The 85,004-nt window shown below is 36.1% G+C and carries 66 protein-coding genes, 1 tRNA gene and 1 pseudogene; 38 read left to right on the top strand and 30 right to left on the bottom strand.

Going from position 1 to position 85,004, the window contains the following annotated elements; translation table 11 throughout:
* From ACE3RB_RS09545 to ACE3RB_RS09535, 3 genes are all read right to left on the bottom strand, one after another.
* Positions 1-973 (bottom strand): DUF5906 domain-containing protein (locus ACE3RB_RS09545; RefSeq protein ID WP_374464020.1); only part of this gene is annotated, 973 nt, incomplete at its 3' end.
* Positions 974-1,003: 30 nt separating this feature from the next.
* Positions 1,004-1,288 (bottom strand): helix-turn-helix domain-containing protein, encoded by a 285-nt coding sequence (locus tag ACE3RB_RS09540; protein WP_374464019.1) that lies wholly within the window; start codon positions 1,286-1,288, stop codon positions 1,004-1,006.
* Positions 1,289-1,497: 209 nt separating this feature from the next.
* On the bottom strand, positions 1,498-2,484 hold the full coding sequence (locus tag ACE3RB_RS09535; RefSeq protein WP_374464018.1) for a hypothetical protein: 987 nt from the start codon (positions 2,482-2,484) through the stop codon (positions 1,498-1,500).
* A gap of 1,245 nt (positions 2,485-3,729) precedes the next feature.
* Here ACE3RB_RS09535 and ACE3RB_RS09530 point away from each other — a divergent pair.
* Positions 3,730-4,425 (top strand): DUF6759 domain-containing protein, encoded by a 696-nt coding sequence (locus ACE3RB_RS09530; protein ID WP_374464017.1) that lies wholly within the window; start codon positions 3,730-3,732, stop codon positions 4,423-4,425.
* 155 nt (positions 4,426-4,580) lie between these two features.
* Here the strand turns inward: ACE3RB_RS09530 and ACE3RB_RS09525 are convergent, their stop codons facing one another.
* Together ACE3RB_RS09525 and ACE3RB_RS09520 are read right to left on the bottom strand one after the other, a co-directional pair.
* Positions 4,581-5,147 carry a hypothetical protein gene (locus tag ACE3RB_RS09525; protein ID WP_374464016.1) on the bottom strand — a complete coding sequence of 189 codons (567 nt, stop codon included), beginning with the start codon at positions 5,145-5,147 and terminating at the stop codon, positions 4,581-4,583.
* Positions 5,148-5,212: 65 nt separating this feature from the next.
* Entirely contained in the window at positions 5,213-6,508 is a 1,296-nt protein-coding gene (locus ACE3RB_RS09520; protein ID WP_374464015.1) for a tyrosine-type recombinase/integrase, read from the bottom strand.
* Between the two features lie 490 nt (positions 6,509-6,998).
* Between ACE3RB_RS09520 and ACE3RB_RS09515 the strand changes: the two genes are divergently transcribed.
* The 3 genes from ACE3RB_RS09515 (at position 6,999) to ACE3RB_RS09505 (ending at position 10,683) form a co-directional block, all read left to right on the top strand.
* A complete protein-coding gene (locus ACE3RB_RS09515) occupies positions 6,999-8,333 on the top strand; it encodes an amidohydrolase (RefSeq protein ID WP_374464014.1) in 1,335 nt (444 codons plus the stop codon).
* Positions 8,334-8,519: 186 nt separating this feature from the next.
* The gene (locus ACE3RB_RS09510) at positions 8,520-9,365 is read left to right on the top strand and encodes a helix-turn-helix transcriptional regulator (protein ID WP_374464013.1); all 846 of its coding nucleotides are present in this window, start codon (positions 8,520-8,522) and stop codon (positions 9,363-9,365) included.
* Between the two features lie 79 nt (positions 9,366-9,444).
* Positions 9,445-10,683, top strand: coding sequence for an amidohydrolase (locus tag ACE3RB_RS09505; RefSeq protein WP_374464012.1), 1,239 nt, complete (start codon positions 9,445-9,447; stop codon positions 10,681-10,683).
* 663 nt (positions 10,684-11,346) lie between these two features.
* On the opposite strand, the gene ACE3RB_RS09500 is transcribed toward ACE3RB_RS09505, so the two are convergent.
* Positions 11,347-12,756, bottom strand: a complete 1,410-nt coding sequence (locus tag ACE3RB_RS09500; protein WP_374464011.1) for a hypothetical protein — start codon at positions 12,754-12,756, stop codon at positions 11,347-11,349.
* A 46-nt stretch (positions 12,757-12,802) separates the two neighbouring features.
* Positions 12,803-15,592, bottom strand: a complete 2,790-nt coding sequence (locus ACE3RB_RS09495; RefSeq protein ID WP_374464010.1) for a TonB-dependent receptor domain-containing protein — start codon at positions 15,590-15,592, stop codon at positions 12,803-12,805.
* A 325-nt stretch (positions 15,593-15,917) separates the two neighbouring features.
* Here ACE3RB_RS09495 and ACE3RB_RS09490 point away from each other — a divergent pair, with 325 nt between their 5' ends.
* The 13 genes from ACE3RB_RS09490 (at position 15,918) to ACE3RB_RS09430 (ending at position 31,766) form a co-directional block, all read left to right on the top strand.
* A complete protein-coding gene (locus tag ACE3RB_RS09490) occupies positions 15,918-16,592 on the top strand; it encodes a response regulator (protein ID WP_374464009.1) in 675 nt (224 codons plus the stop codon).
* 48 nt (positions 16,593-16,640) lie between these two features.
* Entirely contained in the window at positions 16,641-17,672 is a 1,032-nt protein-coding gene (locus ACE3RB_RS09485; protein ID WP_374464008.1) for a sensor histidine kinase, read from the top strand.
* Between the two features lie 134 nt (positions 17,673-17,806).
* Positions 17,807-18,400: a hypothetical protein gene (locus ACE3RB_RS09480; protein ID WP_374464007.1), complete on the top strand. Its 594-nt coding sequence runs from the start codon at positions 17,807-17,809 to the stop codon at positions 18,398-18,400.
* A gap of 141 nt (positions 18,401-18,541) precedes the next feature.
* A complete protein-coding gene (locus ACE3RB_RS09475; RefSeq protein WP_374464006.1) occupies positions 18,542-19,891 on the top strand; it encodes an alpha-amylase family glycosyl hydrolase in 1,350 nt (449 codons plus the stop codon).
* A gap of 133 nt (positions 19,892-20,024) precedes the next feature.
* Positions 20,025-20,465, top strand: coding sequence for a hypothetical protein (locus ACE3RB_RS09470; RefSeq protein WP_374464005.1), 441 nt, complete (start codon positions 20,025-20,027; stop codon positions 20,463-20,465).
* 16 nt (positions 20,466-20,481) lie between these two features.
* Complete coding sequence (locus ACE3RB_RS09465) at positions 20,482-20,796, top strand: hypothetical protein (protein ID WP_374464004.1); 315 nt, start codon at positions 20,482-20,484, stop codon at positions 20,794-20,796.
* Between the two features lie 159 nt (positions 20,797-20,955).
* Positions 20,956-21,225: a hypothetical protein gene (locus tag ACE3RB_RS09460; protein WP_374464003.1), complete on the top strand. Its 270-nt coding sequence runs from the start codon at positions 20,956-20,958 to the stop codon at positions 21,223-21,225.
* Between the two features lie 112 nt (positions 21,226-21,337).
* A complete protein-coding gene (locus ACE3RB_RS09455; RefSeq protein WP_232721018.1) occupies positions 21,338-22,132 on the top strand; it encodes a thymidylate synthase in 795 nt (264 codons plus the stop codon).
* Positions 22,133-22,357: 225 nt separating this feature from the next.
* Positions 22,358-22,576, top strand: coding sequence for a hypothetical protein (locus ACE3RB_RS09450; protein ID WP_374464002.1), 219 nt, complete (start codon positions 22,358-22,360; stop codon positions 22,574-22,576).
* Positions 22,577-22,598: 22 nt separating this feature from the next.
* Positions 22,599-25,109: a M1 family metallopeptidase gene (locus ACE3RB_RS09445; protein ID WP_374464001.1), complete on the top strand. Its 2,511-nt coding sequence runs from the start codon at positions 22,599-22,601 to the stop codon at positions 25,107-25,109.
* A gap of 165 nt (positions 25,110-25,274) precedes the next feature.
* Complete coding sequence (locus tag ACE3RB_RS09440; RefSeq protein WP_374464000.1) at positions 25,275-26,603, top strand: hydroxymethylglutaryl-CoA synthase family protein; 1,329 nt, start codon at positions 25,275-25,277, stop codon at positions 26,601-26,603.
* Between the two features lie 618 nt (positions 26,604-27,221).
* Complete coding sequence (locus ACE3RB_RS09435) at positions 27,222-30,074, top strand: SusC/RagA family TonB-linked outer membrane protein (protein ID WP_374463999.1); 2,853 nt, start codon at positions 27,222-27,224, stop codon at positions 30,072-30,074.
* A 12-nt stretch (positions 30,075-30,086) separates the two neighbouring features.
* On the top strand, positions 30,087-31,766 hold the full coding sequence (locus ACE3RB_RS09430) for a RagB/SusD family nutrient uptake outer membrane protein (protein ID WP_374463998.1): 1,680 nt from the start codon (positions 30,087-30,089) through the stop codon (positions 31,764-31,766).
* Positions 31,767-31,833: 67 nt separating this feature from the next.
* On the opposite strand, the gene ACE3RB_RS09425 is transcribed toward ACE3RB_RS09430, so the two are convergent.
* A complete protein-coding gene (locus ACE3RB_RS09425; protein WP_374463997.1) occupies positions 31,834-32,757 on the bottom strand; it encodes a helix-turn-helix domain-containing protein in 924 nt (307 codons plus the stop codon).
* A gap of 182 nt (positions 32,758-32,939) precedes the next feature.
* Between ACE3RB_RS09425 and ACE3RB_RS09420 the strand changes: the two genes are divergently transcribed.
* The 3 genes from ACE3RB_RS09420 (at position 32,940) to ACE3RB_RS09410 (ending at position 36,402) form a co-directional block, all read left to right on the top strand.
* Positions 32,940-34,469 (top strand): aldehyde dehydrogenase family protein, encoded by a 1,530-nt coding sequence (locus tag ACE3RB_RS09420; RefSeq protein WP_374463996.1) that lies wholly within the window; start codon positions 32,940-32,942, stop codon positions 34,467-34,469.
* Positions 34,470-34,721: 252 nt separating this feature from the next.
* Entirely contained in the window at positions 34,722-35,756 is a 1,035-nt protein-coding gene (gene adhP, locus ACE3RB_RS09415) for an alcohol dehydrogenase AdhP (protein WP_142723148.1), read from the top strand.
* Between the two features lie 262 nt (positions 35,757-36,018).
* On the top strand, positions 36,019-36,402 hold the full coding sequence (locus ACE3RB_RS09410; protein WP_374463995.1) for a DUF779 domain-containing protein: 384 nt from the start codon (positions 36,019-36,021) through the stop codon (positions 36,400-36,402).
* Between the two features lie 9 nt (positions 36,403-36,411).
* Here the strand turns inward: ACE3RB_RS09410 and ACE3RB_RS09405 are convergent, their stop codons facing one another.
* Positions 36,412-36,924, bottom strand: coding sequence for a hypothetical protein (locus ACE3RB_RS09405; RefSeq protein ID WP_374463994.1), 513 nt, complete (start codon positions 36,922-36,924; stop codon positions 36,412-36,414).
* A gap of 27 nt (positions 36,925-36,951) precedes the next feature.
* Entirely contained in the window at positions 36,952-38,151 is a 1,200-nt protein-coding gene (locus tag ACE3RB_RS09400; protein WP_374463993.1) for a dicarboxylate/amino acid:cation symporter, read from the bottom strand.
* Positions 38,152-38,244: 93 nt separating this feature from the next.
* Between ACE3RB_RS09400 and ACE3RB_RS09395 the strand changes: the two genes are divergently transcribed.
* The 3 genes from ACE3RB_RS09395 to ACE3RB_RS09385 are packed head-to-tail and all read left to right on the top strand — an operon-like array spanning position 38,245 to position 40,033.
* The gene (locus ACE3RB_RS09395; RefSeq protein WP_374463992.1) at positions 38,245-39,159 is read left to right on the top strand and encodes a DnaJ C-terminal domain-containing protein; all 915 of its coding nucleotides are present in this window, start codon (positions 38,245-38,247) and stop codon (positions 39,157-39,159) included.
* Positions 39,160-39,162: 3 nt separating this feature from the next.
* Positions 39,163-39,465: a chaperone modulator CbpM gene (locus tag ACE3RB_RS09390; protein WP_374463991.1), complete on the top strand. Its 303-nt coding sequence runs from the start codon at positions 39,163-39,165 to the stop codon at positions 39,463-39,465.
* 37 nt (positions 39,466-39,502) lie between these two features.
* Positions 39,503-40,033, top strand: a complete 531-nt coding sequence (locus ACE3RB_RS09385) for a hypothetical protein (RefSeq protein WP_374463990.1) — start codon at positions 39,503-39,505, stop codon at positions 40,031-40,033.
* A 73-nt stretch (positions 40,034-40,106) separates the two neighbouring features.
* Here ACE3RB_RS09385 and ACE3RB_RS09380 read toward each other — a convergent pair whose 3' ends face one another.
* Both ACE3RB_RS09380 and ACE3RB_RS09375 read right to left on the bottom strand, forming a co-directional pair.
* Complete coding sequence (locus ACE3RB_RS09380) at positions 40,107-41,099, bottom strand: pyridoxal-phosphate dependent enzyme (RefSeq protein WP_332388017.1); 993 nt, start codon at positions 41,097-41,099, stop codon at positions 40,107-40,109.
* Between the two features lie 152 nt (positions 41,100-41,251).
* Positions 41,252-42,466 carry an ABC transporter permease gene (locus tag ACE3RB_RS09375; protein WP_374464022.1) on the bottom strand — a complete coding sequence of 405 codons (1,215 nt, stop codon included), beginning with the start codon at positions 42,464-42,466 and terminating at the stop codon, positions 41,252-41,254.
* Between the two features lie 159 nt (positions 42,467-42,625).
* Here ACE3RB_RS09375 and ACE3RB_RS09370 point away from each other — a divergent pair, with 159 nt between their 5' ends.
* The gene (locus ACE3RB_RS09370; RefSeq protein ID WP_374463989.1) at positions 42,626-43,636 is read left to right on the top strand and encodes an exo-beta-N-acetylmuramidase NamZ domain-containing protein; all 1,011 of its coding nucleotides are present in this window, start codon (positions 42,626-42,628) and stop codon (positions 43,634-43,636) included.
* On the opposite strand, the gene ACE3RB_RS09365 is transcribed toward ACE3RB_RS09370, so the two are convergent.
* The 4 genes from ACE3RB_RS09365 to ACE3RB_RS09350 form a co-directional block, all read right to left on the bottom strand.
* Positions 43,637-43,843 carry a hypothetical protein gene (locus tag ACE3RB_RS09365; protein ID WP_374463988.1) on the bottom strand — a complete coding sequence of 69 codons (207 nt, stop codon included), beginning with the start codon at positions 43,841-43,843 and terminating at the stop codon, positions 43,637-43,639.
* A 4-nt stretch (positions 43,844-43,847) separates the two neighbouring features.
* Positions 43,848-44,480 (bottom strand): DUF3575 domain-containing protein, encoded by a 633-nt coding sequence (locus ACE3RB_RS09360; RefSeq protein ID WP_374463987.1) that lies wholly within the window; start codon positions 44,478-44,480, stop codon positions 43,848-43,850.
* Between the two features lie 14 nt (positions 44,481-44,494).
* Positions 44,495-45,670, bottom strand: a complete 1,176-nt coding sequence (locus ACE3RB_RS09355) for a thioredoxin family protein (RefSeq protein WP_374463986.1) — start codon at positions 45,668-45,670, stop codon at positions 44,495-44,497.
* Between the two features lie 181 nt (positions 45,671-45,851).
* A complete protein-coding gene (locus tag ACE3RB_RS09350) occupies positions 45,852-46,214 on the bottom strand; it encodes a winged helix-turn-helix transcriptional regulator (RefSeq protein WP_374463985.1) in 363 nt (120 codons plus the stop codon).
* Between the two features lie 143 nt (positions 46,215-46,357).
* Between ACE3RB_RS09350 and ACE3RB_RS09345 the strand changes: the two genes are divergently transcribed.
* The 7 genes and pseudogenes from ACE3RB_RS09345 to ACE3RB_RS09315 all read left to right on the top strand — a co-directional run bounded on the left by ACE3RB_RS09345 (position 46,358) and on the right by ACE3RB_RS09315 (position 57,290).
* The gene (locus ACE3RB_RS09345; protein WP_374463984.1) at positions 46,358-47,302 is read left to right on the top strand and encodes an alpha/beta hydrolase; all 945 of its coding nucleotides are present in this window, start codon (positions 46,358-46,360) and stop codon (positions 47,300-47,302) included.
* A gap of 189 nt (positions 47,303-47,491) precedes the next feature.
* Positions 47,492-49,075, top strand: a complete 1,584-nt coding sequence (locus ACE3RB_RS09340) for a histidine kinase (RefSeq protein ID WP_374463983.1) — start codon at positions 47,492-47,494, stop codon at positions 49,073-49,075.
* Between the two features lie 111 nt (positions 49,076-49,186).
* Positions 49,187-51,778: a zinc-dependent metalloprotease gene (locus tag ACE3RB_RS09335; RefSeq protein WP_374463982.1), complete on the top strand. Its 2,592-nt coding sequence runs from the start codon at positions 49,187-49,189 to the stop codon at positions 51,776-51,778.
* Between the two features lie 6 nt (positions 51,779-51,784).
* Positions 51,785-55,117: pseudogene (locus ACE3RB_RS09330) on the top strand (SusC/RagA family TonB-linked outer membrane protein).
* A gap of 12 nt (positions 55,118-55,129) precedes the next feature.
* Complete coding sequence (locus tag ACE3RB_RS09325) at positions 55,130-56,449, top strand: RagB/SusD family nutrient uptake outer membrane protein (protein ID WP_374463981.1); 1,320 nt, start codon at positions 55,130-55,132, stop codon at positions 56,447-56,449.
* A 79-nt stretch (positions 56,450-56,528) separates the two neighbouring features.
* Entirely contained in the window at positions 56,529-56,879 is a 351-nt protein-coding gene (locus ACE3RB_RS09320) for a LytR/AlgR family response regulator transcription factor (RefSeq protein ID WP_374463980.1), read from the top strand.
* Between the two features lie 120 nt (positions 56,880-56,999).
* Positions 57,000-57,290: a LytR/AlgR family response regulator transcription factor gene (locus tag ACE3RB_RS09315; protein ID WP_374464021.1), complete on the top strand. Its 291-nt coding sequence runs from the start codon at positions 57,000-57,002 to the stop codon at positions 57,288-57,290.
* Between the two features lie 116 nt (positions 57,291-57,406).
* Here ACE3RB_RS09315 and ACE3RB_RS09310 read toward each other — a convergent pair.
* Positions 57,407-57,479, bottom strand: a tRNA-Phe gene (locus tag ACE3RB_RS09310).
* 434 nt (positions 57,480-57,913) lie between these two features.
* On the opposite strand from ACE3RB_RS09310, the gene tssD reads away from it, so the two are divergent.
* The 3 genes from tssD to ACE3RB_RS09295 all read left to right on the top strand — a co-directional run bounded on the left by tssD (position 57,914) and on the right by ACE3RB_RS09295 (position 61,602).
* On the top strand, positions 57,914-58,318 hold the full coding sequence (gene tssD, locus ACE3RB_RS09305) for a type VI secretion system tube protein TssD (RefSeq protein ID WP_374463979.1): 405 nt from the start codon (positions 57,914-57,916) through the stop codon (positions 58,316-58,318).
* A gap of 124 nt (positions 58,319-58,442) precedes the next feature.
* Entirely contained in the window at positions 58,443-60,323 is a 1,881-nt protein-coding gene (locus ACE3RB_RS09300; protein ID WP_374463978.1) for a type VI secretion system Vgr family protein, read from the top strand.
* 1 nt (position 60,324) lies between these two features.
* The gene (locus ACE3RB_RS09295; protein WP_374463977.1) at positions 60,325-61,602 is read left to right on the top strand and encodes a hypothetical protein; all 1,278 of its coding nucleotides are present in this window, start codon (positions 60,325-60,327) and stop codon (positions 61,600-61,602) included.
* A 73-nt stretch (positions 61,603-61,675) separates the two neighbouring features.
* On the opposite strand, the gene ACE3RB_RS09290 is transcribed toward ACE3RB_RS09295, so the two are convergent.
* A complete protein-coding gene (locus ACE3RB_RS09290) occupies positions 61,676-61,888 on the bottom strand; it encodes a hypothetical protein (RefSeq protein WP_374463976.1) in 213 nt (70 codons plus the stop codon).
* A gap of 138 nt (positions 61,889-62,026) precedes the next feature.
* On the opposite strand from ACE3RB_RS09290, the gene ACE3RB_RS09285 reads away from it, so the two are divergent.
* The 4 genes from ACE3RB_RS09285 to ACE3RB_RS09270 are packed head-to-tail and all read left to right on the top strand — an operon-like array spanning position 62,027 to position 68,590.
* Positions 62,027-62,266, top strand: coding sequence for a hypothetical protein (locus ACE3RB_RS09285; RefSeq protein WP_374463975.1), 240 nt, complete (start codon positions 62,027-62,029; stop codon positions 62,264-62,266).
* 15 nt (positions 62,267-62,281) lie between these two features.
* A complete protein-coding gene (locus ACE3RB_RS09280) occupies positions 62,282-63,076 on the top strand; it encodes a hypothetical protein (protein WP_374463974.1) in 795 nt (264 codons plus the stop codon).
* Positions 63,077-63,094: 18 nt separating this feature from the next.
* Positions 63,095-67,330 (top strand): hypothetical protein, encoded by a 4,236-nt coding sequence (locus tag ACE3RB_RS09275; protein ID WP_374463973.1) that lies wholly within the window; start codon positions 63,095-63,097, stop codon positions 67,328-67,330.
* A gap of 15 nt (positions 67,331-67,345) precedes the next feature.
* Entirely contained in the window at positions 67,346-68,590 is a 1,245-nt protein-coding gene (locus tag ACE3RB_RS09270; RefSeq protein ID WP_374463972.1) for a hypothetical protein, read from the top strand.
* Positions 68,591-68,894: 304 nt separating this feature from the next.
* Here ACE3RB_RS09270 and ACE3RB_RS09265 read toward each other — a convergent pair whose 3' ends face one another.
* The 12 genes from ACE3RB_RS09265 to ACE3RB_RS09210 all read right to left on the bottom strand — a co-directional run bounded on the left by ACE3RB_RS09265 (position 68,895) and on the right by ACE3RB_RS09210 (position 84,396).
* Positions 68,895-69,218, bottom strand: a complete 324-nt coding sequence (locus tag ACE3RB_RS09265) for a hypothetical protein (protein WP_374463971.1) — start codon at positions 69,216-69,218, stop codon at positions 68,895-68,897.
* 48 nt (positions 69,219-69,266) lie between these two features.
* A complete protein-coding gene (herA, locus tag ACE3RB_RS09260; RefSeq protein WP_374463970.1) occupies positions 69,267-71,045 on the bottom strand; it encodes an anti-phage-associated helicase HerA in 1,779 nt (592 codons plus the stop codon).
* Positions 71,045-72,262, bottom strand: a complete 1,218-nt coding sequence (locus ACE3RB_RS09255) for a DUF4297 family anti-phage-associated protein (RefSeq protein ID WP_374463969.1) — start codon at positions 72,260-72,262, stop codon at positions 71,045-71,047. The genes herA and ACE3RB_RS09255 overlap by 1 nt, the downstream gene beginning before the upstream one ends.
* 176 nt (positions 72,263-72,438) lie before the next feature.
* On the bottom strand, positions 72,439-72,663 hold the full coding sequence (locus ACE3RB_RS09250) for a hypothetical protein (RefSeq protein WP_374463968.1): 225 nt from the start codon (positions 72,661-72,663) through the stop codon (positions 72,439-72,441).
* A 113-nt stretch (positions 72,664-72,776) separates the two neighbouring features.
* Positions 72,777-73,130, bottom strand: a complete 354-nt coding sequence (locus tag ACE3RB_RS09245; RefSeq protein ID WP_374463967.1) for a hypothetical protein — start codon at positions 73,128-73,130, stop codon at positions 72,777-72,779.
* Positions 73,130-73,588: a hypothetical protein gene (locus tag ACE3RB_RS09240; protein WP_374463966.1), complete on the bottom strand. Its 459-nt coding sequence runs from the start codon at positions 73,586-73,588 to the stop codon at positions 73,130-73,132. The genes ACE3RB_RS09245 and ACE3RB_RS09240 overlap by 1 nt, the downstream gene beginning before the upstream one ends.
* A 90-nt stretch (positions 73,589-73,678) precedes the next feature.
* Positions 73,679-74,038, bottom strand: a complete 360-nt coding sequence (locus ACE3RB_RS09235; protein WP_374463965.1) for an RHS repeat-associated core domain-containing protein — start codon at positions 74,036-74,038, stop codon at positions 73,679-73,681.
* 227 nt (positions 74,039-74,265) lie between these two features.
* Positions 74,266-75,051, bottom strand: coding sequence for a type II CAAX prenyl endopeptidase Rce1 family protein (locus tag ACE3RB_RS09230; RefSeq protein ID WP_374463964.1), 786 nt, complete (start codon positions 75,049-75,051; stop codon positions 74,266-74,268).
* 11 nt (positions 75,052-75,062) lie between these two features.
* Positions 75,063-78,587: a DUF6443 domain-containing protein gene (locus tag ACE3RB_RS09225; protein WP_374463963.1), complete on the bottom strand. Its 3,525-nt coding sequence runs from the start codon at positions 78,585-78,587 to the stop codon at positions 75,063-75,065.
* Positions 78,588-78,592: 5 nt separating this feature from the next.
* Positions 78,593-81,826, bottom strand: coding sequence for a hypothetical protein (locus ACE3RB_RS09220; protein ID WP_374463962.1), 3,234 nt, complete (start codon positions 81,824-81,826; stop codon positions 78,593-78,595).
* Between the two features lie 5 nt (positions 81,827-81,831).
* Entirely contained in the window at positions 81,832-83,382 is a 1,551-nt protein-coding gene (locus ACE3RB_RS09215; protein ID WP_374463961.1) for a T9SS type A sorting domain-containing protein, read from the bottom strand.
* A gap of 207 nt (positions 83,383-83,589) precedes the next feature.
* Positions 83,590-84,396 (bottom strand): hypothetical protein, encoded by an 807-nt coding sequence (locus ACE3RB_RS09210; protein ID WP_374463960.1) that lies wholly within the window; start codon positions 84,394-84,396, stop codon positions 83,590-83,592.
* Between the last annotated feature and the right edge of the window lie 608 nt (positions 84,397-85,004).

The raw sequence follows: 85,004 nt of genomic DNA, 5'->3' as shown, positions 1-85,004 counted from the left end.
CCTCCAGCGTTCCGTTAATTTCACTGGCATAGTTCACCAGCTTATTAGCAATCTTTGCCCTGAAATAACCATTATCATTGGTAAGACTCTGCAGTGAATAGCTGCTCACATTCTGTTCTCCTAATAAGGCGTTTACAATCTCAAAAAAGACACTCTTCCCGTTGGCTCCGGTTCCATAGAGGATCAGTGCCTTTTCTTCCTTTAAAGCATTACTGCCATGCTTAATGAAAACAAAACCAAGATACTCTGCTAAAACTTTTTGTCTTTCCGTATCCGGCAGCACTTTATTTAAGTACGCCTCAAATAAAGGGGCCTGTGCATAAGGATCGTAGCTGAAAGGCAGCTGATAGGTCATAAAGTCAGAGCGGTCAAAAGGTCTTAAGGTTGTACCATTGGGACTTATTTCAAATGTTCCGTTTTGTAAATTAATCAGTACTTTATCTTTGCAGCTCTCAGGAGTAGGTAAATAAGCAGTAGAAAGAAACTGTTTAAAGAGCTGCTCCCGGAAAAGGTAAAACCTTGCGGAGAACCTGGGTACTCCCATCTCTTCTGAAGCTTCCCCTAAAAACGTCTGAAAATATTCCTTATCCAGTTCATTCCAGAAAGCTCCATTGTAGAGGTAAATAAAATCATGATTCTTACATAAGCCCCAACGGTTCTTTTCAGAAAGCCTTATGATGTGCTCAATGGAGAGGATCAGATAATGTTTTTGGTTTAGTTTTAACTGTGAGAGTGCTTTACGGATGAGGTTAGCCTTCTCACTTTCCCTGGGAAGCTTTTCTAATTCTCCCCGGAGCTTCTCTACCTGTGGAAATACCAGAAGCATAAAGTCTAATATCTCAAACTCTTCTTTCAGCTTTTCCAGAATTTCAGCGTGGAGGACTTTCTCCCGGCCTTTCTCTACAAGCCCCCGAACATGATTAATGATGGTGGCAGGATCATTCAGGTCATCAAATACAGGATTTAATTTCATTATGAAAGATTTTAAAGATGAATAACGCGCTTACTTCAGTCTGTTTTTTTCAATAAGCTCCTGAATTTCGTTTCTCTTAAAGTAAATCCGATTCCCAAGACCGTAAGCGATAAGAACGCCATCCTTACGCCAACGGTGAAGGGTACTCATATCAATGGAAAGAAGTTCACATACCTCTTGACGGGTAAGATAATCTGTAGGTTCTTTAGGCTGAAACTCTTTAGAAAGCTGCTTTTTCAGTTCAGGGATAATTTCTTTCTTAATTTCCTGAATTAAGTCACTCGGTGTAGTGGCGATAAATTGAATTGCACTCATAATAAATGGTTTGTATTAATGGGTACAAAGCTCGGATATTGCAACAGGCAGGTGTTATCCAGTTTTGGCAACAGTTTATCCAGTTTTTAATTTATTATATTGATTTACAAATAGATATAGTTAAAATAAAAATCCCCCGAAGCTGAGTTTCGGAGAATTCTGTATATCATGTATAGGATATTATCGTTAAATGAGATTAAAAAGTAATACTATTTTTCCAATTGTCTGAAGGAGGGTATTCTAAAAAGATTCTGCTTATCACTACTGAATTTATTTTGGGTAAACAATGATTGCCTTACACTTTCCAGTGACGGCTGAAACTCTTCTTTGGTGAATTCAAAGTGATCTAAAATCATTTTAGCTGTTCCCTGAATATTGAGCTTTCCATTTTTGCGCTGAGGTTCTATATAGCCTTTATCCATCAGCTCGGTTAAGATATAGCCCCAAGCCTGAAGGCTTCCATTCACTTTTATTTTTTGGATATAAGATACTGCTTGTATGGTATTGTTATTATCTCCATCTTTTTCTAATTGGGATTGAGCCTGTAATTTTACTCTGTGGTAAATGCTCCACTCAAAAGATTGTAAAGATTTTAGTTTTTGATCGATAAATTCTGCCATTCTTACAATTGCAAAATTAAAGTTTCTGAATAAAGATGCATTGAGGGTTTCACCTTGCAGGGGAATGTAGGCTTTTAAGAAGGGAAGAGTCGTCTGGTGAAGGCTATAATCAATTCTATATCCGAAAAGCTCATCCGATGTAATGATTTCCCGATGATTAATATAATCATGTAAGGTTTCATTTTCCGCAAAGCCTGTAGCGTTAGCTTTGAAATATCCCTGTATTTTTTTAACAATATGCTGTGCATACTCCATCATGCTGATCTTTTTCCATTCAAATACATTTTGATTTTCATCCCAGAAGACCTTTTTCTGTTTTCCGTTTTCATAAGCTGCAATGAATCGGCATTCACTTTTCTCATGGTAAGGGAAAATACAATTAGCAAGGGTGATCATAACATCGGGAACTAATTTATTTTCTGTAAAATCATATTCCAGACAATAGTAATATTGATTAACCAGCTCTTTTAAAAAATCAACCTCATCGGAATCCGGGTAATATTCAAACCATCGCAAAAGGTCAATAGGGTAATTCTTTTCTAATTCTTTGAAGCTTAAATAAAACGGAATTTCCATAATCATAGGTGTTGGACAGCTAAATTAAATAGCTAATGCGTCAAAACGTGTCGTAAAAAAATCAAAATTTGAGTTTTCGGAGTCCAAAAAAAGAAAGAAAATGAAGAAGGGGATTTTTATCTGCTAATAAGAGCTGGAGCGAAAAAAAATGTTTTTACAAAACTAACTTTAGTAACTCCAGTAACTTTTTTCCGTGAAAAATATTTTGTTTTTCTTGCTTCACCTCCTACACCTGCTTCATCCTTAAAATGCAACATTATGAATTACAGTTAATTAAAAAAACGGATAGTGTAGATCAAAAACAACTTTTTGGAGTTTGTTTCTCATTTATATTGAGGTCAAGATGTATTTTATCAAAAAATATTTTTGTTTTTTCTGCGTCACTTCCGTCACATCCGTCACGCAAAAAAACACTTAACAAGTTTAAATCACTGATTATCATAGTGTTTTATTTTAAGTAGCAAATCTCTATCTGGCAATTATTTGTATGGCTTATAGATCCATTTTTCAAAAGTCATTACTTTTCTATTTTCCATAAATACCTCATTTTTTTAGTGGTAACCAAGATGGTATCTGGTTGCCAGGCTGGATTTTCTGAAACCCTTATTAATACTACGTTTTTAGATTACCATAATGGTAACTGGTAACCAGAAAAAAAATCTGTGACTAGCGTTTTTTCGGGGTTCGCAGCACCGTAGAAGGAGATTCCCGTAAAGTACCTTTTGAAATTTTGGGACATATACCAGAATCTCTATATCTTAAGAAGCAATTTATCTTTATTGGAATAAAAAATAAGACTGCCCACAATCTTCTTATTTTCATAATTCTGGAAATACCTATCATTGACTTTTTGAGAAGAAAGTTTCAAAAACAAACATCGTTCTTTAACCATAAGCTATCCGAGCTTTTATATAACTTTTCAATCAATGTCTTCCCTTAATTCTATAAATCTTATAGGTAATTTTAGCAAAGAAAGATGATGATTTTTCACTTAAAAAATGTATTATTACTTCTTACTACGTACTTAATAACTCCAGAACCTTTCCCGTGAGATTTTTTTGTTTTTCTGCGATACACCCGAAACGCAAAAGATGTTTAATCAATTTAATTGACTAAATATCGAAAGCAACAAATCTCTCACTGATCATTCTTTTAATTCCTTACTGAAGATTTTTTATCTTTGCACTGTTAATTAATAATTGTAACCTTGGCACCTTGTTAGGCTGCTTAAAATAAATAAACTCTATGAAAAAAAACGTTTTAACAATTTTATTTTTTGTTTTGCTAATTCCTTGCTTTATTCAGGCTCAAAAAAGAAACAAAGACATTTTAAAAAGCACAAATATTAAAGAAATTGAAGATTATTTAAACAATACTCATCCTGACGATCCAAAGAAAAGTGTTCTGAAACCTAAGCTTATTGCTTTAAAAAATTCCGAATGGACAAAAGGGGCCCGTACAGCCAAACCTATGGAAGCAAGGCCTGTGATTGCAGATATACCGAAAAGCGCTATGAGAAATCCCAATTCAGAAGATGCACAGGAGTTTAAAAAACTCATTGCAGAAACATCCGTTGAACACAAGGAAAAAACAGTGAAACTTCTCAATGCAATGTTCAATGAGGATATCAATAGTAATGAAACAATACTCTTATTCAAAAATAACTCAGATTGTAATATAGTTTTAAGAGTTGATGGAAAAGATTATTATAACCTTGCAGTTCCAGCACATGGAGAAAACTTTATCGTGATCAATAAGGGGCTATATACACTCAGTAGTAATATCTGTGATATGAAATACTTTTCCAAGAAAGATATTAAAAAGAGTATAATTGTAACAATTGGTAACCCCGCTCCTCAGACAGAACCAAAGGATCCTCAAAAAGAACTGATTCCGGAAAAGGAAAGCTTCCGAAAAAACAAAAAAAGAAATAAAAAATGATCAGTTCAAGAAACATTTTATCAGTTTTCTACCTGAATAATGTCTAGCTCTTTTGAAAATAATAATTTAATATTTTTTCCGATTTTTTAACATTTTACTAATAGACTGTTTTTACAGCAGTGGTAAAAAAATCCCTTTGTTTTGTATCCATAATGTTAATTAGTCTTGCTTTTTCTTAAAAGATACTCTTCAAAAGTTTCAGCCGTCCATTCTTTTCTTTCTGATGAAAATCTTACATAACAGGGAAGCTCATACTTTTCATTGGGAGTCTGCCTGACTAAAAAAGATAAAATTTGATCCAATGATGTATTAAAAAGCCTGTAATTAGCTATTTTGCTTAAATCAAAGTTAAAACTTGTATTTACATCCAAAATAATATGAATGCCAAATTTAATAGATCTTTGAGTTACAGTACCCTTAATTTCACTTACATATTCTTTACCTGAAAGTCTGATTTGGGTATGGGCGATAATAGCTTTTACGGACTTCCAAACCCCATGCCCTCTCTCATCATTAAGCATTCCTGTTAAAAAAGAAGGAGAAAACACATAGAACGTCTGAAGGGAGAAGTCTTCAAAATAATTAAGGTATTCTTTATTAAAAGCAACCTTCTCTAGAATAATACCTAAACGACTAAACTTGTCTTCTATCAATTGTATGTCATTTTCATTCAAACCTCCCAAATCACTAAACAGAACCATGTTTTTTGTGTTTTTGTGCATTTTAATTCTTTTAATACTCAAAAATACACAATATCACTATACTTACTATAAAGGACTACTCATTTTTAGGATATTTTCTCTCCCTGCTCTTTTATCTCTCTAAAAGTTTTTGCTGTATTTAAGGCATGGTCTGATGAGGTTTTGCCAATATACTGTAAAAAGGTGGTTTCTGTTTTATGTCCTGTTATAGCCATGACCTGTGGCGTGGTGAACCTCTTGTCTCCATAGAAATTGGTAGCAAAGGAGCGGCGGCAGATATGGGTGCTGACCAGATTATATTTTTCTGTCTCTACAATCTCATTGCGTTTAAGCTTGTCATCATAGATCCTGCCTTTTAAAATCTGATTAATGCCGGACAGTTCACAGACTTTCTTAATAAGGCTGTTGAAACGCGTTGCATTACTATTGGAATTGCTCCCTCTGAATAAAGGAGGAAAACGATCCCCATACTTTTTAAGAATCTGTTCAACCTCATCATGGATCGGCACACTCACATCTTTACCTGTCTTACGCTGGACAAGGTCTATAAATCGGAAGCTTTCCCCCTGAGAATCTGTTTTGGTGAAAATTTTTGTCTGGTTCATATCCAAAAGGTCACTCACACGCTGTCCTGTATAACAACCAATTAAAAGCCAGTCACGGGCATGAAGCAAGTCTTCCCCTATAATATTTGCATTTTTAATTTTTGAAAGTTCCTCAAAGTTTAAGAATACCTTTAAGGAGGTTACACTCTCAATGGTAAACTTATCAACCTGAGGATGAAGCAGCTTGCCGTTTGCTCTGGCCTCAAGCAATACTGTTTTCAGGTTTTTTAAGGTTCTGTTTGCCGTTGATTCCATTAACTTGTCTTTGGACATAAGCCAGTTCTTAAATTCAAGCATTACCCGTTTGTCTACCTCAGCAAATACATAGTTCTTCTTCTGAATATTCTGAAATCTTGAAAATTTATCCTCCAGCATGAGATATTGGTGATCAGTGGTCTTTTTCGTCTTAGCCAATGCCCGAAGCTCGTTAAAGTTTTTCATGTAATTGACCACAATATCATCGCTGGTATTTACATCTATTCTCTCAAAAAAAAGACTGATCTTATTTTTAAGCCAGTGCGAATCAAACAATACACCGCTGGTAAAATCCTGATTATAGGCTTCCAATATAAATTTCTTTAAATCAATAAGCTCTGCACTCAGATTTTTATTGTGGGGATTGTTTTGTTTGGGAAGAGAGGTCTTATCGCTCCAATCCAAATAATCAATCTGCAAGCCTGTAGAGTTTCGCATTTTAAGATCTTTCGATACTGATAGCTGAATCTGGATTGCGCTGCCCTTTGTTTTGCTGCGCAGATAGTATTTTACTGTTGCCATATTGAATATTTTAAAACAAAGATATTTAAACAAATCAATGTGTCAAAATTTGTGTCAATATTTATACATATTTATGAGATGAGATAAAATACATTGCAACGACAAATAAGTTTCAAAATAACCTATACCTATTGTACATAAATATTTTACTTCATTTCTAGGGAGAAATAGAAAAGTAACACATTGTAAACTTGTAGTACCTGCGGAATGACAAGGGTACTGGTAATACTTTCCGTAAATCTTAAGTGATTTTATTACAAAATATGCGCATAGTTTGTCACTCCGCAGGAGTCTCTGCAACGTAAAACAACATCATTTGTATTCCTGCAGAATGAGAATTACCATGAATATCTTTGATTGTAATACATAAAAGAAAAACTTAGCATTTTAGCAGATAATTACCACAAAGCATAAATCATACAGATTTTGTAATAAACCATACACTTTGTTCAGGGCGCTTCTTTTTAATTTTGCCATAAACAGATTGGAAATGAAGACTTCAGACCCTACCATCTCCCGTAAAGACTTTATCCGGAACTCAGCATTGGCTGTAGCGGGATTAACTTTAATGCCTAATATCATGACCGCAATACCTTTTTTTGATGAAAACAGCATTTCAGCAAAAGGAAAAATGAGCTTTAAAAATGTTCGTCTGGAAACTGGTTTTGAATATCAGGATGGGGAAGTAGTTTCCACTAAAACTGATCTGTTCTATGTAGAAACTGAAAATGGAAAAATCACAAAGATTTCCCCGAATCAGCCGAATGCTAAAGCTATAGATGCAAAAGGTTTGTTAATGCTTCCTGCTTTCAGGGATATGCACATTCATCTTGATAAAACTTTTTATGGAGAGCGATGGCAGGCTGTTAGAAAAAGGAACGGAGGAGTCAAGGGAATGATCGAACTGGAGCAGAAAATGCTTCCGGAGATGCTTAAGAATTCCACCTTTAAGGCTGAAAAGCTAATCGAATTGTTACAGTCGAAAGGAACTTCCTTTGCAAGAAGCCATGTAAATATTGAGCCTACCTCCAAGCTTCAGTCATTAAAAAATCTGCAGAAGGCCTTAGAAAATAAAAAGAAAGGTTTTGGAGCCGAGTTGGTGGCTTTTCCACAGCACGGTGTATTTTATACGGATTCAGTGCCTTATCTGAAAGAAGCGGCAAAAATGGACATCGATTTTATCGGTGGAGTAGATCCGTTCAATATTGATGGAGATATTGAAAAAGTACTGGATTTTACCGTCCAGCTTGCTACAGACCATAAAAAAGGGATTGATATCCACCTGCATGAAACCGGAGATTCCGGATTGAGAACAGTAGAATATCTGATTAAAAAAGTAAATGAAAACCCTTCTCTGAAAGGAAAAACCTATTTGAGCCACTGTTTTGTTCTTGGGAAATTAGAAGCCGTAAAACAGGAAGAAATTGCTGAAAAATTATCTGAAGCTCAAATCGGAATTGTCTCTACAATTCCTTTCGGAAGACTGATCATGCCAATACCAACGCTTTACAAACATAATGTCACCGTTCTTACGGGGAATGACAGCATTGTGGATCACTGGAATACTTTCGGGACAGGAAGTGTACTTCAGAAAGCAAATTTAACGGCTCAATTGTATGGATATTCAACAGAATTCTTACTATCAAGAAGTTTAAAGCTGGCAACAGGAAATATCCTTCCGTTGGATGATAAAGGAAACCAACAGTGGCCTAAAGCCGGGGATAAAGCAGATTTTGTACTGATCAATGCCAGCTGTTCGGCAGAAGCGGTATCAAGAATTTCAGAGGTGGAATCATTGGTGCATGATGGAAATATTGTTTTTTAATTCAGATAAGAATTGATTAATAAAGATATAAATATAATCTAGTTGTGTTTTTTTTGACCACAAAAGGTATAGAAGTGAATGCGGACTGAAACTGAAGTAAGAGTGAAGGTAATGCTTTTATCCTTTTGTGGTTATTTTTAGTTTTCTCTCACAATTTTTAGTAATTTTAGGAGAAAATCAGGCAGAGTGGGTTACCATACAGATCATTTTCCGGTTTTAGGAATTCAGGAATTCAGTGAGAATCAGCTGAAGGGCTGTAATCTGCTGTTTAATGAACTTTACGGAGCACGTTCTATTGACGAACCCCATAAACATGACTTTTTTATCATTAACCTTTTTGAGCATGGAGTAGGCTCACATACCATAGATTTTACAGAATATCAGGTGAAAGACTATCAGATTCATCTTGTTTTTCCTGATCAGGTACATCAGTGGGTCATTGAAAAAGAAACCATAGGATACCAGCTGATGATCAGCAGAGATTGGTTTGAAAGTTTTCTGCCGTCTTTGAGATTTTCAGCTTCTTATTACCAGAATCATCCGGTGATCAACCTTTCCAAAGAAGTGTTTGACATGTTTCTATATGAATTCAAAGAAATCCGGAAAGAACTGGGCGAAGAGAAAATATTCTGGGAGCTTATTCAGAAAAGAAGTGAATTGATCGGCCTTTTGGTGAGCAAATCTGTGGAAGGGGCTTTTAAGGATTTTGAAGTCTACAACTCAAACCCTATTATTTCAAAGTTTCTGCATCTTATTGACGAACATTTTAAAACGGAAAGATCAGTTTCTTTTTACGCAGAAAAACTGAATATTTCTGCCAACTATCTGAATATTGTCTGCAAGAAAAGTCTCAATGCTTCAGCTTCTTCCCTTATTCAGAACCGTATTTTACTGGAAGCAAAAAGACTTTTAAAAGTTTCTGAAATGTCCGTGAAAGATATTGTGTATGACTTAGGTTTCTATGATCATGCCAGCTTTTCCAAATTCTTTAAAGCACAAACGGGGATGACACCTTCCCAGTTCAAAGAATAATCTGTACAAAACAAGACATAATTGATACACCGGTTTTACCCTTAAGCCAGGTTAATTTTGTATTGTTAAAATTTAAATCATGCAATTTCCCTATCAATTAACTGCAAAAGGAAAATATACCCTGAAAAATGTCCGCCTTGAAACAGGTTTTGAATACGAAAATGAAGAGGTTATAGGAACAAAGACCGGCCTTTTCAGTATTGAAATTGAGGACGGAAAAATAAAAACAGTGAAAGCCAATGATACCGCTTCTGAAGCGATAGATGCTAAAGGATATCTGATGCTTCCTGCTTTCAGGGATATGCACATCCATCTTGATAAAACATTATATGGACTTCCGTGGCAGGCTCTTTCTCCAAAAAGAAAGACTGTAAAAGATATGATTGCTTATGAGCAGAAGATTATTCCTGAGCTGTTGAAAACTTCTGTAAGCAGAGCAGAACAGCTGATCAGCCTGTTGCAGCATTACGGAACTCATTTTGTGAGAACTCATTTCAATATTGATCCTACTTCAGGATTGAAATCCCTGGAACATCTTGAGCAGGCGCTTGAAAATAAAAAAGAATCCTTCAAAGCTGAACTGGTTGCCTTCCCGCAGCATGGTGTTTACTATACAGAATCTGCACCTTTGATGAAAGAAGCCGCACAACTGAAAAATGTGAAATTTATTGGAGGGCTGGATCCTTTAAGTATTGACGGAAGCATTGAAAAAGTAATGGATTTTACTGTTCAGCTGGCTTTAGACCATCATAAAGGAATTGATATTCACCTGCATGAAACGGGAGAGTCCGGAATGAAAACCATCAGTTACCTGATTGATAAAGCTATCGAAAATCCTGAACTTCAGGGAAAAACATTCGTTAGTCATGCATTTGCTTTGGCTCATCTCTCACCAAAAGAAACAGAGCAGATTGCGGAAAAGCTGGCTGCAGCAAAAGTAGGAATCGCTTCTTCCGTACCTTTTAAAGGAAAAGTAATGCCCATTCCAACCTTGAAAAAATACGGGGTAAATGTGCTGATCGGAAATGATAATGTGCAGGATTACTGGAGTACGTTCGGATCCGGAAATATGTTACAGAAAGCGAATCTGATTGCTGAACTCTATGGGTACGCCACAGAATATGCGTTGTCGAGAACCTTACAGTTTGCAACTCAAAGTATTCTTCCTCTGGATGAAAAAGGAAATCAGCAGTGGCCAAAAGCAGGTGATGAAGCTGCAATCGTTCTGACGGATGCTTCCTGTTCTGCGGAAGCCGTTTCCAGAATGTCCGAAATAAAAGGCCTGATGAAAGACGGGAATTTATTCTGGAGAAAGTAATTGAAGTAAAAGCTGTTTAAACTTTACTCAACCACAAAAGTCACAAAAGGTTTCAATTTAAAAACACCTGAGTTCTCTTAAGTAAGTTTAGAATGATACTGAAGAAAAATTCGCAAGACAAAAATCAAAGATTTTCACAAAACTTAGGTGTACTTATTATGCATAAGGCCTGGTTCTGAAAAACTTAAATATTTAAAACTTTGTGCCTTTTGTGGTTAAAATAGTGAATATAAAAGTTTAAACATCCTCGTATATATTTTTTTATACACTTGTTTTTTGTAATGTCATCGGAGTCTGTCTGGTGGCATTTTTTGTGGCCGCAGATTTCGGGATTTCGGGATTACACTTTTCGGGTTTAGAGTTGATTCGGGATTTTTGGTTTTTTTGTTATCAATAGGAATGGGCTTTAGCCCGTTATGTAAAAACGAATTCATTCCTTTGGCTTTAGCCTGAGCTTATGAGTAAACATCTGTGAAAATTTTTGTCATCTGCTGTAAAAACAACTGTTCAAATTGCTGTTTTCAGTTTTTACAATATGAACACCTGTTCATATTGAAACCGGCAGACTTTCGTAAAACCAGGAATAATGAAGAAAAAAGCCTTCGGAAAATGTTCCGAAGGCTTTTTAAATTTAAATGAAATTAATCTAATTACTATATTGTTTTATAAGTTGAAGTTAGTCCAACCTGCATACCATGTATCTGTAGCATCCTTTACAGCACCTTTATAAGTTACCTGTGTAAACCAGGTTGCTAATTTAGGGTTAGTAAACGCTCCACCTGTTAATAATGGAGAACCTGCAGTAGGAGTAAAGTTAGGTGTAGTTCCTGCTGGAGCCCATGCACCGGCAAGTTTTACATCAGCTGTAGAAGCAAGGATTGTATTTCCTTTAGCATTGAACCATGTTGTAAGATCGGCCAACGTATATGTTGTAGGAGTAGATGTAGACGGTCCGAATTTTAAAGGAGTTGTATTTCCTGCCAATACGTTGTTTTCAAAGAATAGTTTATTACCTACAATATTGTTATCTGTTGGAGAACCTTTTGTAGCATCGATGAATAAACCAACAGGGAATCCTGTAAATACAGAGTTAAATACTGAGATAGAAGAGTTTCTTCTGATCTGTAATGCATTCTGGAATAACGCGTTGATAGAACCGGGAGCCGCAGAGTTGATTGGCCCGATAATCGTCATGTTAGAGAATGTAGCTGATGTCTGAGGTGTTAAAGTAGAACCGTTGGCATCATTATCAGATTCAAATGCGTTGGAACCTGAAACGTCCGCTACCTGAGAATCTCTTACTGCAATACCAAACTGTACATTTCCTGAGAAACCGTTATCTGTATCGAAATCATCATCTAAACCTTTGTAAGAAATAAGGTGAGAACAGTTTACCGTTCCTCCGAACCATTCAAAACTGTCATCATTAGCATAAGCAACTTCTACATAATCTACTGTAGTTCCGTTACCTACACCACCGAAAGTAAGTCCGTTGATTTCTTTATCCGGTAAGAATGCATATCCTGCATATTCAATTCTTACATATTTTAATACACCACTGTTGTCAGCAGCATTTGTTCCACCGTAAAGTCCAAGACCTTCAGAGTTGTTGATTCCTCCTTCAATTTCTCCAACTCCGTTTACTCCACCGAAAGATGAGTTGGTAGGAGCATTTCCTAAAATTACTACACCTGCCCAGTCTCCTCTTTTTGGACTTGGTTTTTCAGAAGTGAAGATAATAGGGTTGGTAGCAGTACCTTCTGCCATGATTTTACTTCCTCTTGTAATGATCAAAGCTCCGTTTTTATCAGCTTCACCTACAATCTTTGTACCTGGCTCGATAGTTAAAGTTGCTCCGTTAGTTACATATACCAGTCCTCTCAGCTTATAGATTTTATTGGCTTTAAGTGTTGTATTGGAAGTGATTTTTCCTGAAAGAATAAGGTTTTCAGTTTCTCCGTTTCCGTTACCTCCATTTTGAATAATGGTAGGTCCATCTTCTTCTATATTTCTACATGCGGTAGTTGATACTAGAGCGCCAAGCATTAAAGAATATAAAACGAACTTTTTCATGTTATAAAGAATTAAATTATTTTTATTAGATTATTTGTTGAGTGAATTAAAAATTGTATCCCAGTGTTAAACTGATATTGGTTCCTGAAAGTCTTTCAATAGCAAGAGCATCTTTGCTGTCATACTTACCGTTGTCGTTCAGGTCATGGTAGAATTTGGCACGGCGGTTCAGGATATCTGGAACATTCAGCTTGATCTCTCCTTTATTGCTCCATAATTTTTTAGCAAGCTGGAAATCAAGAAGTGGTCTTGGTGCTTCCCAGATTGGTGGAACCTGATCATTTCCTACATACAGGATTCTTCGTCCGATCATGTTGAATAATACTGTAGAAGACCATCCTGATTTCTCGGTATCATACTGAAGGCTTACGTTTACCGTATAAGGAGACTGCCCCTGCATTGGTCTGTCAATCTTGGTAGCTTCGTCTGTTACCCTGTTTTTAATTAATGCTACGTTTCCACCCAGTGTAAAGTTTTTAAGAGCACTTACAAAATCCAGTTTTTTTCTGGCTTCCACCTCCAATCCGTAAGCATCAGCTTTATCTACGTTAAGATAGTTGAAAGTGTTACTGGTTCCTACCCCTGATTGGTTGAAGTATAATTCGATAGGCTTTTTGAAGTTTTTATAGAAAGCTGCCACTGAGAAAATTTCACCGTTTCTCGGATAATATTCCCAACGAAGGTCAGCACTTGTGATTTTTGTTCTTTCAATAGATTTGTTACCGATTACGGTTGCTCCAAGATCAAAATCATAATAAGCTAAAGGAGAAACCTCTCTGAATTCCGGTCTTACAACAGTTTGAGAACCTGCAAGACGGATATTCATTTTAGGATTTACCTTGAATGTTAAGTTAACAGCAGGCAAAAAGTCTGTAACACGTGTATTTACAAAACGGTCATCACTTTTTTTCGTGCTTCCGACCAACTGGTCAAAGTTTTCAACTCTTAATCCCCAAACCGCTCTTAACCATGGTGTAAAGTTATTGTCAAACTGTAAATACCCTGCGTTAAGGATGGTGTTGGCAATATATCTGTACTGGTTTCCTGCAATTTCATCGAATGTAAATCCTCCGTTAGTTCCGAAATTCTGAGGATTGAAGATCGTTTCAAAAGGCTGGGAAAGTAATCCCTGGTTGAAGTTTTCAAGTCTTACAGAGAACGGTCTTGAATTGTATATTCTGTCTTTTACCTGGAATAAATACCCTCCTTTGATCGTTTGCTTTTGTCCGAACATCGTAAATGTCTTGGAAACATCACCTCCGGCATTATATAAATAGTCGCTTAGTGTAGAATAGAATACACTTCCTGATTTTTGGGAAAGACCATTGGAAATCAATGCCAGATAAGGACTTCCCGGCATGTTGGTGTATTGGTTATACTGTAAACGCTGCAGCAAAGGAATATACTGATCAAGAATCCCGAAGCTTCCGTACCAGTTGATGGTCAATCCGCCAAGAGCATCAATTTTATGGTTACCGCTAAGGGTTGAATTGTAGAAAGTAGTTTCTTTAAAACCTATCTCCCTTGCCATGATGTTTGTTCCATTAATAGGATCAAATTCAAAGTCCTTACCTGTTCTGAAGGACATGTGGTTTACCGTATTATTGGTAATGATATTCTTTAAGGAAATTTTATTGTTGTTGTTCAGCTTTAAAGCAAGGTTCAACATTCCACCTAAAATAATATCATTGCTGTATTTTTCTGTAAAATAATCGAAGTTGGTATCAGCAAGCTGATCGTTAATGGTAAAGAAACGGTTGGTAGATTCAGTTCTTCTTTTGTTGTTACTGTAGTTCAAAACAGCAATTACCCCTAAATCTTTTCCGAAAATTTTTGTGTTGAAACCTCCGTCAAGCTGTAAGCTTATATTTTCCGGATAACCGATACTGTTGTATCCCAAATTCTTTGTATACCCTTTACCGATTTCCGTTTTTTGTGCCTCGGTCAGAATGCTGAACGCATTTTTTGCAGGCATATTCGAAGGAAGTTTTCTGTAACCGTCGTCTATGCCTAAGAAGTCCCATTTTCCTCCTTTCTGCATATGGAATTCCTGCCCCATAGTAGCTGTATTTCCTCCTACACCTACCTGAACGTTGAAGAAATTTTTATTAGGAATATCCTTTGTGTTTACCTGAATCAATGCTCCTCCCCATTCACCGGTATATTCAGGAATGAAAGTTTTGTTGATAACAAGTGTTTCGATAACGTTGGCAGGGAAAAGGTCAAAAGAGAAAGTCTTTCTGTCCGGCTCTGTACTGGATAGCTGAATACCGTTCAGCATCGCCTGGTTATAACGGTCAGATAAACCTCTTACTACGATATATTTTCCGTCAAATAAACTCACCCCCGAAACTCTTTTCAGAACTTCACCGGTGTTTCTGTCCGGACTTCTTTTGATAGCTTCTACACCAATAACCTGAGAAACTACACCGGCATTTTTTTGTAAACCGATGGTAGAGGCTATGGTTTCTTTTCTTGCGTTTGATTTTATGACAACTCCCTCAATTTCTTTTTCTTTGGCAGATGGCTTATCCAGAACGATATCAAGATGCGTATTACCTTCATTTTTGATAACTACCTCGCTGATCTCTTTTCTGTTATACCCGTTGGAGCTTACTGTTACAATGTAATTGGTACCAGGGGAAAGGTTGATAGAGTAGTATCCGGAAATGTCAGTGGTAACTTCCTGACCATTTACTTTTACTTTTACTCCTTCTATAGGAGTGTTGTCTTTCTCGTCCAATACCCTACCTTCCAGAATCTGACTTTGTGCAAAAGCATAGCCAGCAGAAAACAAGGCAAGTAGCATAATGCTCTTGTGGAGTTGTTTTTTCATTTTACTTCTTTTACTTCTTTTTCAAGGGCAAAATAAAGGCTAAGTTTTTAAGAAAACTTTAGGAGAATCTTAATTAATTATGAAGTTTGTATTAACGAATGAATGAAATTTATAGTTATCGATGTTTAATTTATATAATTATATTTTTTGTTTTAATTTCAAATATTATTCCTTATATTTGGTTTGTATATATTTATTCGTTATTTTTTTTTATTGATTTTGTAATTTGGATTTAAAATGTAATTTTTTAATAATTAGTTAACATTTGCCGGATAGATGAAACCAATGGAAATAATTAATTTTGTGGGAATTCTTAAACTAGAAGATGAGCAAAAAAATTCTTTTAATAGACGATGAACTGGACATTTTAGAGATTCTGTCTTACAATTTGGAAAAAGAAGGGTATGATATCTATACTGCTACCAATGGTAATGAAGGTATAGAAAAAGCAAAGGAAATTGTTCCGGACCTTATCTTATTAGATGTCATGATGCCTGAGAAAGATGGTATAGAAACATGTCAGGAACTTCGTAAAGTGAAAGAACTACAAAAAACACTTATCGTGTTCCTTTCTGCAAGAAGCGAAGAATTTTCCCAGTTAGCAGGTTTTCAGGCCGGTGCCAATGATTACATCGTGAAACTGATTAAACCGAAAATCCTTATCTCTAAAGTAAACGCATTATTACAGCTGACCTCTCAGGTTTCAGACGATGCCAAACTCATCGAAATCGGAGACCTTGTTATTGATAAAGATAACTTCAGAGTTTCCAAAAGCGGACAGCAATTTCTTCTTCCTAAAAAAGAGTTTGATTTGCTTTACCTCTTGGCTTCCAATACGGAGAAGGTTTTCAAAAGAGAAGAAATTCTTGAAAAAGTCTGGGGTAATGATGTGATTGTAGGGGAAAGAACGATTGATGTTCATATCAGAAGACTGAGAGAAAAATTAGGAATCAATACGATTCAGACATTAAAAGGGATTGGGTATAAACTGATCGTTTAATTATTTAAAAACCTTAACTTTACGTTCAATCATTAAAACGTTGTAAAATTGAAATTTTACAGACTTACCCTCGTTGCCTCATGTCTGCTGACACTGGTAATGTTCCTTTTGGTAGTCGTATTCGATTCACTGAAAGATATCTATTATGAGACCCCTTTGTTCAAAACGGGTCTTTTCATCTGTATTGTCCTGATCTTCCTGATCAATTGTGTAGTGCTGGAACTGCTTTTCAATTACTATGGCAGGAAGCAGGTAAAAGGTCTTTCCGGATTTCTTCCGCAGGAAATAGTACAGAATCAGGACGAAAATATTACCATCAAAGAATTAGGGGAAAGATTTTCAGATCTTAACCAGCAGCAGGTTTCAGAAATTGATATGATGAAAGAGATGGAAAGCTACCGTAAAGAATACATCGGAAATGTTTCCCATGAGCTTAAAACTCCCTTATTTTCCATCCAGGGGTATGTGGAAACCTTAAGAGACGGCGGAGTAGACAACCTTACCATCAGAGATAAGTATCTGGAAAGAATTGATAAATCGGTAGAAAGACTGATTGCCATTGTAACAGATCTGGATATGATCAACAGGCTGGAGGCCGGCGAAATCAATCTTACCGTTTCGAAATTTGATGTCAATCTTCTGATCAAAGAAATCTTCGACCTTCTTGACCTTGAAGCCGAAAAAAGAAATACAACATTACAGATTCAGGCCCTTCATCCACAGATCTTTGTGGAAGCTGATAAACAGAAAATTTCACAGGTTTTCATTAACCTTATTTCCAATGCCATTCATTATGCCAACAGACAGGAAGCAAAAGTGATTGTAAAAACCAGTATCCTGAAAAATAAGGTGCTGATAGAGGTGATAGACAATGGAATGGGAATCAAATCTGAAATTCTCCCAAGAATCTTTGAAAGATTTTACCGTGTGGAAACCAGCAGAAGCAGGAGAGAAGGCGGTTCCGGGCTTGGTCTTGCTATCGTAAAACACATCCTTGAAGCACACAACGAAAACATTACCGTGGAAAGCGTTTACCTGGAAGGTACGAAGTTCAGTTTTATGCTCGAAAAAAGTAAATAATTCCGGCAAAATGTAAGAAAAAAAAATATTTTAAAAAATCCTGAAATATTTTTTTGTCACATGTCATTTATTATATATTTGCAACAGAGATTTATCATAATTATAAAGGCAAAAAAGTAATTTAAGAAACTGATATGGTTTACAAAATCCGCGTAATATTAGATGCGAAAGAGGATATTTTCCGTGATGTCGAAGTTAAGGGAAAACAAACGTTATGGAACTTACATTTAGGAATTAAAAGTGCATTCAGTCTGCAGGGAGATGAGCTTTCTACTTTTAATCTGTTGGAAGATGACGGAACGATCGTAAAAAGTGTCCTATTGGAAGATATGAGTGATGATGGTGATGGAGAGATCATGTCAGATGTTTACATTGATGAGGCTTTTGAAAATGTAGGTGACAAAGCACAGTTCCAGTACGGGCTTCTTGATCTTTGGGAATTCTTCTGTGAGCTTGTAGAAGTGATTGAGGAAACAAAAGGTGTAAACTACCCAATCACAGTATACAGATTTGGGAATGTTCCATTGAAGGCTCCTAGCAAAAACGGAAATTCAGGAGGTAAGAAGAAATCAGCATTGCCGTTGGTAGATGATGAGTTCGGTTTTGATGATGATTTCGTAGCAGGAGGAAACTTTGTAGATGAAGACGACAGTTTCGATGACGAGGAAGAAGAAGACTACAATGACGATGTCTTTGATGATGAGGATGACAATGATGACGAAAGATAATCAGCACAATATAGGCCCCGGGTTTTGACCCGGGGCTTTTTTTATGGCTGGTAAAGTGAACAGCCCTTCTGCTCTTAATGATTTTGCCTTTTTTACCCTTTTACCCCAAAAACAATCCTTACTTTTGTTAAAAATAGTTTAATGAAAAAATTAATTTTGTTAGCTGTAATTGGTCTGGGAATTGTTTCCTGTACCACTCAAAAAAATACCAGAAGGATGACAGAACTGCCAAAAGATTGGAAACATAACACAAATATCTACGAAGTAAACATAAGACAATATACTCAGGAAGGAACTTTCAAAGCCTTTGCAAAAGAAATGCCCCGCCTGAAATCAATGGGGGTAAAAACACTTTGGTTTATGCCGGTTACTCCAATTGCCCAGCAGAATAAAAAAGGAAGCCTGGGAAGTCCTTACGCGGCGGCAGATTATACTTCTGTCAATCCGGAATTCGGAACCCTGCAGGATTTTAAAGATATGGTGAATGAAGCCCACAGATTGGGATTCAAAGTGATTCTTGACTGGGTTGCCAACCATACAGGATGGGACCATGTCTGGACAAAAACACACCCTGAGTTTTACCTGAAAGATCCGGACGGTAAATTTCATATTGCCTCCGGAATGGATGACATTATCGAACTTGACTACAAAAATCAGGAAATGCGCCAGGCAATGATTGATGCCATGAAATTCTGGGTAAGGGAAACCAATATTGATGGCTTCCGATGTGATCTTGCCTCATGGGTAGAAGTAGATTTCTGGGAACAGGCACGCCCCGAAGTGGAAAAAGTAAAGCCGCTTTTCTGGCTGGGAGAGTTTGATGAACTGGAGACTCCTGAGTACGGAAAAGTATTTGATGCCAGCTATTCCTGGAAATGGATGCACAAATCTGCAGATTACTATAAAAACAATGAGCCCCTTCAGGAGCTGAAGGATCTGTTGAGACAATATTCCAATATCGGAGACACGTCAATGAGAGCATGGTTTACCACCAATCATGATGAAAACTCATGGAATGGTACCGAATATGAAAAGTATGGAGTAATCACAAAGCCTATGGCAGTATTCTCTGCAACATGGAATGGCGTTCCGTTATTATACTCAGGCCAGGAACTTCCGAATATGAAAAGACTGGAATTCTTTGAAAAAGATGCCATCAAATGGACAAATACCTATCAGGTTGCCGATTTCTATAAAACATTATTGGATTTAAAAACATCAAATCCTGCATTGAGAGGAGGAGATTCCAATGTGACCACCTATCTTCTCAATACGACCGCCAATGACAAGATTCTGGCTTATGTAAGAAAAAACGGGAAAGATGAAGTACTGGTAGTCCTGAATATGTCAAAAGAACCTGTTAATTTTTCCATTGAAGATGAGCACCTGTCAGGAATATTCAGAAATGTTTTTGATAAAACCAGAAGGGATTTCAGTAATGGAAAAGATTTTACTTTCAAAGTTTCTGATTATGCCGTATTTGAAAAGTAATATTTAGATCTTTGGCTTTATCTTAATGAATAGTCACTAAGCAATACCTAATTCCCCTCCTCTGGAGGGGTGTCAAAATCTGTGATTTTGACGGGGTGGTTTATCTGCCCTACAATAAAAATCCACCATTACAATGAACAAACAGGAAATAATCAATATTATTAAAGCGAAAGCCGCTGACAAAATCCAGTATTTCGAAAAACTTATTGCGGAAACACGGGCTTCCAATAATGATACGAAAAGTTCCATGGGAGACAAATATGAAACCGGCAGGGAAATGCTTCAGCAGGAAATTAATAATCTGCAGAGACAGCTTAACGAAGTCCTGAACCAGCAGGCTGTATTGCAGAAAATAACTTCAGACCCCTCAGAAAAAGTACAGAACGGAGCATTGGTGAAAACCAACAAAGGATTATTTTATGTAGCTGTTTCCATGGGAGAAATTATATATGAAAAACAGAAGATTATGACGGTTTCTGCAGAATCTCCCTTGGTAAAGGCAATGTTTGGCAAGAAAATGGGAGAGACATTTACCATCAACAATATCAGTCAGGATATTGAGCATATCTGGTAAATCAATCTTTAATAATATGAAATGTAAAAATTTACTTCTCCTTGCCTTTTTATGGGTAGGTCTGGTGGTCAATGCACAGGTTCGTGCTACCGTTTCGTCAAAAACATATGATCTGGAAACAGTTAAATTTATTGTAGACGGTTTTGTATTTACACTTAATGCAGATGGATCAATTGCTGATTTCAATGTTCCAGACCTTAATGGTGAGCTGGAATACTATGATGATCAGGTTTTTGATAAAGTGAAATATGGAAAACTTAAAAGCATTGGAAACGTTAAAATAGATTACTGGGAAGATTCTGCTTTCACGAAGGAAAAGCCGGTAAGCTGAAAAGTTTTGGTAATATTTCCGTAGACTATTGGGAAGATTCTGCTTTCACGAAGGAAAAAGCTGGTAAGTTGAAAAGTTTAGGAAATATTTCTGTAGACTATTGGGAAGATTCGGCCTTTACTGAAGAAAAAGCAGGTAAGGTAAAGAAAATAGGAAATCTTGCCATATTATTGGCCCAATGATATAATGGACAACAGCAAAACGGGTAAGCTGAAAACGATAGGAGACATTGCTATAGACTATGGAGCAAAAGATGTGATTGATCAGAGTAAATATAAAAAGCTTATAAAATTCGGTCCCGTGAGTCTTGATTATTATACTGATAGTTTTACAGATAAAAACAGAAACGGACAGCTGAAATCCATTAACGGAAACAGTGAAAAAATTAGTGTCTCTGTGTGTAATCCTTCCGTTGTCTTAAAAGACTGAGAGTGTAGACTATACATTCATTTATCGGGAAAAACATATATCTCTTATAAAAAGTATCCATAGGCCGGATGCTTTTTTTTTACTAAATTTGGTCCATAAATTCCTTATCAAAATGCAAAACTATCTGGACCTTTTACAGCATATTTTAGACAACGGAACTGATAAAACCGATAGAACAGGCACCGGAACAAGAAGTGTTTTCGGATATCAGCTGAGATATGATTTGTCAAAAGGATTTCCTTTGGTAACCACCAAAAAAGTGCATTTAAAATCTATTATTTATGAACTGCTCTGGTTTCTGAAAGGAGATACCAATATCAAATATCTTAAAGATAACGGAGTAAGCATCTGGGATGAGTGGGCAGATGAAAACGGAGATTTAGGGCCGGTTTATGGGGCACAATGGAGAAGCTGGAGCGGAGCTGACGGAAAAGTAGTAGACCAGATCACAGAAGTAATCGACCAGATCAAAAAGAATCCGGATTCCAGAAGACTGATTGTATCAGCATGGAATGTTGCGGAAATCCCAAATATGGCTTTGGCACCTTGTCATGCCTTGTTCCAGTTTTACGTAGCAGACGGTAAATTATCCTTACAGCTTTATCAGAGAAGTGCTGATGTTTTCCTTGGAGTACCGTTCAATATCGCAAGCTATGCATTACTGCTGATGATGGTAGCACAGGTTTGTGACCTGGAAGTGGGGGATTATGTTCACAGCTTTGGAGATGTCCATATCTATAATAATCACTTTGAGCAGGTAAACAGACAGCTTGCCAGAGAACCAAGAGCTCTTCCGACCATGAAACTGAATCCTGATGTTAAAAACATTTTTGATTTCGATTTCGAAGATTTTACCTTAGAAAATTATGATCCACATCCAGGGATCAAAGCTCCTGTAGCCATTTAACACTCTTATATCACTTTAATTTTTTATTACTTCTGTTATTTTAACATTAATAGAGGCATTATCTGTGCCCATAAGCTGGGAAATCAGAATATAAATACTTCGGCATACCTTCTTTTGGCAATAGTTTCTTAAATTTGAAAGAAACATTCCGGTCCATTAGGTTCTTGTGAAAATAGATCCGTTGGCCGATAGGAGATCACCAATTAAAATGCTTAAAAATAAATCATGAAGTATTTAAAAATCAATATAGAAGAAAATGCAGATATTGCAGCACTGAAAAATGCTGTACAGCAGTTGAAAGGAGTTGCTTCAACAGAAATAGTGGATGACGAAAACCCTGAAAGCGAGCTCAAAAAAGCCTTTGCTAAAACAAAAGAACAGCTTAAAAAGGGAGATTATGAAACTTTAGTCAATGATATTTTCGATATAATCATTAAAAAATAATTCTAAAAAATAAAGTAGACCGATGAGAAAGGCCATTTTATCAATTGCTATACTTGGAATTTTATTTTCCGCAAATGTATCAGCACAAACTGAAACTTCAGGAAGGGAAAAAGTATACAGAGCTACCCATACCAAAGTAACAGAACTGAAGCATACCAAACTAAAAGTAAATTTCGATTACCAGAAAGAACAGATGAACGGAGAAGAATGGCTTACCGCCTCGCCTTACTTCTATGCAACCAACGAACTTACTCTTGATGCAAAAGGAATGCTGATTCATGAAGTGTCTCTTGATAATAACGGCAAAAAATCTCCTTTAAAATACGAATACAAAGACGATATTCTGAAAATTACTCTGGATAAAACATACCAGAGAAATCAGGATTATACAGTTTATATCAAATACACAGCCCGGCCGAACGAGGTAAAACAACAGGGAAGTATGGCGATCAATGATGCAAAAGGTTTGTATTTCATCAATGCTCAGGGAACAGACCCGGATATGCCGACCCAGATATGGACACAGGGAGAAACGGAATCTTCTTCTGCATGGTTTCCAACTATAGATAAGCCTAATCAAAAAACCACACAGGAAATTTACATGACGGTTCCTGATAAATACGTTACCCTTTCCAATGGTATTATGAAAGAGTCCAAAAAAGAATCTAACGGACTTAGAACTGATCACTGGGTGATGGATAAAAGACATTCTACCTATCTTTTCTTTATGGGAGTAGGAGAATATGCCGTTGTAAAAGATAAATGGAAAAATATTCCGGTTGATTATTATATTGAAAAAGAATATGAGCCGTATGCTAAGCAGATCTACGGAAATACTCCGGAAATGATCGACTTTTTCTCCAAAAAACTGAACTATGATTATCCGTGGGCAAAATATGCTCAGATTTCCGGAAGAGATTATGTAAGTGGAGCGATGGAAAATACGACTGCAACACTTCACGGAAGCGATATTCTTCAAAAGCCGGGACAGCTTATCGATGAGAATACATGGGAAGATACCATCGCTCACGAATTGTTCCACCATTGGTTTGGAGACCTGGTTACCGCAGAAAGCTGGAGTAATCTTACAGTGAACGAGTCCTTTGCCAATTATTCCGAATATCTTTGGAATGAATACAAGTACGGAAAAGACCAGGCAGATTATCACCTGATGACCGATGTGAATAATTATCTTCATAACCCAACTGATTTTAACAAAAACCTGGTGCGATTCAATTATGAATCCCGTGAAGATGTTTTTGATTTGGTAACCTATCAGAAAGGAGGAGGGATTTTAAACATGCTGAGAAACTATCTTGGAGATGATGCCTTCTTTGCCGGAATGAATGATTACCTGAAAACCAACGAATATCAGAATGCAGAAGCGCATCAATTAAGATTATCTTTTGAAAAAGTATCGGGTAAAGACTTAAACTGGTTCTTTAACCAATGGTATTTTGGAAGCGGAAACCCGAAGATTAATTACTCATCCACATTTGAGCCGGTAAAAAAACAGGTTGCTGTAACCATTAATCAAACTCAGGAAAAACCATTTGAATTCCCTTTAGCTATTGATGTTTACGACAATGGAAAATCTAAAAGATACAATGTCTGGGTAAATGCAGAAGCGAAAAATACATTCAGTTTTGATGTTTCTAAAACACCTGATCTTGTTAACATCAATGCAGATGGGGTTTTACTGGCTGATATTACCGATACTAAAACTCCGGAACAGAATCTGATGCAGTTTACCAATTCTAAGGAGTTCAAAAGCAGATACCTTGCTTTAACCGGAATTAAAGATCAGGTTGGAAAAAGCCCTGCAGCAACAAAATTATTGGCTGCTGCACTGAAAGATCCTTTCTTCAGAGTAAGAATAAAAGCTTTGAGCTTAATAGACCTTACCAACCCAGAACAAATGAAAGCACTGGGTGCTGAAGTTGAAAAACTGGCTTCCAATGATCCGAAAACTTTAACCCAGGCTGCCGCTATTACAGCTTTAGGAAAGACAAAAGACAAAAAATACCTTCCGTTATTTGAAAAAGGAGTAAGTGCAGTTTCCAATGCAGTGAGAGGAAGCTCAATGAGTTCCATTCTTACCATTGATCCGTCAAAGGCAAACAGTCTTGCTGATAAAATTGATATGAAAGGAGCTTCAGATGAATTGCAGGCACAATTGCTTCCTGTTATTGTAAAGAACAGAATTACTTCCCAGATAGAAAATATTGCGCCTCTTGCTACTTTTTATCCGTTTATCAAATTTCAGAACCCGGAATTAGGAAAAGCGGCAGAAGACGGTTTCAACTGGATCATGACTTCCGATAATCTGAAAGCTACGGAAAGCATCACGAAAATAGCAGGATATGCCAAAAATCAGATGGCAGATAATCCACAGGCTAAAATGATGATGGTTCAGATGCTGAAAGATGGCTTAAGCAAAAAAATGGAGCTGCTGAAACAGAATCCGCAGAACGCTGCAAGCATCAACAAGCAGATAGATGTTCTCAATAAAGCTATTGAAAACTATAAATAAAAGAAAGGAGCCGGTAGATTTACCGGCTTTTTTTTATTGCAGAACATTAAATTGGCAGATTATCATTTAAAATGTATTGATTTTTAACGATGTTATAAAAATCAGAACTTTTTCCTGCTGTTTTTTGCGTTATCTTTCATAAATTCGTTCAAAATTTAGACAATTATGAGTTTTGGAATTGAGGCAGCGGGCTATTATGTGCCTGGTTTATATTTGGAGATTAAGGATTTAGCAGAAAAAAGAGGAATAGAACCGGCAAAATTGGAGAAAGGCTTAGGTCTTCATAAAATGGGACTTTCTGATGTCCATGAGGATGCTGCAACCTTTGCAGCAGAAGCATTACTGAAGCTTATACAAGATTATCATATCAATCCGAAAGAAATAGCAAGAGTGTATCTGGGGACAGAAAGTGCTTTGGATGCTGCAAAACCTACGGCTTCCTACGCTGTACAGATGGTAGAAAAAGTTCTGGAAGAAGAATTTGGATCCAGATGTTTCAGAAACTGTGATGTTCTTGATATGACTTTTGCCTGTGTAGGGGGAGTAGATGCATTGCATAATGCTCTGGATTTTGTAAGAGTAAACCCTGATAAAAAAGCAGTCGTAATCGCCAGTGACTACGCAAAATATGAACTGGCTTCTTCCGGTGAATATACGCAGGGAGGTGGAGCGGTAGCTCTTTTGGTTTCGTCAAAACCGGATCTTCTTGAAATTGAAAACAACTGGGGTGTGGCTTCAGAAAGTGTCTTTGACTTTTTCAAGCCCAGAAGGTTGTATAAAAAGGAGGACCTGAACGGAGCTCCGGAAACTTATCCCGAAAAAATTGAAATTTTTACCGATGAACCTGTTTTTGACGGACAATATTCCAACCAATGCTATCAGGATAGAATAAGAGAAGCTTACAATCATTATAAGGAGATAACAGGAAAGGAAAAGCCTTATGAAAACTGGGAATATATTATTTTCCATCTTCCATATGCCTTCCACGGGAAAAGGGTCTTTACTGAAATTTACAGCCTTGAGAACAATCTTTCCTATGAAACGGCAGATGAACAGAAAGCGGTTGCCAAATCCGAAAACTATCTGAAATTAATTAATGATAAGATAGAAAAGACCCAGAGAGCTTCTTCCGAAATAGGGAATATGTACACGGCATCTATATTTATGGCACTTCTGTCTGCGCTGCAGACAGCTTTTAATGAAAATGATGAACTTTCAGGGAAAGAAATAGGTTTTGTAGGGTATGGAAGTGGTTCGAAATCAAAGGTTTTTGCAGGTAAGGTTTCTGAAAACTGGAAAAAGGTAGTAGAAAAATGGGATTTATTCGAAAGTTTGAAACAAAGAACAGCTGTTGATTTTGAAACTTATGAAAAACTCCACAGAAAGCAATTGGAGGAGTCTGTAAACAAAGATTACAAAGGATTCGGGCTTGTCTCTGTAGAAGCAGAAAATCCTGTTTTAACCGGAGCAAGATATTATAGTTATCAGAATTAAAATTACTGAAATTTACTATTTAAAGCATCTCATATTTTGGGATGCTTTACTTTTTACTATTATAGATATGTAGAAATATTTCATGATTGTTACAGTTAAATTATTTTTAATCTTAATTGTAAAAAGGCTAAAAAAATACAGTAAATATTGATGGAAATTTCACAGCCTTTAATCGGATCCCAGATATAGTATATTAACAGTTTTTTAATTAAAATCCTGAACATACAGTCATGAAACAGCGATTTGCTGATTGCAGAGGTGTATTTTTTATATAAAATTTAAGAAAAAAGGCTGATTTTTTCTCTGTTTTCACTAAAATTAAGAATTGTTTTTATTTATATTTTTCACTAAAATTAGTTTTAGTATTAATTTTTTTAATTATTTGTTTCAAATGGGTGAAATTTGATTTTAATTTTAAAATTTATTAAAATTCTGTTAATACATAAATTGACTTATTTTTTGTTAATTTTTTAAATACAATTAAAATGATTTCCCATCATTTTTTGAGTATGAATGTGAATCTCTCCGCTCTGGAAGCCTGTTTTCAGCATTCAATGAATTGATGTTATAGATATTTATCGACATATTTGTCGCTTGAATATATTAAAATCTGTTAATATGAATGTGAAATTAAGCGTTTTGACAGTCGGAGTTCTGTTTTTTACAGGACAGACTGTACTAGCTCAGGAAAAGGACTCTAAGAACAGTAAGGACAAAGAGACAAAACTTGAGGAAGTTGTTGTTTTAGGGTATAGTAAAACTGCTACTAAAGCTAAAACTACTACATCTTCAGTAACTGTTGGTTCTGAAACCTTAGAAAACAGACCTAATATCTCGGTACTAAACTCGATTCAGGGTACCGCTCCCGGGATTGTAGTAAATTCGGCATCTGGATCTCCAGGTTCCGGAAAATTCAATATTTTGATTAGAGGTGCTAGCTCCCTTAATGGTTCTACAGATCCTCTATACGTTGTGGATGGAGTAATTACTTCCGGTTCTCAGTTCAGAAACCTGAACTCTTATGATATTGATACCTTCAGTATTCTGAAAGATGCCCAGGCAACTGCGATCTATGGTAACAGAGCTGCTAATGGAGTTGTTGTAATTACTACTAAAGGGGGAAAATTCAACTCTGGACTAAAAGTTTCTTATGATGCATTAACTTCGTTCAGTAAATTACCTACTTCTGACTATAACATGTCAGATGGTAGACAACTTTTACAACTTCAAAAGAATTTGCAGACCGGTAAAGGAAAAAATTTAACGCAACAAGAAATTGACAACTGGGGTACCAATACAGACTGGAGTAAGCAATTTACCCGTATCGGTATTTCTCAGCAGCATAACCTTTCCATTACAGGAGGTGGGGAAAATATTAATAATTTCTTATCTCTAGGATATCTTGATAGTGAAGGAACTGTAAGATCTACAGACTTCAAAAGATTTACGATGAGAAATAATCTTAATGGTAAGTCTAAAGACGGAAAGTTAACTTTCGGGGCTATCATGGGATTAGGATATTCCAGAAGAAACCAGCTGGATGATGAAACGAATACAGGTATTTCCAATAATACACTTCAGAATCCTTTATTCGGAAGTGTTCTTTCACTACCATATGCAACACCTTCTCCGTATGCAAACGGACAGGAACTGTATAATGCTATTAAAGGAGATGCTACTAATAACAGACACTGGATTCTTCAGGATAACATCAATGGAGGGATCAGAAACAGATTTACCGAATTAAGTATCTCTGCCAATGCTAACGTAAACTATAAAATTACAGATTATTTAAGTGTTGGAAACAGAACAGGTATTGAGTATAAGCAATACGAAAGAAATTTTGCAAGATCACCGCTGGGATACCTTGCTATTAGTGTGGCAAAAGGAGATGGAGCTACATATGGGGGATTTGAAGATTTCTCTACAACAAGAGATCTGACTTTCAACAGTATTACGAATATTACATTCAATAAGTCGTTTGGAGATCATACAATTAGTGTTGGCGCCTACTTAGATTATATCAAAGCTCATGTGAGCTCAACTACTCAAAGGCAAAACGGATTGAACCCGTTACAATGGGAATTTGGTGCAGGAACTGGTTATATTCCATTTAACCCGGATACACCAAACATCTATAGACCTTCTAACAATGCTACAAAAGTAACAGCTGGTACATTAGCATATTTTGCAACAGCAGATTACGATTATAAAGATAAATATGGAGTAAGTGGAGTTGTAAGAAGAGATGGTTCTTACCGTTTTCTTCCTACCAACAGATGGGAGACTTTCTGGTCAGTAGCAGCAAGGTGGAATATCGACAAAGAAGAATTTATGGCTGATTCGGGATTCAGATTGCTTAAGTTGAGAGCTTCAATCGGTACTACAGGTAACCAGAACTTAGGAATTGCTAGTGATAATCAAAACCCATTAGCACTTCTTCCAAATAACTTCCTTGACCTTTACAACGGTTTCTCAGGATATCAGAATTTACTAGGATATAACTTTGTGAACTTATCAAACCCTTATCTAGAATGGGAACAGGTAAAACAAAGTAATATCGGGTTAGATTTCAACTATAAAGGATTGATTGAAGGTAGCGTTGATTATTACCAGAAAAGAACATCGAGAATGTTTAATGATCTTCAAAAATCGTCAGTTACCGGTTACTACTCAATCAGAGGTAATGACGGAGTTCTTGATAACAAAGGTATTGAAGGGATGATCAGATATAATGTGATCAGAAATGAAAATACCAGATTCTCTGTATTTGTTAACGGTGCATACAACTCCAACAAAATTGTTTCTATGAACAGCGAAAACCTTGCAGGAGATGTAGTGAATGCTATTGGTGGTCCTGCTGGTCAGTATCAGCTATATTCATATGTTGGTGTAAATCGTGATAACGGAAACTTACAGTTCCTTGATAAAAACGGAAACATCACTGAAGCTCCAACGTCTGCAGACAGAGTATTGACTGGAAAATCAAGATATGCTAAGTTTACAGGAGGTTTTGGATTCAATTTACAACACAAAGGTTGGTTCCTTGATACTTTGTTCTCTTTCCAACAAGGAGGATGGATCTATGATAACTTACAATCATGGATTATGGATCCAAGTGCAGCAGCTACGAGAAACCTTTCAGCTGACTTATTAAATGCCTGGACTCCTGACAACAGAGATACTGATATACCTGCATTGAAAGCAAGTAACTTAAGCTTAGGCTCTTCAGACAGATTTTTACACAGATCAGACTTTATCAGACTTAAGAATATTTCCGTAGGATATAACTTTAGCAAAAGTCAGTTAGGTAAACTGCCGGTAAAAGGAATCAAAATATTTGTTCAGGCAGAAAACTTGTATACTTGGACAGATTGGAAAGGGTTTGATCCTGAGCCAATTACTTCATATTCATTGAATGTTTACCCTAACCCAAAAACCGTATCTGTAGGTTTAAATGTTGATTTTTAATAGAGAAGAATTATGAAAAGAATTATAAATACAATATTAGTTGTAGCAACCCTGTCATCTGCAGCATTTACACTGAACAGTTGTCAGGATGCACTTGATATAAAGCAGGCAGGAGAATTACAGGAGCAAGATCTGTATACGAGTGTTGCTAATCTTAATGAAGTTTTAAACGGATCTGTTTACGCTCAATTAGACCCAATTGATGAAATCTACTTCACAGCAGTATTTACAGACGAAGTAAAGCCAGGATCTGGTAGTGGAGGGCAGGAGTATACGCTGCACAGACATTTCCTTGATCCGTCTAGCCCCATAATTACAGGAGGTACAGTAGGTACAGTTGCTAGTGATGGAATCTGGATGAATAACTATAAAGTAATCAACAGAATAAACAGACTTCTTGAGGGAGCAAAGAAAATTACACCTACTTCTGCTGATGAGAAAAAAACATATAATGCTATTCTTGCACAGGCTAGAGCTATAAGAGCATATTGTTATGTTCAGCTAGAGGCGTATTTCTCTAGTGATATGAAGGATGCTAATGCTTTAGGAGTTATTCTTTTGAAGGATGTTCCTTCTACAGAAGCGCAATTGCCAAGAGCTAAAAATCAAGAGGTATATGATTTCATTAATGCTGATTTAGACTATGCAAGAGGAATCTTAGAAAACTCTACGACTCCAAGAAGATATAAGGTTGATAAGAATTTTGTAAACGCAGTTGCTGCCCGTTTTAACCTGTACAGAGGTGAAATGGCACTGGCGAAGCAAAATGCCGAATTGGTAATTGCAGGATCTGGTCTTTCTCTTACAACAGCAATGCCAATGACAGGTACCAATGCTGCAGTTCCTGTTACTGAAGCTGATGGTTCTGTATTCCAATCAGGACCTTTCACTGAAGATCCAACTTCTAAATGGAATATTGCATTCTATGGAGGAATTGATGAGACCAATGGAAACGGTATTGCAGGAGGCTCTTTCAATCCATTTAGAAGGATGTGGGCTGATACTGAGAACGGAGAGGTTATTTTCTCTCTTAACAGACTTCCTCTGGGAGCAGGAGCTGCTATTGGAGGAAAATGGAATACAAATCAGTCTAACCTTACAGGAGCGCCAATGTGGTTCTGGGGAAGAAATTTATATAACATATTTAAAAATACTCCAGGAGATATCAGAAAATATGCTTACGTAGATCCTTCATCAAAACCAAATCCAGATTATGCTTCTGCAACAGCTGGAAACACCAGAACTGATGGATTGGTTATTGATAAATATCCAGGTAAACTAAGCACATCTACTCGAAATGATGTTAAAGTTTTCAGATTATCTGAGGTGTACTTCATTATTGCAGAAGCTGAAGTGGCAGCAGGAAACTTAGCAGCAGCTCATGATAAAATTCAGAAAGTAAGAGAAGCTAGAAATTACCTGGGAGCAGCTACAACACCTACTTATTCAAATGCACAGGAAGCTTATGCTGATATTTTGAAAGAACGTAGAGTTGAATTAGCACTTGAAGGGCATCGTTTCATTGATCTGAAAAGACTTGCAGTATTGGCAAACGTATCAATGGATAGAAATGCTACGGATGATATTATACCGGTTAAAAACCTTCCAAATGGTGATTACAGATATACATTACCTATTCCAATCAAGGAAATTTCAGCTAACCCGAATGTTAAGCAGAATGCCAATTATTAAGATTTAATTTTAATATATTTTTTAAGAAGAGTCCCAGAAATGGGGCTCTTTTTTATATCATACTGAACTATCTCACCACCATTCTGTCCTGATAACTTTTCGGGGTTACTCCCTCCAGCTGCTTAAATACCCTTGTGAAATAATTCGTATCTGAAAATCCGGTCTGAAATGCGGTTTCCTTGATGCTGGTCTGGCTGGCTAACAACTCTTTTGCCCTATTGATTCTTTCCTGTAAAATAAAATCATTCGGAGAAGTTCCCAACTCGTCTTTGAACATTTTAAAGAAATTGGATTTGCTTACATAAGCCAGCTTGGCAATACTGTCGATCGATAATTTCTGGTGCAGATTCCTTTTAATATAATCCACTACAAAACCTATTCTGGATTTATTCTTAACAATATTTTTTTCTACCATGCTTCTTGCCTGGGTCTGCATCAGTCTGATCAGGAGCTCCTTCAGTGCAAAATCGGCCATAATATCCTTTTGAGAGTTATCATCCATTGCAATTCTCATAATATTGTTGGTAGCGGAAGCAAGGGCTTTATTATTAAACAGAAAATACTCATCCAACTGAATATTCCATTGTGAGGCTTCATCCACTTTGGGAAGATGATAATTCAGATAGTTGAGAGAATCTTCAATAAAATCGGGATTTAGGCTTAAAGAAATACATTGTGTAGGAGTCTCATCAGCCTCCGGAAAATCAATGACCATGGTTTCCCCCGGTGCTACCAGAATGCTTTCTCCCGGATAATAATCAAAATAACTGGTCTTGTTATCCAGTTTCATATATTTTTTACCTCTCAGCATTGCTGTAAATGCAATATTTTCAAAGTGCAGTTTTACGTCAAAAGCAGCTTTATGGGTCTCATAAATATTGAATTCACAATTATTTAGATTGAACTTCGTCTGGTTTTCAACAAGACTCAATAGTTGGTTTTCCTTACGTAATTCAGGAGTATTTAATAAAATCTTACTATTGTTATTCATTTCTAAATTTTTTTCTAAAGGAGGTAACTCAAATATAGAAAATTTGACAGTACGTTGCTGTTAATAAAATACTAAAATTGAACCCTCTGCACTATTTTACACTTTTTTTATACGATTGTGCTATACTCTTTCAGGCTTCTCAGTGTAATTTGGCATTAACGAAAAAATAAAAACAAACTAATATGAGCACTATTACAGAACCAAGATCAACGACTCTATTACAGCGTCCTCAGTTTAAAAGCAGATATGATAACTATATCGATGGAAAGTTTACACCACCCGTTAAAGGACAGTACTTTGATGTAGTCTCTCCGGTGGACGGGAAAAATTTTACCCAGGTGGCTCACTCTTCCAGAGAAGATTTGGAATTGGCAGTAGATGCTGCTTCAAAAGCATTTCAGACATGGAAGAATACTTCATCTACAGAAAGAAGTATCATCCTGAACAAAATTGCAGACAGGATGGAACAGAACCTGGAATACCTTGCAACAGTAGAAACCATTGATAACGGTAAAGCTGTAAGAGAAACACTGGCGGCAGACTTACCTTTGGCAATAGACCATTTCAGGTATTTCGCTTCTGTGATCCGCGCCGAAGAAGGATCCCATAACGAGCTGGACAAAGATACTGTATCTTTGATTGTTCACGAACCTCTTGGAGTGATCGCACAGATCATCCCATGGAATTTTCCGATACTGATGGCTGTATGGAAACTGGCTCCGGCATTGGCAGCTGGAAACTGCGTGGTTTTAAAACCGGCAGAAAGTACCCCTGTTTCCATTATGGTTTTAATGGAACTCATCGGAGATCTTTTACCGGCAGGAGTTGTTAATATTGTCAACGGATTTGGAGCAGAACTTGGAAGGGCCCTGGTTACCAATCCGAAAGTAGCCAAAGCAGCATTTACCGGATCTACAGCTACAGGACGCCTGGTAATGCAGTACGCAACAGAAAACATCATTCCTGTAACCCTGGAATTGGGTGGGAAATCACCTAATGTTTTCTTCAATTCAGTAATGGATGCAGATGATGAATTTTTAGACAAAGCTATAGAAGGAGCTGTTCTTTTTGCGCTTAATCAGGGGGAAATCTGTACGTGCCCTTCAAGGTTACTGGTTCAGGAAGGTATTGCAGATGCCTTTATTGAAAGAGTGATTGAAAGGGTAAAAGCAATCAAAGTAGGAAATCCACTAGACAAAACCGTGATGATGGGTGCACAGGCTTCACAGATTCAGAAAGATAAAATCCTTTCCTATATCCAACTGGGAAAAGAAGAAGGAGCAGAAGTGCTGGTGGGTGGAGATGTTAATCACCTCGGAGAAGACCTGGAAGACGGATACTACATTCAGCCTACCATTTTCAAAGGAAACAACAGAATGAGAATTTTCCAGGAAGAAATTTTCGGTCCGGTACTGGCATTTACCACTTTCAAAGATGAGGAAGAAGCAGTGAAAATTGCCAATGATACCATCTATGGACTTGGAGCCGGAGTGTGGACCAGAGATGCCCATCAACTGTACAATATTCCGCGTCAGATTGAAGCAGGAAGAGTATGGGTGAACCAGTATCATTCTTACCCTGCAGGAGCACCTTTCGGAGGCTATAAACAGTCAGGAATCGGAAGAGAAAATCATAAAATGATGCTTGACCATTACCGTCAAACCAAAAACATGCTGATTTCTTATAACAAGAATAAGCTAGGTTTCTTTTAATATTATTTAGGACGTGCCCGATTGCCCTGGCTTTCCCAGGGCAAAACGGTCGGGCTATGCAGGGCTGCACTTCGTTTCGGTGCTCCGTTTCATTCCGCACCGGCTCGTTCCTCGCCGCCCTTACTATCCCTCACGCAGTGAACACCAGTCTTTGATATGATATTGACTCCCATAAGAAACTCACTGAAACCGTCCAGCTATAGAGATAAAATCTAATACTAGAAAAAATAAACTTAATCCAAAAAGTAGAATATGATCCCAAAAACAATGAAAGCGGCGGTAGTGCAAGGCTACGGTCAACCCCTGAAAATAGAAGAAGTACCCGTAAGAGAACCCGGCAGATACGAAGTACTGGTTAAAGTAATTGCCTGTGGTGTCTGCCATACAGACTTACATGCTGTAGATGGCGACTGGCCTGCAAAACCGAAGATGCCCCTTATCCCCGGACATGAAGGAGTAGGTATTGTAGTAGCATGCGGACCCGAAGCTTTTGTAAAAGAAGGAGATGCGGTAGGAGTTCCGTGGCTGTACAGTGCATGCGGATGCTGTGATTATTGTATTACAGGATGGGAAACCCTTTGTGAAGCGCAGAAAAACGGAGGATACAGTGTAGATGGCGGATTTGCAGAATACGTCATTGCAGATTCAAGATACGTGGGACATCTCAAGCCGGATGTCAACTTTCTGGAAATTGCTCCTATTTTATGCGCCGGGGTAACAGTTTATAAAGGATTAAAAGAAACAGAAACGAAACCCGGCGAATGGGTAGCCATTTCAGGAATCGGTGGACTGGGGCACGTGGCGGTTCAGTATGCAAAGGCAATGGGAATGCATGTTGCTGCCATTGATGTAGCAGATGATAAGCTGGAACTGGCAAAAAAATTAGGTGCAGACCTTGTAGTCAATGCAAAAAACACAGATCCCGGAGAATATCTGCATAAAGAAGTTGGCGGAATGCACGGCGCATTGATTACAGCGGTTTCACCTATTGCTTTCAAACAGGGAATAGATGTGCTGAGAAGAAAAGGAACCATTGCTCTGAATGGTCTGCCTCCCGGCTCTTTTGAACTTCCGATTTTTGAAACGGTCTTAAAAAGGATCACAGTGAGAGGTTCTATTGTAGGAACCAGGAAAGACTTACAGGAAGCCTTGGATTTTGCTAATGAAGGATTGGTAAAAGCTACCGTTACTCCTGCAAAACTGGAAGATATCAATGATGTATTCGATAAAATGAAAAAAGGACAGATAGATGGCAGAATCGTTCTGGATATTGCCGGCTCAAATTAAATGATGATGTGTTGTGGGTCCCGGTAAATATTTTACCGGGATTTTTTACCATAAAAGAAATAAAAGTTTAAACACTTAAGTTTTTAAAGTCAGCTTATGCATAATAAGTATACCTAAGTTTTGTGAAAATCTTTGATTTTCATCTTATGTGAACTTTTCTCCGGAATCATTCTAAATTTACTTAAGTAGACTAAAGTATTTTAAAATGAAAACTTTGTGACCTTTGTGGTTGTATAAAGTTTGCACTAAATTCAAATAAACAATGGAAACAAAAATATCAAGACTTTCAGCAACCGAGAAGGCGCTTGAAGTAATTCGTACACTTGAAAATCAATACGGTCTTCTGATGTTTTATCAGGCGGGAGGATGCTGTGAAGGTACCCAGCCGCAATGTTTCGAAAAAGGAGGATTTTTTCCCAGAATGAACGATGCAATGATTGGAACTGTCAATGGACATGAGTTCTGGATAGACCGTGATCTTTTTGAATACTGGAAATATTCACATTTTACCCTGGATGTGACAGATGGTTTTGGACCTGGGGGATTCTCTCTGGAAACTCCCTTAGGAAAAACGTTTAAGGTTCATTACAGGCTTTTTACACCTGAAGAATATGAAAGCCTGGAGCCTGTAAAGCGTAGTGAATAAGATAAAGATTTAAGGCTTTTGAGCAATATAGATAAGCTCTCTTTCAAATTCATATTTGCCTCTTGAAATTCCTCTTTTTAAAATGAAATATTGACTAATTCCTATTATCAAAGCGACTATTGTAAACATATGGTCCTGCTTGTCTCCTTTTATATTGGAAAAGAACAGTCCAAAGCAGAAACACAGGATAACGATCCAGTTAAAAATCTGAAATCCTGATGGGAAAAATTCTATCACCACGGATGATTTACCGTTCTTATCAGAAATAGTTCCATGAAATACAGGATTACTCCTGTTTATGTCAAATAGTCTTGCTCTTCTTTTGATTGTAAAGCTGTTGCCATCAATCATTCCGCGATATTCAAACCGTGTGGGAATTGTAGCATCTTTTTCCAGTGATATGAAAGTAGTATTGGTTTTATAAGTGACTTTCATTAATCTCTGTATGAATTCAGTGCTGTTGATATTGAGATCAACAGTGAGACTGTTATATAAGCCGATGCTTTTGAAAAATGAGTTCATGGGTTAATAGAATATAGTTAAATGCAATCAGACTTTTACAAATCTGCTGACAAACATAGCCGCCACAATGTCTCCCACAGCATTCAGTACTGTTGCTAAAGGATCTACGAGAGTTCCAATGATCATCACAGCAGGAATGGCTTCCTGAGGCAGCTTATACACAGAAATCATCAGCATTTCCCCGATGTATCCACCATTAGGAATTCCTCCTGCTACAATACTTACAAAAACGGTTATTCCCAAAGCTAAAAGCAGATTGGCAGGGTCAAAGAAATCTCTTCCGATAATCAGGAAAGCCACATAGATCTTAATGATAGAAGACATGGAAGAGCCGTTTTTATGCAGGGTGGTTCCGATGGGAATTACCAGATTGGCAATAGAATTAGGGATCCCTATTTTTGATGCGGCCTGTAAATTGGCAGGCATTGTTGCAAAACTGCTGCAGGTGCTTATTGCTGTTAAAGTTGGGTAGATCGCATTCGTCCAGAAACTTTTCACTCCTTTTTGTCCATTTGCCATAAACGCATAAATAGAAAAGAAAACAAGGAAATAAATTATCCCTGCAATATAATATAGCCCCAAAGGTTTGCCATAAAATCCAAAAAGCTGAGGTCCCAAAGTTGCTACCTGATAGGCAAAGTAAGCTCCTAGTCCAATGGGAGCCAGCTTCATAATCAATAAAAGGAGTTCTTTCATTACTTCATATCCCGATGCAATAAAAACCCTGAACGGTAACCCGTCTTTTCCTGTCTTTCTTGCTGCAAATCCTGTCAGAAAAGAAAATACCAGAAGGGCCAGCATATTTCTTCTGGAAAAAAGCTCTGTGAATTCCCCTACTGTAAAGAAACTTACAATTCTGTTGCCCCATGTATCTTCATTAGCAGCTTCAGAAATAATCTCAGAACTTCCGGAGACCCCTGAAACCGGGAAAAGATAAACCGCGCAAATTGTGAAAATAGCTGCTGTGAGAATAAAAAATAAGAAAGTAAGCGCCATCACAAGGATGATCTTTCCGAATTTAGACTGCTGTTCCAGAGAAGCAATAGAATTGGATACCGCAAAAAAGACCAAAGGAACTACACTTACAAAAAGAAGATTAAGAAAAATATCCCCTAAAGGTTTTATGTATTCCACAAAGCCGGGAGCAACAATTCCAATGATGCTTCCAACAATGATTCCTAAAAGTAAAAATATGATTCCGGAGTAGTTTTTCAATACATCTTTCATGTAGAGCATTTTATCAAAGATAGGTTTATTTTTAACATTCTGTTATACAATTTTCAAACCTAAATTTCATAAATTTGAGTAAACCTCATTTCTATGGCTTATATAGATTATTATAAAATTTTAGGCGTAGATAAAAACGCAACACAGGATGATATCAAAAAGGCCTACCGGAAACTGGCCAGAAAGCATCATCCTGATTTAAACCCCGGTGACAAAGAAGCAGAAAAGAAATTCAAAGAGCTGAACGAAGCCAATGAAGTCCTCAGTAATCCCGAAAACCGTGCTAAATATGATAAGTACGGAGAACACTGGAAACATGGCGAAGAATACGAAAAAGCCCAGCAGCAACAGCAAAGACAGTATCAGCAGCAAAACTATAACGGAGGGTTCTCCGGTGCGGATTTTGGTGAAGGAGAAGATTTTTCAGATTTCTTCCAGAGTATGTTTGGTGGAGCAGGTGGAGGATTTGGCAGAAGTTCAAGAGGAAGAGCCTCCGGAAAATTTAAAGGACAGGATATACAGGCTGAACTGAATTTAAGCTTAAGAGATGCTGCAACCACCCATCAGCAGACTTTTGATATCAATGGCAAAAAAGTCAGAATCACCATTCCGGCCGGAGTGTATGACGGACAGCAGATCAAACTGAAAGGACATGGGAATCCAGGCGTAAACGGAGGTCCTAACGGAGATCTGTATATCACCTTCAATATCCCAGCAGATCCGGATTTTGAAAGAATCGGAGATGATCTGAAAACAAAAGTTGTGATTGATTTATACACCGCTGTTTTAGGTGGAGATGTAAAAGTGCATACCCTTACAGGAAGTGTAAATCTCAAAGTAAAACCGGAAACCCAAAACGGAATTACCGTAAGATTGAAAGGAAAAGGTTTTCCTATCTATAAAAAAGAAGGCGAACACGGAGATCTTTTTGTCACTTATGAAGTGAAACTGCCAACAAACCTTACTGAAAAGCAGAAAGAACTTTTTGAACAACTAAAAAATTCATAAGCTATGAGTGAAAGAATATCACGGGAAGAACTCGTAAAAATATATAATATAGAAGTCACTTTTTTTGATGAACTTGTAGATTATGGTCTGCTGAACATTCAGATTGAAAATAATATTCATTACCTGATGTATGAAGACCTTCCTGATCTGGAAAAATTTGCCAACTGGCATTATGATCTTGAAATAAATCTTCCGGGTCTTGAAGTGATTCATAATATGCTGAAAAAACTGGATGCTCTGAACCGCAGAAACAGGGAACTGATGAATAAACTTTCTGCAATAAGTGATCAATATGAAGATATTTAGTGTAGTTTTGTAGCTTTTTAAAGCAAATCCTACCATTATGAATGAAAAGGTCATTACCCTAAAACCGGACAGAAAGATTTTTGAAGCTATTTATTTTAACAGTAATCAGGGAAGCTTGCTTTTTTCACCGACAACGAAAGGGAAAACCATTACCACTATTGCAGCAGCTGTGATCGTATTTATTGTATTTCTTTTAAAAGATCATCTGACTAAAGAAAGTGCGGGTATTTTATACTTTTTAAGCTTTATATTATTGCTTTGTGCTGTTTTTCTATCGGTAAGTGTTAATAAAGTTTCAAGGTGGAAGAAACAGGTGAATCACTATTTAAATGGTCTGGAAAAATGCCAGGTGTATGAAATCCGGTTTGATAATAACTTTTTTACAGTAAATATTGATGGAGAAAAAGAAACAAGTGAATGGAAAGATTTTGAGTATTTTGACAGCACTCATGAATTTATTTCCCTTGAAGGAAAATACAGTTATATGTTTCCCAGAAAAGCAATGAGCGAAAGAGAATACAGCCTTCTCAAAAATACATTGAACGAGAAAGTAAATGTGAACCCATAAAATAAAAACGGAGCAAAATTATTTTGCTCCGTTTTTATTTATAAATTAGCTTTTAGCCTTTTAGCAATTTTGCTTATTTATTTTCTTCCAGCCAGCCCATTTCCTTCATCCACTCATCATTGTAGATTTTTCCTACATATCTTGAACCATGGTCATGAAGTAAAACTACAATTACATCATCTTTAGTGAACTGATCTTTCATCTGAACCAGTGAAGCAATAGCACTTCCGGCAGAATATCCACAGAAAATACCTTCTTCTTTAGCAAGTTTTCTTGCATAGATAGCGCCGTCTTTATCCGTTACTTTTTCAAAGTGATCAATCACAGACATATCATAGTTTTCAGGAATGATATCTTCCCCAATTCCTTCTGTAATATAAGTGTAGGCATGATCGTAATGCAGTTCACCCGTTTCATGGAATTCTTTAAGAATAGAACCGTAAGTGTCAACCCCGATTACTTTAATCTCCGGATTCTTTTCTTTGAAGAAAGTTCCGCATCCTGTAATAGTACCTCCTGTTCCGGCTCCTACTACAAAATGAGTCAGCTTTCCTTCAGTCTGTTCCCAGATTTCCGGTGCTGTAGATTCATAATGAGCTGCTCTGTTGGATAAGTTATCATACTGGTTGACATACCATCCGTTTTCCGTTTCTTTAGCCAGTCTTTTTGAAACTGAATAATAGGAACGAGGATCAGTAGGTTTTACATCGGTAGGACAAACGATTACTTCGGCACCTACGGCACGAAGAATATCACATTTTTCTTTTGACTGTTTTGAATTGGTTACAAAAATACATTTGTAGCCTTTGATGATCGCTGCCAGAGCCAGTCCCATTCCTGTATTTCCTGAAGTCCCTTCAATAATGGTTCCTCCAGGTTTTAATCTGCCGTCTTTTTCAGCATCTTCTATCATTTTAAGAGCCATTCTGTCCTTTACGGAGTTTCCGGGATTGAAGGTCTCTACTTTCGCCAATACTAGTGCCGGGAAATCTTCACCTAATACTTTGTTAAGCTTTACCAGCGGCGTATTACCTATCGTTTCAAGGATATTGTTTGCGTATTTCATAATGTTTTATATGCGGCGCAAAGATAAGGCTTTTAAAATTATCTGCGCTGTGGATAACATGTGGATAAGTTGTGGATAATGCTGAAATCACCTGAAAGACAATCAATAACTTTCAATTATCAATTATCAATTATCAATTATCAATTATAATGTTAATTGTACTTAATCGCCTTCACCGGAGAAATCTTACTGATCAGGTAGCTCGGGATAATCAAAGCCAGTCCTGAGATAATAAGAATTCCGACTGAAATAGAAATAATTGCAATTGGATTAAGGTCTACCGGAACGGTGCTTACATAATAATTTTCCGGGTTAAGCTTAATGATTCCAAAGAATTTCTGGATTAAAATCAGTCCCAATCCGATAGCATTTCCATACAAAAGCCCGGGAATCATAATAATCAGGGTATAATTGATGAAAGTTGCTCTTATCTGTGAATTGCTTGCGCCTAATGTTTTCAGAAGACCAATAGAATTTGTTCTTTCGATAATAAGGATCAGAAGAACCATGATGATATTGATAACCACTACAATCAGCATAATGATGATGATTAAAGCAATGTTGGTATCAAAAATACTGATCCAGTCTGTAATCTGCGGGAATTTCTCAGTCGCTTTTTCAGCATAATTTTTGTAACCGATCAGCTTCTCAATGTCAGGAAAATCCTTGTCGATATCATTGACATTCTTCAGGAAGATATCTATACCGCCGATTTCATCAGGTTTCATATCCTGAATTTTTCTTGCGTGATTGATACCGCCAATAACAAATTGTTCGTCAATGAGCTTGATATCAGTTCTGTAAATTCCAATCACTCTTAATTTACGGTAAAGTGGTTTTTGATCGGCTTTTAAAAATACGGTAACAATACTGTCATTTACTTTAAGGTGAAGATCATTGGCTACTTTCTGTGAAATCGCAACATCATTGTTGAACCCTTTCTCTGTCACTTTTGGAGTAGTTCCGGCAATAAGGAATTTTTTAAACCGTAAACTGTCAAAATCTTTTCCGATCCCTTTAAATATGATCCCGGCAAAATTGTGCTCATTACGCATAATTCCGGTTACTGTTACATACTTCTGGATACTTTCTACATCTGGCAGTTCTTTTATTTTTGCAATGTTCAGTCCCTGATTATCGAGAACAGAAGTATTGTAGGAAGAGTTTGACCGGGTAGATCTTACCGTAATATGTCCGCTGAAATCTGCCAGTCTCTCTTTGATAGCTTTTTTGGAACCAAAACCGGTGGCCACGGTAATTAAGGAAACAATGATTCCTAACGCTACGGAAAGCCTGCCAATGAAGATGATAACCCTTGAAAGGTTATTTTTGTTATCTTTGGAAAACGCTATTTCAAAATTAAAAATTTACTTCTTATTTGCCTAATTTTTTTAGGAGTATTCAACCAATATTATTCTCAGTCTCAAGTTCAACCGGATTTTAAAACCGGTGCGGATCAGCCTGAAATTTATTTGCCCCTGCTGAAAAACAAAACAATAGGGATAGTTACCAATCAGACCGGTTTAATGAATGACAGAACTCATCTGGTGGATTTTCTGGTAAAAAAAGGAATTAAAATAAAGTCTATTTTTGCTCCTGAACACGGGTTCAGAGGTGATGCTGATGCCGGGGCAAAAGTGAAAAACGGAGTAGATGTAAAAACAGGAATTCCTATTGTTTCTCTGTATGGCAATAATAAAAAACCAAAACCGGAACAGCTTGCCGGAATTGATATCGTCGTTTTTGATATCCAGGATGTAGGAGTGAGGTTCTATACTTATATTTCCACCTTGTCATACCTGATGGAAGCCGGTGCAGAAAATAATGTTGAGATCATGGTGCTGGATCGTCCTAATCCCCATGACGGATATACTGACGGACCGGTATTAAGAAAAAAATGGTCAAGTTTTGTTGGGCTGCATGAAGTTCCTGTAGTATACGGACTTACCATAGGAGAGTATGGGAAAATGGTCAACGGTGAAAAGTGGCTGAAAAATGGTGTTCAGGCTAAATATACGCTTATCCCGATGAAAAATTATCATAAAAAACAGCGTTATTCAATGCTTGATAAACCTTCACCTAATTTACCCAATGATAAAGCCATCAATTTATATCCAAGCCTTTGTTTTTTTGAAGGAACACAGGTTTCTGTAGGAAGGGGAACAGATCTTCCGTTTCAGATTTATGGTTCTCCATGGACGGAGAATCTTCCTTATCAGTTTACACCCAAACCAAGCTATGGTGCTAAAGATCCATTCCTGAACGGGAAGCTGTGTTATGGTGAAAACCTGTCTAATTATCCTAAAGATTTAAGAGAATTGAATCTTGAATGGGTAATCAAAGCATATAAGAATTACAAAAATCCTCAGCAGGATTTCTTTCTGAAAAACCTATGGTTTGATACCTTATCCGGAACTGATGAATTGAGAAAACAGATTATCGCAGGAAAATCAATTCCGGAAATTAAAGCTTCATGGAAAAAAGATCTGGAAAATTTCGAAAAGATCAGAACCAGATATGTGGTATATGAAGATTAATTAATCAAAATTCTGGGGCGGATTTTTATCATTTCTGCCCTTATTTAATATAAAGAGTCCGATAGTCAAGCCGACAAAACCAGCAAAAGCAGTCATTAATGCCCTTTCTAATTTATCAGGCAGATCATTCCCGATATAATTCATTAAAAAAAGGATCACAAAAGTGATCACTAAGATAATCATATGATTTTTTCCGAATAGCTTCATTGTCTTATTTTAATTTATAAGAGATCATTACCCCTCCTCTGTACGGAATGATTTCACCACTTTTGTTAAATTCTTTTGCCGAATCATAGCGCCTTCCAGTGGTACGGTCATATCCTTTGTAAAACCCCTGTGATGTTCCAACAGTACCATAAACATCAAGATTCCATCGTTCGGATAACTGAAACTGATACCCTGCTGTTACCCCCAGCATGACTGAGAAGCCTTTTTGGTACAGATTAGAATTGATAAGGATTTCTCCATTCCAGTTCTCAAAACTTTTATCATTCCAATAACTCCATTTTTGGAGATTATAAGCTGCGGCACCAATATTTACTCCTAAATACCAGTTTTTAAAAGCCTCTTTAAAATAATATCTTCCTTCCACAGAAAGAGAGTAGATCTGTAATTCATGTCCCGCAAAAGATTTCCATGGTGAAATGAAAACATCTCCCTGCAGGGTATATTTAGGGCTGATCTGCTTTTCCAGTCCAAGGTTTAAAATACCAATCGGAGCAAATAAAGCATTTCCTTTTATGTATAAACTTTTATCCTGTCCTCCTTGTTCCTGTTCCTGGGCACTTAATGTACTTACTGACAGGAAAGCTAAAATGCCTGCTGCTAATAATTTATATTTCATCCGGTATGTAATGTTTATTTTATTTGCTTTAATAATTCGTCTGCCAGCTGAGAATCCTTATTCCCCTGAACGGCCATATTTTTAGACATCTCAGCATAGTTTTTTGCTGTTTCTTTATTTCCGGTAAGGTAATAGAGTTTGGCAAGAATATAAGTGTTTTCGGAAGTTTCTCCCCTCATAACAGATTTTTCTGCCCATTCAGTTGCTTTTTTCAATGAAGATGGTGTTTTAACATGATCTGCAAATATCCAGGCTGCTCTCAGAAGTTCATTCGGGTCAAAAGTATCTGAGTTTTTATAATAATCTAAAGCTGCTTTTTCGTACTCAGGGAAATTGCTGTTTTGCTCATAATAGCTCAGCTTTGTTTGATTAAGCTTCTTAGTGGCAGCTTCTTTTCCAACCAATGGTTCGGCAGCTTTCATGAAATAGTCATCATTGATTTTCTTATTTTTATCATCAATAGACTGCTCTACTATTTTTCCCAATTTTAGCTGGGCATCGAATTCATTGTAAGTTTCTTCCGGAAGGAATTTAATAATCTCGGCTTTCCTGGATGCGAAAACAGGATAATTGGTATCTTCTGATGACTTTACGAAATAAAGAAGAAAACCAATCTCATCCTTTGTGAGTTCTTCTGTTTCCTTTTTATTCTGGAAATATCTTTCCGAAGCTTTTTTAGCGAATTCATAATCCGAGTTGGCATTAAGCTTCATGATATTGATAAGAAATTCAGGGTCTTTTTCACCACCAGCAAAGCGGTCTTTAAGAGATCCTTTTTTATTTCCTGGTGAATTGATATCCTGAGCCATTGCTACAAACAGGCTCTCTTCCATATATCCCGTATTTCTGGAAACAAGTTCACCTTCACCGTTCAGGAACAGATAAGTAGGATAGGACCGTACTCCGAATTTAGAAGCAATATCCCTGCCTTCTCCTTTTTCCATGTCAAATCTTGCATTAATGAAGTTGGTATTGTAATAGTCGCTGACCGTTTTCTGGGTGAAAACATTTTTTTCCATCATCTTGCAGGGTCCGCACCAGGAAGCATAGGCGTCTATAAAAACCAGTTTCTTTTCTTTCTTGGCTTTTGCAATGATATCTTTGAACGGCAGTTCCTGAAACTGGATAGATTCCTGAGCAGAGACAATAATGGCGCAAAAAATAGATATCCCGGAGATGATCTTCTTCATTTTCAAATAAGATTTGTAGGCGAAGATAATTAATTTTCAAGATATAGCGGGCCGAATCTGCGGGTCAAGCCATGATATTAACTAATTTTAAGACTTACAGATACTTCTGGTTCTTCACGCTTTCTGATAAAGTAAAAGAAATATCCTTTAATTTTTTCTTATAATATAACACGTTGTGGAATTATTTTTTCTTTTTAATCTTTTTGTGCTCATTTCCCCATAGTTCCAGCTGATCTAAAACGGGAATTAATTTTTTGCCTATTTCAGTAAGTTCATATTCTACTTTTACAGGCACTTCTGCATATACTTTCTTGATGATGAGCTCTTCCTGCTCCATTTTTTTTAACTGCAGGGTGAGCATTCTTTCCGAGATATTGTGGATCTTATTTTTCAGCTCATAAAATCTTAATTTCCAATGTTTAAGGTGGTAACAGATGGAAAGTATCCAGCGGCCACTGATCAGATTGACGGCATATATTTCAGAACAGCTGTATTCCAGCGTTTTTTTATTTTCGTTATTGGTAGATGACTCTTTGATACTCATACTTACATTTTTGTTTGTTCCGGACAATCATTTGTTCACTTGAAAACAGACTATAGACCAGTTAAATTTACAAATAAAAACAGGAATTGTCCTGTCGGAAAGTGGTTTTATCGCCTTGTGTAGAACAAAATATTTAAATTAATATGAATTTCGATAGAATTAACAGTGATTTAAAATATAGTATTGAAAATGTTCCTTATTCATTAGAAATTGATGAAAATTTGTTTTTGAATAATCCGGAAATCATTCAACAGGAAAGGAAAGAATTTGTGAAAGCCCATCCCTTTAAGAAACCGGATCATATTGTTGTGAAAGATATTTTTATTCCCAGTTCAGAAGATGGCTATGAAATCAGGCTTCATATTTATCAGGCTGAAGATTTCAGCCCGGATAGAGTTCTTCTTTATTTTCACGGAGGAGGATATGTTTTTGGATTGCCTGAGCAGGTGGATGACCAGATGTTTGAAATAACAGATAAACTCAGTGCAACCATTATATCTGTTGATTACAGGCTGGCGCCCCAGTATCGTTTTCCGACTCCTGTTTCAGATGGCTTCGATGCTTTACAATGGATTATAAAACATGGTAAAACACAATTGGGAATCAACCCTGATTATATTACCATATTTGGAGCAAGTGCGGGAGGACATTTGGCAGCGGCCGTAACCCAAATGGCAGCAGACCGCCATATTCAAAATATAAAACATCAGTTCTTGCTATATCCTGTTATTCACAACAGACTGAATACTCCTTCAATGGAAGAGTTTACCGATATTCCTCTGTGGAATAAGAATTATGCGAAGACAGCCTGGCTGCACTTTCTTGGAGAAGAAAATAAAGATAAAAGCATTCAATATTCAGACCTGACCTGTTACAACAATTTTTTCATGTTACCAAAAACCACTATTGTAGCCTGTGAGCTGGATCCTTTGAGAGATGAGGATATAGAATATGCCCGGCTTTTATACAAAGCAGGAGTGAAAACAGAACTATGGGTGATTCCAGGAGCGTTGCATGTATTCGATCTCTTTAATTCTTCCGTAAAAGATGAATACAATAATTTTCTAATGAGCAGACTGTTCAAATAAAATGTATGAAATAAACGTCATCATACTTACAGCAGTTTTCTATTGTATTGATTATTGTAGAGCTAGCGAAAAACAGATGACTAACGGATATTTTAAATCTGTAAATAATTCACTTTACGGTCCTAAAATCTTTGTCATATCTTTGCAAACGGATAATTTATATGTAGAGGAATCCGTAATTTATAGAATTTGATTATTAATTTTAAGCACGCCTTATCCAAAAAATCCATTTATATTACCGCTTTGTCTGCCTGCTTCATTGCAGTGGCAGTATTTGCTGTTCTGAGTCTTTTAATCACAGAAGACAGCCGTAAAAATACTGATGATTTTGCCAAGAAAACATTCTTCAGAAAATACGAATCTATAGAACATGAATTCAGAAATATTGAAGATTATCAGTACCTCCTTCGTGCATTGATCAAAAAAGACGGGTTGAAGAACTATAAAGAGTATTCTTCGGTTTTAAATGACCTGAACAAAAAAAGAAACCTGCTCCCTTACAGCTGGTATTATTATGAAGATGCAGCTTCCGGAAAAACAGAGAGTAATAATCCTTTATCCGGTATTTTCAAGAGTACAAAGGATAAGGAGCAATCTATTGTTCTCAAAAATAATGGTTCAGGGCACTTCAAAGATCTTTTAACTACTCAAAAAGACAGTATGTACTGGGTGAGCTATGATTCTTTGGTGCTGCCCGATAAAAGCAGATTATATTATGGTTCTACCGTAAGTCTTGACGATCTTCATCAATATTTTATCAATGTTGACAAAAGTTCCAATACATATGCCTACGTTTTTACCAAAGAAGGAATCTGTATTACCCATCCGGAGAAGAAATATATCGGGAATAATATTTTTGGCTTTACAGATATCAAGCCTAATGATACATTGGCCAGCAAAACTGAAACAGGGTATACCAAAGGAACAGCTGTTTCAGAATATCTTGGTGTAGAGGTCACAAGATTCATAAAACCATTGAAGACTGATAATTTTGACGGATACACAGTTGTGAATCATGTAAATTTTATTATCGATGAGAACCTCAGTAAGATAAAAGCCTATACCGTTTATATTTTTCTGGCAGCATTATTCCTTATTGTAACTGTTTTTATTTTATTTCAGAGGGCAACCGGTCTGGCTTATCAGGAAAAAGAAAAAATACAGTCGGAGAAAAACTTGCTTCTTATTGAGAACGAAAAGATGCACAAAGCAGAAGTGATCAATCAACTTCAGCAGCTCAAAAATAATATCAATCCACATTTTCTTTTCAATTCACTGAATTCCCTTTATATGCTGATCGGGATCAATAAAGAGAATGCACAGAAATTTACCATGAATCTTTCCAGGATTTACCGGTATCTGATAGTGCCTCCTAAAGAAAATATTGTTCCGGTTTCGCAGGAAATCAAATTTATACAGCAGTATATGGAGCTTCTGAAAAGCAGGTTTGATGAAGAGATGAGGTTTGAACTGATTATTAATGCTCCTGAAAGTATGGAAAAAAGAATTCCGTATTTATCCCTTCAGATCGCCACAGAAAATGCAACCAAACATAATATAGCAACCATAGACCAGCCCTTGGAAATTATCATTATTGTCGATGAAGACGGGATTACGGTAAAGAACACCTGGCAGCCTAAAACAGATCCGGTACAGAGTGAGAAGTTTGGAATTGATTATTTGAATCATATTTACGGGTATTTTAAGAATAATCTTCTTCATATTTCTGTAGATGGTGAATATTTCATATGTTTTTTGCCTTTATTGAAGTGAAAATAAAAATCCATTCACTCCCGAAAAATCACCACTCACTCCCTAATATTATTTATATGATTCATGATACCTATAGCTTTGCGGCTGAAACTAAGATATTTACTATTTGGAATGAATCGGACTATTTTAATGAAGAATTACAGGCTCGCACTGTATCTCGGTCTTGCTATGGCCTCACCAATGGCAGTAGCACAGAAAAAAGATAAGGATACGGTAAAGGTCAACAAAGAAAAAACGGATAAGACAGAGACCTCTTCCTCAAAGAAAACCAAGAAAATTGAAGACCTGATCAAAAAAGGAACCTATAAAAAGGGGCTTTTTAATACCATTCAGGTAAAAACGGATATTTATTTTGAAATTCCGGACAGCTTAATGGGGCGCCAGTTTTTGGTGGTCAACAAACTTTCCCAGGTACCCATGCAGGTGAATGAGGCTGGTTTGAACAAAGGGATGAATTATGAAAATAAGGTCATCTCCTTTCACCGCGATCCTGTAGCTAAAAAAGTATGGGTGAAAACTATTGTGCCTAAAGTGTCATCCCCAAAAAATGATGCGATTACAAAATCTGTGAAAGACAACTTTTCAGAATCTGTTATTGAAGTCTTTGATATTGAAGCACAAAATAATGACTCTACGGCTGTAGTCATTAAAGTGAACAAAGTTTTTGACGGAAATCAGAAGAGCTTCAATGATGTGTTGGCTAATGTAGGGTTGGGAGGATCTGTGAAGTCAAGCCTTTCCTATATAGAAGGAGTGAAGACCTTTCCTAAGAATCTTGTGGTGAAGTCTCAATTGTTAACTTCTGTCAATGAAGGTGGCGTAGATCTTCCGGTAACATTGGGTGTTACAACCAATCTGGTTCTTCTTTCTAAAATACCGATGAAACCAAGAGTAGCGGATTCAAGAGTAGGGTTTTTCTCTGAAAAGCACTGGTCGTTTAATGACAATCAGCAGAAAATGGATGAAAAATTCTTCATTACCAAATGGAATCTTGAACGTAAAGATGAGGATAAAGAAAAATACTTAAGAGGTGAGCTGGTAGAACCTAAGAAACCGATTGTTTATTATATCGACCCGGCAACACCAAAACAATGGCGTGAAAAGATAATCGCCGGAGTACATGACTGGCAGGCTGCGTTTGAGCAGGCAGGATTCAAAAATGCAGTGATTGCGAAAATGCCGGATGAAAAAGATGAAGATTTTGATATTGATGATGTAAGATATTCTGTAATTACTTACGCCGCTTCGCCAAAGTCAAATGCAATGGGACCATCAGTAGTAGACCCGAGAAGTGGGGAAATTATCGAAGCAGATATTATCTGGTGGCACAATGTGATGACTTCCCTTCATGACTGGATGAGAATTCAGACCGGACCTATTGATCCTAAAGCAAGAGGAAATAAATTCAGTGATGAACATATGGGGGAAGCTATCCGTTTTGTTTCATCGCATGAGGTGGGGCACTCTTTCGGATTGAAGCACAATATGGGAGCATCCTTTGCATTCCCTGTAGAGTCGCTTCGTTCCAAAGAGTTTACAGACAAAATGGGTGGTACGGCACCTTCCATTATGGATTATGCCCGTTACAATTATGTGGCACAGCCGGAAGACGGGGTTACAGCCATCACTCCGAAAATTGGCCTTTACGATAAATATGCTATAGAGTGGGGCTACCGTTGGTATCCGGATGAATTCACAGAGAAAAAAGCCCTGAAAAACTTAATTGAAAAACATCAAGATGATCCTATGTATTTCTATGGTGAGCAGCAGAGCTATCTTGAAACTATTGATCCTCGCTCACAATCTGAAGATTTGGGAGATGATGCCATGAAAGCCAGCGAATACGGGATGAAAAACCTGAAAGTGGTTATCAATAATCTTTTACAATGGACCTATGAAGATGGTAAAGATTATACGGATGCGGGAAAACTGTATCTGGGAGTTATCGGGCAGTGGGATCTGTACACAGGTCATGTGATGGCCAATGTAGGGGGGATTTATCTGAACAATACTGTTTTTGGAAACAAAAAGAAAGCTTACGAAGCGGTTCCTGCAGAAATTCAGAGAAGAGCGGTTGATTACCTTGTTAAAAATGCGATCAACCTTCCGGAATGGTTATTCTTTAACCCGATTACAGAAAAAACGTATCCGGTAAAAGATTCACCAATGGGACCATTCGAGCAGACGCCGTATACCCTTGCAAGAGGAATGCAGTATGCGAATATCTATTCTTTATTTATGGATGACCGGTTATTGAGGCTGCTTGAAAATGAGTTGAAACATCAGATGTCCGGCTCAAAAGAAGAGATCTATACGGTTGAGAATTTATTTGATCAGGTAAGAACAGCCATCTTCAGTAAAAAAGGAAGCCTTACGATGCTTGAAAAAATGACGCAGAAAAATTATGTGGATGCTTTGATTGTTTCAGTGAACAAATTATTTGAGAAAACGGCAGTGAAAGGATTGAAAACAGATGATACCCTGAATATCCCGACCATCTGTAATTTTCATGAAGATGATCATGGTTTGAGAAATATCAATTATTCATCCATGAAAAGAGTATCTGAGGTTACTACGTATAAGAGAGCGGAACTTCAGAAGGTTCTGGAGTTATTGAACAGAACAAGGTACAGAGGTGATGATGCTTCGAGAGCACATTACACAGATTTAATCATTCGTATACAAGAGGCTTTAAACAAATAAACGGCAATGAAAAAAACTCTAATACTTTTACCTCTTTTGGCTGCTAATATAGCAATGGCCCAGCAAAAGAAAACCATCACCGGAAAAATAGAAGACGGAAATACTTCCCAGACTATCAGCGGTGCATCTATAAAAATCGAGACACAGTCGGTCTCTACAAAAACAGAACTGGAAGGAATTATCGAAAGTGTATCAGTGGGTACCGTAACTGATAAGGACGGAAAATTCATACTGGAAATCCCTGCCGATACAAAATCCGTACTGGTAAGTTTTCCAGGCTATGAATCCAGAGTCATTCAGCTTAATGAAGGACAGACTAATTATACCATCAGACTGACTTCTGAAGTTTCAGATAAAAATAAAATCCAGGAAGTAATCATCACCGGTTACCAGAAAATTGAAAAGCGTAAGCAGACTTCAGCGGTTTCTACTGTGAAAATGGACAACATCAGCCAGGCTGGTGTTGCCAGTGTAGACCAGATGCTGGCAGGGCAGATTGCTGGTGTGGCAGTAACTCCCGAAACCGGTGCTCCTGGTAGCCCTGCAAAGATCAGAATCAGGGGAACAGCTTCTCTTTCCGGTCCTCAGGATCCGCTATGGGTAATTGACGGTCTTCCGTTGGAAGGAAATGATGTTCCTAACTTTACCGATAAAGATAATATTGACCAGCTTCAGAATTTCTCTATCGCAGGTTTGAACCCTAACGATATTGAAGATATTACTATCCTTAAAGATGCGGCTGCAACGGCAATTTACGGAGCAAGAGCTGCAAATGGGGTAATTTCCATCACAACCAAAAAAGGAAAAAAAGGAAGTTTAAAACTGAATTTCTCTGCAGATACCTTCGTTACAGCACGCCCTGATTTTGATAAACTGAATCTTTTAAATGCCTCTGAAAAAGTAGACCTGGAACTGATGCTTGCCAAACGTGCAGACCTTACTTACCGTGCAGATAAAGGAGAAGTGATGAGAATTCTGACTCAGAACAACCAGCTTGATGTATTCAGGAACGGTGGTTTTGACGCGTTGAATTCATTCACACGCCAGCAGATTAACGGTTTAAGAAACAACAATACAGACTGGGGTAAACTGTTGTACAGAAATGCCATCAACAAACAATACGGATTAAGTGTTTCCGGAGGAAGTGACCGTGCAGATTACTATTTCTCCCTGGGATATTATGATGAAGAAGGAACAACTATCGGTACAGGTTTTAAACGGTATAACCTGACTTTAAAAAACAATTACAAATTAAGCGATAAGTTAAATGCAGGAATCTCTATTTTCGGAACACAAAGTGAACGTACATCTTTTGTAACGGATGCTGATGCTTCAATAAACCCGGTTAACTATTCAAGAAATGCCAATCCTTACATGAAGCCTTTCAATGCAGACGGAAGCTACAATTATGATTAGGATATAGACGGTTTTGAGGACTTGTATGTGCCTTTTAACTTTCTGGAAGAGAGAGAAAATACAAGCTATACGCTTAAAAATAATTCTTTGAAAGCCATTTTAGATTTAGAATATAAAGCTTCAAAAAGTTTAAGATTTACCTCTCAGTTAGGAATCCAGTATGACGCCAACAAAACAGAGAAATTTGCAGCAGAAAATACCTATTCCACAAGGAAAATGAGACAAGGGACCCGTTACTACAAAGATGGTAAGTATAATTATTTTCTACCTGCAGGTGCTGTAAAGCAAAATTGGGATAATGATTTCTTCCAGTACAACTGGAAATTGCAGGCTGCGTACAGCACAAAGATCAGTTCAAAACATGAAATTGACTTGATGGCCGGTACAGAAATCCGTAAAACAGAAGATAATACAACGATCACCAGAGCCTTCGGATATGATCCGAAGACCAGAAGAGGTACACCAATTGTTTTCCCGAATTCAGATTTTGCATCAGATAAAAAATATGAAACTTATCGTGAAAACCCACCAATAGAGAATGCTTATGCTTCAATGTTTGCTACGGCATCCTATACTTATGATCAGAAGTATACATTCTTCGGAAGTGTAAGATATGACGGAACCAATCTTTTTGGTGTGAATAAAAAGTATAAATATCTTCCGATCTGGGCGGTTTCAGGATCATGGCTGGTAACGAAGGAAGATTTCATGAAAAATATCTCTGCCATATCTAACCTTAGGCTGAGAGCATCTTATGGTCTTCAGGGAAATATAGACAGAAACACATCACCGTTTTTTATCGGAGAATATAATGATGCAACAATTCTTCCAGGTGTAAAAGAAGGTATTATTACTGTAATAAGCCCACCGAATGATAAACTGAGATGGGAAAAAACAACCAATACCAACGTTGGTTTTGATTTAGGATTGTTCAATAACCGTATTAGTCTTACTGCCGATGTTTACAGCAGAAAAGGGACAGATATGATCAGCATGAAAGAAACCCCTCTGGAAACAGGGTTCGAATATACCATGATGAACTGGGGAAGCTTGACCAACAAAGGTTTTGAACTGGCATTATCAACCAGAAACATCAACCATGATAACTTCAAATGGACTACTACCATCAACTTTGCTCACAATAAAAGCAGGGTTTTAAGCGAGCAGCCTCGTGACAACGCTTTCCTTCCTTCAAGAGAGGGGCTTCCGGTAAATGCTGTTTTTGCTTTAAAAACCGCAGGAATGGATCAGTACGGAAATCCGCTATTCTGGAAAGGAGACCAAAAGATTTCAGCTGCTGAGTTCTTTAAATTATATGATGTGTATGCAGATTTCCTTCCGGGGCAGCTCGTAGATACGAAACTTTCAAATGCTGAGTTGAGAAGCCTGTTTACCTATGTGGGAGACAGAGATCCGAAATTTACCGGAGGGATTATCAACACCTTTAAAGTAAATAACTTTGATCTTACAATTTCTGCGACATTCAACCTGAAGCAGACCGTAATGAGATCACCTTCTTACAGAGGTATGGATCTGGATAGAGGAAGAAATTATACAAGGGATATTTACGAGGCAGGAGGCGCACTTCCGGGAATTACAAGCCCTGATATGGATGCTAATCCGTACGGATGGATGGCGAATAAATGGTTTGCCGGAAACAGTTCCAATGCATACAGTTTATTGGATGTGTGGGCAAAAGAGATCAGTTATATCAGAATCAGCAGTATCCGTTTAGGATATACACTGCCTAAAGGATTTACAAATCCTATGGGAATTTCCAGCCTGAGACTGAGTGTTGAAGGACGTAACCTGTTTGTATTCAGTAACGGATACAAAGGATATTTTGATCCGGAAACGTACGGTAATATTTATGCACAGCCTATCACCAAGTCGGTAACCGTAGGATTTAATGTTTCTTTTTAAAACTTGAGAAAAATGAGAAAAATTACAGCAATTATAGCTCTTGCAGCAATCAGCTTTATCAATATCGGATGTGACAGGTTTCTGGATATTCAGCCAGAAGGAAAAGTAATTCCTGTTACTGCCGAAGATTATCGACAGGTACTTACATCAGCCTATTCAAAATACCCCGTTCACAAGTCTCTGGTAGCACTTCGTACCGATGAGGTAAATATTGATGACAATGGAGTAGATTTTGTTTCTTATCGTGAAATGGCAATGTGGAAGGATTCGAATAATGATCCTACATCTACGGAATTTCCATGGCTGAGGTTTTATTCTGTAAACTTCTACCTGAACCAGATTATCAATGAAGGAAGCAAAACCATGCAGGATTCTCCGGAGAAGAATCAGATTTTAGCAGAAGCTTATGCCCTTCGTGCTTACCTGTATTTTGATATGGTGAATTTATACGGAAAACCATACAACAGTGCTACAGCTTCTACAGACAGAGGGGTTCCGATCAATCTTGAAATTGATCTTGAGGCGGTATTGAAACCATCGTCAGTACAGGAAGTGTACAATCAGGTTCATGCAGATATGAAAAAAGCAGAAGATCTGATGGTAGAGCAGAAACAGCCGTTAGGAGTCAATTACAGATTCTCAAAAACAGCAATGTTGGCTTTTGAAGCCAGAACAGCTCTTTACGAAGGAGACTGGAACAAAGCATTAAATTACGCCAATCAGGTGCTGGCGGTAAAAGGAGAGTTAGTGAACTTAAATATCGTAAATACTCCACCCAACCATTATGCTTCCCCGGAATCAATTATGGCTTTGGACAATACATGGGACAACTCTATAAAGAATTTATCTTTTGCATCTCCGGGGCTGATTTCTTCATATAATAATGCTGCAGATAAAAGGTTTGGCATATACTTTGAGAAAAATGGTAATAAATACAAGGTAATTAAAGGAGGAAGCCTAGAATTTAAGGTGTCTTTCAGAACAGCAGAGCAGTACTTTATAAAATCTGAAGCATTATTAAAATTGAATAAACTTAATGAGGCAAAAGAAACACTTCTTAAAGTATTAAAAAACAGATATACTCCGGAAGGATTTACTTCAGTACAGAATGCGGTGAACTCAATGGATTCTACAGCATTTATGAACTTTATCCTGGATGAGAGATTCAGAGAATTTGCTCTTGAAGGGCATAGATGGTTTGATTTAAGAAGAGCCAATCAGAAAAAAATAAGCCACATCATCAGTGGCAAAGAGTATATTCTTCAGCAGAATGATCCGCGATATACCATTGAATATCCAATGAGCGCGAAGAAGAATAATCCTAATCTATAGAACTTCATATCAAATTCAATACAGAGGAAACCGCTTGAACTTAATTGTTTCAGCGGTTTTTTTGTACTTTTGCACCGTTATGAAAATTGCCATTATAGAAGATGAACTGCTGGCTGTGAATTATCTGAAAAACCTTTTGGATACACAGAGCATAGTCCCTGTTACAGAGACTGTTATTCTTCGTTCCAAAAAGCAGGCAATTGATTTTTTTGAGAAAGATTCAGCAGATCTTATCTTTATGGACATTCATCTTGGTGACGGAATGAGCCTTGAAATTTTCGAACAGGTGGAACTTTTTACCCCGGTTATTTTCATTACCGCATTTGATGAATATGCCATGAGGGTTTTCAGGCATTTTACGATTGATTACCTTCTCAAGCCTTTTGAAGAAGAAGACCTGCATAAAGCTTACAAAAATTTATCTCTATAAGAAATAATTTTGATCCTGAACCGGTCCTTAAATCTATGTCCTCATTACGCCAGACAGAAGGTGGATTGATGAAACGTTTTATGGTGAGAGAAGGGAACAAGCTTAAGTCAATAGACGAACATAACACAGCTTATTTTTTTTGCCTCCGGGAAATATCTTTTCCTGACTACAAAAGACCATCAGACTTATATTTATGATGATACCATTAAAGATATTATTCAGAAGCTGAATCCGGAAATTTTCTTTAAAATTAACCGGAAATTTATTGTTAATAAAAATGCAGTTACGGAAATTATCAAGCATTCAAGCCAGAAAGTAGAATTGAAACTTTCTCCTGAACCTGAAGTAAGTACAGACGTTTTTATCAGTAAACCCCAGATTGCTGAGTGCCTTGGCTGGCTGAACAGCTGATTGAAGTAATTTAACTTTAAATATTAACTTTTTGGATTAATTATTACTTTTAATCAATATTCAGTTGAAAAGTATATACACAAAAAAAACTCTAAAATAAATTAGAGGTTTTGAAGTGGTTTCTCCAGGAATCGAACCAGGGACACATGGATTTTCAATCCATTGCTCTACCAACTGAGCTAAGAAACCATTTTATATTTTTGTTTATTACTTCGTTGTTTTAAAGTGATGCAAAAGTATAACATTTTATGATACCGCGCAAATATTTTGTTTATTTTTTTGAAGAAATATCCTGATACAGCTTGTTTTTGATTTCAATGTGCTGTTCATCAGTGTTTTGATAGATTCTTATTTTTTTCGTTTTTTCTTATACTTTACTTTTTCAGATGGGAATAATTTCCCGCTGTATTTTAAACAGGGAATAGAATAAGTCGATTTTTAATGAAGAAAATTAGCAAACACCTGATTTATAATATCTAATAAACCTAACAATTGTTAGTCGTACTATTACTACAGTTTTTGAAATTTAATAATAAATATAACTGGCTTTTTGTAAATGCGTCTATATTTGGTGATATATAAAACGAACAATCACAATATATTAACCATTAAAATTTACTATCATGGCAGAAAGAAATTCAAGAGGAATTTTAAAATTCAACAACGGTGAAGGACAAAAGCTGTTAAAACTTAACTATAGCGTATCAAGATCTACAGACCTATCAGGGCGTGTAGCATCAGATCCTTCCAATGCGCTTATCAAAATCACGGTAGAAGCTACTGAAAAATCAGACATCCTGGAAAGCTTACTGAACGGTAAATACAAACCTACCGTAGGAGAAATCACTTTCAACAAATCTCATGAAGAGGGAACTTTAACAACATTAAAGTGGAACAACGGTTATGTTATCCAGCACGAAGTAGACTTTGATGCGGTAGATGACAACAGTATGTATATCAGTTTTGTGGTAAGTGCAGAACAGATAGATCTTGGAAATTCTTCTTATTTCGGAGCGTGGCCTTCTTAAAATATTCAGAATTTAAATATCAGGCAGAATAGTACACCCATTTCAGGGAATGCTGTTCTGCCTTTTTTAACCTTATAGAACTCTTGGTTATTTAAATAAAGTTCTGAAAAAACACCTAATCACTATGAATAAAAATATCTCGAATTCCGATAAGATTTCTGAGAATCATATTCCCGGAATCAACCGTGTGGTGAAGCTGGATATTGTGATTGAAGGGAAAATTATCAAACACTTCAAACATTTCCGTCTGCAGCAAAGTGCAAGGCGGCATCACAATTTTGAACTCATCCTGGCCCACGATTCTCTTGGAGAAGCCCAGAACCATACATTGGAACAGGCACGCCAGTTTCTTGGGAAAAGGATCACCATTGTTTTCAAATACAAAGATTATGAAAGTGAAAGCCCGGAAAGAACTTTTGTAGGAGTTATTACTAAAGCCGCTTTCAGCCAGGAAAAAATGAGTCTGGGAAATATTGTATTGAGAGGTCAAAGCCCAACCATTCTTATGGATGCTGCTCCCCATACTCAGAGTTTTGGAGGACATCAGGCTGTTAATACAGGAATTATTGCCAACAAAATACTTAAAGAAGCACTGGGATCGGAGAAATTTGATTTCAGAGTAGATACACAGAATAAAAGCTATATCAATTACAGCTCACAATATAACGAAACCCATTACAATTATCTTGCAAGAACAGCAGAAGCATACGGAGAACAGTTTTATTACGATGGTGAAGTGCTTCATTTCGGAAAACTTCCACCTTCTGAAAAACCGATCAGGCTTGTATATGGAAGCAATGTAACAGATGTTCAGGTAGAGCTGAATGCTGTACATACCCATCCCGAGTTTTTCGGATATAACAGCAGCAGCCATACAAAAATGATGGGTTCTGAAAACAATATCAGACACTTAGGGGAAATTCCGTCCAAGGCTTATGAACTGAGCAGTACGATCTTTAAAACCCGTTCACTTTCTCCGGCACCTATCAATGCCAATATGTTTGTGGATGTAAGTGATTCTCAGAAAAGTGCTGCAGGAAGTGCTGCCGTAGAAGTATTTACGGTTTCAGGAAATACAACTGTCCCATTTTTGTACCCGGGATGTCTTGCCGATATGGAAATGCGTAAGCCAGACACCAGCCAGACGTCTTACTTTACAAAACTCACTGTTACAGAAGTCTTGCATGAAGTCAATGCAAGAGGGTACTACAGCGGAAGCTTTGAAGCTATTGCTGACGGAACAGGTTTTATGCCCAAACCGGATTTTATACAGCCTAAAGCCGAGCCACAGGTTGCTACCGTTATTTCCAATACTGATCCTCTTAATCAGGGGAGAATACAGGTAAGGTTTGACTGGCAGCAACATCCTGATACCACTCATTTTATCAGAATGATGAGCCCCGATGCAGGAGGGACAGATGTTATTACACAGAACAGAGGTTTTGTAGCGGTACCTGAAGTGGGGGACCAGGTGATGGTTGGGTTTGAATATCATCATCCTGATTTTCCGTTTGCCATGGGAGGGATGTTCCATGGACAGGTGGCATTGGGAGGAAGTATCAACAACCATCTTAAATCTATTCAGACAAGAAGTGGAAATAAGGTGATCTTTAACGATCAGGAAGGAAGTATTTTCATTGAAGATCCTAGTGGAAATACCTATCTAATGGATGGAAAAGGAAATATTGTTGTCAATGCTCCCAAAAATATCACCTTTACTGCCGGAGAAAATGTACAGATCAATGCAGGTAAAAATATCATTGCTTCTGCTCAGAGAAATGTCAATATTATGGCGGGAGAAGATATCACAGAAACAGCTAATGACGATTACAATCTAACGGAAAGCAATATCATCGAAACGGCAGAAGCGGGAAGAAAATCTACAGCCAAAAATATTACGGAAAATATGGAATCCGGCTCTTACATCAGTACAAAAGATGCGATTAATGTAGAGAGTGCCAAAGAAGTGCTTATCAATAGTGGTAAACAGGTAAAAATGCAGTAATATGGCAGGCGAAGGCGGAAATATTGTTAGGAATGTTTTTGGAAAATCCTATAAGGAAGCAGAACATATCATGAAAGAAGCTTCCAAAGGAACTCTGGATTTTAAATCCCCTCAGGAAAATACCTTTTATGGAAAAAAAGGAGGGAAGAAATTTGATGAATACCAGGCGAAAGAACAGACAAAACCACTACAGGTAAAAGCGGTAAAATGCTATGAAGATTTTGCATGCACAAAAGAGATTAAAATTATAGAAAAAGGGAAAAGCTATTTTTTTAAAGCCATTCAATACAACAGAACGCCGACAAAATCAGAATTGAAAAGCCTTAAATGGGCTATACAGTATGATGATACCAATATAGCCAATGCACCACAGGTAACCGGCGAAGAAAAGATTTCTTATGCAGTACCGAAGGATAGGAATATCGCTAAGTTGAGAGTATATGCCTTTTTTAAAGATTCTGAAAAAGTGAATGCAGAAGTATTTTTACAGCATTTAAGATTGATAATTACCGATAAGACCATTGGATATTCAATTCTGCGAATCTTTAATATAGCAAATAAAGGTATAGGCAATATTAATCCGGCATGTATAGTAAATGTCTATAGTGCAGAACTGTTTTTGATGAATGCTAATGAACAAAAAAAATTATTTTCATTTGCTGTGACCAGAGATGGATGGCAAAAAATAGGAGAGATTGATAAGGATACATATTATTTTCTGAATAGAGCATTTGAGCCGAAAGATGCAAATGATAATATATATAATGCAATGGATTATGTTTATCCTAATCAGATAAAAGGCTGGATTCAATTTCCGGCATTTAAGCTTTCAAAAAATAAAACGGTTAGCCTGCCGGCGGAGCCATTGGAAAGGAATACAGAATTAGATGGTAAAACTCCGATTCATGATGATCGCGATGACATTAATTTTGCAAAAGATGTAATGATTCATATAGGAGGGCATTATTTAAGAGGAGGGACAGTATATATGGCTCAACCCGGAGGTGTGAAAGTTGGAATCGATTGGCTGGGAGGATCTTTAGGCTGTTTTGGATTTGTAGAAAGCGTGGATGTTAAATCTACTGTTGCTTTAGCGAAGAAAGCTCATGAAGATGATGATTATGACGATTCTATGTCTGATAAAGAATGGTATCAGACTGTAAATAAAATTAACAGTTATAGAAAAGAGTATAATTCCGAATTATTTATTCAGGTTATTAAAAGACCGAATTTGAAAAAAAGTACAACATTTAAAAAAGACGACATACTTTGGGAGTAAATTTTAAAAATAAACAATTCAGATTATTAATGGTTGAATTTAATGATCAGAAAATAAAACATAAAGCAACGATTCAAATAATAAATATTTGTTCAATCTTGAGTTTGCTTTTTTTGATTTTTGGGGTTGTTGGAGTTTGTTTATCAGCTTTGTTTTTAGGATGTTTTACATCAAGTACAGATAACAATTCAGATTGCTTGAGCAACGGGGAAATTGCTATGCTTTTTGGAAAAATTATTTTGATTTTTTTAATAATTAATTCATTGATAAGTGTTCTCGTTTTCATAATGAGCAGATCAGAAAAGAATAAGAGCGTATTGGATGAATAAAAATATCCTGTCGATAATACCATAAACAAATAGCTGAAAAGAAATAAAGCTTTGGATCAGTAGTAATACAATTAATAAATTTTTATTCCGGAAATATGAAGAAAAGAATAATAACTGCAGGAGGATTTATAGGAATATTATTCTCAACATGGGATTCAGTGATTGATAAAGCAGATTCAGCTTTATTAGAGGATCATTTAACCGGATTTATTTTTCACTCGGTTTTTAGTATGAAAACATTGGTATATCTGCTGATTGGCGGGGTCTCAGGATGGATAATAAGTCTAATGATTCATAAAATAAATGAGCTGTATCGTGAATGGAATGACTTTTAAATAGCGGGTAAAAGTATGGTAGAAACGAGAGTAAAACCTTTTCAGAAATATATATCAGGTATTCATAATTACCAGGTAGAGAATGCCCTTGAAATACATTTTGGAGAAGCAAAAGGTTTTTATTCATCCTGTAAAATCATGCTGGAGGAAAAAATAAATGAAGACCATACAAAAAACTGGCTGATACAAAAGGTTGATGATTCTTCTTTTCCCTCTGAAAATAAATTCATGGAAATTTTGCATATTCTGGAACAAAGCTCTTATCCTTTAGAAATAAAAGTAGATGAAAGAGGAGATTTTCTTGGGGCTGCAGATCATCAGAAAAATATAGAGAACTGGAAATTGAAAACAGCTGGTCTTCAGGAAAAATATCAGAATGCTGATGTTTTCAGAAATCAGTATCTGGCTGCGTTTGAAGATGAAGCTGCCTTTTATAAAAACAAGTTGAAAGAACCTTTCTGGAATCTGCTGTTATTTGCACCCTACTATGTAGATAACGGAGGGAAAAATAATGAATCCATCATATGGAATATTAAAGGAATCGGTGATGTAGAATGTGCAGGAATTATTCATGCAGAACAGAGAGAATATGGCTTTGATGCTTTTTTTACTTCTGAGGCTAATGTTCAGGATCATATAAAAGAAGAATTAGCTAAGAAATACCCTTATCTGACAGGACAATATCAGGTGAAATTATATATAGAAATGGAATACAACTCCAGCAAGAAACAGTATTCCAAAAAGAAAGCTGACTTTATATTGTCAGATGGAGAAAAAACAGTATACCGGGAAACGATCACAATGACTTAAACTTTATGAACAAATGACATGGCGGATAAAGGATACATCATTATAGAAGGAGCCACTGCATACTGCAGCAGTTCTGTAACCAATAACTCCAGTGGGACAGCCGTTCCGATGGAAGTGAAAAGCCAGAAAAAGAAGCTGGGCAAAAACAAATATTTTGCGCAAAACAAGCCTGTAGCCACTTACCTTGATGATAAAGCCGACAGCTTCGGAGGGGGAAACGGATTTGGAAACTGTAAAGGCTCAGATGGGAAAACTTACCCATGTAAAGGCAAATGCAATATCAAGTATAAAGACTATTACGAAAATGTAGAATTCAACAAGAGTATGAAAATACTGTTGGATGCCTCTACAGGAAATTGTCCTGGGTATGGTGTTCCGGGAACTATTGCCTTTGCAACCACCGGACAGGCCAATAATGTTTCACAAATTGAAGTAAAAGAAGCTGACGAATTTTCTGTAGCTAATGCTACGCCGCAATGGCCAACATCTTCCGCTGCGGAGACAAGTATTGCTGTATCTTCCATTTCGATGGTAAAACCTGTACCGGCAGACAAACCTACCGGAAATTATTACTATATCAAAGGAATGAATGGTCCTTTGTTTCCTATTACAAACCCTTTTGATCATAATGATAACCTGGAATTGAAAGCTCAGTTTAAAGGAGATGAAAAGAAGATTATCTGGGCACTGTTCAAAGGAGAAGGAACAAAAGATAAAATAAAAACATTTATCGGGCTGGGCAGCAATTTCAACCAATCTATGAGTAAAATATTTGATGGTCTCACAGAAGGGAAGTACAGACTGGAAGCTTATGGTAAGAAGGCTGGTGACGCCAAATGCTCAATCAATATAGAAATCATACAGGATTTCGTTAAAAAAATTGTTAGTCCGGGAGCTTCAACATTGATTAATATTCCTCTACCACTATCAATTGAACGAAAACTCAACATTACAACAGATCAGACAAAAATACTGAACAAAGGATTCTTTATGCCTGTAAATACTGTTCAATGGACGGTAAAACAAGGAACCGCAGTCTTGTATAACAGTTCTTCCGGAGCATCTTCTTCGCATCTTGTTTCTGTGACAGGTGTTGGAGACCGTGTTATTCTTACTTTTAAAAATGCAGGTAAATATACTGTAGAAGCATTTACAGATCCTACAGATCCCAAACCGGAGTCTGTAGAAGTTAAAATTGAAAACAGTCTTGGCGTAATGGGAGTAAAAGGAGAGCCCGGACTGGTAAGATTCAATGATACAATCAAAGTGCAGGCTTCGAAGTTTAATGTTGCTTATATGCCTTCGGGAACTTCAGTATATTGGTATCTTAAAAAAGAGGGTATTGGGAGAGTGGCATTATTTGAAGGTTCACTCTCCTTCAACACTGGCATAATCAATAAAAAAGTCGCTGAACTTTTATATAATGATGCAAAACTGGCCAGTGATCAGTATTTTGGAAAATATGTACTGGAGGCTTATGCCAATCCGGTTGGTGCTGGAAAACAGCCCGGGTTTTCCGGATCAGACTGTTTCAATTTTGAAGTGATTCAAAATGTCATTGATAAATTCACCCTTCCGGCTGCCAATATTCCGAAAGGAACAAAAATAAAATATACCGCAACGGCAAGAATTGCTACGCTTGTAGGTAATGAGGCTATAAAAATAGAAGTTCCCGATAAAGTTATCAATAACGGAGACGGAACCATAACATTTAACGACCTTGGAGAATATACTATTTCAGCATATTTAACCGGAGATTATACAGACAGTAAAAAAATTGAAGCCAAAGTAAAAGTTTCAGAACCGACTGTCAAAAGAGCGCTTTGGGCTTATGGAACCGGTGTGAAACGTACCGAAACCGGCTTTGGTGAAGAGACTTATGGATTCCTTGAAATTGACGGACTTCAGAATCAGGCTTTAAAGGTTAAAATCTGGGTTAAAGGAGAAGGTGATGATTTCTATAAAGAGAAAGATAAATACATGCTGGAGGAAAAAACCGTCACGCTTAACAGTGAGGGTAAAGCATCTTTCCTTATTACGACTAATGAGGATTACAAGAAAAAAATGGTGGCTGCCATTCCTAAAACAACTGAAAATCCCAATCCGTCTTACCGTCTGGTATTTACAGTAGAGCTTCAGACAAGTTCATCTGCGGATATTGTCCTTCCGGGAAATATTACCATTCAGGGAACTAAACCTGTGGTGGTAGACAACACTACTACTTATCTGGAAGTTTTAGATTCCAATGAAGAGCTGGTGCTCACTTCCGAACAGAAAATTGTCTCCATTATGTTTTCTACGGAAGATGGAAAAGATATTCAGCGGATGCAGACTTTCTATGGTAAAACCCATAAACTTTGGGTACATACCGTCAATATGACCGAAGAAGTCCTGAAAATTGATGTTCTGAAAGAAATTTCCAAAGAAGGACTAAATGAGAAAGACCATATTACTTATACCCATGAAAGCAAACAAAGTTATAACGAAGAAAAAACAGGAAAAGATGGTTTGCTGGAAGTTTCCTTCACTGTAAAAGAAGAATGGAAAAATCCGCCCAAAAACTTTGACTACTACATAGCACAGGTCTCACGCCAGGTTCAGGATCCTGCTGATCCCAAAAAGAAAGTCTGGAAAATAGAAAAAAGCCAGTTTACGATCAACAGTACACTTCCTGCAGATCTTGTCCGGACAGAGGATATGGAAAAACTAGGAATCAAGGCTTATAAAAAAGATGGAACTCCTTTTACAAAAGAAGAGATGCTGGAGTTGAGGAAGCAGTATATTTTTTACGAAAGTGGCTGCCTTAAAGTGTCTCAGAAAGAAACTCCTGAAGCTATTGATAATGATGTAATGCCGGTAGTTGTGGAAATGGCGGAGGTGAAAAGAGAGGGAGAAAATGGTTGTCCACGATGTAAAGCTGAAATTACAGTTGATATTCTGAAAAAAGTTTATAAAAATGCTAAAAATGAAGATCTACAGGAATTAGCTTTAACTTTAAATAAGTACAGAAATATTTTTAAGCTGGATACTTGTGCAAGAAAAGCACATTTTTTTGCACAATCATTACAGGAGGCCGGTACAAATTTAAAAGGAGGTCTTCATGGAGAGAGCTTGGATTATGCAGCTGAAGATTTACCAAAACATTTTAAAAACTTCAGAGCAAATCCTGAATTAGGCAAGCAAAGCCCACCAAATGATGCAGCTTATGAGTATGGTAGAAGCTCAAAAAATGGATATCAATCTAATGAAAAGAAAATTGCTGAAATAGCATACGAGGGACGTCTCGGTAATGAGTCTGTTGATGATACATGGAACTTCAGAGGTAGAGGATTATTACAGATAACAGGAAAAGGTAATTATAAAGCAATTCAGAAGAAAATAGATGAGAAAGCCAGTGATTCTGGTGTTACAATAGTTGACGGAGTAGATAGGGATTATACACCTAAGGAAGCTGCAATAACCGGAATGGCAGATTGGTATAAAGATTCAATGTATTTGAAAGCTGATGATACAGGCAAATCAGCAGATGATGTAGTTGTAGATGCTATTGTTGATATACTAAATAAACTTACACCTTCAAGAATGCAGCGTAAAATTTGGTATCGTGGAGGTAAATTGGATAACTGGGAAGTAAAAGCAGGTGATTCGATGAAAGCTGTATTTAGAGTGGGAGAATGCGGTAAAGATACAGGTTTAAATTTGACAGGAAATGCTCCATGGTTTCAGGCTGCCTGGAAAGAATATGAAAAATATAAAGGATTAAGGGAAATGGATAGTCCTTTAAAAGAAAAAATTACAGAATACTTTGACGTTTCTTCAGCCGCTGGGTTAGGGTATGATTATACAAATCCCTGGTGTGGTGCATTTTTAGCCTGGTGTTTTGATCAAACTCAGGATTATAAAAGAATTAATACACCCAAAAGTGCAGCTGCCTTTGGCTGGAAGGGAAGTACGTGGGAAAATGGAGAAGATTGTGAGGCTTTTGTTGGAGCTTTAATAGTTTTTGATTTTTCACATGTAGCATTAATTGCCGGTGAAAATTTAGATGGAACAAGATATGTATATTTGGGAGGGAATCAAGGCAATGGTGAAAAGACAGCGGGATATCAGAAAATAATACTAGGTTCTGTTGATAAAAAAAGTAAATCTATTATTGCTATTACCAAACCTAAAAAATATACAATATCTGAAAAAGATAAAGAACTTCCAAAGTATGATGTAAATGCCGAAAACTCTAAAGAAAGTTCCAGATAATAAAATATAATTTCTATGATTATAAAAAGTAAAATTAGACTAGCAATATATTCCTTATTAATAATGAGCAGCTTAAGCTGCCAGGAAAAGAAACAAAGTTCAGAAAATAGTCAAAAAACAATAAGTATGAATGATGATACTGTAATACAAAAAGTTCTAAAGAAACAGTTGCAAGAAGGTTCAAGTAAATCAATTGATGAAGCAGGAGCTGAGTTAGCTAAAATACCGTTTGATATGGAAGAGCTTGAAGCATCAGCAGAAACTGCAAAAAAAATACTTTTGTCTAATGGCTTTAGGGAATTATCTGACAACGAATTTAGTGACAAAATTAAAACCATTTTTGGAAGAATAATAGATCTCAATTCAGGTAATCCATTTTTATATGTAAACTATTTTGATAAATGTGACAGAAGCTTTGTTACTTACAGCAATAATAGTGTTGATTATGAAGGAGGGTATATTGACAAGCAAAGAAAGCTTTTTACTGACTTTTATTATCTGCCTGAAATCCTTGATTATCAAAAAGAATATCCCACATTGAATAATGTTGAGTCTGGCAAAATTAGTAGAAAATCAAGCTCACAGACAGATGTTGAAATTCCACATTGGAAAGATGTTGCAAATCTAAAAGAACAAAGAAAATTAAATGTTCAAAGAATCATTGCCAGAAATATGTATTTGTTCAATAATAATAAAACATATATCATTTGGCTGGTTACCCATGATAAAAACTTTATAAAATTATTGGTTAAAAATTTTGGCTATGATAAAGAGGCTAAATTTAATGAAATGCTCATCAATGAATATATTCAATCTAAGGATATGTACAAAATAGGAGAGCTTGTCTTTGCTAAAGATTGTAATAAAGAATTAGAGGTACGGGAGGGGATATTGCAAAGTCTGACTGCTGTTTATCAAAAAAGTTCAAACCCTCACGATCTTTTTGGTTTAATGGAGTTCTCTTCAAAATTATTAGAAACCGATGAATTCAATAATTATTCAGAAAAAGAAAAAATTAAAATGATAGCTTATCTGGCTAATACCTATGATTTCTTGTTTAAAAAAAATCATAGGCATCAGGACGGCTGGGATCCTAGATGGAATATTTTAGGAACATATTTTGAAGATGATTCAAGAAGTAAGGTTAAATGGCCTAAGTTGAAAGAAGAAATGCAGAAAAACAATTACTATAATCTGCCAAATTTAAAAGAAATCATAAATTATGCTGAAGGGTTTGATAGTGTAGGAGCACCAGATTAAAATTAATATCCGATAAAATAATACCTTAATAATATACAAGCGCAGTCAGAAATGGCTGTGCTTTTTCAATAGAACATTTCAATCTATTAAAAACAAAAAAACCTCTGACTAATCAGAGGTTTTAAAGTGGTTTCTCCAGAAACAACCTCCGTGTATTTGTGTAGAACTACATGGAGTTGTGTGTAGTATGTATCAATGATTTACAAAATTTTTGTAATTGTATGGAGTAGTACAGATGTAGATGGGATTTAGCATCATTTGAATAAAGTTGATTTTTATTCAAACTTTTTAATTAGGAAACATCTCAAAAACTATTTTTTCTTTTAAGCCCATCAAAAGCTTTTGCATCATTGGTTCTTAAATACTCTTTTATTCTATTAATATGAGGTTCAGTTGCTAAATTAAACTTCCGCTGTAGCATCGGTCCATAATGCATCTTTAATTGAACATACTCTCTTATTTCTTCTTTCATTTCAGATTTTGTACGTTTTGGTTTTGTTTTGGAGCTATTCAATTTAGAGTTAGGATTGTAATATATAGGATTTTGATTCAGCTTTTCTAAAATCAATTCTTGATTCTCTAGCACCTTATCAATTTTTTCAGACAGTTGATTAAGATTATTACTCATAATATATCAGATTATAATTTATTAAATAATTGATCTTGTTTTATCCAATTATTTGTACCACTCTTCCTTTATTTTGTCAATATCTATATCCTTCCATTTTTCTTTCCATAATTCCCAATAAGGTATATCATTAGAAGATGGCTCATTCATACATCTATCAATTTGTACTATCGAAGGTAAAATAACAGATTCCCCAATTAACAATGCTTCTCCCTGTTTTAAGGATGGCATTTTCTCTATTAACGTTCCTAAGGTATCAGGTAATAATTTCTTAACATATCCTTGATCTACAGGATTTGTTAAGCGCATAGCAATGAAATTATTACATTGTGAAAATATAGTTTCCGATATTTCGGACGGTCTTTGACTTGCTAAAAGTAAAGTTACCCCATATTTCCTTCCTTCTTTTGCAATACGTTCAATAGATTTCTTCGAAGATCTATATTTCACTAAATCGCTATTAGGAACATATTTGTGAGCTTCCTCATAAACTAATAAAATGGGAGTGTCATTATTTATCTTTTCATTTGGATCTTCAATATTTCTCAATCGCTTATATATATAACCGTATTCAAAAATAATTCTTGATATTAAAGATACTGTTATGCTTAAAACTTCAAATGGAACGCCACTTAAATCAATCACTGTTACATTCGAATTGTTTTTATCACTATAGCCCAATAAATTTTTTATTGTATCTTCAAAGGAAATATTCTTTGAATTTTCACCGAATAGAAACGATAATCTATCCTGATTAATCTTTTCCTGAAACCTTACAAAAAACTTATCCAATGTTCCTTCTGCATAATCTCCTTTTGTAATATTTTGATTTTTAGTCGGATGAAATTGATATTCTTCCTCAAAGTATTTATTGATACGTTCTTCTTCATTTAATAAAATTCCTGTATCCGCTGTTGTGCTACTGTCAGTACATGTATATGACCCATCAATAATCATATATCGATTAGAGTTTTTGGAATTTTTAGTTTCACTTTTTAAGTTACATAGCCCATTTTTAATTTCGGTTATATCAAAAAATAAAGGCGAGTCATAAAAAATTTTTGATTTTGAAGGATTGTGTTTTATTTTATTTTGAGTAACTAATTTTCTAAATATAGCAGACTGATTATAATTATCACGTTCTCCTGTGTCTAATAAAATTTCTTCAAGTTCTTCGCTATTTAATAACCAATATGGTAATAGCAAATTAGAAATATCAATGAAATTAGCACTAGGAAATGCAGATTTATATTCGGAATGAATGTCAAAAACTATAATATGAGAGTTATTTAGATTAAATGATTCATCTTTTGTATTTATAGCTGTTTGGATAATGGTCGACAGTGTATGGGATTTTCCCGAACCTGTTGAACCAATAATAGCAATATGTTTATTGAAAAACTTATTTCCATTTACTGGAATCCGAACTGTTGGATTAGATGATAAAGAGCAAAATGTAAATTGTTCTCTTTCTTCAACTGATTCAATGTAGATCTTTTTTATTTCCTCCTCTGTAGCAGGTTTTACTTCTTTTGGAGGTATTGTTAAATCATCTCCTCCTCTTGTAAATTTCTCATTTTTAATAATTCCTAATGGACTTGCTTCTATTATATGAGTTCTTTCTGCTTCTCCGTTTTTGTCAGAAACATCTATTGAGAAGTTTTCGATGATTGCCATTAAAATAGCATTGTCATTCCCATAAATTTTAAGGTATGATCCAACCTTTAAAGATTCATCAGCAATCTTAAAATCTTCAAGTTTATCAACTTTTATTTTGACTTTATTAGGAAATACTGCAATGACTTCTGCATTAATTTTATCTGACATTATATTATATTTTTTAAATCGTTAATTGCTTCTACCTGTATTTTTATATGTTTTACTGAATCATTATCATAATCAAAGTAGGGCTTACTTAGATAAAATTGATAAATTTCTTTAGTTTTATTAGTTAATTCATTAATAATTAGATCAATATAACCAATTTTGTTTATGATTTTTAATTTAATTTGATTATGATATGTGGCTTTTTCAATGATACTTTTTTGATTAAAGGAAGAACCCGCAAAATTAAACCCATCAATAGATTTCAAATTCTCATTATATAACTCATTTTTAATACATAATAACTCTTCTTCTAAAATACCATTAATATACAAATATGGGCTAAAAGTATTGGGATCCTTTTTTGACCTCACATTACCCCATTTTTTTGAAATTAAAAAGATAATATCTTTAAGCTCACTTCTATTATAACTATTTGGATCAACTTCTAATAAAAAAAATCTTTCAAAAGGAGATGGATTATACTGTACAAAATATTTATTTTTTAATTCTGAAAGAAACTGTTTTTTCCCTCTGATTTGAATAAACCATTTATGGAAAAATATCTCCTTAGAATTTATTTTTGAAATAAATTCCTTTTTTGAAATCTTTCGTTTTAAAACATTATCCTCCTTTGCTAATGTGCTAACTACTTTTAAAGCATTGTTATAATAGAAATGCTCAGCTTCAAAATCATCACATTGAATTTGACTTTTCAATATTTTATAAATCTCATTTAACTGTTGTTCATGAGATTTAGCATTAATATTAATTTCAAGCAAACTTAAAAAGTCTTGTAAATGGACATCATTTAATTGTAAGTCTTCATAATGTTTATACTCAATGTTTTCCTTTTTATATGTGAGCAAATTCGATTTCAAAAAGTCTAAAGTAATTGGCTGAATAAGTTTTTCGTGCCCTTGCTGAAAATGACCAAAATACAAATATTTTATTCGATTTTGTGTGCCATTTAAAACACCTTTAAAATGAGTTAACATCAACCGTATAGGCTTTGCTATTACTGAATGATTATACTCTGTTTTTGAGTGGTATTTACATTGTATTGCAATTTCTTCATTTGCATCTGTAATATCAATATCCTCGATACCCTCAATCGTTATGACACTATTATCGTTGCTCAATTGTAAGAGTTCTAATATTGTTAAATCAAATTGATACAGGTAACCTCTTATTGTATCTATTGCAGTTCTATTCGCCATTTTTTAAGATCTAATGAAAATTAATGTATTGTTTTCGGTTTAGTCTGTATCTAAAAATCTTATCAATAGAGCATAACTTTCTGGAAGTAATATTTTAATCGACAGACTAAATTTTTCTTCTTAGTTTGGAGATTTTCTTTAATTTCTGAAAATAATCATTCCACATTTTTTCTTCTTCATTTTTTTGAATCATATCCACTCGAAGGGTTTGTACCATCATTATATAGGAAGACTTTCTCAATTTTCCCATTAGAATCTCTCCTAACTCCTACCTCTCCATTAAAAGATAGCTCCAATAGTAATTTCTCAGTAAGTCCAACATACTGTGTATAAATAGGTTTATCATGGTAACTTTTCCCAACATGTTCTTTAAGACTTACATCATTGAAGCCGAGGGGCATATACTCTCTATTGAAAGCCATCCACTCATCATTGTCGTTTTTTGCGATTCCATAAAGGTAAGTTTATTCTAAAAAAATTAGTCAACATAATAATATTTTTAATCTAATAATTGTTATTTCTGCAATCTCGTATCCTCATATTTTGACCGTTCTGTTTTCAGAGATAATAACCAATCCAAATACATTTCCTCGGGCATACTGCGGTAACCTATTTTATGAATATGAGTGTATTCTTTATTCATCAAATCAAATAATTCTTTAGCTTTTGGATTACTTAATGTAGCCTGAATATCTTTTGTGTTTTGCTCTTTCATCATTTTTTGAAACTGCTTTGTATGGGTTTCAGCCTGTAATAGCAAAGCGTTAGGTAAATAAGGATATATTTGGATTGCTCTTTCTGCACATTTCAAAGCAAAACTTCCGTCATTATCGGGAAAACTCCTGTTGTAGGCATTAGCTAAATCCACTAATAATAATGCAAACCATCGTATGCTGATTTGTTTGATGGTCCTGGTACAGTTCCTACAGGTCCTGGACCAGCAGTCGATGGAGGACACTCTGAACAGTATTTCTCCGCACCAGTTCCTGAAATAGCTTGAGCGACCTTATTTGTAACACTTCCTACTGTAGTAGGTTCTTTTTCAGGTGCTTTGAAATCCTGTTGAGCAAATTCTTTAGCATTAAAAGAAAATTGCTCCATCTCAGGATAATTATATTGATTATAATTATTTTGAGAAGTTTTATCTACACCATATATTTTAGCTCCATCAGCTAATTTTACATCTACAACAAGTCCAAATCCAGATTCCTTCCCAATTGTTTCATAACTTACATTTCCTCCTTCAGCCCATTCTCCGCTAACTGTAACATTGCCACCTGCTTCTAAATGAATTTCACCGACAGAAGATTTTGTTTCGGAATTCATTATAGTAATATTAGCTGATGCACCTACATATTGTTCTCCTTCTTGAAGTCTTAAGTTAGCATTTGTCGATGTTAAGCTTGCATCATAAACCTAATTTCCTTGTTTATCCCTATACCAATCAGTTGCTTGCCTTCCATCAGGATCAATAAATCTCATTGGATTATCAAATGCATAATTATAAGGACTATATCTTGTCATCTTTTCCGCCAGTGGATCTATAACTCCCCATCTTCCAAGGTCACTCATATACATTCTTGCTCCAAAATCACTCCATCCAGTTTCCTGTAACTCCTTGCCATTATACTTATAGTTTTGGTATTTTCCAGCTCCAAAATAAGCATTACCAGTTTTCAGGTGATTTATACCAAATGGGTAATAGTCATTGGCATCTGTAATTTCAAGAGCTCCTGTGCTGTTTCTTCCAAAACTGATAAAAAACAGAGCGATCAAAAGATCAGATTGCTCTGTTTTTATAAAGTTATTGTTTACTATTCTTATAGATAATAATGAATAAAGAAAACCAACATATTTTAGACTCTACAAGTCATTAAACACCTATACTCGTAATGGTTGTCCTCACTAATGTTGTTACTGACTTTCGTTATTGATCTCATATGCATCTAGTGTAAACGAACTATTAGAATTTAAATGAAAGCACTCAATCGTTCCTTTATTAATTACTTATTCAAATAAGTAATTTTACCAATGTCTAATCTTCTCAGAAAGTAAAAAAACAAAATAAGGCTACAAAATATAATAACCCAATATTCATAACTAAAATTCAACCAATTTAAAATCTTAAAATAGATTAAATTATTGTTGTTCAACACTAGCCATAAAAGATTATAAAGCGAATGAAAGACAATGCTATAAAACAACCCTAACTTTGTATAGATTAATGACAATAAAAATCCTAACAAAAGTGAGATAAGGGGTTTTACAGAATAGATATTACTTATATTGAAATGATATGTAGCGAATAAAATGCTTGAAAAGATGCAACCATATAAAATATTTTTCTTGTCAAAAAAGGAAATAATAACTTTTCTAAAAATAAGTTCTTCAACTAATGAGGTTAACAATACAACATTAATAAAAGAAAGTACAAAATAAAGAGCTCCATACTTTTGACTATTGCCTGCTGTTAATAAGCTATTCTCATTTTCTAAAATAAACTTAATATTCGTAATGGGATTTTCTATTATTTTAAATAAAACAACCAGTAAAAGTATGTTTATAAAGCGTTTATAGTTTATTTCTCTTTTATTAATCGGTTGGTTTTTGTAAAAAAAAATAAAAAATATTAATATAGGTATATAGAAAATGGTATCTGCCAAATTAAAATACTCATTACTCAAATTATTAAATGTACCATTATTAATAAAATGTAGTAGTATTTTTTCATAGCAAAACGAGTATATAAGCAACAAAATGAAAATAATTAAAGATTTTAAATATGCCATTTTAAATAATTTTACTTTTTGATATTGGTTGGGGTATACATAATTGGTTTACCATGTATTATTTCACTGTTGATAATACTATCATTATAGCCTGCGCTCTTCTTTTTTTGCAAATCATTCAAATAAGGCTCTATTTTACTTACCTCATAGTTTCTGACACCAGAATTTATAATACTACCCCAAGACCGCCCTTGTATTGGATCTCCATAACTTCCATCGTCCTGTGATTGCTCAAACCGTGCTTTTGTTGTATCCAGATTTTCAATTTTTTTATTCAGAAACTGCATTATCGTTTTAGGGCTTGCTTCAGCAGCGAGTCTAGCATTAAATTCAAAACTTTTCGAGCCATTTAAATTGGTTGCACCATTCTTATAACTAGAAGTATCTGCTCCGTATACTTTTCCCCCTCCAGCTAGTCCAATATCATATACGCTAACGTTTCCTATTGAAGTACCTAATGATACAGATTTGAGTATTCCAGAATCAAACCAGTTTCCAGAAAAAGTAACTCCTCCATCACTTCCTAAAGTCATATTTCCAACAGAAGAACCATTATTCATTAAAGTAACATCAACAGATTTACCTAAGTATTCTTGTTTTGAATTAAGCTTGGAGGAAGCATTACTTTCATTGAGTTCTGCATCATAGACATAGCTGCCATCTTCATCTTTGTACCAATCTTCTAACATTCCTGTAGGATCTGTGAAGGAAATAGGATTATTATATCCATACCTAAAAGGAGACCAATCATATGCTTTCTCTGCTAATGGATCTATTACTCCCCATCTTCCAAGGTCACTCATATACATTCTTGCTCCAAAATCACTCCATCCAGTTTCCTGAAGCTCTTTCCCTCCAAATTTATAGTTGTAATACCCTCCAAAGTTTGAACTAGAAGACCCTCCTATATGGTTTAATCCAAATGGATAATAATTATTGGTATCTATAGATTCCAGCACTCCAGCATTACTTTTAGCAAAGGTGATCCTTGTATTTCCTAAATGATCCTTATAGTTGTAAATATAGCGGTTTTCTGCGAAACTGTAAAATCCTTCTGCTGTAGGTACAAATTCTAATTTCCACTCAGGTGCAGGAGGAAACAGTGGTGGCTTTTTGGAATAAGCCTGTACTTCAAATGCCGTCTCTGTTTTACAGGTCAGGCATGTACCTCCGTTGTCATCATATGAATATTGAAAGCCATCCAGATAATCTGTCATACGGCTGGTAGGAAGTCCCATATAAAACTGCTGTGAAACTGTTTTACGAAGCTTTACCCCATCAGCTCGGTACAGGTGTGATATTCCTGTATTGATAGGTCTGTCCATATAATCAAAACTCTGGATCGAAATAGCATTAGGCAGACTAAGGTGATTGTAAGCAATGGACTGAATCCCTTTATCTTTCATATCAGTCATATTGCCATTAAGATCATAAGCAATAATGTTGTTTCCTCCTTCATATCCTGAACTGTTAGTAGAATGTTCTATTACCTGATTCAGACGGTTTCCTGTGTACTTGTATTCAAGATCATCTACCTGGGTGGCTGTAGTTCCCGATACAGGATAAGCATTTCTTTTCAGGGTCATGATATTTCCATTCAGATCATAAGTCAGGTGCTCATTGAAGTTGTTATTATACGGATTGGTAGCACCAGGTTCTGTATAGATCGCATCTTTGAGCCTGTTAAGAGGATCATAAGTATAAGAATATCTTTTCAAAGCACCTTCTGAAGCGTTTTTCCAGTCTATCTCTGCAATATTTCCATTATACCTTCCTGAAGCTAAATTGGTGTATTGAGGGTTAGTATACCTGATTTCATATCCAAAGAGTTTTCCGTTCAGATCAGAAGGATCATTGATTTTGGTAAGCCATCCACGAATATTGTACTTGTAATCTATGGATTGCAGTGGACTAGCAATATCTGTTCCTCCCACTTTTTTATTGATAACCTGAGAAATTTCGTTATATGTATTTTGCGTAAGAATTTCTGTTGGATTGCTATCAACCTGATGTTTATGAGAAAGTAACCTGTTCTGGTGATCATACTCAAATGTTTCTGTAATCACTTTTTCCGTATCGGTATCTAATCTCTTATGTCGGGTAATAGTTTGTTTGGTAACCCCTGCAAAATCCAGCTTGGATTCTGTATGGGTATATCCTCCCACATAATTGATAGAGTGGCTTCCAATAGCTCTTCCTTTTGTATCGTAATATGTATAGTTTTTTGTCCAGCTGTCATCTTCAATGTTTTTTACAAAACTCATCACAGGCAGTCCTTTGGTGCTCCTTCCGTCAGCTGTAGGAATTTCAGTCAATACAGGTTCTCCCTGAATAGCGGAAGGAAAAGCAGGATTAAAACTATAAGCAGGATAAGAGTCGTAATAGTTTAAAGACAATAAGGTAACCCATTTACTTGCATTAGGGTAGGTAGTGTCGGGATTGTTATAATACACATGCATTCCCTGTCTTTCAAAAAAGGGAGTATCTATTCTATTCACACTGTTGGAAGCATATCCATTAACAATATCTTGTTCTGCATTACGCTCTCCACCATTGCATATTCCTGTAATAGCAACCCTGCCGAACTGATCGTATTTGGTATACAGCCATTGTCCTTTTGCTCTTAATTCTGCATCCTGAGTTCCTACAAGCCTGTCTGCTTTATCATACAACATGAATTCCCAGCCTTTACCTGGAACTTTCTTTTCAACTGGTCTGCCCTTTCCGTCATAACGGTATTGATAACATAATGTATTGAGAAGCTCATCGGTAATTGGTTTATGAACAGCCATAGGAGGAATAACAAAAGCCAGCTGATCATATTCATTATAGACATAATAGGTATCAATATGTTCCGAAGCACTTTTTATTTTCCTTACCAGTAGAACCTGCCCTTTACCATTTTTAAATTCTATGGTTTCATTCTCATCCTCATCTTTGACAGAGTTTTTATACAATTGGTTAGGGGCATACACAGTGGCAGGTGATAAGGTTAGTACACTTTTTGTAGCTCCATCTACCCAGCTTGTGGTAGTAATATACTGATAGACTTCATTCAATCCGTTGGTGCCATAGCTGAACTTAACAGATTTTCCATTCCAGTCATTACCTACCTGTTTCTGTTCCAGAATCCTGTCCAAAGGAGAGTTTTCCAGCTCTTTTTCAGAGTAAATCTTTTCATTACCATAAGGACTACTGGAGAGATTACTTAAAGGGTTAGGGGTAATAGCTCCGTTTAAAGTACCTCCCTGGGGAACAGGAAGATAGTCTTTTACCTGTCTTCCAAAAGGATCATATTCTATAGGAGTGACCACATCTTTTCCCAGTGGTGATGCCTTTACATTGACAATTTGTTTTGGTCTTCCGAGCCCGTCAAAATACTGGACAGTTTCCATGGACTTTGTAGCGGTAGTGCCATTATAATCCAGATAGGTTTTACTCTGGATGTAGTTTTCCGTATTAGGAAGCGTAGTAAGCTGCGCTTGCAGAGTACCTGTTATAAGCAAGGCACTTATGGGGATTATTATTTTTTTCATTGTGTTTAGTTTTTATAGTTATACTTCATTTCCTTCACTGTCTGACCATTTACATCAACTACTTTCTGAAGCCTTCCTGCAGAATCATAAATGTAGTTTTCTCTGATTCCTGACGGTGGGGTAATGCTTCTTACTCCAATTAAAGGATCATAGGTATAAGTAGTAATCTGATAGTTTGGCAGAGCGTTTTTAAAGGTATTCAACACTGATAAAAATGCAGACTCATCATTATTAGCCACAGCAGAAGCATCTGTATTGGAAGCTGTAACAATGGAATCAATCAGCGACTGTGAAATATCTGTTAATTTAGCTCCTTCTATCTTTGCAATCGGTTGAGTCTGGTTGTAGCCCCAAATGATTACAGTAGAAGTACCATCTTTTGTAGTGTACTGCTGTAAGTTTCCTTTACTGTCATATTTATCGTAAGTAACTTCGGTGGATACAATGTTTTGTAAGTCTGTAGATACAACAGAGCTTGGAAGTAAGTTCAATGGATTATCATACTTAGTTTCTGTTTTAGAAATAATTTTTCCTGTATTATCATTTACATTGATCTTTTTCACCACAGTTGTTTCCAAAGGAATTCCTATCATATTAGCATTGATAAGTTTTTGGTTGCCTTTTTCATAAGCATAGTTATACTCAGTCTCATTAATTACTCCATCAGGCATAATGTTTTTCTGTTTCTTTAATTGACGATGAGAAGGGCTACCATAAAAATACTCTGTCTTAGTTTCAACAGGTGTACCATTAAAGTAATCTGTTGTTTTCTGAGATTGCAAATAAGTAAACCGACTGATATTTTTATAATATACAACATCCATATGTGGATAATCAGCATCCCAGATGCCATTATTGGCAAGAGGTTCATAAATTTTGCGTCGGCTGATGCCTCCCAGATAAGATGTTCTGGTGGGATCTTCAACATACAGATTTTCAACAGTTTTTAAGGTAGTCCCTCCATTGTCTTTATAAACGGTTAATAGCTCTTTCCCATTCTTCCAGCCTGAGTTCGTCCAGGGAGCAGAGATAATAGAACCTCCTTTAATAGGATTACCCCAGTAATCGGTTTCGGAACTGAAGTGATGGATGGTTTTTCCTTTCCCTTCTATTTGTTCTTCCACAGTGTCATAGAAAATATTAGGATTAAAGGAAAATAACCTGCCTATATTGGATGAAGTAATGGCCGTATAGGTGGACATTGTAGGCTGTGAATTTAAAGAGCCTAAACATACAGAACCTATCGACCTGTCTTCAATAAATACAGGGTCCCTAGTAATGTTGATAGAATGCTCGCCGTTATCCTTGATATATTTATATTTTCTGGTCACAGGAAGTCCGTCAACAGGGGTATCAACGGTTGAGCTCACTCTATATCCTCCCTTTAGCACATCTTGTAAAACTTCTTTATCTTCCTGATCATAATAATATACTTGAATATGTGCCTGACAACAAACAAACCAAGCTTTTACGGTAATTTTAACAGTCTGATTTTTCTCAACATACACATAAGCAGTTTGGCTGGTACTCAATGAAGATTCCGCTGTGTTTCCCAGAGGTGAAAATCCTATATTGGGTATTTTTTCATATAAAGGCATATAATTTCCTGCCTGATTTTTTACCCATACCTCGCCTTTTTGCTTATCCGTTTCCAAATCAGGATTGTCTTTACAATCGCCATATGGATTAAGGTAATTGGATAGCCCAATACGAACATAACCTGCTTTCGCTGGGGTAATAGTTATTTCTTGCGTTGAATCATAAGTATTTGAATTATTTACTGTCGAAGCTCCCAGAAAAACTTCAGGCGCATAAATTAAAACATTTTCTTTTCTGACGTGATTCTCGTAATTGAATAATGTGTTTCCTCCTGTTGGATAAGTAATCGTTTTTAATAGTCCATATTGACCATAAGAGGGATTTACACTCTGGTCAGCTCCATCATATTGAGGTGCTAATACATCGGTACTTGCAAACAATTTTGGTACAAGACTAGTATTACTTGCTCCATTATAATATCCCCACATATCTCTGGAGAAGCTCAATCTTGAAGGAAAGCTTTGAGGATTATTGTAGGTGAATTTATGTGATGAATTCGTTTTATTATTTTGTATTTCGGTTAAGAATACTCTTGAAGAATTCGTTGTCAAATAATTAAAACTAATATCATCAATGACTGTATTATTATGATACTTTTTTATATTGGTGAGCCTTGAATAATCACCATTTTGAACTGCATAAGAGAAAACAATGGAGTTATTGTTGGTATCAAATATTTTCTTGAGCTGTTTACCCACTACATACTGTTCTGAATCAGCAATAAGCCCTAAATCAGGTGGTATTGTATACGTTTTAAGAGGGCAATAAGGCAGTCCCAAACTACCACCATATAATACATCTCCATATTTATACTGTGGTTGTTTGGTATAGGTCATTGTTTGAGACTGTGAAAGAATGGTCGTATAATTCACATCCTGATATTCCAGAGTCAGGGTCTGTCCATTAGGAGTAACAATAGAGCTCAAATACCATGATTGTATATATTGTTGTGGAGGCTGATGTATTCCAGTATTAAGTGTCCTGTTTTGTATATATTCTACGGCATTGAAATTATATCGTACTCCATTATCCAGGATAATTGAAAATAAGTTTCCATTATCATTTCTTTTAATTTGGTAATCTTTCTGATCAATCATAATAATATTACCTGCTTTATTGATCACAAATTTCACATTATAACCAGCAAAGTTGGCAGTATACAGATCAGGCTCAGAATCAAAATCATCATTTTCACAAAATGCCAGATACGCATTGAGTTGCGAGGCAAAGTTTTCAGTTAGTGGGACATCTCCGCTATTAAAACTACTTTCTTCATCGGGTCTATCCCGTATGGTTCTGGTGATTACTCCACCTGAAATAAATGTCCAGCCTAATCCAACTGAGCCATTCATCTCATCCACATTAATACCGTTGGAAGCATAATTTAGAGAAATAGGAACACTTGTTCCATCGACTGATAGTTCTGTAATTGGTATATTAATATTGGGAGCACCTGTAAACATTCCTATAGGAACATTTCCATATTGGCTGAATTTAAATGATTCAGGGCTGGTTGGAGATATCTTAGGAATGTGCTTACCAGCATCATTCGTATTGGTAGTATAATCTTGTGGAGTATTACTCTGGCTATACATTAAAACAGAAAGAATAATCCCTGCCAATATTAAAGTTTTTTTCATCGTGTTTATTTCTTAATTAATTTGGCACTAGCCGTTTTATTAGTATCAGTTTTAATGGTCACCAGATAAGCTCCCTGAATGAGTGCCTGGGTATTCAGCTTGGTAACTCTGTTTTTAGTAGTAAGGTTTTGAAGCTGTCTTCCTGACATATCATACAGTAAAATATCAGCTTCTTTGAATTCATAGCCGATCTCTATGTAGGCATAATCTGAAACAGGATTCGGATAGATCTTGATATCATACTTTTCAATCAGATCACCTACCTGCTTATCTCCCAGCTTTACAATCTTCCAGTTTTCTTTTCCAAGCTCTTCTGCGCTCGTTCCTGCAATTACGATTGATCCGTCACGGTTGAGCTTCAGGTCAGATAACCTTTCTTCTTTTTTTCGGGATTCTCCAGTAATATATTTTCTCCATGATTCATTCCCTAGCTGGTCAATATACAGTAGCCAAAACGTCTCGTCATCGGCTTTTATCCTGTCTTCAGACTGCGTGTAGCCACCTAATAAAACGCCTTTAGATACCTTATCATCTAAGGACTGAATCACGCTCATTCCCATCAGAATATCCCTATTTCCAAAGCTGTAGGATTTTTGCCACTCTTCATTTCCGTTTTGATCTAAAGCAATAACCCATAAATCAGTACCCTCCTGAATACCTACCGTTTTATTTCCTGATCTTTCTGATCTGGATTCTCCACCGATAATGTAGCCTGTTGCTGTTAAAGCCAGTGTTCTTATATGATCATCGCCTTTTCCACCAAAGTTCTTCTCCCAGTCGATTTTTCCGTCTTTTGAGAGTTTTACGATCCAGTAGTCTCCTTCACCGTAGTTTTCTGTTTTCTTTGTTCCACCAATACCGCTTCTGGAGTATATTCCGAGTAATGCTCCTCCATCTCGTGTTGGAATCATCTTCTCAATTTCGTCTAATCCTTTCGATCCAAAAATAAATTGGGATAATTCTTTTCCGTCTTTGTCTAATCTTATGACAAGTACATCTTTTGAACCGTAGCCTTTAGAATCCTGAGCTTGTCGAAGGGTCTGAATATTGCCAGCTACAAAAAATCCCTGGTCAGTTGTTTGAATTACGGCTCTTGCTTCTTCATCTGCTGAAGTTCCTATGGTTTTCTGCCATAGCTCGTCTCCAAATTCATTAATTCTAATGAGCCAAATGTCTGATCCGCCTTTAGAATCGTCTTTTTTATCCAGACCTTTACCTGAATACGAAGTACCTGAAATCAGAAAACCTCCATCCTGGGTGGTAACCGTTGAAGATAAATAATCGTGATTGTTTCCAGAGAAGTACTTTTCCCAGATTTGGTTTCCCTGCTGATTCAATTTTATCAAGTGAAAATCGTAGCCGTTGTTTTGCTGACTTCCAGCTCTTGGGGGCTGTATAGAGCTTCCTGTAATCAGGTACTGGCCGTCAATAGTTGTAGTTATCTGGCTTAAAAAATCCTGCGAACTGGATTTGATGTCCCGTTGCCAGAGAACCTGCTGGGCGGACATTGTGAGGGATGTGCATATAATACATGCACTCAAGTAGAGTTTTTTCATCCTTTACTGTTTTTAAAATTAAACTTAGTGTTAAAAAATTTCGCTAATGTAGTCATAATATTTTTATTTTTTAGTTGTTTTCAAAGATATACTGTAAAAGCGACAGAACTTGACGTGTTATAATTTATTTTTAATAATTATTTACAGATATAATCAAATTTATAAATCGAATTATTCTCTTACATTATCTCAATTGTATAGTTATCTTTATTCGAAATATAATTGATGATTTTTAAAGTTCAAATTTCCTTTTGTCGGAATTGTCGGATAGCACATATCATTTTCGCTAAAATCAAGTTTGGAGACAGTAATTTTCCCATTTACAATACCTGTAAATTCAAAGGCATAGCTTGGTTCGTAAATACTTTCAAGCACACCAATTTTTGTATTTTCATAAACTAAAATTCCTCTGCCGACATACATACAGCCACCCTCTTTATTGGCAAGTGTGTAGTATTTGATGATTTCGTTCTGTCCGTCACTATTCAAATCATTTGTAAAAGTATCTTCGCTGTCAATAACAACTCCTCCCTTTAGAATTTCATTCCTATGATTTTTATATTGTTTTTCAGCTTCTCTTTTAAAATCAATATTGTTACGGTTATTACCCTGAGATTCTTTTTTGTGGATAGTGGATTTTTTTACAGTTGGGTGTTCTTCCTGTTTGTTTTCAAAGTTAGTATCTGTAGTAGAATCTTTTGGTTCACTTATTTTGTGGAGAATTACCATATCAGAAAATTTTAAATCTCCATTCTCTAAAGCGGTTAACACTCTGGTAGTACCATTATCTTCTGTGTATTCAATCCTGTCAGGGTACTGTCTACATGTTAACTTGGAAATTCCAGTTAGTGAATTATCAACTATGATTTCGTTTCCATCAATTTGATAATTGATTCTCATAAACATCATTTCTGTTTGATATGTACCATCATGGTAGTGATTCCCCGAAGAACAGGAGTATAATAGTACAGATAAAGTTAATAGGAGAAATAGTTTGGTAATAATTGTTTTCATAATGTTTTGGTTTTTAACCACATTCTGAAAACATAAAGACAAAAAAACAGGCTTGAAACATTGTCAATACTCGTATCCGAGGGAGTCGAAGCCCTGTACAACAAAGTAAAGCAATGCCCAAGCCTTAAACCTGAGCATTTTGCTAAACTCTTCCTGTTGTACATGAAATTTTCGACTTTTCGGATACAGAAATCAGTTCGCTAAATGCGGTATATTGTTATTTTAAATTAAATTCTAATTGTTTTTTATTCTTATATTTTTTTGTATAAGTTTTTAATTGCAGTAAAACTACATCTTTTGACTGTGGTATACAACATTTTTTATGTAGAATCCTTCCAAAGAAAAAATCCAAACACTTAGTGTATTTGGATTTACAATTTACATTCCTTTACTCTGGGTAAATAGGACTTCGACTCCTTCTTTAATATCGCAAAGTCCCTGCTTTCTGTTTTATCTCACAACAGTTATACAAACTTTTATTTATTTCAATTTCTTGGAATTCTAATAATTATAATCCCAAAAGGATATAATATTTGATTTAAGTGTTATTCTCCGTGTAAGCTCCCCCGTAACTAGTACGACTATAATTTAGACAAAAAGTTTAAAAT

It is taken from the genome of Chryseobacterium sp. (assembly GCF_041914225.1).
In the GTDB taxonomy this organism is placed as follows: domain Bacteria; phylum Bacteroidota; class Bacteroidia; order Flavobacteriales; family Weeksellaceae; genus Chryseobacterium.
This window is presented reverse-complemented; position numbering and strand designations above follow the sequence as displayed.

Coding starts and splice junctions, on each gene's coding strand:
- ACE3RB_RS09540 (WP_374464019.1), bottom strand. CDS start 1,288: ATGAGTGCAATTCAATTTATCGCCACTACACCGAGTGACTTAATTCAG.
- ACE3RB_RS09535 (WP_374464018.1), bottom strand. CDS start 2,484: ATGGAAATTCCGTTTTATTTAAGCTTCAAAGAATTAGAAAAGAATTAC.
- ACE3RB_RS09530 (WP_374464017.1), top strand. CDS start 3,730: ATGAAAAAAAACGTTTTAACAATTTTATTTTTTGTTTTGCTAATTCCT.
- ACE3RB_RS09525 (WP_374464016.1), bottom strand. CDS start 5,147: ATGCACAAAAACACAAAAAACATGGTTCTGTTTAGTGATTTGGGAGGT.
- ACE3RB_RS09520 (WP_374464015.1), bottom strand. CDS start 6,508: ATGGCAACAGTAAAATACTATCTGCGCAGCAAAACAAAGGGCAGCGCA.
- ACE3RB_RS09515 (WP_374464014.1), top strand. CDS start 6,999: ATGAAGACTTCAGACCCTACCATCTCCCGTAAAGACTTTATCCGGAAC.
- ACE3RB_RS09505 (WP_374464012.1), top strand. CDS start 9,445: ATGCAATTTCCCTATCAATTAACTGCAAAAGGAAAATATACCCTGAAA.
- ACE3RB_RS09500 (WP_374464011.1), bottom strand. CDS start 12,756: ATGAAAAAGTTCGTTTTATATTCTTTAATGCTTGGCGCTCTAGTATCA.
- ACE3RB_RS09495 (WP_374464010.1), bottom strand. CDS start 15,592: ATGAAAAAACAACTCCACAAGAGCATTATGCTACTTGCCTTGTTTTCT.
- ACE3RB_RS09490 (WP_374464009.1), top strand. CDS start 15,918: ATGAGCAAAAAAATTCTTTTAATAGACGATGAACTGGACATTTTAGAG.
- ACE3RB_RS09480 (WP_374464007.1), top strand. CDS start 17,807: ATGGTTTACAAAATCCGCGTAATATTAGATGCGAAAGAGGATATTTTC.
- ACE3RB_RS09475 (WP_374464006.1), top strand. CDS start 18,542: ATGAAAAAATTAATTTTGTTAGCTGTAATTGGTCTGGGAATTGTTTCC.
- ACE3RB_RS09470 (WP_374464005.1), top strand. CDS start 20,025: ATGAACAAACAGGAAATAATCAATATTATTAAAGCGAAAGCCGCTGAC.
- ACE3RB_RS09465 (WP_374464004.1), top strand. CDS start 20,482: ATGAAATGTAAAAATTTACTTCTCCTTGCCTTTTTATGGGTAGGTCTG.
- ACE3RB_RS09455 (WP_232721018.1), top strand. CDS start 21,338: ATGCAAAACTATCTGGACCTTTTACAGCATATTTTAGACAACGGAACT.
- ACE3RB_RS09450 (WP_374464002.1), top strand. CDS start 22,358: ATGAAGTATTTAAAAATCAATATAGAAGAAAATGCAGATATTGCAGCA.
- ACE3RB_RS09445 (WP_374464001.1), top strand. CDS start 22,599: ATGAGAAAGGCCATTTTATCAATTGCTATACTTGGAATTTTATTTTCC.
- ACE3RB_RS09440 (WP_374464000.1), top strand. CDS start 25,275: ATGAGTTTTGGAATTGAGGCAGCGGGCTATTATGTGCCTGGTTTATAT.
- ACE3RB_RS09435 (WP_374463999.1), top strand. CDS start 27,222: ATGAATGTGAAATTAAGCGTTTTGACAGTCGGAGTTCTGTTTTTTACA.
- ACE3RB_RS09430 (WP_374463998.1), top strand. CDS start 30,087: ATGAAAAGAATTATAAATACAATATTAGTTGTAGCAACCCTGTCATCT.
- ACE3RB_RS09425 (WP_374463997.1), bottom strand. CDS start 32,757: ATGAATAACAATAGTAAGATTTTATTAAATACTCCTGAATTACGTAAG.
- ACE3RB_RS09420 (WP_374463996.1), top strand. CDS start 32,940: ATGAGCACTATTACAGAACCAAGATCAACGACTCTATTACAGCGTCCT.
- adhP (WP_142723148.1), top strand. CDS start 34,722: ATGATCCCAAAAACAATGAAAGCGGCGGTAGTGCAAGGCTACGGTCAA.
- ACE3RB_RS09410 (WP_374463995.1), top strand. CDS start 36,019: ATGGAAACAAAAATATCAAGACTTTCAGCAACCGAGAAGGCGCTTGAA.
- ACE3RB_RS09405 (WP_374463994.1), bottom strand. CDS start 36,924: ATGAACTCATTTTTCAAAAGCATCGGCTTATATAACAGTCTCACTGTT.
- ACE3RB_RS09400 (WP_374463993.1), bottom strand. CDS start 38,151: ATGAAAGATGTATTGAAAAACTACTCCGGAATCATATTTTTACTTTTA.
- ACE3RB_RS09395 (WP_374463992.1), top strand. CDS start 38,245: ATGGCTTATATAGATTATTATAAAATTTTAGGCGTAGATAAAAACGCA.
- ACE3RB_RS09390 (WP_374463991.1), top strand. CDS start 39,163: ATGAGTGAAAGAATATCACGGGAAGAACTCGTAAAAATATATAATATA.
- ACE3RB_RS09385 (WP_374463990.1), top strand. CDS start 39,503: ATGAATGAAAAGGTCATTACCCTAAAACCGGACAGAAAGATTTTTGAA.
- ACE3RB_RS09380 (WP_332388017.1), bottom strand. CDS start 41,099: ATGAAATACGCAAACAATATCCTTGAAACGATAGGTAATACGCCGCTG.
- ACE3RB_RS09370 (WP_374463989.1), top strand. CDS start 42,626: ATGAATGACAGAACTCATCTGGTGGATTTTCTGGTAAAAAAAGGAATT.
- ACE3RB_RS09365 (WP_374463988.1), bottom strand. CDS start 43,843: ATGAAGCTATTCGGAAAAAATCATATGATTATCTTAGTGATCACTTTT.
- ACE3RB_RS09360 (WP_374463987.1), bottom strand. CDS start 44,480: ATGAAATATAAATTATTAGCAGCAGGCATTTTAGCTTTCCTGTCAGTA.
- ACE3RB_RS09355 (WP_374463986.1), bottom strand. CDS start 45,670: ATGAAGAAGATCATCTCCGGGATATCTATTTTTTGCGCCATTATTGTC.
- ACE3RB_RS09350 (WP_374463985.1), bottom strand. CDS start 46,214: ATGAGTATCAAAGAGTCATCTACCAATAACGAAAATAAAAAAACGCTG.
- ACE3RB_RS09345 (WP_374463984.1), top strand. CDS start 46,358: ATGAATTTCGATAGAATTAACAGTGATTTAAAATATAGTATTGAAAAT.
- ACE3RB_RS09335 (WP_374463982.1), top strand. CDS start 49,187: ATGAATCGGACTATTTTAATGAAGAATTACAGGCTCGCACTGTATCTC.
- ACE3RB_RS09325 (WP_374463981.1), top strand. CDS start 55,130: ATGAGAAAAATTACAGCAATTATAGCTCTTGCAGCAATCAGCTTTATC.
- ACE3RB_RS09320 (WP_374463980.1), top strand. CDS start 56,529: ATGAAAATTGCCATTATAGAAGATGAACTGCTGGCTGTGAATTATCTG.
- tssD (WP_374463979.1), top strand. CDS start 57,914: ATGGCAGAAAGAAATTCAAGAGGAATTTTAAAATTCAACAACGGTGAA.
- ACE3RB_RS09300 (WP_374463978.1), top strand. CDS start 58,443: ATGAATAAAAATATCTCGAATTCCGATAAGATTTCTGAGAATCATATT.
- ACE3RB_RS09295 (WP_374463977.1), top strand. CDS start 60,325: ATGGCAGGCGAAGGCGGAAATATTGTTAGGAATGTTTTTGGAAAATCC.
- ACE3RB_RS09290 (WP_374463976.1), bottom strand. CDS start 61,888: ATGAAAACGAGAACACTTATCAATGAATTAATTATTAAAAAAATCAAA.
- ACE3RB_RS09285 (WP_374463975.1), top strand. CDS start 62,027: ATGAAGAAAAGAATAATAACTGCAGGAGGATTTATAGGAATATTATTC.
- ACE3RB_RS09280 (WP_374463974.1), top strand. CDS start 62,282: ATGGTAGAAACGAGAGTAAAACCTTTTCAGAAATATATATCAGGTATT.
- ACE3RB_RS09275 (WP_374463973.1), top strand. CDS start 63,095: ATGGCGGATAAAGGATACATCATTATAGAAGGAGCCACTGCATACTGC.
- ACE3RB_RS09270 (WP_374463972.1), top strand. CDS start 67,346: ATGATTATAAAAAGTAAAATTAGACTAGCAATATATTCCTTATTAATA.
- ACE3RB_RS09265 (WP_374463971.1), bottom strand. CDS start 69,218: ATGAGTAATAATCTTAATCAACTGTCTGAAAAAATTGATAAGGTGCTA.
- herA (WP_374463970.1), bottom strand. CDS start 71,045: ATGTCAGATAAAATTAATGCAGAAGTCATTGCAGTATTTCCTAATAAA.
- ACE3RB_RS09255 (WP_374463969.1), bottom strand. CDS start 72,262: ATGGCGAATAGAACTGCAATAGATACAATAAGAGGTTACCTGTATCAA.
- ACE3RB_RS09250 (WP_374463968.1), bottom strand. CDS start 72,663: ATGCCCCTCGGCTTCAATGATGTAAGTCTTAAAGAACATGTTGGGAAA.
- ACE3RB_RS09240 (WP_374463966.1), bottom strand. CDS start 73,588: ATGAATTCCGAAACAAAATCTTCTGTCGGTGAAATTCATTTAGAAGCA.
- ACE3RB_RS09230 (WP_374463964.1), bottom strand. CDS start 75,051: ATGGCATATTTAAAATCTTTAATTATTTTCATTTTGTTGCTTATATAC.
- ACE3RB_RS09225 (WP_374463963.1), bottom strand. CDS start 78,587: ATGAAAAAAATAATAATCCCCATAAGTGCCTTGCTTATAACAGGTACT.
- ACE3RB_RS09220 (WP_374463962.1), bottom strand. CDS start 81,826: ATGAAAAAAACTTTAATATTGGCAGGGATTATTCTTTCTGTTTTAATG.
- ACE3RB_RS09215 (WP_374463961.1), bottom strand. CDS start 83,382: ATGAAAAAACTCTACTTGAGTGCATGTATTATATGCACATCCCTCACA.
- ACE3RB_RS09210 (WP_374463960.1), bottom strand. CDS start 84,396: ATGAAAACAATTATTACCAAACTATTTCTCCTATTAACTTTATCTGTA.